We start from the raw sequence: 111,622 nt of genomic DNA, 5'->3' as shown, positions 1-111,622 counted from the left end.
AGCAGCCCGACCAGTGGCCGGTCGTCGACCTGAGCCATCTCGCCCACGCGCTGTGGGCCGGTGTCCGGATGAGGGAGGCCGTCGAGGTCTTCGGTGCCCTCGGGTCGTTCGCGTCCCAGGCGCCGTGGATCCACGTCGCCGACTCCCCGGAACTGGCGGAGAGCCTGCTGCTCACCGCCAGGCACCAGGCCTACGTCGGCAGTTCGAGCGGCCAGAGCTGAACCCGCCCGCCCTGCCGCTTCCCCGTCCGCACGAATCCGTCCCCCCGGAGGTCCGGCGATGCCACCCGCACACGCAACTCCCAGCAGCGACGACAGCCAGCTCCGTCGCCTCGGCTACGAGCCCAAACTCAACCGCAGAATGGGCGAGTTCGGGAACTTCGCGATAAGTTTCTCGGTCATCTCGATCCTCAGCGGCTGCATGACGCTGTTCGGCTTCGGCCTGAACACCGGAGGCCCTGCCGTGATGCTCTGGGGCTGGGTCGGGGTCGGGCTGATGGTCGTCCTGGTGGGCATGGCGCTCGCCGAGGTCACCAGCGCCTACCCGACCAGCGGCGCCCTCTACTTCATGGCCCACCGGCTCGGCGGTCCGCGCTGGGGCTGGGCCACCGGCTGGCTGAACCTGCTCGGCCTGGTGGGCGGTATCGCGGGGATCGACTACGGCGCCGCGTCGTTCGTCGGCGCGCTGGCCAACCTCCAGTGGGGCTTCGAGCCGACCCCGGGCAAGCTGTTCCTGATCTTCATGGTGATCCTGGTGGTCCACGCCGGGCTGAACCTCCGCGGCGTGCGGCTGGTGTCGGTGCTCAACAGCATCTCGGTCTGGTGGCACCTGGGCGGCGTCGTGGTGATCGTCGGCGCGCTGATGATCGTGCCCTCCCAGCACCAGGACACCACCTGGGTGTTCACGCACTTCGTGAACAACACCGGGTGGACCAACCCGATCTACGTGTCCTGCCTGGGTCTGCTGCTGGCGCAGTACACGTTCTCCGGCTACGACGCCTCGGCGCACATGTCGGAGGAGACGACGCGGGCGTCGGTCTCCGCCGCGCGCGGCATCGTCCGGGCGATCTGGGTGAGCTGGATCGCCGGCTTCGTGCTGCTGGCCGGCATGCTGTTCGCGATCCAGGACTACGCGGGCACCATCGACTCGGCCACCGGGGTGCCGCCGGCCCAGATCTTCCTCGACGCGCTGGGCCTCAACGGCGCCAAGGCCCTGCTCGCGGTGGTGATCGTCGCGCAGCTCTTCTGCGGCAACGCCGAGACGGCGGCGGCCAGCCGGATGGTCTTCGCGTTCTCGCGGGACGGGGCACTGCCGGGCTCGGCACTCTGGAGCCGGGTCTCGCCGCGCACCGGGACCCCGGTGGCCGGCGTCTGGCTGGCCGTGGGCGCGGCACTGGTCCTGGCCCTGCCCGCGCTGTACAGCCCGGTGGCGTACGGGGCGGTGACGGCGATCAACGTCCTGGGGATGACCCCGGCCTACGCGATCCCGATCTACCTCCGGCTGCGCAGGGGGAAGGCGTTCCAGGCCGGCCCGTGGAGCCTGGGCCGGTGGAGCCGGCCGATCGGGGTGGTGGCGGTCTGCTGGGTCGCGGTGGTCACCGTGCTGTTCTGCCTCCCCCAGGCGTACCCGGTCACCTCGGACACGTTCAACTACGCGCCCGTCGCGCTGCTGGTGGCGCTCCTGGGCGCGGGCCTGTGGTGGCTGAAGGCCGGCCGTTCCTACAACCCGCCGGTGCAGCAGAGCGCCGAACTGACCGAGCTGACCGGGAGCGTGATCTGATGTCCGGCGGACCGGCCGCCCGTCGTCGGCGGGTGGCCGCTCCCTCCCCGGCGCCCCCGGCCTCCTCGGAGGCGCGCCCGGTCGGTGCCCCCGCCACCGGCCCGCTGCGGGCCCTGGTGCGCGGCGGCGGGGTCGACACCGTGCTGCTGGCGGCGGTGGACTGGCAGGGCCGGCTCAAGGGCAAGGAGTTCGACGCCGGGGTGCTGCTGGACCGGCTGGGCTCCGGGCGGCTCGCCCCGGAGATGTGCGGGTACGTGTTCGACACCGACCTGGGCATGTCGGCGGACGGGAGCGGGGCACTCGGCTCGTGGGGGACGGGGTTCTCCGACGTGGCCCTGGCGGCCGACCTCGCGGACGCTCGGCTGCTGCCGTGGCTGCCCGCGACGGCGCTGGTGCCCTGCCGCCCGGTGTCCGGCGGCGAACCGCTGCCGGTGGCGCCGGACACGCTGCTGGACGACCAGCTGACCCTGCTGGCCGAGCACGGCCTGAGCGTGCAGGTCGGTGTGGAGACGGAGTTCGTGCTCTACGAGGGGAGCGTCCGGGACGCCGCCGGCCGGGACTTCCGCCGGCTGCGCCCGGCGACCTGGGACAACCGGGACTACGCCCTCGACCAGCCCCGCACGGTCGCCGACTTCACCCGGAGCCTGCGCCGGGCCCTCGCGGGCGCCGGCCTGCCGGTGGAGGCCGTGAAGCTGGAGGGCGCCCCCGGGCAGGTGGAGGTGACCTTCCCGTACGGCGACCCGCGGCTCGCCTGCCTCCAGCACGTGCTGTTCAAGCACGCCGTCCGGGCGGTCGCCGACCGGCACGGCCTGGCGCCGACGTTCATGGCGTCCCCGGCCACCGGCACCGGCAGCGGGATGCACCTGCACGTCTCCCTGTACGGGGCGGACGGGCCGGTGCTCGGCGGGCACGACGGTACCGCGCTGTCGGACCTGGGCGAGCAGGCGGTGGCCGGACTGCTGGAGGTGCTTCCGGTCACGGCGCCGCTCTACGCGCCCTACGTGAACTCCTACCGCCGCTTCCGCGACCACTCCTTCGCCCCGACCCGGTTCACCTGGGGCCGGGACAACCGCGCCTGCGCGGTGCGGGTGGTCGGCCACGGCGCGGGCCTCCACCTGGAGATCCGGCTGCCGGGCGCGGACGCCAACCCGTACGCGGCCCTCGCGGCCGTGCTCGCGGGGGTGCGGCACGGCATCGGGAACGGCCTCAAGGCCCCCCGGGCCAGCGAGGGCGACGCCTACCTGGACACGGGGGCGGCGCGGATCCCCTCCCACCTCGTCGAGGCGGTCGGGCCGTTCGAGCGCAGCGAGCTGGCGGCCGGGCTGCTCGGCGACCGGCAGGTCGCCCACCTGGCGGGCCTCGCGCGGCTCGACCTCGACCACCACAACGGCGTCGTCACCGACGCGGAGGTGCGCCGGGGGTTCGCCCAGGCGTGACCCCCGGGACGGCCGGTCGCCGCACGTGAGTGCCGCGGCCGGCCGTTCTGCTGCCCGCCGCGTGGCCCGGTGCGCCTTCGGCCGCGCAACCGTGGGCGCTCCGCCCGGTCGAGGGGCGCACGTCCGCCGGCCTCAGGGTGCGGGCGTCCCGCGGGCGGGCGTTCGGGCGGCCGGGCGCAGCCGCCGGAGGGTCCAGCCTCCGGGGGACAGGGCGGTGGTGCGGGCGGTGAAGAGTTCGGCGGCGCGGCGGTAGGAGAGGCGACCGCGGCCGGTATGGGGGCAGCGGTCGGCGGCGGGGGTGGCCGCGGGGGCCCGCCGGTCGGTGAGGAACAGCGGGCCGGCGGTGCGGCCGGTGAGGAGGAGCGGGAGCAGTCGGGCGGTGCCGGTCTGCCAGCGCAGGGGCGGACCCGGGGGGCGGGTGCGGCGGCCGGGGAGGTCGAGGTCGTCGATGTCGAGGGCGAGGACGGCTTCGGCGGTGGCTCCGCTCTCGTGCAGCAGGCGCCAGAGGGTCTGCTCGCGGAGCGGCGCGCCGAGGGCGAAGAGGGTGTGGAGCTGTTCGGGGGTGAGCGGGGCCGGGGCTGCGGCGTGGGCGGTGTGCGGGCGCAGGCCGGCGGCCGGGTCGGTGTCGATCCAGTCCTGGGCGCGCCACCAGGAGGTGGCGGCCCGCAGGATGGCGAGCTCGCGGGTGAGGGTGCGCGGGTCGGCCTCGCCGGCGCGCCGGTCGGCGGCGGCCAGGAGGCGGGCGGGGGTGTCCGGGTGGTCGAGCCGGGCGAGCGGCAGGACGGGCGGACGGGCGCGGCGCCGCTCGGGGCCGGTGGGGGCGGGGCGGCCGGCCAGGGCCCAGGTCCAGGTGTGCAGGGCGATCCGGTAGACGCGGCGGGAGGCGGCACCGAGCCCGGAGGCGGCCAGGTAGCGCTCGACGGCGACGGCGTACTCGACCGGCGGCTGGGGTGGCATCGGCGTCTTCTTTCCGCAGTAAACAGCGATGTCCGAGGGCGCCGGAGTAGTGCTTGCCATCGCAGTAAATAGCAGGTGGGAGAGGGTGTTTCGGGAGTTTACTGCGGTGGTGGCGCGGTTTCGGGAAAATGAGTCGAATAGGCTCAGGTTTTTCACCGGAAGTCCTTGTCGGCGGCCTTCGTGCGCGGGCAGACTTGGCGCCCGTGACAGGGGAAGCGGAGTGGGGGCGGGCCCGCCGCCGACGGCCGGACGGCCGTCTGGCCGTGCTGGGGGAACGTGATTTCGGGTGGTTCTTCGCCGGTTACGCGACCTCGCTGGTCGGCTCCTCGATGGCGCCGGTGGCCGTGGCGTTCGCGGTGCTCGACGGCGGGGGCGGCGGGACCGAGCTGGGCTGGGTGATGGCTGCCCGGATCCTGCCGATCGTGCTGGTGATGCTGGTCGGCGGGGTGGTCGCCGACCGGCTGGGCAGTCGCCGGGTGATGCTGGGGTCGGACGTGCTGCGCTGCGCGGTGCAGGGCGGGTTCGCGGTGGCGCTGGCGACCGGGCACGCGCCGGTCTGGGCGATGGCGGCGCTGGTCGCCGCCTGGGGGCTCGGCGAGGGGCTGTTCATGCCGGCGCTGGGCGCGTCGGTGCCCGCGCTGGTGTGCCGGAAGGAGCGTCTGCCGGACGCCAACGCCCTGCTGGGGCTGGCCCGTTCGGTGTCGATGGTGGCCGGACCGGCGCTCGCCGGGGTGATCACGGCGGGGTACGGTCCGGGTGCGGTGCTGCTGATCGACGCGGTGACGTACGGGATCGCTGCGCTGGCGTTGGCCCGGACCTCGGCGGTCGGGCCGGGCGGGCCGACCGGGGAGACCGGGGAGGTCGGGGAGGTCGGGCCGGGCGCGGGTGGCGCGGACTCGATGTCGGCCGAACTCCGCGCCGGCTGGACGGAGTTCCGATCGCGGCGGTGGCTCTGGGTCACCACCGTGCAGATGGCGCTCTTCAACCTGCTGGTCTGGGCGCCGTTCCTGGTGCTGGGACCGCTGACCGCGCAGCGCGAGCTGGGCGGGGCGGGGCGCGGGCCTGGGGCCTGGTGATGGGCGTGTACGGGGTCGGTGCGGTGCTGGGCGGCCTGCTGATGCTGGGACGCAGGCCGGCCCGGCCGCTCGCGGTGGCGACGGTGGCGAGCCTCGGTTGGGCGCTGCCCTCCGCGGCGCTCGCGGCCGGGGCGGCACTGGGCTGGACGCTCCTGGCCGCGTCGGTGGCCGGGGCGGGATCGGCGGTCTGCGGCGCGCTGTTCGACTCGACGCGGCAGCGCTGGGTGCCGGCCGGGGTGCTGGCCAGGGTGACCGCGTTCGGCGGACTGGGCGCGTTCGTGCTCGGGCCGCTCGGCCTCGCGGCGGCCGGGCCGGTGGCCGACCGGGTCGGGGTGTCCCGCGTCCTGCTGTTCGGCGCGGGGTGGCAGCTGCTGGCCGGGGCGGCCGTGCTGGCGGTGCGCGAGGTGCGCGGCCGGGGCTGGGACGGGCCGGCGGAGCCGCCGGGCGAGGCGGCGCCGGCTGCGGCGGGCGTGCGCCCGGGGCCCGGCGGGGGGCCCGACTGACCGGGGCCGCCGAGGACCGGCCACGGCACGGCGGCGCGGTACGGCGGCGCGGCGCGGGAGCGCGGTACGGCGGCGCGGCACGGGGGGCACGCCGGGCCGGGCGGTCGTACGGTGGAGGGAGTGCGGGGGCGGACGGAGGAGGTAGGTCATGCCCGGTTCACTCACCATCGGCCACCACGAGGCGGCCGTCGCCCTGGACCACACCGACGCCAAGCGGCTCGCCACCGTGCTGGAGGAACTCGCGTACCTGCTGGAGATCCCGGGGCCGAACCGGATCAACGACGCGCAGCTCGGCGCCCTCTGCGAGGGCCGGACTCCCGACCGGGCGGAACTGTCCCACTGGTCGCGGGCGCTCGCCGCGGAGCTGAAGGGCCGGCTGTAACGGCGGACGCACCGGACCGCGTACCCGGCCCGCCGTACGATGGCGCGCGGGGCGGGTGGTCCGCGCGCGTCCCCCGGGCGACGGGGTGGCCGGCGGCCGGTCCGGCGGGGCTGGGCGGGGGTTCGGACGTGGTGGAGCGGTACGGGGCGGGGCCGATGTCGTGGCTGACGGTGGAGACGCCGCTGCCGAGCGGCCCGCTGCACGTGGCGGTGACGCCGCAGGGGGTGGCGGCGATCGGCTACCTCGGGAACCCCGGCGAACTGCCGCGCTGCGCCGACGACACGAAGATCGCCGCGGTCACCGACCGGGTCGGCGAGTACCTGGCGGGCCGGCGCCGTGAGCTGGACCTGCCGATCGACTGGAGCCTGAGCACCGGGCCGCACCGGGCCGTGCTGCAGACGCTGTTCCGCGAGGTGCCGTACGGGCGGACCATCACGTACGGCGAACTGGCCTCCCGGAGCGGGGTGTTCGGCAGTGTCGAGGAGCCCGGGCTGGCGGCCCGGACGGTCGGGCAGATGATGGCGGCCAACCCCGTCGCGATGCTGGTGCCCTGCCACCGGGTGGTGGCGGCGGACGGGATCGGCGGCTTCGGCGGTGGCCGGGTCGGGATCGACGTGAAGCGCTGGCTGCTCACCCTGGAGGGCGTGCTGGAGCCGACGCTGGACTGGAACGGGCCGCTCTGAAGGGGTGAGCGGCCCGCTCCGGAGCGGTCAGTGCACCAGCTGGACCTCGGGGTGCCCGGCCGGGGCGACGGACGGCAGGGCGGGCGGCGGGGCGAACGGCGACTGGCGCGGCAGCACCGGCTGGACGCCGGAGACCAGCGTGTACTCGACGCTCGCCGGGTCCACGGTCCACTCGGTGTCCGGGCGTTCGCCGAGCGCCAGCTGCACCGCGTTCCAGGGCAGGTTCAGGCCGCAGAGGCCCAACTGGTGCAGGCCGCCGGAGGGGCGGGTGTTGACGTCGATGACCACCGGTTCGCCGTGCAGGTGGCGGAACTGCACGTTGGAGAGGAACGCCATCCCGGTCGCCTCGACCAGGCGGCGGGCGGGGTCGAGGTACCGGGGCGCGGTGGTGAAGGTGCGGCGGCGCCGGTGCTTGCTGCGGCCCACGGCGGCCAGCAGGGTGCCGTCCAGGTCGGCGAGGCAGTCCACCGATATCTCGGGGCCGTCCAGGTAGGGCATGACCAGCAGGTCGGCCGGTTCGCCGGGGTTCTCCCGCGCGGCGTCGGTCAGCGCGGCGGCCACCTGGTCGACCTGGACCCGGCTGTCCCAGCCGGCCAGCCGGTGCAGGCCGAACGGTTCCCTGGTGAGCATCCGGAAGCCCTCGCCGCCGGCGCCGGAGGCGGGCTTCAGGCAGGCGGTGAGGCCGGCCGACTCGATCCGGTCGACGGCGGTGACCAGGTCCTCGGCGGTGCGGACCAGCCACCAGGGCGGGGTGGGGAGCCCGGCGTCGGCGATCGCCGCGTAGCCGTCCGCCTTGCTCGCGAAGGCCGCGATGGCCGCGGCGGGCGGGCAGGCGAGGGAGGTGCCGACCGCCTCGAACTCGTGGCGGTGCAGGGATATCGCCAGCTGGTGCAGGCGGGGCAGGAAGACGTCGACGGAGTGGCGGGCGCAGTAGTCGAGCGCGAAGGCGACGTAGGCGTCCGGGGTGAGGTCGGCGGGTTCCAGACCGGCGTGGTCGGCCGCGGCGAGGACCGGGGAGTCGGGGTCGAGGTGGGTGGCGTGGATTCGGACCGGACGCGGTGCGGCGCGCAACTGTTCGATGAAGAACACGTTCTCGGCGTACGTGCGGTTGAGCCAGACAGTGACGGGGGCGCTCATCAGGCCTCCCAGGGCAGGGGTGAACGAGGGGAGGGCATCCGGTGCGGCCGCGCTCGTCAACTGGCCCCGTGACCCTTGAAGTGGCACCTTAGCGGCCCCTTGCGTCGGCGTGAACGCGGGGTGGGTCCGGCGTGCGCGGCCCGGGAGGCGAACCGGAGGGTCGTGTTCCGAAAGTCGTTGGATCACTTGCTCGAATTAATATCGATCAGACATTCTATTCGTACTATTTTTTCGGTTATCCCGACCACTCGAAAGAGTGATTGCGGATGCCCTCCGAACGGCCCCACCATGAGGGGTGCAAGATGTCACCTCATCGGGCACGGGTATGCGAAGGGCTCCCACATGTCGACCGAAACCAACACCGGTATTCCCGCACCGGGCGGCGCACCGCAGACCCGGGAGCAGCAGAGCCTGGCCACGGAGGCGGCGCGGAACCTCGCGACCACCACCAAGTCCGCGCCGCAGATGCAGGGGATCAGCCCGCGCTGGCTGCTCCGGACGCTGCCGTGGGTCGAGGTCTCGGGCGGCACCTACCGGGTGAACCGGCGGCTGCGCCACACCGTCGGGCGCGGCCGGGTCGGCCTCGACCGGACCGGCCCCGCGGTCCGGGTCGTCCCGCCGACGCTGCGCGAGCTGCCCGTGCTGCGTGGTTTCGAGGACGACGCCGTGCTGGAGGAACTGGCCGGGCGCTTCGTCCAACGCGAGTTCTCCGCCGGTGAGGTCCTGGTCGCGGCGGGCGCGCCGATCGACGAGGTCTTCATCATCGCGTACGGCAAGCTCAACCGGATCGGAACGGGTAAATACGGCGAGGAGGCGGTGGTCGGCACCGTGGCCGACGGCGACCACCTGGGCGACGAGGTGCTCAAGCAGGAGGGCGGCACCTGGACGTACACGGTGCGGGCGGCGACGGCCGGCACCGTCCTCGCGCTCTCCTGGCCCGCCTTCCAGGAGCTCGCGGACCGCTCCGAGGCGCTCCAGCTGCAGGTCATGGAGTACCTCGCCGGGTTCCAGGCGCCGCAGAACAAGCACGGCGAGGCGGCCATCGGCCTCTCCGCCGGCCACCACGGCGAGTACGAGCTGCCCGGCGCCTTCGTGGACTACGAGCTCAGGCCGCGCGAGTACGAGCTCAGCGTCGCGCAGACCGTGCTCAAGGTGCACACCCGGGTCGCCGACCTCTACAACCAGCCGATGAACCAGACCGAGCACCAGCTCCGGCTGACCATCGAGGCGCTGCGCGAGCGCCAGGAGCACGAGCTGGTCAACAACCCGGAGTTCGGCCTGCTCAACAACGCCGACCACGAGCAGCGGATCCAGACCCACTCCGGCCCGCCCACCCCGGACGACCTGGACGAGCTGCTGAGCCGCCGCCGCGGCACCAAGCTGTTCCTGGCCCACCCGCGGGCCATCGCCGCCTTCGGCCGCGAGTGCAACCGGCGCGGCCTCTACCCGGACACCGTCGAGGTCCAGGGCCGGCAGGTGTTCGGCTGGCGCGGCGTGCCGGTCTTCCCGTGCGACAAGATCCCGATCGTCGGCGGGAACACCAGCTCGATCCTCGCCATGCGCACCGGCGAGGACAACCAGGGCGTCGTGGGTCTGCACCAGACCGGAATTCCCGATGAATACGAGCCGGCCCTCTCGGTCCGATTCATGGGAATCAGCGAGAAGGCCATCATTTCCTATCTCGTGAGCGCCTACTACTCCGCCGCCATTCTGGTGCCGGACGCCGTCGGCGTCCTGGAGAACGTCGACCTCTCGCACCACCAGGGCTGACCGGGGCCGGCGAACCGCGTCGCCCGGCCGGGGCACCTGTTTCCGGCCGGGCGACGCCGTCCGCTGCACCGGCACGTCGCACCACCAAGGGGGAGGACCCATGGGAATGTTCACGCTGGAGCGCGACCACCGGGAGGGGCACGAGGCCGAGGACGTCCTCGCCCGTGCCCGCGGCCTGGTCGATCCGGTCCTGCGCGCCGCCGTCGACTCGCTGCCCGGCACCATGCGGCGGGTCGCGGGCTACCACTTCGGCTGGTGGGAGGCGGACGGTTCGCCGGCCGCCGCACCCTCCGGGAAGGCCATCCGGCCGGCCCTGGTGCTGGCCGCCACCCAGGCCCTCGGCGGCAGCCCGGCCTCGGCCACCGCCGCCGCGGCGGCCGTCGAGCTGGTGCACAACTTCACGCTGCTGCACGACGACATCATCGACCGGGACGAGACCAGGCGGCACCGCCCCACCGCGTGGCGGGTGTTCGGCACCACCGAGGCGATCCTCGCCGGCGACGCCATGCACGCGCTGGCGCTGCGCCTGCTCGCCGAGGACGGCCACCCGGCCGCGACCGACGCCGTCCGCCGGCTGGCCGACTGCGTGGTGGAGCTCTGCGAGGGGCAGCAGATCGACTGCGCCTTCGAGCAGCGCAGTGACGTTTCGCTGGCCGAGTGCCTGGCGATGGCCGAGGCCAAGACCGGTGCGCTGCTCGGCGCGGCCTGCGCGATGGGGGCCCGGTACGCGGGCGGCTCGGAGACGGCCGCCCGGGCGATGGACGGCTTCGGCCGGGAGATCGGCCTGGCGTTCCAGCTGATCGACGACCTGATCGGCATCTGGGGCGACCCGTCGGTCACCGGGAAGCCGGTCGGCGCGGACCTCGTCGCCCGGAAGAAGTCGCTGCCGGTGGTGGCGGCGCTGAGCTCCGGGACACCCGACGGCGCCCGACTGGCCGAGCTGTACGGGCTGGAGCGGACGCTGACCGCCGAGGAACTGGCGAGCTGCGCGGCTGCCGTCGAGGGCGCCGGAGGGCGGGCCTGGGCCCAGGGCGAGTCCTGCGAGCGGATGGCCGCGGCGCTGGCGCAGCTGGCTGTCGCGGTGCCCGAGCCGTCGGCCGCCGACGAACTGCTCGCCCTCGCCGAGCTGGTCACCCGCCGCAGTCACTGAGGCGTCCGCCGCCCGGCCGTGGGGGGTGGGACGGCCGCCCCACCCCCCACGGCCGCGCCCGCCGGTCGGCTGCCGCTCCGCTGCGGACCCGTTCCGGGGCCGTGCGTCGACGTTCCGTCCGGGGCCGCAGCTCCGCTCGGCAGGCCCTGCCCAGCAGTCCTGTGCGGCAGTGGCTCTGCTCGGCGGTCCCGCTCAGGGACGCGCGGCCAGCAGCCGCTGCTCCTTCGCGGGCTCGATGCCGTGCACGATCCGGCCGCGCTTGCGTCCGTCGGCCTCGGTGTCGCCGGCCGGCCCGCGTTCCTGCAACCAGGTCCAGGTGTCCCGCGCGGTCTCGGCGAACGGGCGGCATCGCAGCCCGGCGGCCTCCGCCCGGGTGGTGTCGGCGAGCCAGATACCGGCCATGGTGGGCAGACCGGGCGCCCAGAGGGGGAGTTCGCTCCACGGCTGGACGCTGTCCGGCCCCTCGGCCAGCAGTGGCGCGTCCTCGACCCAGACCAACTCGGCCCCGGCCCCGATACCGGCCCTGTCGCCGTCGCCGTCACCGCCCGACCCCACCGCCGCGATGCAGCCCGTCAGGAATTCCCGGTAGGTCAGCCGGCCGGGCGGCGCCGTGGTGACGTAGCGGCCCGCCGTGCCCGCCGTCACCAGGTCGAGCCCGAACACCGCGAAGTCCCGGACGTCGATCAACTGCACCGTCCGCTCCGGGTCCCCCGGTGCCAGCACCCGGCCGCCCCGGGCCATCCGCTCCAGCCACCACGGGAGCCGGCCGCCGCGCTCGTGCGGGCCGATCAGCAGTCCGCTGTTGAGGATCGTGGTGTGCTCGGCCCCGAACCGTTCCAGCACCGCGCGCTCGCAGCCGGCCTTGAGCGCGGTGCTGAACTCCTGGCCGGGCGGAGTGTCGGCCGGGCAGGGATGGAGGGCCGAGGACTCGTCGATCACTTGGGCCGGCCAGTCCGCGAAGGCGTGGACGGAGGAGACCAGGACGTAGTGGCCGGCGCGTCCGCGCAGCAACCGGGCGGAGAGCGCGGCCTGGGCGGGCTGCTGGGCCGAGGTGTCGATTACGGTGTCCCAGCGCCGGTCCGCGACCAGCCGCGCCAGGTCGTCGGCCGAGTCGCGGTCGCCGCGGACGACCTCGACGCCGGGCAGGTCGCCGCCGGAGCGGCCCCGGTTGAACGTGGTGACCGCGTGGCCGCGTGCGAGGGCTTCGGAGGCGAACGCCCGCCCCAGGAAGGACGAGCCGCCGAGCAGGAGGATCTTCATACCGGCAAGCCTGTCCCGGGGAGGGTCCTCGGTATGCCGTCGTTCGCGCTGGGCGGAGCCCGCCCGCGCCGGAAGCAGCCGGGATGCTGATCGTCCGGGGGCCGCATAGCATCCCACCTGTACCGAAATGCCCGAATCGGTTCGCCGGGCCCAGGCCCCGAGGAGACGCCGCCATGACCGAGCCCGAGCTGGAGGCCCTGGCCGCCGACGCCTATGTCTACGGCTACCCGATGGTCGCCGGCCTCACGATGGTCGAGCGGTTCGTCCAGGGCGGCACGGGCGTCCTCCCGGCGACCCCGTACAACCACTTCGGTCACGCCACCCGGCTGGCCGGCCCGAACGACGAATTCGTCTCGGTCAACAACGACACCGTCTACTCGGTCGCCCAGCTCGACCTCTCCGAGGGCCCGCAGATCCTGCGGCTGCCGGACACCGCCGGGGCGTACCACGTCCTGCAGTTCGTCGACGCGTGGACCGACAACTTCGCCTACCTGGGCCGCCGCGCCACCGGCACCGGGGCCCAGACCTGGCTGGTCGTCCCGCCCGACTGGCACGGTACCCCGACCGATCCGGACCGGGTGATCGTCTCGCCGACCACCGTGGCCACGATCGTCGGCAGGTTCGCCTGCACCGGCCCGGACGACCTCCCCCGGGTGCGGGCCCTCCAGGACGGGCTGACCCTCGAACCGCTGGAGCCGGGCGGCCTCTCCGCCGGGCTGCCCGCACCCGACCCGGAAGTGCCCGAGCGGCTCGCCTTCTTCGAGCGGCTCCGGGTCTGGATGGCGGCCTTCCCGCCCGCGGAGACCGACCGGACGTACGAACAGCGGTTCGCGCCGCTCGGCCTGCTCGACACGGGCACCTCGCCGTACCGGGCCGCGGCCCCCGACTGGACGCTCGCCCTGGCGAAGGGGCTGGCCGCCGGCCGGGAGCGGGTCGAGGACGCGACCCGCCCGCCCGAGGACCACCCGGCCGGCGAGTGGCGGGCGGCGCTGCATTTGTTCGACTACAACGTCGACTTCCTCGGCCCGGGCACCCTCGACGACCCCGAGTGGCGCATCCCCGACCGCCGCGCCGCCTACCTCAGCCGGGCCGCCGCCGCCCGTGCCGGCCTCTGGGGCAACCACGCCTACGAGGCGCTGTACGCGATGACGTACGACGACGCCGACGGCCGCCCGCTCACCGGTGCCCACCACTACACGCTGCGGTTCGACCGGCCGCCGCCCGCCGACGCCTTCTGGTCCGTCACCATGTACGGGGTCCCCGAGTACTACCTGGTCGACAACCCGGCCGACCGCTACTCGATCGGCGACCGGACCCCCGGCCTGGTGCACGGCCCGGACGGCTCGCTGACGCTCCACCTCCGGCACGACCGGCCCGCGGACCCGGCCGAGGCGGCGAACTGGCTGCCCACGCCCGAGGGCGGCTTCCGGCCGACGATCCGCATCTACCAGCCGCAGCCGGCGGCACTGGACGGCACCTACCGGCTGCCGCCGATCCGCCGTCGGTAGCGGTTCCGGGCGCGAGGGGAGCCGGGGATGGGTGACGCCGTCGGCGGGATGCTGGCCTCCGCCGTGGGCATCGCGATCAGTCCGATGCCGCTGATCGCGGTGATCCTGACGCTGGCCACCCCCAGGGGCCGGAGCAACGGGACGGCGTTCGCGGCCGGCTGGGTGGTGGCGCTGGCGGCGGTGGTCACCGTGGTCGTGTCGGCGGGGTCGGGGCTGTCCGCCGGCTCGGACCGGCCGTCCTGGGCCTGGTGGCTCAAGCTGGCCCTCGGGACGCTGTTCCTCCTGCTGGGGTTCAGGCAGTGGCGGGCCCGGCCGCGCGAGGGCCACGTGCACGGGCCACCGGCCTGGATGGAGGCGGTGGACCGGTTCACCCCTGTGAAGGCGGCCGGGCTCGCCGCGGCGCTGGTGGCGCTCAACCCGAAGAACCTGGTGCTGGCCGTCGGTGGCGCGGTCTCGATCGCGACCGCCACCGCCTCGGGCGCCGGCAAGGCGTGCGCCGCCGCGCTGATGGTGCTGATCGGCTCGCTCTGCACGCTGGTGCCACTGGGGGTGTACCTGTTCGGCGGGGACCGGGCGGCCAGGATCCTGGGGGAGTGGAAGGCGTGGACGGCCGCGCACAACGCGGCGATCATGACGGTGCTGCTGGTCGTCCTCGGTGCCACGTACGTCGGTGACGCCCTCACGGGCCTCACCTCCTGACGGGCCACCGCCGCTGCTCCGCCCCGCCCTACCGGCACCCGTCGCCGGCCCCGGCCCGCTCCCGCCCCCTCAGGTTCAGTGCGGCGAGGGGCTTCCGGACGCCGTGCCCGCCGTGCCCGCCGAGGTCGCCGGCTCGGACGGTGCACCCGGTGCGGATGGGGAAGCGGTCGGCGGAGCACTCGGCGAGGACTCGCCCGTCGGTGTCGCCCCGGCCGGCCCGGTCGGGGTGGCCGACGGTGTGCCCGTGGCGGGGCCGGTCGCCGAGGGTGCCGGGCTGCCCGGCCCGTTCGAGGGCGTGCCGGAGGGCGTGCCGGAGGGTGCGCCGGAGGGCGTGCCGGACGGCGAAGGCCCGCCGGTGGGGACCGGGTCCGTGCCCGGGCCGGTCGCCGGGTCGGTGCCGCCCGGCCCGGCCGGCACCGGGGTGGCACCGCCGCGGTGCTGTGGCCCGCCTTCCAGGGTGACGACGGCCTGCGAGGGCGGCAGCGCGATCCGGGCGGTCCAGCGGGTGCTCGGGGCGAGGCCGTCGTCGACGGAGACGATCACGGTGATCCGCTGCCCCGGCGCGAGCGTGCCGGAGTCGCGGCTGAGCCGGAGCCAGGCGACGTCGACGTCGGCGTGCCAGCGGATCTCGGTGGTGCCGGAGTTGGTGAGGGTGAGCACCGTGCGGTTGCCGTACTCGCCCGCGTCGACCGTGAGCAGGCCGCCGGTCGGGGACGGGGCCTGCGCGGCGGACCCGGCGTCCGGGGTGGGTCCGGCGATCGTGGCCGGCCCGACGGCGGGGGCCGGCGCGGCAACCAGCGTCGGGCTGCCGAGCGGGGTCGCCCCATGGCCCGGTACCGGAACCAGCGGGCCCTGGATCCCCGGGAGCAACGTTTCTGCACTCAGCGGCCCGGCACCCGCCAGCTCCATCCCGGCCACCGCGGCGCCCGCCGCACCGGTCGCCTCCGGCACGCCCGCCGGTCCGCCCGGCTGCCCGCGCCCCGCCGACGGACCGCCCGGCCGGCGGCTGCCCGCCCGTGCGTCCTCCTCGACCCGGACCGACGAGACCGACGCCGCGGCCCCGGGCCCGTCGCCGCCGCGGTGCCCGGCCCAGAGCGCGACCACCGGCGCCGCCAGCACGGCGGCCAGTACCCCCGTGGTCACCACCCGGCGGCGCACCGTCGGCCCCCGGCCGGTGTCCGGTGCGCGGTGGCGTGGGAACCCGCCCTGGTCGAACCGGAGGCCCGGTTCGGTCACCGGCACCGGACCCCCCGCCCGGCGGCCGGCCGGACGCCGGGCCGGCTGCGGCAGGAAGACCACGGACCCCGCCGGGGCGCCCGTCGCCACGGGCGCGGCCAGCACCGGGAGCCCGGACAGTCCGGCGGCCCCCTCCGGCACCTCGCCCGCGACCCGCTCCGCCGTCCCCCGGCAGGTCGGACAGGTCACCACGTGCTGCACCAGCTCCCGGCGGAGCGCCGGGCCGAGCACCCAGTCCCGCCAGCTCTCCGCCCCCGCCCCGCCGAGCCGGTCGAGTTCGGGGCAGCTGCCGACGCCGAGCACCAGCAGGGCCGCCCTGGTCCGGTCGACCTCGGCCCGGGCGGAGTCCAGCAGCGTCCGGACGGTGTCGAACGGCAGACCCAGCACGGCCGCCACCTCGATGGGGCTCAGCCGGTGGCGCACCGACAGCTCCAGGGCCTCGCGCTGCTCGGGGTCGGTGCCGGCGGCCTCGGGCCAGGCCAGCGAGGCCAACTCGCGCCGGCGCCGCCCGGCCTCCTCGTCCGCGGTGGCCGAACCCCCGACGCCGGACCCCCCGCCCGCCGCAGCCCCGCCCGCCGAAGTCCCGCCCGCAGACCCCTCCACCGCCGGGGCGTCGTAGGGCCCGGGCACGCCCGGCCCGTCCGCCAGCCGCCGCAGGCAGCAGTACCGCGCCAGCGAGTACAGCCAGGCCCGCACCAGGCCGGGCTCGGCGAGCCGCGCGCCGTGCCGCACCGCCAGCTCGCGCACCTCGCGCAGGGCGGCGCCGGCCGCCCGGTGCTCGCACAGCACCGAGAGGCAGTAGGTGAAGAGTCCGTCCACCTGGCGGTCGTACGCCGCGAGGACGGGGTCGCGCGGTCGTTCCGTACTCGTTGTCACCCGTCCGACGGTAGAGACGCCACCCGGTCGGCCCGCGCTGTTTCGCCCGGTTGTACTTCTTTCGGGTAACAACATCGCCCGTTCGTGGACCGGCTGCCCCGCCCGGACCCCGTCCGAGCCCCACCCGGGCCCCGTCGCCCCGGCCGTCATCGCCGCCGCTGCCGCCCCGCGCTGTCGGACCCAGGCGCTACGGTGACCGCATGGCTGCCCGTACCAAGACCACCGCCAAGCCGCGCCCGGCGTACCGCTGCACCGAGTGCGGCAACCAGCTGCCCAAGTGGGTGGGCCGCTGCCCGGAGTGCAACGCCTGGGGCACGGTCGAGGAGTACGGCGCGGTGCCGGTCCGGACGACGGCCGCGGGGCCGGTCAGCTCGCCCGCCCGTCCCATCGCCCAGGTGGACGGCCAGGTGGCGACGGCCCGCTCCACCGGCGTGTCCGAGCTGGACCGGGTGCTCGGGGGCGGCCTGGTCCCCGGCGCCGTGGTGCTGCTGGCCGGCGAGCCCGGTGTCGGCAAGTCCACCCTGCTGCTGGACGTCGCCGCCAAGGCGGCCTCCGCGCAGCACCGCACGCTCTACGTCACCGGCGAGGAGTCGGCTGGCCAGGTCAGGCTCCGCGCCGACCGGATCAACGCACTCTCCGAGCACCTCTACCTGGCCGCGGAGTCCGACCTCGGGGCCGTCCTCGGGCACATCGAGGCGGTCAACCCGGGCCTGCTGATCCTGGACTCGGTGCAGACGATCGCCTCGGCCGAGCTGGACGGGGCACCCGGCGGGCCGGCCCAGGTCCGTGAGGTGGCCGGCGCGCTGATCCGGGCCTCCAAGGACCGCGGGATGGCCACCCTGCTGGTCGGCCACGTCACCAAGGACGGCCAGATCGCCGGCCCCCGCCTGCTGGAGCACCTGGTGGACGTGGTGCTGAGCTTCGAGGGGGACCGGCACGCCCGGCTCCGGATCATCCGCGGGATCAAGAACCGGTACGGCGCGACCGACGAGGTGGGCTGCTTCGAGCTGCACGACGAGGGCATCGAGGGTCTGGCCGATCCGTCCGGTCTCTTCCTGACCAGGCGCGACAAGCCCGTCCCGGGCACCTGCCTGACCGTCACGCTGGAGGGCAAGCGCCCGCTGGTCGCCGAGGTGCAGGCGCTGATGGTGGATTCGCAGATCCCCTCGCCGCGCCGGACGACCTCCGGTCTGGAGTCGCCCCGGATCGCGATGATCCTGGCCGTGGTGGAGCGTCACGGCGGGGTGAAGCTCGGCAAGCAGGACATCTACACCGCCACCGTCGGCGGGGTGAAGCTCTCGGAGCCCTCGGCGGACCTCGCGATCGCGCTCGCCGTGGCCAGCTCCTCCTCCGACACCCCGCTCCCCAGCAACCTGGTGGCGATCGGCGAGGTCGGCCTGGCCGGTGAGGTCCGGCGGGTGACGGGCGTGCAGCGGAGGCTGGCCGAGGCGCACCGGCTGGGCTTCACCCACGCGCTGGTCCCGTCGGACCCGGGCAAGGTCCCGCCGGGCATGAAGGTGGTCGAGGTGGCGGACATCGGCGAGGCGCTGCAGGCGATCCCGGGCCGCCGCCGGGCCGCCGCCAAGCCGAAGGGTGAGGCTCCGTCGGCCCCGCCGGCCCCGCGCGCGGCCCGGGTGGCGGCCTATCCGGAGGAGGTCATGGAGGGGTGGGAACCGCTCGACTCCGACGAACTGCACTGACCCAAGCCCTGTCGTTGCCGCACGCAGTTAGACTTCCCCTTGTCTCATTGGTGATAAGGCAGTACTAAGCGACAGAGCAACAGACCGCAGGGCCGGCGCACCGCGCGAGGCGCGCGGTACGGGGCGACCGGAGGAGTCACGTGGCAGCCAGCGACCGGGCGGACAAGTCCTCCCGCGAGGAGGCCCTGCTACGGGCCTCCCTCACCGCCATCGCTCCCGGAACGGCGCTGCGCGACGGCCTGGAGCGGGTGCTGCGGGCCAACACCGGCGGTCTGATCGTGCTCGGTTTCGACAAGACCGTCGAGCCGATCTGTACGGGCGGCTTCGTGCTGGACGTCGAGTTCACCGCGACGCGCCTGCGCGAGCTGTGCAAGCTCGACGGTGCCGTGGTGCTCGACAAGGACATCACCAAGATCGTCCGGGCCGGTGTCCACCTGATGCCGGACTCCACCATCCCGACCGACGAGACCGGGACCAGGCACCGCACCGCGGAGCGGGTCAACCGGCAGACCGGTTTCCCGGTGGTCGCCGTCTCGCACTCGATGCGGCTGATCGCCATGTACGTCAACGGCACCCGGCGGGTCCTGGAGGACTCGACCACCGTCCTCTCCCGCGCCAACCAGGCGCTGGCCACCCTGGAACGCTACAAGCTGCGCCTGGACGAGGTGGCCGGCACGCTCTCCGCGCTGGAGATCGAGGACCTGGTGACGGTCCGGGACGTCACCGCCGTGGCCCAGCGGCTGGAGATGGTCCGGCTGATCGCCACCGAGATCGCGGGCTACGTGCTGGAGCTCGGCATCGACGGCCGCCTGCTCTCGCTCCAGCTGGACGAGCTGATCGCGGGCGTGGAGCCGGAGCGCGAGCTGGTCGCCCGGGACTACTTCCCGGAGCGTGCGGCCAAGAAGGGCCGGACGGTCACCGAGGTGCTGGCCGACCTGGAGGCGCTGACCCACGCCGAGCTGCTGGACCTGCAGACGGTCGCCAAGGCGCTCGGCTACTCGGGCACGCCGGAGTCGCTGGACTCGGCGGTCTCGCCGCGCGGCTACCGGCTGCTGGCCAAGATCCCGCGCCTGCCCAACACGGTGATAGAGCGGCTGGTGGAGCACTTCGGCGGGCTGCAGAAGCTGCTGGCCGCCAGCATCGACGATCTGCAGACGGTCGAGGGCGTCGGCGAGACCAGGGCCCGCTCGGTCCGCGAGGGCCTCTCCCGGCTCGCCGAATCGTCCATCCTGGAGCGCTACGTCTGACCGGTCCGGTCCGGACACGCAGGAGCCCCCGACCGTCCGCGGTCGGGGGCTCCTGCGTGTCGTCCGCAGGGCGGGTGACCGCCGGTCAGTTCTCCAGGCGGATCGAGGAACGGGCCGAGGCCTGGCCGCCGGAGAGGCCGGTGAGGTCGGCGACGACCAGGTAGTTGCCGGCCGGCGCGGGGGCCGGGTCGGCGGTGGCGCACTGCGGCTTGCTGCGGCCGCGGTCCCAGGTGAAGGTCTCGGTCAGGCCGTTGTTGGCCGGGAGCTGCACCCAGTTGCTGTTGCGGTCGGCGGGGCAGTCGCCGGAGGACCAGATGCGCTCGCCGTTGCTGGCGGTGACGGTGATCGCTGAGGCGGTCCGGCCGAGGTCCACCCGGCAGTTGGTGCCCGAGGAGTTGGTGACGGTGAGCGCCAGCCGCGGCTTGTCCTTGGGCTGGTAGGAGTTCTGGGCGCTGGACAGGCCGAGCGTCACCTGCGAGGAGGCGCAGACCGGCAGCGCCATGACCTCGGGGGTGTTCACCGGGGGAGGGCCGCCGTTGCCGCCGCCGGTGCCGCCCGCGGCTCCGCCGGTCCCGCCGCTGCCGCCGGTTCCTCCGGCCGCGCCGCCGCCCGTCGCGCCGCCGCCCGTCGCCGCACCGCCGGTGGCGGGTGCGGGGTTGGGCGCGCCGCCGGTCGTGCCGCCGGTGCTGAGGCTGGCGTCGCCGCCGCCTCCGCCGCCCACCGCGCCGCCGCCGGTCGCACCACCCGTGGCGGTGCCTCCGCTTCCGCTGCCGGGGCGCGAGTTGTTCGCCGGTCCGCTGGGCGAGGCGCCCGGCGTGATCGCCTGGGCAGGGCTCTGGGACTGGGTCGGCGCGGCCTGCGCGGTCTTGTCCTTCGAGCCGTCGTCACCGCCGCCCTGATCGGACATCAGCCAGATGACGAGGGCGGCGACCGCGACGACGGCGATGAGCACGACGATGCGCCGACGCCAGTAGATCGAGGCCGGCAGCGGTCCTACGGGTTGACGCAGAGAGGGCACGCCCAAACTCTACGAGACAGTGTGTGCCCCCTGACGCACCAACACCGCACACTCACCCCTTCCTTCACATGATCCGCCATTTGCGCCGTTCGGGGGAGGCTGAATGGGGGGTTTTGCGGCCTGATCCGGAATCCCGTGATCCACTTCGGTTGCCGTCCCGGGCGTGGGAGGATCGAGGGGCCATGGCTGCCAACACCGTCACCCCCGCCGTCCCCGTCATCCCCGCGCCCGCGTCCGCCGCCGGGGGGCCGAAGCTCGCCCTGCCGCTCCCCGTGCTGCACACGACCGTCCTCGACTGGTACGAGGCCAACGCCCGGGACCTCCCCTGGCGGACCCCGGACGCCTCGCCCTGGGCCGTGATGGTCAGCGAGTTCATGCTCCAGCAGACCCCGGTGAAGCGCGTGCTGCCCGTCTGGGAGACCTGGCTGGAACGCTGGCCGACCCCGGCGGACCTGGCCGCCGAGGCGCCCGGCGAGGCCGTCCGGCTCTGGGGCCGGCTGGGCTACCCGCGCCGCGCGCTGCGCCTGCACGCGGCCGCGGTGGCGATCACCACGGAGCACGGCGGTGAGGTCCCGGACGACCACGCGACCCTCCTGTCGCTGCCCGGGGTCGGCGAGTACACGGCGGCGGCGGTGGCCTCGTTCGCCTTCCGCCAGCGGCACGTGGTGCTGGACACCAACGTCCGCCGGGTGTTCGCCCGGGCGGTGACCGGCGTGGAGTACCCGGCGCAGGCCACCACGGCGGCCGAACGGCGGACCGCCACGGCGCTGCTGCCCGACGCCGCCGCGACGGCCGCGACCTGGGCGGTCGGCGTGATGGAGCTGGGCGCCCTGGTCTGCACGGCCCGCGGCCCGGAGTGCGGCGACTGCCCGCTGTTCACCGTCTGTGCCTGGCAACGGGCTGGGTGCCCGCCCTACGAGGGCCCGGCCCGGCGGGGCCAGACGTACGAGGGGACCGATCGGCAGGTGCGCGGCAAGCTGCTCGCGGTGCTGCGGGACGCCCACGACACGGTGCCGCAGGCCCTGCTGGACGCCGTCTGGCCGGACGCGGTGCAGCGGGCCCGCGCCCTGGACGGGCTGGTCGCCGACGGCCTGGTCGAGCCGGTCGAGCAGGGCGTCTACCGGCTTCCCCGGTAGCCCGAGCCGACCGGAGGTCCGACGGGCGGTCCCCCGCCCGGCGGCTCACGCCGGCAACCCCGCCGACCTGTGGCCCCTGAGCTCCCTGAGCCCCTAAAACCCGCAGCCCCGGAGCCCCCCGAAGCCCCGTGGCGAGGTGGCGCCGGCCCGGCCCGGACAGGCCGGAGGCCCCCGCTCCGTGGAACGGGGGCCTCCGGCGGCCGGGCGTCAGATCGCGACGGCCGCGGCGTCGGACCCCTTGGCGGCCGTGGCGTCCTCGGCCGGCGGTCCGCCGGCGCCGCGCAGCGGCACCTCGCGCATGAAGACCGCGGCGGCGACCGCGATCACCGCGACACCCGCCCCCCAAAGGAAGACGGTGTGCATGCCGTTGGCCACCGCGTGGTGGTAGGCGTCCTGCACCGGCTCGGGCAGGGCCCGGAGCGCGGCCGGGCTGAGCTGCGACGGGTCGCCCTGCGAGCCGCCGGCACCGGCCGCCGAACCGAGCCGCTCCGTCATGGTCTCGGTGACCCGGCTGTTGAACAGCGCGCCGAACAGCGCCACACCGAACGAGCCGCCGATGGTGCGGAACAGCGTGGCGGTGGAGCTGGCCACACCCATGTCCTTGAGCTCGACACTGTTCTGCGCGACCAGCATGGTGATCTGCATCAGGAAGCCCATGCCGGCCCCGAGCACGACCATCCAGCAGGCGGAGGCGAAGTTCGAGGTGTCGGTGGAGAGGGTGGAGAGCAGCACCATGCCGACGGTCATCACGATCGTGCCGATGATCGGGTAGATCCGGTACTTGCCGGTCTTGGTGACGGCCTGGCCGACGACCAGCGAGACCACCAGCATGCCGAACATCATCGGCATCAGCAGCAGGCCGGAGTTGGTGGCCGAGGCTCCCTGGACGGTCTGCTGGTAGAGCGGCAGGAAGACCGTCGCGCCGAACATCACGAAGCCGACCACGAAGCCGATCACCGAGACCAGCGTGAAGTTCAGGTTCTTGAACAGCGAGAGCGGCAGCATCGGCTCCTCGACCCGCTGCTCGACGTAGCAGAAGCCGATCAGCGTGGCCGCCGCCAGCGCGGCCAGGCCGAGGATCTCCTTCGAGCCCCAGGTGTACTCCTGGCCGCCCCAGGTGGTGATCAGGGTCAGTGCGGTGATGCCGGTGGTGAGCAGCAGCGCACCGAGGTAGTCGATCCTGGCCTTGCTGCGGACCTTCGGCAGCTTCAGCGTCACCACGACGACGGCGAGGGCGACCGCGCCGAGCGGCAGGTTGATGTAGAAGGTCCAGCGCCAGTTCAGGTGGTCCGTGATGAAGCCGCCGACCAGCGGACCGCCGATGGTGGCGAGGGCCATCACCGCGGCGAACATGCCCTGGTACTTGCCACGGTCACGGGGCGGGACGAGCGCGCCCATGATCGACATCACGCCGACCATCAGACCGCCGGCGCCGAGGCCCTGGAGCGCGCGGAATCCGATCAGCTCGGTCATGTCCTGGGAGAGGCCGGAGAGCGCCGAGCCCGCCAGGAAGATCACGATCGAGATGAGGAAGGTGCCCTTGCGGCCGTAGAGGTCGCCGAGCTTGCCCCAGATCGGGGTGGAGGCGGCGGTGGCCAGGGTGTACGAGGTGACCACCCACGAGAGGTGCTCGGCGCCGCCGAGCTCACCGACGATGGTCGGCATCGCGGTTCCGACGATCAGGCCGTCGAGCATGGCGAGCAGCATGGTGACCACCAGGCCGATCATGACCAGGCGGATCTCGCGGGGGGAACGGGGCTGTTCGTCCTCGGCCGGTTTCTGTTCCGGTGACGGGGTGTCGGCCTTGGGTTGTGACATGGGGGTGCGGTCTCCCGGACTGGGTGGGGCGGGGCGTGGCTGACGGGAGCCCGGCGCGTCGGACGACCGGCCCGGCTCCTCGGCGTCTACTTACTTGACGCCCGGCTAGTTTACGGATCGACGGCACGGTAGGTTGTGTACTAGCCGGTCGTCAAGCCAGTTTTTCCGTGAACTGCCCGGGCAGGGAGAATGAGTCCGGAACGGGGCGCCGAACGCGGCGCCCGTCGGCAACGCCGCGGCCGCCGCAGGTCGTCAGCACCGGACATCGACGCAGTCAGAGGCAGGCCATGGGCACGACGTACAGCCCCCGTAGCGACACCCGGGCCCGCATCGTCGCGGTCGCCCTGGAGCTCTTCTCCGAGCACGGCTACGAACGCACCTCGCTGCGGGAGATCGCCGACCGGCTCGGTGTCACCAAGGCCGCCCTCTACTACCACTTCAAGACCAAGGAGGACATCGTCCACGGCATCGTGGCCGCCACGGCCGTGCCGATCGACGAGCTCATCGCCTGGGGTCGCGAGCAGGAGTGGTCGCCGGAGGTGCGGGACGAGCTCATCCGCCGGTTCGCGGCCGGGATGTCCGAGCGGGCGCCGCTGCTCCGCTTCTTCCAGGAGAACCAGCCCGCGCTGCGGGACCTGCCGGCCGGTCGGGAGTTCAGGGAGCGGATGATCGCGCTAATCCGGCTGGTGCACGGTCCGGGGGCGAGCTTCGAGGACCGGCTGCGCGCGATGATGTCGCTGTTCACCATCAACTCGGCGCTCTTCCTGCTCCACCAGGACAAGCGGCCCGAGGAGCGGACGGCGGCCGGTGAGGCCACCATCGGGGAGCCCACCCCGGAGGAGGCGATGGCGGCCGCGCAGTACGTCGCGCTGGAGATCGGCCGGACGATCGGCCACGCCGCGCCGGGGAACTGAACGACCGTCGGCCCGGCACCGGAGCGGTGCCGGGCCGACGCCGCAGTGGTGCGGAGACCGGGCCCGGGCGGCGCCGTGGGGCGCAGTGGGGCCGCGGGCCGGAACGGGCTCAGAACCCGGTGACCCCGTGCCCCGCGAGGTAGGCGATCGGGTTGACCACGGCGCCGTAGCGGTTGCTGGAACGGATCTCGAAGTGCAGGTGCGGCCCGGTCGAGTTGCCGGTGTTCCCGGAGCGGCCGATCTGTTCACCGGCCGAGACCCGGTCGCCCGCCGACACCGAGACGGCCGACATGTGCGCGTACTGGGCGTACCGGCCGTCCGCCAGCCGCAGCACGACCTCCTTGCCGTAGGCGCCGTCCCAGCCGGCCGACACGACGGTGGCCTTGCCGACCGCGAGCAGCGGGGTGCCCGGGGGGACCGCGAAGTCGACCCCGGTGTGGTAGCCGGCCGCGTACTCGGGGTTGCGCACGCCGTACGGGTTGCTGGTCGGGGCGCCCGGGACGGGGGCGGACCACTCCGGGGCGGGGGCGGGGGCGGGAGCCGGCGCAGGCTCGGGCTCGGGGGCCGGTGCGGGAGCGGGCTCGGGGGCGGGCTCGACCGGTGCCTGGTCGGCGGCCGGTGCCTGGTCGGCCGACGGCGCCGGGGCGGCCGGCTCGGGGGCCAGCAGGTTCACCGCCACGGCCACGAGCTCCTGGGCCGAGTCGTGGTCGTGCGACAGCTTGTACTCGCTGGGACCGGCCACCTGGACCAGGGCCGGGGTCTGCGCCGCCCCCTGCGGGACGGTGAAGGCCGAGCTGCCGGGGGTGGTGGGGGTGACCGTCTGCGCCGAGGCGTTGCCGGGGGATGCGACCAGCAGGGCGCCGGCCAGTATGACCGCGCTGGCGGCGGCGGCACTGGTGGCCCGGTTGCGGTCGGTCCGCAGCAGCGGGGCGACGGTGACGTGGTTCCGGTCGTTTCGCAGCGGCGAGGCGGCGGCGAGCCGGCGAAGGGCCGGCCCCAGGGGCGGGACAGGGGGCATCGGAGCTCAACCTCACGGACGTACGGGGGCAGCACGCTGAGCCCGGTCGGGCGGGCTGAGCAGGGACCACTCAGGTGTAACCGTCACCGAGCGGAGTCCCAAACGGTGTGACGTACTACGGCGTGTAGTCAGTGTTGCGCCGGAGATTCAAACCGACGGAGTAACGATCATGAGATCGGATGGTCTGTTCATGGCCCCACGTGCTCGGCCGTCCGTCCGGCCGTCCTACTACTCCCGCTCGTACCGGCCGGTGGTGCTGTGACCAGCACCACCCGCGGGCCGAGTTTGAAGCAGGGCGAATCGGGTCGAAACCAACGAATCCGGCCCGCCCCCGCAGGTGCGGGGACGGGCCGGACGGATGGTTCAACGGCGCCTGGTCACAGGCTGATCACCACTGCTCGGTGGATCAGTTGTCGACCGGGCGAACGCGGATCCAGGTCTCCAGGTAGTTCGAGGACTCGTTCTCGACCTCGATGCTGGTACCGGTCTTCGGGACCTTGACGCTGCTGTACTTGTTCTCCTCCGACCAGTAGGACTTCAGGTCGGAGAACTCGTCGACACCCTTGGCCTTCGGGTAGACCGTCGGGACGCCGGCCTTGTGCAGGGTCAGACCGTCCACGCGGCGCGAGCCGAAGGTCGAGTCGTAGCCCTGGACGCGCGGGCGCTGCAGGGTGCCGTCCGACCACTTGAGCGGGGTCGGGTGCGAGTCGATCGGGAGGATCAGGCCCTCGCCCGGGTGGTTGGTGACGTTGTTGTCGCTCTGCGACTCGTCCCAGTACCAGAGCAGCAGACCGGGCTGGTAGGCGTAGTGCTCGACCCAGTTCGGCTTGCTGTTGGCGAAGCCGAAGTTGTACGGGCCGGTCTTCAGGGTCTTGTCGTACGAGACGTACTGGCGGTTCTCGGCGATGTAGTACTGGGCGTACTCGTTCGAGAACTTGCCGCTGATGCGGGAGAAGCCCTTCGCGGCCCAGCCGTTGTCACCGTTCTCGGCACCGTCGGTGAAGACGGTGGCGCCGTCGGCGGTGACCGCGATCTCGTCCAGGGCAAGGCCCTTGAGGTGCAGGCCACCGTCGGTGGTGTAGTGGAAGCGGACCTTGACGGCCTTGCCGGCGTAGGCGTTCAGCGGGAAGGAGAGGTCGCCCCACTTGCCACCGGAGGTGCCCGTCAGACCGGCCTTCTCGGCCGGGTTCTTCGGGATGGCGACACCGTTGAAGGTGCCGTCCAGGGCCGCCCAGTTGGCACCACCGTCGGTGGAGACCTCGGCGTAGCCGTAGTCGAAGTCCTGCTCGATGTCGTACCAGGCCTTGGCCGTCAGCGTGGCCGAGGTCTTGCCGGTGAGGTCGACGTCACGGGTCAGCGAGACGTTGAGGTCGTCCGCGCTGCCGCTCCACCACTCGTTGGCACCCGCGAACGGGGTGTTGATCTCGGTGGTGACGGTCTTCTTCGGCAGTTCGACGACGAGCGCCTGCGGCAGGTTGGAGTTGTACTCCGCCGGGCCGATGTGGTGGGTCGACTCGGTGCCGGCCTTGGCCTTCTCGAACTTCAGCCAGCCGAGCTTCAGCTTGCTCCAGGCGTCGAGGTCGTTCGGCTTGTCGCCGATCGAGTCCTTGCCCTCGCCCAGCCAGGAACCGGAGGACATCAGCGACCAGAAGCCGACCGAGTTGTCGATCCCGCTGCCCGAGGTGTCGTACAGGTCGGGCAGACCGAGGTCGTGGCCGTACTCGTGGGCGAAGACACCGAGGCCGCCGTTCTCGGGCTGCATGGTGTAGTCGCCGATCCAGATGCCGGTGCTGCCGACCGGGGTACCGCCGAGCTTGTTGTCGCTCGGGCCGGTGGAGCCCGCCTGGGTGCCGTAGACGTACGAGCGGTGGGCCCAGAGCGCGTCGGTGCCCTGCTTGCCGCCGCCCGCCGACTGGTCCTCACCGGCGTGCACGATCTGGAAGTGGTCGATGTAACCGTCGGGCTCGTTGAAGTTGCCGTCGTGGTCGAAGTCGTACCGGTCCCACTGGTCGTACTGCGCGATGGTCGCCTTGATCTGAGCGTCCGTCTGGCCCTTGGCCTTCTGGTCGGCGACCCAGGAGGTGATGCCGTCGCGGATCAGGTCCTGCGCGTTGTTGCAGACGTGCTGGCCGCAGTAGTCCGAGCCGTAACGGGCCTCGTTCCACGGCACCTTCACCCAGTCGGTGACCTGGCCGTCGACCGAGTAGCGGCCCGAGGACTGCTTCTCGTAGTACGTCTTCAGCGAGTCCTGGGTCTTGCTGAAGTACAGGTCCTGGAAGTGCTGCTGGTTGTAGTCGGCCTGCCACGCGGTCGAGTTGTTGGTGGCGGGGTCCGGCTTCTGGATCTGGTTGCGCTGCGGGCCGGGGGTGCCGCCGTACTTCAGCTTGCCGTCCGGCGTCGTGGTGGTGTTGTCCACCTGGTCGCTGAACTCGACCAGAATGGTGAAGATCTTGTCCGTGCGCTCGCGGGAGAGCTCGACGTACTTGTCCTTGCCCAGCTTGATGCTGGTGCCCCCGCCGTGCTGCTCGATCTTGGCGGTGCCGGCGAGCAGCTGCTCGGTGGCGGCCTTCTGCTCGGCCTCGACCTTCTCGGTCAGCGGGCCCGGGAAGTTGTGTTCAGTGCTCTGAACAGCCTCGGCCGGGTCCTTCGGCACGGGGGCGGAGCCGGCGGCAACGGCCGTGCTCGGGAGCAGTCCCGCGCCGAGCGCGGCTATGACTGCCGCGGCCGAGGCGACTGCAGCGGCTTTCCTGGTCATCTTCAACGTTGTGACGTCCTCCCCAAACCGGTCCGGCTCTTGGCCTTCCGGTAAACCAATGAAAGACAGGTGGAGGTCATTTGATCCAAGCGTGGACGGAAAAGATAGACCTTGACCGTGACATGGCTACAGCGCTATGCTCCGCGACTTCGTATCAGCTGACGCTCCGTCAAGAACATTGGCATTAAAGATGACTGCATGATCGATCGCACTCGCACCGGCGCCCGGTCAGGCCCCCCGCCTGGGACTTCGTGGGCCGGATCACAGCTTCGACGAGGACATGAAAAACGGCTCGGGCCCCCGGCGCGAACGCCGGGGGCCCAAACCGTTTGCTGTTATCTGTTAACTGTTTCTACTTCGTCAGGTCGGGGCCCGACGAGGCGACGGCGGCCGGAGTGTCCGCGACCGCGGACTTCTCCTCTCCGCGGAAGGTGAACTTCGCTTCCTTGCCCTCGCCCTCGACACCGACGACCACGATGTGGCCGGCCCGCAGCTCGCCGAAGAGGATCTTCTCGGAGAGGTGGTCCTCGATCTCGCGCTGGATGGTCCGGCGCAGCGGACGGGCACCCAGGATCGGGTCGTAGCCGCGCTTGGCCAGCAGCCTCTTGGCCTCGACGCTGAGCTCCAGGCCCATGTCCTTGTCCTTGAGCCGCGAGTCCACCTTGTCGACCATCAGGTCGACGATCTGGATGATGTCTTCCTCGGTCAGCTGGTGGAAGACGACGATGTCGTCGACACGGTTCAGGAACTCGGGGCGGAAGTGCTGCTTGAGTTCCTCGCCGACCTTGGCCTTCATCCGGTCGTACCCGGTCTGGGCGTCACCCGCGGCCGCGAAGCCCAGGTTGAAGCCCTTCGAGATGTCCCGGGTGCCGAGGTTCGTCGTCATGATGATGACGGTGTTCTTGAAGTCGACCACGCGGCCCTGGGAGTCGGTCAGACGACCGTCCTCCAGGATCTGCAGCAGCGAGTTGAAGATGTCCGGGTGGGCCTTCTCCACCTCGTCGAAGAGGACGACGGAGAACGGCTTGCGGCGCACCTTCTCGGTCAGCTGGCCGCCCTCCTCGTAGCCCACGTAGCCGGGGGGCGAACCGAAGAGCCGGGAGACGGTGTGCTTCTCCGAGAACTCGGACATGTCGAGGGAGATCAGCGCGTCCTCGTCACCGAAGAGGAACTCGGCGAGCGTCTTGGACAGCTCGGTCTTACCGACGCCGGACGGGCCGGCGAAGATGAACGAGCCGCCGGGGCGCTTCGGGTCCTTGAGGCCCGCACGGGTGCGCCGGATGGCCTGGGAGAGCGCCTTGATGGCGTCCTTCTGGCCGATGACGCGCTTGTGCAGCTCGTCCTCCATGCGCAGCAGCCGGGAGGACTCCTCCTCCGTCAGCTTGAAGACCGGGATGCCGGTGGCGGTGGCCAGGACCTCGGCGATGAGTTCCTCGTCGACCTCCGCGACGACGTCCATGTCGCCGGCCTTCCACTCCTTCTCGCGCTTGGCCTTGGCCTGGAGGAGCTGCTTCTCGTCGTCGCGCAGGGACGCGGCCTTCTCGAAGTCCTGCGCGTCGATCGCGCTCTCCTTCTCGCGGCGCACGTCGGCGATCTTCTCGTCGAACTCGCGGAGGTCCGGCGGCGCGGTCATCCGGCGGATGCGCATCCGGGAGCCGGCCTCGTCGATCAGGTCGATGGCCTTGTCCGGCAGGAAGCGGTCCGAGATGTACCGGTCGGCCAGGGTGGCGGCGGCGACCAGGGCGGCGTCCGTGATGGAGACCCGGTGGTGGGCCTCGTAGCGGTCGCGCAGACCCTTGAGGATCTCGATGGTGTGCGGCAGCGACGGCTCGGCGACCTGGATCGGCTGGAAGCGGCGCTCCAGCGCGGCGTCCTTCTCCAGGTGCTTGCGGTACTCGTCGAGCGTGGTCGCACCGATGGTCTGCAGCTCACCGCGGGCCAGCATCGGCTTCAGGATCGAGGCGGCGTCGATGGCGCCCTCGGCGGCGCCCGCGCCGACCAGGGTGTGCAGCTCGTCGATGAACAGGATGATGTCCCCGCGGGTGCGGATCTCCTTGAGGACCTTCTTCAGGCGCTCCTCGAAGTCACCGCGGTAGCGGGAGCCGGCGACCAGGGCGCCGAGGTCCAGCGTGTAGAGCTGCTTGTCCTTGAGCGTCTCCGGGACCTCGCCCTTGACGATCGCCTGGGCCAGGCCCTCGACGACGGCGGTCTTGCCGACGCCGGGCTCACCGATCAGGACCGGGTTGTTCTTGGTGCGGCGGGACAGCACCTGCATGACCCGCTCGATCTCCTTCTCGCGCCCGATGACCGGGTCGAGCTTGGCCTCGCGGGCGGCCTGGGTGAGGTTGCGGCCGAACTGGTCCAGGACCAGCGAGGTCGACGGGGTGCCCTCGGCGGGCCCGCCGGCCGTCGCCGACTCCTTGCCACCGCCGGTCTGGTACCCGGAGAGCAGCTGGATGACCTGCTGGCGCACCCGGTTGAGGTCGGCTCCGAGCTTCACCAGGACCTGGGCGGCGACGCCCTCGCCCTCGCGGATCAGGCCGAGCAGGATGTGCTCGGTGCCGATGTAGTTGTGGCCGAGCTGCAGGGCCTCGCGGAGCGACAGCTCCAGGACCTTCTTCGCCCGGGGGGTGAAGGGAATGTGACCGGACGGGGCCTGCTGGCCCTGGCCGATGATCTCCTCGACCTGCTGGCGAACAGCCTCAAGAGAAATCCCGAGGCTCTCCAGGGCCTTAGCGGCGACACCCTCACCCTCGTGGATCAGACCCAGGAGGATGTGCTCGGTGCCGATGTAGTTGTGGTTGAGCATCCGGGCTTCTTCCTGAGCCAGGACGACAACCCGCCGCGCGCGGTCGGTGAACCTCTCGAACATCGTTTATCGCTCCTCAGAGCGGTCGGGCAGTTCGGGGTCCGTCCCCGCCCTGTCCTTCCGCATGCTAGTCCCGCTCAGCGGCGCGGCCCACGGATTCACTCCCTGGTAGGGGAGAGACATGCTGCGCGACCAGCCGACACCAATCCCAACCTCATGTTGGGAGACGGTGTTCCCACAGGTGGGCCGGATGCACCGGATGCCGCTACGCCATCGGCGAACAACCTCTGCCGCAGCGCAGCCGACAAGCGTCCGACCGGTCACGCGTACTGCCCCGGGCGGGGTGACTGACCCCGTCCACCTGCATTCATACCCGGTATCGGGGCGGTTCTCGCGCAGTTTCCGGGGTGGCGGTGTTCGCCTGGCGAGAAGTCGCCCGGTGGTGACGGCGGTTCGGCCTCGGCCGTCGGGTCCGGTACGCCATACCGGTGGTGTCCGCGTGACCGCTTTCGCCCCTACAGCGTTGCACAGGCCGTGATTGTTCCGCCGCCCGTCCCGTCGCCCGGTCACGGCCGTGGTCACCGTCGCGACCGCGGACCGCGTCGGCCCGGGGACCGGCGTCCGGGCCGCTGCCCGGGCCGCTGCCCGAACGGGCAGCCCGCCCCACCGTTCACACCGCCGTCCCCGCGCCCGCCGACGGGCGTGCCGGCGGACCGGTCACCGTCCGGGTGTGCGCCGCGGGGCGCGGAGGAATGTCCTCCGCGCCCCGCGCGTGTGCCATGGACGCTTCACGCGACCTCCGGGACCCCGCACCCGTCCGGGCGGCCGGGCGACGCCCGGATCAGGCCGCGTTGGCCTTCTCGTAGGCCTCGCGCACGTTGCTCGGCACGCGGCCGCGGTCGTTGACGTCCAGACCCTGCTCCTTGGCCCACGCGCGGATCTTCGCGGTGTCCGGGACGCTGCCGGACGGGCGGGGGGCCGAACCGCGGCCCGGACGGCGGGCTGCGGCCAGCCGTCCGCTCTGCTTGCGACCCTTCTCGACGTACGGCGCCAGCAGATCGCGGAGCTTGTCCGCGTTGGCGCTCTTCAGGTCGATCTCGTAGGCAACACCGTCGAGCGCGAACGTGACCGTTTCGTCCGCCGACCCGCCGTCGAGATCGTCTTCAAGAATGACCTGCACCCTCTGTGCCACGGGCTTCCCTTTCCGCTAAACGACCCATTGCCTAAGGAAAGGAAAGCGCCTTTCTCCGGAAAACACAAACCCCTGCCCCGTCCGGGAGCGGCTCACAGGTGCAGCAGCATGCGCGAGTTGCCCAGCGTGTTGGGCTTCACCCGCTCCAGGTCGAGGAACTCCGCGACACCTTCATCGTACGAGCGGAGAAGTTCTTCATAGACATCCGTAGCGATGGCCGCCGGGTCTGTCGTACCATCATCGGTTTCCTGGAGCTCGCCGATCTCGACGAAACCGTGTTTCGCGAAGAACGGAACCTCGAACGTCAGGCAGAAAATCCGACGGACGCCGAGCCAGCGGGCGGTCTGCAGCAGCTTCTCCAGCAGGAGGTGCCCGACGCCGTGGCCCCGGCAGGACGGATCGACCGCGAGCGTGCGGACCTCGGCGAGGTCCTCCCACATCACGTGCAGGGCGCCGCACGCCACCACGGCTCCGGTGTCGTCGCGTTCGGCGACCCAGAACTCCTGGACGGATTCGAACAGGGTGACGGTGGGCTTGTCGAGCAGAATGCCGTCGCGCGAGTAGGCATCGATGAGCCCGCGCACTGCCCGCACGTCCGTGGTCCGCGCCCGGCGGATGGTGACCTCCATGGCGGGACGCTATCGTGCCGGCCCCGGTGGGGTCTCCCCGGTATCGGGCCCGGTCTCCGCGGAATCCTGGGCGGCCGGATCGGGCGGGAACAGAGCGGCGACCCGCAACGCGTCGCGGAGAGCCTCGCGTTGCTCCGGTGACATCAGGCCGAAGAAGTGCACCAGCGCGGCGGCAGGATTGTCACCGGTGGCCCAGGCGTCGTTCATGAGAGCCGCGGTGTACGCCTCGCGGGACGAGACCGGTTCATATCGATAGGCCCGTCCTACCCGCTCGCGGCGGAGCCAGCCCTTTCTGTGGAGCTTGTCCAGGACGGTCATCACCGTGGTGTACGCGATTTCGCGTTCGGACCGCAGATCCACGAGAACCTCGCGAACCGTGACCGGTCGGTTCCACTGCCACACCCGGGTCATGATGGCGTTCTCAAGTTCGCCGAGTTGCCGGACCATAGTGCGGCCAGGATAGGGAGTGAATGGGGCAAATCTTGTGAAGTGCCGCCAAACCGGCGCGCCGCCACTCCCGGAATCGGGAATGGCGGCGCGGGTGCCGTGGTGGCCGACGGGCGTCAGTCGACCACGTCCTCCTTGGCCTTCCGGGCTCCGCCCTGGCTGCGGATGATGGCCCGCACCAGGAAGCCGAAGCCGATCGCCATGACCAGCGGTGGGACGATAGCGCTGACGTAGTCCATCAGGTCACTCCTCCTCGGTCTCCTCCGCCGCGGTGGCGGCGGACGCCTTGGGCTCCGGCTTCACCAGCGGGAAGAGCACCGTCTCCCGGATGTTCTTGCCGGTGAGCAGCATGATCAGGCGGTCCACGCCGAGACCGAGACCGCCGGTGGGCGGCATCGCGTACTCCAGGGCCCGCAGGAAGTCCTCGTCGATCTGCATCGCCTCGACGTCGCCGCCGGCCGCGAGCAGGGACTGCGCGGTGAGGCGGGCGCGCTGCTCGACCGGGTCGATCAGCTCGGAGTAGGCGGTGCCGATCTCGGTGCCGAAGATCACCAGGTCCCACTTCTCGGCCACGCCGGGGACCGAGCGGTGCTGACGGGTCAGCGGGGAGACCTCGGTGGGGTAGTCCTTGATGAAGGTCGGCCGGACGGCGTTCTCCTCCAGCAGGCGCTCGACCATCTCCAGCACGATCTGGCCGTGGCCCCACTCCTTCTCGAAGGGGATGCCGTGCTCGGCGGCCAGCTTGCGGAGCTCCTCGACGCCGGTCTCCGGGGTGACCTCGGCGCCGAGCCGGGCCGAGATGCCGGGGTAGACGCCGACCTCCTCCCACGGCTCGGCCAGGTCGATCTCGTGCTCGACGCCGTGCGGGTCGAGGCCCCTGATCACCGTGGTGCCCAGGGCGTCCCGGGCGGCGTTGACGATGGTGGCCCGGATCAGCTCGGCCTGGGTGTCGTAGTCGCCGTAGGCCTCGTACGACTCCAGCGAGGTGAACTCGGGGTTGTGGGTGGAGTCGGCGCCCTCGTTGCGGAAGTTGCGGTTGATCTCGAAGACCTTCTCCGCGCCGCCGACGACGAGCCGCTTGAGGTACAGCTCGGGGGCGATCCGCAGGAAGAGGTCGATGTCGTACGCGTTGATGTGCGTCTTGAACGGCCGCGCGTTGGCGCCGCCGTGCACCGGCTGCAGCATCGGGGTCTCGACCTCGATGTAGCCGCGCTCCTCGTAGGTGCGGCGGATCGAGCGGACCACCTTGGACCGCAGGTGCAGGATCTCGCGGGCCTCGGGGTTGACGATCAGGTCCACGTACCGCTGGCGGACCCGGGCCTCCGGGTCGGTCAGGCCCTTGTGCTTGTCCGGCAGCGGGCGCAGGCACTTGGCGGTGAGCTCCCAGCGGTCCACCATCACCGACAGCTCGCCGCGGCGGGAGGTGATCACCTCGCCCTCCACGCCGACCTGGTCGCCGAGGTCGATGTCGGCCTTCCACGCGGCCAGCCGCTCCTCGCCCAGCTTGTCCAGGGAGAACATCACCTGGAGGTCGCCGGAGCCGTCGCGCAGGGTGGCGAAGCAGAGCTTGCCGCCGGTGCGGGAGAGGATCACCCGGCCGGTGATGCCGGCCCGCTCGCCGGTCGCGGTGTCCGGGGCGAGGTCCGGGTGCTTGGCCCGGAGGTCGGCGATGGTGCTGGTGCGGGGGAAACCGACCGGGTACGGGTCGATGCCGGCGGCCCGGAGCCGGTCCAGCTTCTCGCGCCGGACGCGCATCTGCTCCGGAAGGTCGTCGGTCGCGGGGATTGGGCTCTGATCGCTCACCCCACCAGGGTAGCCAGCCCCGGGCCGGTGCTCCGCCACGGGATTGCCCGCGGCCCGCGGCGGCCGTCCCGGCCGGCGCCCGGCCTGCGGTGCGTCCCGGGGTGCGGGGCGGGCGGCGGGTGCCGTCCGCCCCGCACCGGGCGGGGTCGCTCAGGCCCGTCGGCGGCCCGGCCGGCGTGCGGCGAGCACCGCCCCGGTGCCGAGCGCCAGTGCGGCGGCGGAGGCCCAGGCCGGCGGGACGGCCGCGGGGCTGCCGGTGTCGGCGAGTTCGCCGCCCGCGGTGACGGTGACGGCGGTGGCCCGGGCGTCGTCGCTGTCGAGGTAGCCGACGTCGCAGGTGATCACCGTGGCGGCGGTGGTGCAGCGCTCGCCGGTGGTGAGGGTGGCGACGCCGTCGAGGCCCGAGACGTCCAGGGCGATCCTGGTGCCCAGGACCGGCCCGGTGCCGGTCCGGCCGATCCGCAGGTCGACGTTGTCGCCGAGCTGGGGCCGGGGGGTGGTGGGCTCGACGGGGATCTGGACGGGGCTCCCCACCCTGATCCTGAGTGCGTGGTCCGCGGCGTGGGCCGGAGCGGCCAGTGTGCCGACGGAGAGGGCGGCGGCCGCGGTCGCCGCGGCCGCGCCGAGCGCTCGGCGCGTGCGGGTCGAGTTCACGGGGATCCTCTTGGTGGCGTGGGTGTCCCCGAGACCCTATGGACGCCCGTGGCCTCGTCAATCCGGGTGATCGGTCATCAATTCGTACAGGACGGGATCGATCCGGCGGCGCGTCTCGTGAAGGTGATGAAGTCGTGACCGCGAGATCCTGACGGAACGGCGACATTGTCGACACATGGATCGGGGGAGGCCGCCTGAGCGGCCTCCCCCGGCGTCCGGGCGGCGGGCGGTCAGCCGGTGCCGGTCGCGAGTTCCAGGTCCTCCGGCGCGGGCGGAGGCGCGGCGTGGTCCGGGTGGGCCGGGGGCTTGGGACGGCGGCCGAACAGCTCGGCCGGGGTGGGCAGCCGGTGCGGCCGGGGCGCCTGCTGGCCCTGGGGGCTCGGCTGGGGGCCCTTGCGGTCGGCGGCGGGCTGCTCGGCGGCGGGCTCGGTGCTGCTCATCGGGATCCGTCCTCCAACAGGGGTGGGGAGAATGCTCGGGGGTGCGGCGGGGCTCGGTACGGCGACGAGGTGGCGCTGGCCGGTGGTGAGGGCGAGCCGTTCGCGGACGGCGGCCTCCGCCAGCGCGTGGCAGCGCCCGGCCAGCCGCGAGCGGCGGGACCGTTCGTTCTGCCCGCACGGTTGGCGGGTCAGCCCGCGGAGCGCGGTGAGGTCCTCCGGTCCGGGAAGGTACCCGTCGGTCACCGCCTCCTCCAGCCGTTCCAGGTAGCCGCCGGCACTGCCGGGCAGGGCCGCCCGGTAGCGGCCGAGATCGGCGAGGAGGAAGGCGCGCAGTCGGCCGCCCTCCTGGACCGCCTCGTCGATCGCCTCGGTCAGGCGCAGCGCGTCCTGGACGTCCTCCGTCCACAGCTCGGCGCCCGCGCCGGTGAACGGCGACCGGTCGTGGCCCTGGAGGTGGACGGGGACGGAGGGGTGCAGGGCTTGGGCGAGGGCGCGGCGCAGCACGCGGACTTCGTCGGCGCTGAAGGCCATGCCGCCGCGCGATCCGTGTGGCGTAGGCATGGGTTGACACTACGTGAGGAATATCCGATTTGTCGGTAGCGTCGCGCCGATCCCCCACGTTTGGCCCGTGCCGGCCCCCGGAACGGCCTGCGGTGCCCGTGGGCTCCCCGGCGGGGGAGCCCACGGACGCCGGGTCAGGCCGGGCGGTTGCGTTCGAAGACCAGCCGGAGGCCGATGAGGGTGAGCCAGGGCTCGTGGACGTCGATCGAGCCGGCCTCGCCGAGGACGAGCGGGGCCAGGCCGCCGGTGGCGATCACCTGGACGTCGTCCGGGTCCTTGGAGAGCTCGCGCGCCATCCGGTCGACCAGGCCGTCGACCTGGCCGGCGAAGCCGTAGAGGATGCCGGACTGCATGCCCTCGACGGTGTTCTTGCCGATGACGTTGCGCGGCCGGGTCAGCTCGATCTTGCGCAGCAGCGCGCCGCGGTTGCCGAGCGCCTCGACGGAGATCTCGATGCCGGGGGCGATCGCGCCGCCGACGTAGTCGCCGCGGGCGTTGACCGCGTCGAAGGTGGTGGCGGTGCCGAAGTCGACCACGATGCACGGGCCGCCGTAGAGGTGGTTGGCGGCCAGCGCGTTGACGATCCGGTCGGCGCCGACCTCCTTGGGGTTGTCCATCAGGACGTGCACCCCCGTCTTCACCCCCGGCTCCACGATCACCGCGGGGACGTCGCCGTAGTACCGGCGCGTCACCTCGCGGAACTCGTGGAGCACGGAGGGGACGGAGGAGCAGATCGCCAGGCCCTCGACCGTCGCGTCCGCGATCGCGGTGTGCGAGCCCATCAGGCCGTGCAGCAGCACCGCCAGCTCGTCGGCCGTGCGGCGCGGATCGGTGGAGATCCGCCAGGTCTCGACCACTTCCTCGCCGTTGAACAGGCCGAGGGTGGTCTGGGTGTTGCCGACGTCGATGGTGAGCAGCATGGGGTGCTTTCTTCGTCGAGGGTCAGCGGACGGGCGGATCAGGTGCCGAGCAGATCCTGAGCGCTCAGATCCCGAGCGAGCGGATTCCGAGCGCGGGCGGATCACGAGCGAGCGGATCACGAGCGGGCGGATCAGGCGCGCAGGTCCAGGCCGATGTCCAGGATCGGCGAGGAGTGGGTGAGCGCCCCCACCGCCAGGTAGTCGACACCAGTCTCCGCGACCTCGCGCGCGCCGGCCAGGGTCAGTCCGCCGGACGCCTCCAGCTTCGCCCGGCCGGCCACCAGCGCGACGGCCTCGGTCAGCTGCGGGACGGTGAAGTTGTCCAGCAGGACCAGGTCCGCCCCGGCGTCCAGGACCGGCGGGATCTGCTCCAGGGTGTCGACCTCGACCTCGACCGGCAGGTCGGGGTAGGCGGCCCGGACGGCGCGGAAGGCCTCGGCCACGCCGCCGGCCGCGACCACGTGGTTGTCCTTGACGAGGGCCGCGTCGGAGAGGGCCATCCGGTGGTTGGCACCGCCGCCGCAGCGGACCGCGAACTTCTCCAGCGCCCGCAGGCCCGGCGTGGTCTTGCGGGTGTCGCGGACCACGGCGCCGGTGCCCTCCAGCGCGTCCGACCAGGCCCGGGTGGCGGTCGCGATCCCGGACAGGTGGCAGAGCAGGTTGAGCGCGCTGCGCTCGGCGGTCAGCAGGTCCCGGGTGCGGGAGCGGACCGAGAGCAGCACCTGGCCGGCCTCGACCCGGTCGCCGTCCTGGACGTGCCGCTCGACCTCGAACTCCTCCTCGCAGACCAGCGAGACGACGGCCTCGGCGATCCGCAGACCGGCCACCACACCGGCCTGGCGGGCGGTGAAGTCGGCGGTCGCGACGGCGTCGGCCGGCACGGTGGCCACCGAGGTGACGTCCTCGCCGCCGGCCAGGTCCTCGGCCAGTGCGAGGGTGGCGATGTCCTCGACCTCGACCGGGTCCAGGCCGGCCTCCTCCAGCAGCTCGGCGAGCTGCGGGTCCAGGCCGGTCTCGTAGCCCTCGCCGTCCCCGCAGGCGCAGCCGTCGCCGCAGCCGTCGGCCATCGGGAGTTCCTCGTGCGTGTGGGTCGCGTCGGTCATGGTGTTACTGCTCCTCGGGGGTGCTGACAAGGTCGCCTTCGGCGGTGAGGGTGGTGATCAGGTGGCGTCGCCACCGCGCGTCGTCCCGGTCCGGGAAGTCCTCGCGCCAGTGGCAGCCGCGGGTCTCCGCCCGCTGGGTGGCGGCGGTGGTCAGCGCGCTGGCGACCAGGAGCAGGTTGGCGGCCTCCCAGGTCTCCACCCGGGGGTCGGCCGGCTTCTCCTCGGCGACGTGCGTGAGCGCCTGCTCGGCCAGCCGGGTCAGCCCGGCCGCGGTGGCGGCCATCGACGCGGCCGAGCGCAGCACGCCCGCGCCGCGCGACATCAGCCGCTGGATCTCGGCCCGGGCCTCGGGCGCGGGCAGCGGCACGGTGCGGGCGGCACGGGCCGCGGCCACGTCCACCGACCGCTCGGACAGCTCGCCGGCCGCGTGCCGGGCGGCCAGGTCGGCGGCGATCGCCTCGGCGAAGACCAGGCCCTCCAGCAGCGAGTTGGAGGCCAGCCGGTTGGCGCCGTGCACCCCGGTGCACGCCACCTCGCCGCAGGCGTACAGGCCGGGGACGGTGGTCCGGCCGTGCCCGTCGGTGCGGATGCCGCCGGAGGCGTAGTGCGCGGCCGGGGCGACCGGGATCGGCTCGGTGACCGGGTCGATGCCGTGCGACCGGCAGGACGCCAGGATGGTCGGGAACCGCTGCTCCCACATCTCGGCGCCGAAGTGCCGCCCGTCGAGGTACATGTGGTCGGCGCCGTGGAGCTGCATCTGCCGGGTGATGGCCTTGGCGACGATGTCGCGCGGGGCCAGCTCGGCCAGTTCGTGCTGCCCGACCATGAAGCGGGTGCCGGTCCCGTCGACCAGGTGGGCGCCCTCGCCGCGGACCGCCTCGGAGACCAGCGGCTGCTGGCCCTCGGCGTCCGGGCCGAGCCACAGCACGGTCGGGTGGAACTGGACGAACTCCAGGTCGGTGACCTCGGCGCCGGCCCGCAGGGCGAGTGCGACGCCGTCGCCGGTGGAGACCGCGGGGTTGGTGGTGGCCGAGAAGACCTGGCCCATGCCGCCGGTGGCGAGCACCACCGCGCGGGCCCGGACGGCGCCGACGCCGTCCCGCTGGCCCTCGCCCATCACGTGCAGGGTGAGGCCGGCGGCGTGGCCGTCGGCGTCGGTGAGCAGGTCGAGGACGAGGGCGTGCTCGATCAGCTCGACGCCCGGGTCGGTCCGTACGGCGGTGACCAGGGCGCGCGATATCTCGGCTCCGGTGGCGTCACCGCCCGCGTGGGCGATCCGGCGCCGGTGGTGGCCGCCCTCGCGGGTGAGCAGGATCTCGCCGTCCTCGCCCCGGTCGAACGCGGCGCCGACCGCGATCAGCCGGCGGACCGCGTCCGGGCCCTCGGTGACCAGGGTGCGGACGGTGTCCTCGTCGCAGAGGCCGGCGCCGGCCACCAGGGTGTCGTCCAGGTGCTGCTCGGGGGTGTCCCCCTCGCCGAGGGCGGCGGCTATGCCGCCCTGGGCCCAGCGGGTGGAGCCGTCGTCCAGCATCGCCTTGGTGACCACCAGGGCCCGCAGGCCGGCCTTGCGGACGTTGAGGGCGACGGTGAGCCCGGCCACGCCGGAGCCGACCACCACGACGTCGGTCGTGGTGGTCCAGCCGGGTGCGGGGGCGGCGAGGCGGTGCGTGACGGACATGGCTTCAGTGGCTCCTTCAGCGCGCGGTCGGGGCCGCACTGTTGCCGTCACCGTACGCTCCCCCCACCGCCGTCGGGGCCGCCACCCGGTCACCGCGGACCAGCCCGGTGCCCTCCGCGGCCTCGGCCGGATCGCCGCCCAGACCGGTGACCCGGTTGCGGTCGTCGACGAAGACGACCTTGGGGAGGTAGCCCTTGGCCTCGGCGGTGTCCATCTGCCCGTAGGCGATGAGGATGACCAGGTCACCGGGGTGGACCAGGCGGGCGGCGGCCCCGTTGATGCCGATCACGCCGGAGCCGCGCGGACCGGCGATGGTGTACGTCTCCAGCCGGGCGCCGTTGTTGATGTCGACGATGTGGACCAGCTCGCCCGGGAGCAGGTCGGCCGCGTCGAGCAGGTCCTCGTCCACCGTGACCGAGCCGACGTAGTGCAGGTCGGCCTGGGTCACGGTGGCCCGGTGGATCTTGGACTTGAGCATGGTGCGGAGCATGTGGTCACGCCTCCTGTGAGTGCATGCCTGAGGGATGTGCAGCTGCCGGACGATTCTGCGCGATGGTCGCCGATCCGCCCAGAGCCGGGGCCGTGCGGGTTCGTCAGCGGCAGATGACGTGGACGTTGTCGATCAGACGGGTCGCGCCCACCGTCGCGGCGACGGCCAGCACCGCCTCGCCCTGGAAGTCGTCCGGCGCCTCGGTGAAGGAGAGCGGGTCGACCAGGGCGAGGTAGTCGAGGGTGATGCCGTCGGCGGCTTCGAGGGCGGCCGAGGCGGCCTCGCGCGCGGCCTTCGGGCCCTGGGCGGCGACGTCCCGCCCGGCGAACAGCGCCCTGGAGAGGGCGAGCGCGTGCGCGCGCTCCTCGGCGGAGAGGAAGCGGTTGCGGGAGGACAGCGCCAGGCCGTCCTCCTCGCGGACGGTCGGCACGCCGACCACCTCGACGTCGAAGTCCAGGTCGGCCACCATCCGGCGGACGATCGCCAGCTGCTGGGCGTCCTTCTCGCCGAAGAAGGCGAAGTCCGGGTCGGTGATGTGCAGCAGCTTGGCGACGACGGTCAGCATCCCGTCGAAGTGGCCGGGCCGGGTGGCGCCCTCGTACCGCTCGCCCATCGGGCCGGCGGCCACCCGCACCTGGGGCTCGCCGTTCGGGTAGACCTCGTCGACGGACGGCGCGAAGACCACGTCGGCGCCGCTCTCCTCGGCCAGCTTCACGTCCTCGTCCAGGGTGCGCGGGTAGCGCTCCAGGTCCTCGCCGGCGCCGAACTGCAGCGGGTTGACGAAGACCGTGACGGCGACCCGGCCGTCCCGGCCGACCTGCCGGCGGGCGGCGCGGATCAGCGCGGCGTGGCCCTCGTGCAGGGCGCCCATGGTCATCACGACCGCGTTGTCCACCGGCTGCTCGTCCGGCCAGAACGCGGCCTCGAAGTCGTCGACGGTGTGCGTGACCACGGCCCGGTGGACCTTGGGGGCGCGCTGGACCTTGCCCGGCTGCTTGCCGCGTGCCATTACTGGTTCTCCTCGTTCAGTACGTCCAGCAGCGATGCCGCCGACGCTTCGTCGATCGTCCCGTGCGCGAGTGCCCGCTGGGCGGTGGCGCGGGCCATCGCCCGGTAGGCGGCCGGGATGTCCGGGGACACCGTACTGAGCTGCGCCAGGTGGCGCCGCACGGTGCCGGTGTCGCCCCGGGCGACCGGGCCGGTGATGGCCGCGTCGCCGGAGCGCAGGGAGTTGTCGAGCGCGGCGCCGAGCAGTGGGCCGAGCATCCGGCCGGGCTCGGCGACGCCGGCCGCGCGCAGCAGTTCGAGCGCCTGCGCGACCAGGGTGACCAGGTGGTTGGCGCCGTGTGCGAGGGCCGTGTGGTAGAGCGGCCGGACGTCCTCCGGCACCCATTCGGGCTCGCCGCCCATCTCGACCACCAGCGCCTCGGCGACCGGGCGCAGCTCCTCGGGGGCGGTCACCCCGAACGGGCAGCCGGCCAGCCGGGCCAGGTCGACCGAGGTGCCGGTGAAGGTCATCGCGGGGTGCAGCGCGAGCGGCAGCGCACCGGCCCGGGTGGCCTGCTCCAGCACGGCCACGCCGTGCGCGCCCGAGGTGTGCACCAGCAGCTGGCCGGGGCGGACGGAGCCGGTCGCGGCGAGGCCGGCCACCAGGTCGGCCAGCGCGTCGTCGGGGACGGTCAGCAGGACGAGGTCGGCGGCGGCCAGCACCTGCGGCGGGGAGACGATCCGCACGCCGGGCAGCAGCGCCTCGGCGCGGCGCCGGGAGGCGGCCGAGACCCCGGACGCGGCGACCACCCGGTGGCCGGCGAGCTGCAGGGCGGCGCCGAGGGCGGGGCCGACCCGGCCGGTGCCGACCACGCCGACGGCCAGGCGGGCGGGTCGGTTGCCGGGGTCGGCCGGGTCGCCGAAGCCGTCGGCGAGGGGTGGGAACGCGGCGAATTCGTCGGGGTAGGCGCTGTCGGACGTGCTCACGGCTCGGCCCTGGTCCTCACTCTCCGTTCCGGTCCTCCTCGGGTACCGGACGTACCGGCCCATTCTACGGGCGCGGGGCGGTCCCGGTCGGGGCGGGTCGGGAGGGTCGCGCCGGGCCGGGCGGGTCGGGGCGGCCCGGGGCGGTCCGGCGGCCGGTCGCGGGGACGCCCCCGGGGCGGGCCGGGGAGCGGGTCGGGAGCGCGGGGACCGGCGGGTCAGTCCGTGGCGCCGGCCCGGATCAGGCCAGCCTCGTACGCGAGGACGACCGCCTGCACCCGGTCCCGCAGGCCCAGCTTGGCCAGGATCCGGCCGACGTGGGTCTTCACGGTGGCCTCCGAGAGGACCAGCCGGGCGGCGATCTCCCCGTTCGAGAGACCCTGCGCGACGAGCAGGAACACCTCGCGCTCGCGCTCGGTGAGCGGCCCCAGGGTGTCCCGGCCGGGCCCGCTCTGCGGGGTCGGCAGCACCTCGGCGAACCGGTCGATCATGCGGCGGGTGGTGGTCGGGGCGACCACCGCGTCCCCGCCGTGCACCGCGCGGATCGCGGCCACCAGCTCGGTCGGCGGCACGTCCTTGAGCAGGAAGCCGCTGGCGCCGGCCTTGAGGGCGGCGAAGGCGTACTCGTCGAGGTCGAAGGTGGTGAGGATGAGCACGTGGGGGGCGTCGGGCAGCGGGCTGCCGTCCTCCGCCAGGCAGATCCTGCGGGTGGCCTGCACGCCGTCCAGCCTCGGCATCCGGACGTCCATGAGGATCACGTCGACCGAGGTGTGCCGGAGCTTGTCCAGGGCCTGGACGCCGTCCCCGGCCTCGGAGACGATCTCGATGTCGCCCTGCGACTGCAGGATCATCCGGAATCCGGTGCGCAGCAGCTCCTGGTCGTCGACCAGCATCACGCGGATGGTCAAGGTGGCTCCTAGTTCCTTGATGAGGGGCGACGGGGTGGTGACGTCGGGCGGGGTCAGTGGGCCGTCTTGAGCGGCAGGACGGCGCGGATCCGGAACCCGCCGCCGGGGCGGGGCCCGACGTCGAGGCTGCCACTGACCATGCCGACCCGCTCGCGCATGCCGATCAGGCCGTGGCCCTGGCCGTCGGTACCGCCGGAGGCCAGCTGCTCGTCGGTGGAGCCGCGGCCGTCGTCCTCGATCAGGACGGCCAGCTCGCGCTCCCCGAAGTCGACCGCGACCCGGGCGTGCACGTCCGGACCGCCGTGCTTGCGGACGTTGGTCAGCGCCTCCTGGACGATCCGGTAGACGGTCAGCTCCACGCCGCGGGGCAGCTCGCGCGGCGATCCCGAGGTGGCGAAGTCCACCTGGAGGCCGGCCGTGCGGCACTGGTCCAGCAGGTCGGGCAGTTCCTCGACACCCGGCTGCGGCACGTACTCCTCGGCGTTGGTGTCGGAGGTGCGCAGCACGCCGAGCAGCCGGCGCATCTCGACCAGGGCCTGGCGGCCGGTGGAGGCGATCGTTCCCAGCGCCTCCCTGGCCTGCTGCGGGGAGTTCTCCAGCACGTAGGCGGCGCCGTCGGCCTGCACGATCATCACCGAGACGTTGTGCGCGACCACGTCGTGCAGCTCGCGGGCGATCCGGGCGCGCTCGGCCGCCACCGCCACCTTGGACTGGGCGTCGCGTTCGCGCTCCAGCCGGGCCGCGCGGTCCTCCAGCTCGACCAGGTAGGCGCGCCGGACCCGGGTGAGCCGGCCCCACGCCCAGCACAGGACGAACGGCGTGGTCATGAGCGCCGAGATGAACAGCGACTCGGGGATCGAGTAGGACTGGTGGTGGGCGTCGCCGAGGTCGTCGACCGTGGTCTTCATCGGGTGCAGCTGCCAGAACACCAGCGGGCCGGCCAGCAGCCCGGCGGTCAGGGCCGTCCGGGACGTCCAGGGCCGCCCGAAGGCGGCGCCGGTGTAGGCGAACACCAGGTAGGCGATGCTGGAGACCGCAGGGTTGACGTCGAGCGCCACCTGGGTCAGGCCGATCCCGGTGGCGGCGGCCACCGTGGCGTTCGGCCAGCGGCGGCGGATCACCATCAGCATCGGCAGGACGAGGGCGATGGCGAAGTGGACGCCGAACCGCCAGCCGTCGTTGCCGCTCCCGTTCTCCGGCAGGATGCCGAGGAAGAGCACCAACGCGGCCCAGGCGGAGTCGACCACCATGGGGTGACGGCGGAGCCAGGCGTTGAGTCGATGCACGACTCAAGCGTAGGCAGTCGCGGAGCGTGCCCAGGTCCGCCGGGAGGGCGATCCCTCCTACTCCCTAGGTCGGAGAGCCCGCAGTGCCGATGCCGTACTGGTCGGGAGGGTACGGACCGGTTGTGTAGCGTCCCGGCGCATGAGCTGGATGCGGTGGGTGACCGCGATGGAACACGCCCTGTACGACCCCGACGGAGGGTTCTACCGCAGGCCGGAGGGCCCCGCCGGGCACTTCCGCACCTCGGTGCACGCCTCGCCGCTGTTCGCCGGGGCGGTGGCCCGGCTGCTCCTGGAGGTCGACGCGGCCCTCGGCCGTCCGGAGGAGCTGGCCTTCGTGGACGTCGGGGCCGGGCGGGGCGAACTGGTCGCCGGTGTCCTCGCCGCGCTGCCGGACACCGGCCCGGACGCGGTCCGTGACCGGCTGCGGCCGTACGCGGTGGAGCTCGCCGACCGTCCGGCCGCCCCTCCGTCCACAGGGCTGTGGACGGAGCGGGCCTGGGCGGACGTCGTCTGGACGGACCGGGTGCCACGCGGTGTCACCGGTCTGCTGTTCGCCAACGAGTGGCTCGACAACGTCCCCCTGGACACCGGCGAGGCCGACGAGGACGGGGTGCTGCGCTACGTCGAGGTGGAGACCGCGACGGGCGGGGAGCGGCTCGGCGACCCGGTCTCCGCGGCGGACGCGGCCTGGGCCGCCCGCTGGTGGCCGGCGGAACGCCCCGGGGACGTGGTGGAGTTCGGCGGCCCCCGGGACGCGGCCTGGGCGCACGCGGTCGCCGGGCTGGACCGCGGGCTGGCCGTCGCCGTCGACTACGCGCACACCGCCGGCCGCCGCCCGCCGCTGACCACCCGCACCGGCTTCCGGGCCGGCCGCGAGGTGCTCCCCGTGCCGGACGGCTCCTGCGACGTCACCGCGCACGTCGCACTGGACGCCGCTGCCGTGCCCGGTCTCCACAGCCTGTGGACGACGCAGCGGGACGCGCTCCGGGCACTCGGCGTCAGCGGGGCCCGGCCCCCGCTCGCCCTGGCCTCCACCGACCCGGTCGCCTACCTCCGGGCGCTCGGCGGCGCGGGCGAGGGCGCCGAGCTGACCGACCCCGGCGGCCTCGGTGCGTTCGGCTGGCTCTCGCAGACCGTCCGCATGCCGGTACCGCGGAGCCTGGGGCCGCTGCCGGGATGGCAGACTCTGACCCCATGAGGGAGACCACGGTCGGCATCGGGGCGGGAGCCGAGAACTTCACGGGCGAGGCGGGCACCACCGACATGGTGCTCAACATCGGCCCGCAGCACCCGGCGACCCACGGCGTGCTGCGCCTGAAGCTGGTGCTGGACGGCGAGCGCATCGTCACCGCCGAGCCGGTCATCGGCTACATGCACCGGGGCGCGGAGAAGCTCTTCGAGGCCCGGGACTACCGGCAGATCATCATGCTGGCCAACCGGCACGACTGGCTCTCCGCCTTCTCCAACGAGCTGGGCGTGGTGCTCGGCGTCGAGCGGATGCTCGGCATGGAGGTGCCCGAGCGAGCGGTCTGGATCCGCACCCTGCTCGCCGAGCTCAACCGCGTCCTCAACCACCTGATGTTCCTCGGCTCCTACCCGCTGGAACTCGGCGGCATCACGCCGATCTTCCACGCCTTCACCGGCCGCGAGGACCTCCAGCACGTGCTGGAGGAGGCCTCCGGCGGGCGCATGCACTACATGTTCAACCGGGTCGGCGGGCTCAAGGAGGACCTGCCGGCCGGCTGGCTCGGCCGGGTCCGGACCGCCGTCGCCGTCGTCCGCTCCCAGCTGCCGGTCTTCGAGGACCTGGTGCTGGGCAACGAGATCTTCCGCGCCCGGACCGCCGGCGTCGGCGTGCTCACCCGGGCCCAGGCCCAGGCGTACGGGGTCAGCGGACCGATCGCCCGGGCCAGCGGCCTCGATCTGGACCTGCGCCGCGACGAGCCCTACCTCGCCTACGGCTCCGAGGAGCTGCGGCAGGTCCTGACCGTGGTCACCCGTGAGGAGGGCGACTGCCTGGCCCGCTTCGAGTGCCTGCTGGAGCAGACCGTCAACGCGCTGGCCCTCGCCGACGCCTGCCTCGACAAGCTGGCGCAGCTGCCGCCCGGCCCGGTCAACCTGCGGCTGCCCAAGGTGCTCAAGGCCCCCGAGGGCAGCACCTACGCCTGGACGGAGAACCCGCTCGGCGTCAACGGCTACTACCTCGTCTCGCGCGGCGACAAGACGCCGTGGCGGATGAAGCTGCGCTCGGCCTCGTTCAACAACATCCAGGCGCTGACGGAGCTGCTGCCCGGCACGCTGGTCGCCGACATGGTGGCGATCCTGGGGTCGATGTTCTTCGTGGTCGGGGACATCGACAAGTAACGGTCCCCGCACGCGAGCACCCGCACGGGAGCCCCCGGCGTCGGCCCGCGCGGACGGCCGTCCCGGGGCTGCGGCCGGGGGCTCCCGGGGTGCTACTTCTTCGCCTTCTTCACCGGGTCGGCCGGGTGCGGGGCCACCTTGCGGTCGCCCTTGGTCGCGATCCGCTGCTCGCAGAGGCCGGCCAGCACCTCGTACGCGGCCTTGCCCATCAGCTCGGTGAGCTCGGGGCGGTAGCTGACGAACACCGGGTCGGGCCCCTGGTGCGCCTCCGGGCTGCCGGTGCACCACCAGTGCAGGTCGTGGCCGCCCGGACCCCAGCCGCGCCGGTCGTACTCGCCGATGGTGACCTGGAGGTATCGGGTGTCGTCCGGGCGGTCGATCCAGTCGTAGGTGCGGCGGACCGGCAGCTGCCAGCAGACGTCCGGCTTGGTCTCCAGCGGTTCGAGGCCCTCCTTGAGCGCCAGGGTGTGCAGCGCGCAGCCGGCGCCGCCGGGGAACCCGGGGCTGTTGAGGAAGAGGCAGGCGCCGTTGATCCGGCGGGTCTGCCGGTCGCCGTCCTCGTCGAACATGGTGATGCCGCCGTCGAGCCTGATCCGGCCCTTGGCGTCGGTGCCGTGCTCGAAGTTCTCCCAGATCTCCGGGGTCAGGCGGGTCGCGTGGCCGGCGACGCGCTTCTCGTCGTCCTTGTCCGAGTAGTGCGCGCCCAGGGTGCAGCAGCCGTCGGACTCGCCGCGGCCCTCGCGGATCCCGTGGCAGCCCTTGCCGAAGATGCACGACCAGCGCGACGTCAGCCAGGTCAGGTCGCAGCGGAAGACCTGCTCCTCGTCGTCCGGGTCGGAGAACTCGACCCAGGCGCGCGGGAAGTCGAGCGCGACCTCGGGGCGGAGCCGGTCGCCGGGCCCGGCACCGGGCTCGGAGCCGAGGTCGGAGCGGAGGGTCGGCATCGCGAGGTCGACGGTCGTCGGACCGCCGGCCTTGGGCTTGGTCTTCTTCTTGGAGGTCTCTGCTGCTGCCACCCGGCAAGGGTAGAGCCTTCCCGGAGGTCCGGACCGTCTGCGGCCGGGGCGTAAACGGTGGTGTCACCGGCCGGTGACCGGGCGGGTGGATCCCCGGACGCGGTCACCCGGTGATCGTCCGCGCCGACCGGATCGTGCGGTGGCAGGCGGGTGCGGTCGCCCGGGTGGCGTCGGCGCATCGTCACGGTGCGGCATGCTGGCTCCCTGCCGGCCGACCGGCGACCACCGCACCGCGAGCCGCGGTGCAGTAGAGCAGTAGAGCAGTAGAGCAGTAGAGCCGCGGAGCAGCAGAGCAACTGGAGCCCCGAGTCGTGACCACCCCGCCCCGCCCCGCCAGGACGGCCCTGCGCACCGCCCTCCCCGCCCTCGCGCTGCTCGCCGCCGCCGTCCCCGGTTGCGCCGCCACGGCGGCCCGCACCTCCGAGCCCGCCACCGGCCTGCGGGCCCAGCCGGCCGCCGTCGCCCGGACCGGCTGCGGCGCGCCCCTGGTGATCGGTCACCGGGGCGCGCCGCTCGACGCCCCCGAGAACACGATGGCCTCCTTCGAGGCGGCCCTCCGCCTGGGCGCCGACTGGTTGGAGACCGACGTCCGGACCACCCGGGACGGCGTGCCGGTGCTCATGCACGACTCCGCGGTGGACCGCACCACCGACGGCGAGGGCGCGGTCGCGGACCTGACCGCCGCTCAGCTCGCGGGACTGCGGGTGACCACCGGACCCGGCCCGGCCGTGCCGGTGCCGACCCTGGAGGAGCTGCTCCGGCGGCTCTCCGGCAGCGGCGTCACCCTGCTGATGGAGATCAAGTGGCAGCGTGCCGAGGACGTCGAGCGGATCGCCCGGCTGGCGGCCGACAGCGGGGCGCCGGTCCATCTGTACTCGTTCTCCGCCGAGCACCTGCGGCAGGCCCACGCCGTCGCGCCCGAGCTGCCGGTGGTACTGATCCAGGGCGCAGGGCTCGCCGACGACCCGGCGGGCCTCCCGCTGCACGGCATCGCCCTGGACCGCACGCTCGCCACCGCCGACCGGATCGCCGCCGAGCGCCGGAGCGGCCGCGAGGTGTACGTCTGGGTCCTGGACGACGAGGAGGGCTGGTGGTCGTCGGCCGGGCGGGGCGCCGACGGGCTGATCACGGACGCTCCCGGCCGGGCCCGCGCCTGGGCCGACACCCGCTGCCGTACCGGCCACCGGGCGGAACACACCGGCTGATCGGCCCGCGGCCGACCCGTCCCGGCCCGTCCCCCGCACCCTTCCGACCGTACTCGTCGGACCAGCACGAATACCGGCGCAGCCGGTCTCCACAGCCCCCGAATCGCGTAGCGTGGAGCGCTATGCGACTCGGTGTTCTCGACGTAGGTTCCAACACGGTCCACTTCCTCGTGGTGGACGCCCATCCGGGCGCCGCTCCGGTGCCCGCCTACTCCCACAAGGCCGAGCTGAGGCTCGCCGAACTCCTCGACGAGCAGGGCGCGATCAGCGAGCCCGGCGTGGACAAGCTGGTCGGCATGGTCGCCTCCTCGCTGCGGGTCGCCGAGGACAAGGGCGTCGTCGACATACTGCCGTTCGCCACCTCCGCCGTCCGCGAGGCCGTCAACGGCGAGGAGGTGCTGCGCAGGGTCGCCCAGGAGACCGGGGTCGAACTGCGGGTGCTCTCCGGCCAGGACGAGGCCCGGCTCACCTTCCTCGCCGTCCGGCGCTGGTTCGGCTGGTCCTCCGGCCGGCTGCTCAACCTCGACATCGGCGGGGGCTCGCTGGAGATCGCCTGCGGCCTCGACGAGCAGCCGGACGTGGCCTGCTCGCTGCCGCTCGGCGCCGGCCGGCTGACCGCCCGCTGGCTGCCCGGCGACGTCGCCGACCCGGAGGAGCTGCGGGAGCTCAGACGCCACATCCGGGCCGAGATCGCGACCGTGGTCGGCGAGATCTCCCGGCTCGGCACCCCCGACCACGCCGTCGCCACCTCCAAGACCTTCAAGCAGCTCGCCCGGATGACCGGCGCCGCCCCGGCCGACGCGGGCCCGTACACGGACCGTCGGCTCACCCGCAGCAACCTCTCCGCCTGGCTGCCCCGGCTCTCCGCGATGACCGTCACCGAGCGGGCACACATCCCGGGGGTCTCCGAGGGCCGCGCCAAGCAGCTGCTGGCCGGCGCCCTGGTCGCGGACGCCGCGATGGACCTGTTCGGTCTGGACGAACTGGACGTCTGTCCCTGGGCGCTGCGCGAGGGGATCATCCTGCGCCGCCTGGACGCCATGGACGGTTCCGCCGACCGCCGTCGGCCCGCCCTCACCCCCTGACGGGCCGTTCCCGTCCCCGAACTGCCGGTTCCCCCGCCCGGACGGCCCGGCGCGTGGCCCGCCCGCGCGCCCTCCGACCGGCTCCCCGTTCCGGGCGCGGGACGCTTACGCTGTCTCCCGTGGCGCATCCAGCGGGCGAGGACGGTACGCGGGAGGGCCGCGCTCCCGAGGACGGGCAGCCGCGGCCGGACGCCGCGCGCCGGGCCCGCCGCCCGTCCGGCCCGGCTCCGAACGCCGGCGCGGGCCCTGCGGGCACGGCCTCGGACACGGCTCCGGACACGACTCCGGACCCGGACGCGCCGCGGTCCGCGGACACCGCCGACCCGGACACCGCGCCCGTGCGCTCCCGCAAGCTGGGCAAGGCGGTGAAGGGCGTCCGGGCGGCCAGGGAGGCCGCCGGCGGGGTCGCCGAGAAGGCGGCCCGGAAGGCGTCGAAGCAGTCGGCGGGCCGGACGACCGGACGCGCCGCCCGCCGGACCGCCGAGCCCGCGGCCGGGCCCGGCCCGCAAGCCGCGGAGGCGCCCGCGGCGCGGGCGGCCAAGCTCGGGGCGAAACCCGCGGCCAGGTCGACGGCCCGGCAGAAAGCCGGACGGAAGGCCGAACCGGCTACCGAACCGGCTACCGAGCCGACGACCGAGCCGACGACCGAGCCGACGACCGAGCCGACGACCGAACCGACGACCGAACCGGCGGCCGGGGAGGACACCGGGCGGAAGGCCGGGCGGAAGGCCGAACCGACGGCCCGGCGCAGCGCCGGAAGGGCCCGGACGGAGAGGTCCGCGGCCAAGGGCGCCGCGAAGGGCGCCCCCGCCACCGAAGCCGCCGCACCGGCGCAGCCCGCCCGCGGCACCCGCACCGCCCGGGCTGCCGGCGCCGCCAAGGCCGCCGTCCAGTCGGTGAAGTCGGTCAAGGCCGCCCGGCAGGCCGCCGCCCGCCCGCCGCTGCTCCGCACCACCGACCGCCTGGTCCTGCCCGCCCACCCGGCCCTGCACATCCCGGACACCAAGGTCGCCCTCTCCACCGCCTCGGTCTATCCGGCCAACACCGCCATCGCCTTCGAACTCGCCGCGAAGCTCGGTTACGACGGCGTCGAGGTGATGGTCTGGAACGACCCGGTCAGCCAGGACATCGAGGCGCTGCGCCGGCTCTCCGACGTGCACGGCATGCCGATCCTCGCCGTGCACGCGCCGTGCCTGCTGATCACCCAGCGGGTCTGGACCACCGACCCGTGGACCAAGCTGGTCCGGGCCCGGGCGGCTGCCGAGAAGCTCGGTGCGAGCGCGGTCGTCGTCCACCCGCCGTTCCGCTGGCAGCGGCAGTACGCCCGGGAGTTCGTCGAGGGCATCGACCGGATGGCGGGGGAGACGGACGTCCGGTTCGCCGTCGAGAACATGTACCCGTGGCGGTACCGCGACCGCGAGGTGCTGGCGTACGCGCCCGGCTGGGACGTCACCGACGAGGACTACCGGCACTTCACCATCGACCTGTCGCACGCCGCGACCTCCCGGATCGACGCGCTCGCGATGGTCGAGCGGATGGGCGACCGGCTCGCCCACATCCACCTCGCGGACGGCTCCGGCTCCGGCAAGGACGAGCACCTGATCCCGGGCCGGGGCAAGCAGCCCTGCGCCGAGCTGCTCGAACACCTCGCCCGGACCGGTTTCGACGGTCACGTGGTGCTGGAGGTCAACACCCGGCGGTCCGCGTCGCCCGCCGAACGGGAGGCCGATCTCGCCGAGGCGCTGGCGTTCACCCGCCTGCACCTGGCCACCTCCGCACGCGTACGCTGAGCGTACGAACGGACCTGTGCAGGGGGAGCCATGACGGATCGACAGAAGTTCAGGGAGCTCGCGGAGTCCTTCGGCGGGGTGGCGGCCGAGTACGACCGGGCGCGGCCGTCGTACCCGGACGAGCTGTTCGACGAGCTGGAGCGGCTGTCCGGCCGGAGCCTCAAGGGCGCCCGGGTACTGGACGTCGGGGCCGGCACGGGCATCTCCACCCGGCTGCTGGCCGGGCGCGGCGCGGACGTCGTCGCCGTCGAGCCCAATGACGGCATGGCCGCCCGGTTCCTGGCCGGCAGCCCCGGTCTGCCGCTGGTCAGGGGCACCGGCGACGAACTGCCCTTCCACGACCGCTCGGCGGACTTCGTGACCTACGCGCAGGCCTTCCACTGGACCGACCCCGCACGGTCGGTCCCCGAGGCGATCCGGGTGCTGCGGCCCGGCGGGGCCCTCGCCACCTGGTGGAACGTGAAGGACAGCAGCGTCGGCTGGATCCGCGCGATGGGCGAGCGGCTGGCCGCCGCGCTGCAGAGCTACCACGGCTACGGCGCCGTCAACGAGATCGCCGGTCACCTCGCGCCCCACGACCTGCGGACCGGCTCCGCCCGGCTGCGCTGGGAGCGCCGGGTCACCGTCGACCATGTGATCACCGACCTCACCTCGCGCTCCTACCTCGCCGCCCTCACCCCGGAGCGGCGTGCACCGCTGCTGGCCGTCGAGCGCGAGGCCCTGCTCGGCGAGTTCCCGGACGGCTGGGTCGTCGAGCCGTACGTGCTGGACCTGACGGTGGCGGTCACCCCGGGCTGACCCGGCTGCCCGTGCCCGGCCCACCACCCCCGCTCCGCCCCACCGAGACCCCGCCGCGACCCCGCCGCGACCCCGCCGCGACCCGGTTCCGCCCACGCCGTCCCCGCTCCGTCCACGCGCCGCCCTGACCGCATCGCGGACGCGCCGTCCGCCGCCCGGACGGCGGGCGTAGGCTCGACAGACACAGTGGCCCCGCACCCTCCATACCGAGCGGGGCCGCGAGTCAGCCTCCGAAGGAGTGGAGCACAGTGCCCGAGCTGAGGTCCCGTACGGTCACCCACGGTCGCAACATGGCAGGCGCCCGGGCGCTTCTCCGGGCGGCCGGCGTAGCCCGCGAGGACTTCGGCAAGCCGATCATCGCGGTCGCCAACTCCTTCACCGAGTTCGTCCCCGGGCACACCCACCTGCAGCCGGTCGGCCGGATCGTCTCCGAGGCGATCAAGCAGGCGGGCGGCATCCCGCGCGAGTTCAACACCATCGCGGTGGACGACGGCATCGCGATGGGCCACGGCGGCATGCTCTACTCGCTGCCCTCCCGCGACCTGATCGCCGACTCGGTCGAGTACATGGTCAACGCGCACTGCGCCGACGCGCTGATCTGCATCTCCAACTGCGACAAGATCACCCCCGGCATGCTGATGGCCGCGCTGCGCCTGAACATCCCGACCGTCTTCGTCTCCGGCGGCCCGATGGAGGCCGGCAAGGCCACCCTGGTCGACGGCACCGTGCGCAAGCTCGACCTGGTCGACGCCATCTCCCAGGCGGTCAACGAGAACGTGTCCGACGAGGACATCGCGATCATCGAGGAGAACGCCTGCCCGACCTGCGGCTCCTGTTCGGGCATGTTCACCGCCAACTCGATGAACTGCCTCACCGAGGCGATCGGCCTCTCGCTGCCCGGCAACGGATCCGTCCTCGCCACCCACACCGCCCGCCGCGCCCTCTACGAGAACGCCGGGCGGACCGTCGTCGAGATCACCAACCGGCACTACGGCCAGGACGACCCCTCCGTCCTGCCGCGCGCCGTCGCGACCCGCGCCGCCTTCGAGAACGCGATGGCCCTCGACATCGCCATGGGCGGTTCGACCAACACCATCCTCCACCTGCTCGCCGCCGCCCAGGAGGCCGAGCTGGACTTCGACCTGCTGGCCATCGACGCCGTCTCGCGCAGGGTGCCCTGCCTCTCCAAGGTCGCGCCCAACGGCTCGTACTACATGGAGGACGTCCACCGGGCCGGCGGCATCCCGGCCATCCTCGGCGAGCTGTACCGGGCGGGGCTGCTCAACGAGGACGTGCACACCGTCCACTCCGACTCGCTCGCCGAGTGGCTCAAGACCTGGGACGTGCGCGGCGGCTCGCCGTCCGCCGAGGCCGTCGAGCTGTGGCACGCCGCGCCCGGCTGCGTCCGCTCCGCCGAGGCCTTCTCGCAGTCCGAGCGCTGGGACAGCCTGGACACCGACGCCGCCGGGGGCTGCATCCGCAGCGTCGAGCACGCCTACTCCGTCGAGGGCGGCCTCGCCGTGCTGTACGGCAACCTCGCCGAGGACGGCTGCATCGTGAAGACCGCCGGCGTCGACGAGTCGATCTGGACCTTCAGCGGCCCGGCCGTGGTCGTCGAGTCCCAGGACGACGCGGTCGAGGCGATCCTCGCCAAGCGGATCAAGGAGGGCGACGTCGTCGTCATCCGCTACGAGGGCCCCAAGGGCGGCCCGGGCATGCAGGAGATGCTCTACCCGACCTCGTTCCTCAAGGGCCGGGGCCTCGGCAAGGCGTGCGCGCTCGTCACCGACGGACGCTTCTCCGGCGGCACCTCCGGCCTGTCGATCGGCCACGCCTCCCCGGAGGCCGCGTCCGGCGGCACGATCGCCCTGGTCGAGAACGGCGACATCATCGCCATCGACATCCCCGGCCGGACGATCTCCCTGGAGGTCTCCCCGGAGGTCCTGGAGGAGCGCCGGGCGGTGCTGGAGGCCGGGGGCGGCTACAAGCCGAAGAACCGCGAGCGCCAGGTCAGCCAGGCCCTGCGCGCGTACGCCGCGATGGCCACCTCCGCCGACAAGGGCGCCGTCCGGGACGTCAGCAAGCTCGGCTGATACCCCCGCGCACCACGAGGAGCCGTCCCACCACGGGGACGGCTCCTCCGTCGTTCCGGGGCGCCGGGTGATAATCGGCCGTGTGACCGAGGAATCCGCCCCCGCCCCCCAGCCCGCCGGCGACCGTACGCCCGCAGGCGCCCCCGAACCGGAGCCGATCCGCTGGTTCGGCACCAGTTGGGTCGACCACGACGGCGGCTACCGGATCCGCCGGATCCTGGTGCCGGCCGGCGCGCTGCTCGCCGCCGCGGCCGCCGCCTTCGTCCTGCGCCTCGCGGTCGACGGCATCCGGATGTCCGACAACGGCGGCTTCCTCAACGGCCTGCTGGTCGCCGCCGTGGCGATCTGCTCGCTGCTCTCCGCGCTGCGCACCTGGAAGGTGCTCACCGAGGGCAAGGACAGGCTGACCGGCTGGATGGCCGAGGAGAAGTCGCTCGGCGTGGTCTGGATCATCGGCGGGGTCGGGGCCCTGCTCGCCTACGCCGCCCGCGGTCTGGTCGAGGCGCCCGGCGAGGCCGTCCACCGGGCCGACTACGAGCGGGCGCTGACCCGCCACGAGCGGCGCCGGGCCGGGCGCGGCGGCCGGCCCGGCCCGAAGGGGCCGGTCCGGGCCAGGCGCAGGCGCTGACCGCCGGCGGGGCCGTTCAGCTGCGGGTGATCGTCCCGCATTCGCCGTCGTCCTCCGTCAGGTCCTTGCTGCGGTCGTACGGGTCGCTCGACGTCCCGCCCGGTGCGGGCTCGGGTCCGGTGGCGGCGGCGAACTGGTCGAACTGCGGGTGCAGGTAGCCGTCGTAGACGTCGCACGCGCTGTTGCCGATCTCGGTCCTGCTGCTGAGAGTCAGCTTCTTCGGGTCCACCCGGAACCGCGCCGGGTCGTGGAAGCGGAAGGTGTCCACCTTGCGGACCACGGTGCGGGTCGTCCGGGTGTCCCCGGCGACGTCCGCGGCCGGTACCGTCCAGCCCACCGGCCTGGGCGCGCCACCGCCCGCCGCGGGCGGGGCCGTCGGGCGCGGGGTGGCCGGCTTCGGCGGGGGCGAGGCGGCCCGCCGGGCGGCCTCCGGACCGGGGCGCAGCGCGTAGACGTAGGTGAAGTCGGCGCGCACCAGCACCCCCTTGGCGCCGTCGCCCTCGACCGTGATCAGGCCCTGGAGCTTCACGGTGTCGCCGACCGGTACGGCCTCGGCCGGGTCGAAGCGGCTGAACCAGTGCGTCGGGTCCGTGTCCACGGAGGGCCTGGTCAGCGCGGCGTCGGCCGCGTCGCGCTCCTCGCGGTCCAGGAGGGCCAGTGCCGCCTCCGGGCGGGCGCCGGCGATCACCTTCGGGTCCAGGTTGGCCGCCGCCAGGTAGTCCTTGACCAGCTTGACCTGGGCGGCGACCTGGGCGGCGTCGAACACCCCGATGGCCGGCGGGGTCTCCTTGGGCTCGAACACCGTGATGTCGGTCGGCCAGCCCTCGGCGGGGGAGCCGGCCCACGGGTGGTCGACGGTCGGGCGCTGCTCGGCGACGGGGGAGGGCGCGCCGGTCGGCCGGGCCGTCTCCGGTGCGACGGTCGGGACGGCGGCGGGCACGGACGAGGCGGCGGTCCCGTCGGGGCCGAAGCGGGTCGAGTACCAGGACCGCAGGCCGTCGACGTTCAGCGCGGCGAGCGCCAGGGCGACGGCGAGCACCACGAACATCGGCGCCCGCCACTCCGGCCGACGGCGCGGTCGGGGACGGCCCCAGGCGTCGGCCGGCCGCGGACCGCGGCCGAACCGCTTCCGGGCCCGGGGGCCGTCGTTCACGGAGCGGCGGCCGCCGGGGTCGACCGGCGGGGTGTGCTTCCACTGGGCGGCGAGCATCCGGGTGCGGCCCGTCTGCTCCTTCACGGCGGCACCCTTGACGAACTCCTCGTCGAGGACGAGGTCGGCGAACGGGTCTTTCCCGTCCGCCCAGGACGGGGTGGTCCCGTCCTGGTCCCGGCCCTCGTGCGGGCGCGGTTCTGGATCTTCGGCGATCGGCATCGCGCCAGTATGTCGACGGGGTGTGACGTTCGTCCGATCGGGGGCACCCCGGCCGGTGAACCGGCGTGCGCCGTCCGGGGACCGGACCGGCCCCGTCGCCCGTCCGGGCCGCCCCGTCATCCGTCCGGGCCGCCCCCGCGCCGCCGCCCCGCGCCGCCGCCCCCGCTCAGCCCTTGCCGCGGGCCCGCTTCACCGAGCCGACCACGCCCGCGACGGCCAGCACCAGGCCGGCCGGCAGCAGCGAGAGGAAGAAGGCCTCGAACACGCCCGCGTCGCCGAGGAACAGCTGCGCCAGCGTGTTCAGCAGGAGCAGCCCGCCGGCCGCCGGCAGCGCCGACTGCCACGGGTGCTCGGCCGCCCACCGGGCCAGCCGCCGGTCGGTGGTGTCGCGGCGCAGCTGGCCGCCGACCGCACCGACCAGGAAGAAGAAGAACAGGCCCCAGCCGGCCGGATCGGCCAGCATGCTCAGCGACCAGTCCCCGGAGATCGCGTCGATCCCCAGGGCCGTCGCCCCCATCACCGCACCGACTCCCGCGGCGGTCCGCCACGGGCCCACTGTCGCCGCGGCGACGGCGACCTGCCGGTTCTCACGTCGGGACATCTCTCCGTGTGCCATACCTCCACGGTGCGCCCAGGCCCAGCGCCGGGCCATAGGGGAGAACCCGGAGTTTCGCCCTAGGGGGCGCCCCCGGGCCCGGCGCCCGCGGACCCCGGACCCGTGCCTTCCGCAGGGTGGACGGTCCCGCCGCCGGCGCGTACGCGGTGCGAGGATGGCCGCGGTACCGGAAGCAAGGAGTGGCCATGGCCGGCAACACGGAGCACGGACAGAAGATCGCCTTCCTCGGCACGGGCAAGATCGGTGAGGCGCTGCTCTCCGGCCTGCTGCGGGCGGGGAAGGACCCGGCGGACGTCCTGGTGACCGCCCGCCGTCCGGAGCGGGCCGAGGAGCTGGCCGCCCGGTACGGGGTCGGCGTGGTGGGCAACACCGAGGCCGCCAAGCTCGCCGACACCCTGATCCTGGCGGTGAAGCCGCAGGACATGGGCACCCTGCTGGACGAGCTGGCGCCGCACGTCGGACCGGACCGGCTGGTGATCTCGGCGGCGGCCGGCATCCCCACCGAGTGGTTCGAGGCACGACTGGCGGCCGGTACCCCGGTGGTCCGCGTGATGCCCAACACCCCGGTCCTGGTGGACGAGGGGATGAGCGTCATCTCCGGCGGCTCGCACGCCACCGAGGCGCACCTGGTGCGGGCCGAGGAGATCTTCCGGTCGGTCGGCAAGGCGCTGCGGCTGCCCGAGGCCCAGCAGGACGCGGCGACCGCGCTCTCCGGTTCGGGTCCGGCGTACTTCTACTTCCTGGTCGAGGCGATGACCGACGCGGGCATCCTGCTCGGGCTGCCGCGCCAGGTGGCGCACGACCTGATCGTGCAGTCGGCGATCGGCGCCTCGATCATGCTGCGGGACTCCGGCGAACACCCGGTGAAGCTGCGCGAGGCGGTCACCTCGCCGGCCGGCACGACCATCGCGGCCATCCGCGAGCTGGAGAACCACGGGGTGCGGGCGGCCCTGCTGGGCGCCCTGGAGGCGGCCCGGGACCGCTCCCGGGAGCTGGCCTCCGGCGGCAAGTAGCCGCCGGGCGGGCCCGGTAGGCTCGAACGCGTGGCCTACGAACTGGTGATCTTCGACAACGACGGCGTCCTGGTGGACAGTGAGCCGGTGTCCAACCGGCTGCTGGCCGAGTACCTGACCGAGCTCGGTTACCCGACCACGATCGAGGACTCCTACCGGGACTTCATGGGCACCGCCGCCCACCGGGTGCACGACGTGATCGCCGAGCGCCACGACGGCGCGCGGCTCCCGGACGGCTTCGACGAGCTGTTCCACGGCCGGGTGTTCGACGCCTTCGGCACCGAACTCGTGGCCGTGCGGGGCGCGGAGACGCTGCTGAAGGAGCTTCGGCAGCGCTCCGTGCCGTACTGCCTGGCCTCCTCCGCGCACCACTCCTGGATCCGTACCGCGCTGGACGTCACCGGCCTGCGCGGGGAGTTCCCCGAGGAGCGGATCTTCAGTGCCCAGGACGTCGGGGTCGGCAAGCCCGCGCCCGACCTGTTCCTGCACGCCGCCCGCACCCTCGGCGTCGACCCGGCCGCCTGCCTGGTCCTGGAGGACAGCCCCAACGGAGTGCTGGCCGCCCGCGCCGCCGGCATGGACGTCTACGGCTACACCGCGCTCACCGACCCGGCGAAGCTGCTCGCCGCCGGGGCCACCGGTCTGATCGCCGACCTGGCGGAGGTCCCCGGCCTGCTCTGATGCGGCCCGTGCCCCGGAACCGCTGCGCAACCCCTCCCGCGATCGCCCGTCACGGCCTACGCTCTCGCCACCACTGTCGTACCGGCCGGTAGCGAGGTTGATGTGCGTTCCGAGAGTGCCGCGGTCACGCCGCGGCTCCGGGCCGGCCGCGCCGCGCTGGCGGCGGGCTTCCTGCTCCAGGGCGTCACCTTCGCCCTGCTGGTCACCTGCATCCCGGAACTCCAGGACCGGTACGGGCTGAGCGACGCGCTGCTGCCGGTCTTCCTGGCCGCGGTGCCGGTGCTGGCCGGGGTGGGCTCGATCGCCTCCGAGCGACTGGTCCGGCGGACCGGGGCGCGGGCCGTGCTGCGGGTCGTCCAGCCGGCCGTCTGCGTCACCCTGGCCGCCGCCGGGTTCGGCGACACGCTCTGGCAACTCGCCCTCGCGCTGGGCGCGTTCGGCCTGCTGGTCGGGGCGCTGGACGCGAGCATGAACATGCTCGGGGTCGGCCTCCAGCAGCGCTACGGCCGGTCGGTCATGCTCGGCTTCCACGCGGCGTTCAGCCTCGGCGGGATCCTCGGCGCCGCCGTCGCCGGTCTGGGTGCGCACGCCGGTCTCGGCCTGCCGGTGCTGTTCGGCACGGCGGCCGGGGTGATCGCCCCGCTCGCGGTGCTGGCCGGCACCCGCCTCGCCGGGCCGGCCGAACTCGGCGACGCCGTCCGCGAGGCCGCCGAGGCCGCCGACCGGGCCGTTCCGTGGCGCCCGCTGCTGCCGCTCTGCCTGGCGATGGCCTTCGCGTACATCGCCGACGCCTCGGTCTCCAACTACAGCGTCAAGTACCTGACCGACGGCCTGGGCAGCCCGGAGGACGTGGCCAAGCTCTCCTACCTCGGCTACATGGTCGCGATGCTGTTCGGCCGGGCGCTGGGCGACCGCGCGGTGCAGCGCTGGGGCGCCGTCCCGGTGGTCCGGTCCGGCGCGGTGCTGGCCGCGCTCGGGTTCGCGCTGGCCACCGTCGCACCCGGCGCCTGGGTCGGGATCGCCGGGTTCACCGTGCTCGGTCTGGGGATCTGCGCGATCATCCCGCAGGTCTTCGCGGCCGGCGGGCGGCTCTTCCCGGCCGACTCGGACGCCGCGGTGGCCCGTCTCAACCTCTTCAACTACGTGGGCTTCCTGGTCGGTGCGCCGCTGGTCGGGGCACTGGCGGACGCGAGCTCGTACCGCTGGGCGCTGCTCGCGCCGATGCTGCTGGTGCTCGCCGTGCTGCCGCTCGCCGACCGCTTCGCCCCGGCCCCGGTGGCCCCCGACCCGGTCGCGGCCCGCGTCTAGGCCGTTCCGCCCGGCCGCGCCCGTCACCGGCCGCGTGGCGGGCCTAGCGCCGGTCCCCGCCCTCGCGGACCTCGTCGAGCGACTCGCGCAGCAGCCCCTTCGCGCGGGTGAACCAGTCGGCGAGCACCGCGACCTCGTCCGCGGTGTAGTCGGCGAAGAGGCGGTTGATCCGCTCGTAGAACGGCCCGTAGACCTCCAGGATCCGGGCCTGGGCGCTGCTGTCCAGCACCACCCGGACCCGGCGTCGGTCGCCCGGGTCCGCCTCGCGCCGGGCGTACCCGGCCTTCTCCAGCCGGTTGAGCACCCCGGTCACCGCGCCGGTGGTCAGCTGCGCGCGTTCGGCGAGGTCGCCGGCCGCCAGGGACTCGCCGGCCAGGGCGGCCTCCATGACGAAGCCCAGGCAGGTGAGGTCGGTGACGTTGAGCCCGAGCCGCGAGGCGATGTCCTGCTGGCCGAACTGCGCGAGCGCGATCATCCGGTCCATCGCATAGAGCGCCTGCTCGGCCGTCGCGTGCGGGCGTGGCTTGCCCTCCACGGGATATCTCCTTAGTATCTAAGTTACTTAGCTCGTGAGATAAAACGTCCGAGTGGATGCGGACCGCACCCATCACACCAAACGAGGAGACATGGGCGCACACGGAGATCACGACATGGGCCACACCGTGGCCGGCTGGACCGGGACCGCGATCGTCGTGCTCGGATCCGCCGTCGCGGGCGTCGCCCTCATCGCCGGGTCGGCCCCCGGGCTCTGGGTCGGCGCCGCTCTCACCGTGCTCGGGGCCCTCGCCGCCTGGCTGCTCCACCTCGCCGGCCGGGGCAAGGCCACCGGGCCGCGCCCGCCCGGCCGCCGGCACTGGCGCACCCCCGACCCCGACGCCCGCCGGGGCCACCCCGACTGCCTCGGGTGCCGGCTGGCCGGCCGGCGGCCGGACCGGGCCGCCGCACCCGCGACCGCTCCCGCCGCCACGCCCGTTCCGGCGGCACCGCCCGTCGGGGCGCGCGCCGGCCTCCCCCGCGGCTGACGTCCGTACCACCGGCGTTCAAGGGCCCGTTGCCCGGCCGCACCGGCCTCACCCACTACGGTGGAGGCCATGCCCGAAGCCGAGCGCGTCACCCCCTGCGGCCTGCACCTCTTCTGGGACGAAGCGGTCACCGCGTACGACTTCGGCCCCGGCCACCCCATGGACCCCGCCCGGCTCTCGCTCACCATGCGACTGGTGGAGTCCCTCGGCCTCGACGGCGGTCCGGGTGTCACCGTCCGGTCCGCGCCGCCCGCCGGTGAGTCGACCCTCCGGTTGGTGCACACCGCCGCCTACGTCGAGGCGGTCAAGCACGCCGCCGCCCACCCCGACGAGCAGGACCCCCGGCACGGGCTCGGCACCGACGACAACTGGTCCTTCCCGGCCGTCCACTCCGCCTCCGCGCTGATCGCCGGGCAGTCGGTCGCCGCCGCCGAGGCCGTCTGGCGCGGCGAGACCCCGCACGCCGTCAACTTCGCCGGCGGCCTGCACCACGCCATGCCCGGCAAGGCGTCCGGCTTCTGCATCTACAACGACCCGGCCCTCGCCATCGCCCGGCTGCTCGAACTCGGCGCCGAGCGGGTCGCCTACGTCGACGTCGACGTCCACCACGGCGACGGCGTCCAGGAGGCGTTCTGGGACGACCCGCGGGTACTCACGGTCTCGCTGCACGAGCACCCCGCCACGCTCTTCCCGCAGACCGGCTGGGCCACCGAGACCGGCGGGCCCGGCGCCCCCGGCTCTGCGGCCAACCTCCCGCTGCCGGCCGGCACCGGCGACTCCGGCTGGCTGCGCGCCTTCCACGCCGTGGTGCCCGAACTGCTCGCCGCCTTCCGGCCGCAGGTCCTCGTCACCCAGCACGGCGCCGACACCCACCTGGAGGACCCGCTCGCCCACCTCGCCGTCACCGTGGACGCGCAGCGGCTGATCGCCGAGGAACTGCACGCGCTGGCCCACGAGCACGCCGACGGCCGCTGGATCGCCCTCGGCGGGGGCGGCTACGCGGTCGTCGACGTCGTACCGCGGACGTGGACCCATCTGGTCGCGACCGCCGCGGGCCGGCCCGTCGACCCGGTCACCGAGACTCCGGAAACATGGCGGGCGGAGGTTTACCGGCGGACCCGGCGTCCGGCCCCGCTGCGGATGACCGACGGCGCGCGCCCGGCTTGGCGCGACTTCGAGGCGGGATACGATCCGGCCGACCGCCTCGACCAGGCGATCCTGGCCACCCGCAGGGCCGTCCTGCCGCACCACGGACTGCTGCCCTGACCTGCGGCGTCGGCCGCGGCGGCGGCCCGCGCCGCTGAACGGCCGCCCCCGGTTGTGAAGGGCCGGTGCCGGACCGGGGCCGTGCGCACGACCACTGGTGCAGACCGCCGATCGGCTACGTACTGCAACGGGCTTATCCCTCACCGTACGACGACTGCGCTTCTCCCTCTTCCCACTGGTACCACCCATAACTACTCTGGGGATACACGTGTGCCGGTGGAGTCACCGGAGGGGAAGCCGGTGCCTTGCACACGGGTAAGGGTCGGGTGATGGTCATGAGTTCCGGCGAACGCCCCTTGCAGGACGTCGTCTTCCTGACCGTGGCCGAAGTGGCCGCGGTCATGCGGGTCTCCAAGATGACGGTCTACCGGTTGGTGCACAGCGGCGAACTGCCGGCCATCCGGGTCGGCCGGTCGTTCCGGGTGCCTCAGCAGGCAGTGCACGAGTACCTCAAGGACTCCTACGTGCGGCTCGAAAGCGCGTAGGGCAGTCCGGCGGAGCGGGGCCCACAGCCGGTGGGCCCCGCGCCCGTTCGCCTCGGATTCGCCCCGAGTTTGCCCGTCCCGGGGAGCACGATTACGGCCCTGGGCGAGTGGACGGTAGGCTAGGCCGTCCGTCAGTCGTATGGACTCCGTCTCTCACGGGCGCGAGTCTCAGTGAGCGAGGGTTGTTCCGTGGGCTCTGTCATCAAGAAGCGTCGCAAGCGTATGGCCAAGAAGAAGCACCGCAAGCTTCTGAAGCGGACGCGTGTTCAGCGTCGCAACAAGAAGTAACGCCTGAGCTTGTGAGCTTCCCCGCCTCGGCGGGGGTGACCCCACGACGAGGGTCCAGCGACGCAACGAAGTATCCCCCCGCTCCGGCGGGGTTCAGGCGTTCCCCCGCCCGTCCAGGCCCTCGTGGCCTGGGCGGGCGGTGTCGTTTCACGGCCCGCCACGGCGGCGCGGTACGGTGCACGCAGGCCGCCCGGGCCGAGGAACGGGCGGGCGTGGAAATGGGGTGCAGCGCTGTGGGAACGGTCGTGCTCGTCACCGGCGTGGCCCGGCACCTGGGCGCCCGTTTCGCCGCCGAGCTGCGCCGCAGGCCCGGGGTGGACCTGGTGGTCGGCGTGGACGTGCAGCCGCCCCGGCCCCCGCTGCGGGCGCTCGCGGAGCCGGACGGGCCCGCCGCGCCGTACCGCTTCCACCAGCTCGACCTGCGCCGCCCCGCCGTGGCCCGGGTGATCGCCGAGCACGGGGTCGACACCGTGGTCCATCTCGCGGTCAGCGCCACCGGGCTGGGCTCCACCAACCGCTCGTCGGTGAAGGAGTCCAACGTGATCGGCACCATGCAGCTGCTCGGTGCCTGCCAGAAGGCGCCGGGTGTCCGCCGGCTGGTGGTGAAGTCGACCACCGGCGTGTACGGCTCGGCGCCGCGCGACCCGGCGGTGTTCACCGAGCGCACCCAGCCCAGGAACCTGCCGGGCGGCGGCTTCGCCAAGGACGCGGTCGAGGTCGAGGGCTACGTCCGCGGTTTCGCCCGGCGCCGCCCGGACGTCGGGGTGACGGTGCTGCGGTTCGCCAACATCGTCGGCCCGGCCGCCGACACCCCGCTGACCGACTACTTCGGGCTCCCGGTGCTGCCGACCGTTCTCGGCTACGACCCGAGGCTCCAGTTCGTCCACGAGGACGACGTGATCGAGGTGCTCTGCCGGGCCGCGTTCGCCGCCGAGCCGGGCACCGTCAACACCGGTACCTTCAACGTGGCGGGGGAGGGCGTCCTGCTGCTCTCCCAGTGCGCCCGCCGGCTGGGCCGGCCGACCCTGCCGCTGCTGCTGCCCGCGATCAGCTGGTTCGCCGGACTGGCCCGGCAGACCAGGCTCGTGGACGTCTCGCCCGAGCAGCTCCGGCTGCTCACGCACGGCCGGGTGGTGGACACCACGCGGCTGCGGGAGACCTTCGGCTACCGTCCGGCGTTCACCACCCCGGAGGCGTTCACCGACTTCGCCGCGGCGCAGTCGCCCGGCCTGCTGCCGCCCGAGCGGCTGGCCGCCGTCACCGACGGCGTGGCCGCGCTGCTCGGCCCCGAGCGCCCGGGGCACGGCCGGGCCGCACCGGAGAGTCCCGCCCGCCCGCACCGACCCAGGAGCTGAACCCGCATGAGTGCCGCCGCCGAGAACGCGCCGGGCGAGGCGAAGGTCATCCCGATCGAGTCCGCCCCCAGCTGGACCGAGCCGCCGGTCGGCCCCGGCCTGGCCGACCGGGTCGCCGAGACGGTCGGCGGGGCACTGGCCGGGCAGCTCGGCCCGGCCGCCACCCGGCTGTTCGGCAAGGGCTGGGAGTCCCGGGCCGCCGACGGCCTGGCCTTCCTGCGCCGCCGGATCACCGGCGACTACGAGGTGGACGAGTTCGGCTTCGACCGGGAGCTGACCGAGGAGGTCCTGCTCGGGCTGCTGCGTCCGTTGGCCGAGAAGTACTTCCGGGTCGAGGTCCGCGGCGTCGAGAACATCCCGGCCGAGGGCGGCGCGCTGATCGTCGCCAACCACTCCGGCACGATCCCGCTGGACGCCCTGATGACCCAGGTGGCCATACACGACCACCACCCGCACCACCGGCACCTGCGGATGCTCGCCGCCGACCTGGTGTTCGTCCTGCCCGGCATCAACGAGCTGGCCCGGAAGGCCGGGCACACGCTGGCCTGCAACGAGGACGCCCGGGCACTGCTGGAACGGGGCGAGCTGGTCGGGGTCTGGCCGGAGGGCTTCAAGGGGGTCGGCAAGCCGTTCTCCGAGCGGTACAAGCTGCAGCGCTTCGGCCGCGGCGGCTTCGTGTCGTCCGCGCTGCGGGCGCGGGTGCCGATCGTCCCGTGCTCGATCGTCGGGGCCGAGGAGACCTACCCGATGATCGGCAACTTCCGGACCCTGGCCCGGCTGCTGGGCCTGCCGTACGTACCGATCACGCCGACCTTCCCGTGGCTGGGGCCGCTGGGGGCGGTCCCGCTGCCGACCAAGTGGATCATCCAGTTCGGCGAGCCGATCGCGACCGACCGGCACCCCGTCGAGGCGGCGGACGACCCGATGCTGGTCTTCGACCTGGCCGACGAGGTCCGGGAGACCATCCAGCACACCCTCTACCAGCTGCTGGTGCAGCGGCGTTCGGTGTTCTTCTGAGCGCCGCTGAGCGCCGCTGAGCGCCGCCCCGCCGGGCGGAGGCGCCGTCCCTCCCGGCGGGGCACCCCCGGGCCTCGGCCGGCGCGTCCGGCCGAGGCCCGGCGCCGCACGCGGGTGGGCCCCGGCGGACGACGCGTCCACCGGGGCCCACCCGCGTCACCACCACGCGGTCGATCGTCCTTCCGGCCGCTCAGCCGCCGAGGATCCGTAGCCCGGGCAGCAGGCCCGGGATCAGCGGGGGCACCTCGACGCCCTGTTGCGGGGCGCCGTCGGCGGTCGGGCTGGGCGTGGCGGACGGTTGGGCCGGTGCCTGGTCCGGCGCCGGGTCCGGACTGGGCGAGGGCTTGGCGCCCGTGAGCCCGTTGGTGAGGTTGTCGACCAGTCCGCCGACCGGGGCCGGGACGACGTTGCCGGGCACGCTGCTCGGCAGGATGTCGACCGGGGCACCGGGAGCGGCCGGAGGCGCCGGAACGGTCGCCCCCGCGGACGGGGCACGCTCGGCGGTGCCGGGCCTGCCGCTGCCGGCGGTGCTGCCGGCCGGACCCGCGCCGGAGCCGCCCTGCGCGGGCGCGCCGGGAGCCGGGTTGCCGCCCGTGGCCGTGGTGCCGGCGGGACCGCCGTCCCCACCGGTGGCCGGGGTCTGCGCGCCGCCGCCCGCCCCGCTGCCGGCCGGTGCACCGCTCTTGGTGGGCGGTTCGGCCAGGCGCAGGGGCGCGACGTCCTCGCTTATGTCGTCGAAGAGCTGTTCCACCAGGTGGGCCTGCGGGATGAGCTGGACGGGCAGCTTGGACTGGACCTCGGCCCAGGCGCCGTCCTCGCCCTCGGCGAAGCCGGCGAGGGTGCGCATCGGGTCGAGCGAGCCGTTGCTGCGGTACACGGCGCGCAACAGGTCGCGGCCCCGGAGGGCGTCGGCGTGCATGTCGTCGAGCGCCTTGCGGACCTGGTCGACCGTGCCCGGGCTGAGCGAGCCGCCGGTTCCGGTCCGCCCGACCAGCGACCGGGCCTCGCCGAGCCGGGTGGCCGCGTTGTCCAGCAGCAGCTCGCCGCGCTCGGTGTCGGATTCCGCGAGGTTGAGCCGGAGTCCTTCCAGTCCGCGCTTCATCCCGTACAGCGGATCGCCCGGCAGTGCCCCGGTGCTGGCGGCCGCGGCGCCGGCGAGGCTCCCGACGGCCAGCCCGGCCACCAGCCCGCCGATCGCGAACCGGCGGCTCCAGCGGCCGCGCGGTGCGCTCCGGATCGCCCGGTGGCGGCGCTGCCGGGGCACCGTGGCGCCCGGTCCACCGGCGAAAGCCTGCTCGAACGCGGCCATCAGCTGGGCGCGTTGGACGGTCCGGACTTCGCGGTCCAGCTCCGGGCCGGGCAGCGCGCCGAGCGCGCCGACCATGTCGATGAGCCCGGCCATGGTGGCCGGACCTGCGCTGCCGGCCGTGCTCCTGGCCGTTTCCGCGCCGTCGGTAGCGAGTTGCTCCGCCTGGTGGGCCTCCAGCGCCTCGGCGAAGGCCTTCGCCCGCCGGTGCTCCAGCACGTTTGCCGTCACGGGCCACACCTCCCTTCGTCGTTGTCGACACCCCGGCCTGCCGGACGGTTGCCCCGGCAAGCCAATGCCACTCCATCGGGTGAGAGGTCGCAATTCGACTTGACCGTACGCCTGGTGGAGGCTTGCACGCTGGCCAACGAGTGGTGCGGGCGGTCGGTTACGCACGGCTGATCATCGGACCGACCGTTCACCCGGACGTGTCGGACCGCCATCAGGGATGACGGCCCGCCGGTTATCTCCCCCGCCGCGCCGGGGCCGCCCCCGGCCTGCGTCCCGTTCACCGTGCGTCGGGCGGGAGCAGACGGGCCAGGGTGCGGACGGCGCGGTACTGGAGGGTCTTGATGGCGCCCTCGTTCTTGCCCATGATCCGCGCCGTCTCGGCGACCGAGAGCCCCTGCAGGAAGCGCAGTGTGACGCACTCCTGCTGCTGCGGGTTGAGCCGCCGGACCGCCTCCAGCAGGGCCGCGTTGGACAGCGACTCCAGGACCGAGTCCTCCGGGCTGCGCTCGCACTCGTTGGAGTCGAGCATCTCGCCGGTGGTGACCTCCAGCCGGAACCGGCTGGACTTGAAGTGGTCGGCGACCAGGTTGCGGGCGATGGTCACCAGCCAGGCGCCGAAGTCCCGGCCCTGCCAGGTGAACGTGCCGATCCGGCGCAGCGCGCGCAGGAACGTCTCGCTGGTGAGGTCCTCGGCGGTGGCCCGGCTGCCGACCCGGTAGTAGATGTAGCGGTAGACCGTGTCCGAGTAGTGGTCGTAGAGGCGGCCGAAGGCCTCGCTCTCGCCGGCCTGGGCCCGCTCGACCAGCTCCATGATCGGATTGTGCTCGGTCTCGTAGCCGGGGCCGGTGGTGGTTCGGGTCCGGCTCCGGCCGCCCGTGCCGGCGGCTCCGGTCCGTCCGCGCGCACCGGTGCCGGCGGAGCCGGCCGAGCCGGCTGCGGTGGTGCGCAGCAAGGGGGCCCCGGTGTGCGGCTGGCCGGGGCCGAACGCGGCTCCGGCGGGAACCAGTTGGGGCGAGGTCACGAGCTGGCTGCGGAGCAGGGTGCGCAGCAGTTCGAGGCCGGTGGAGATCTGCCGGGGCGGGACCGGGCGGCCGCGGAGGCTGGTGCGGGAGCGCAGGGGCGCGGACGACGGGCGGGAGGGTGCAGGCGCGTCGTTCCGGACGGGTGGGTACACGGGACTCCCAGAGGCAGAACTGTGGACGGATCACCTCCGCCTGCGCGGAGAGCACGGCCGCACCACCCGGTCATGCCGGGGCGGGTGGGTGACGCGCATCCAGGAGAGAATAACGCTTTGTGCAATGACAGCTACACCGTGTGGTCGAAGTGGTCGTTTGGGATCCGCATTGACCACTTATAAGGCTGACACTGACCGAACGTGTCATCGATCATCCGGCCCAACGTGACCGAAGGGGTGCGCCGGGTGACCAATTTGGCGGCGCGGGGGGCGGTTTCCCTGTCCTGGGCGCGGATAACCCCTGACTTTCCCGGACTGACGAGCGATCAGAATCGGTCACCGGGTGTCGGGTTCGGTCGATGCCCCTGAACCGACGTCCGGCGCGCCGGAGTTAGCCCGTAAGAGCGGCCTGGTCAGCGCGCGAATTGACCGGGCTCACTCCGTCGGGCGGCCTGGCGGAAGGATCGGGTCCGGGTGCGGGCCCGGGCGGGTCCGGGCCGGGGTCAGGCCCGGTGGCGGCGGTGCAGGGCCACCGCCGCCGCCACCGCGCCCGCCGTCACCCCGAGCGCCGCCGCCGCCGGCAGGCCCACCCGGGCCGCCTTCCGGCCGGTCCGGAAGTCCCGGACGCGCCAGCCCTGCGAGCGGGCGTGCCGCCGCAGCGCGCCGTCCGGGTTCACCACGTACGGGTGCCCGACCAGCGAGAGCATGGGGATGTCGTTGGCCGAGTCGCTGTACGCGGCGCAGCGGTCCAGGTCGAGCCGCTCCCGGCGGGCCAGCGAGCGGACGGCCGCCGCCTTGGCCGGGCCGTGCAGCATCTCGCCGACCAGCCGGCCCGTGTACGCGCCGTCGCGGGCCTCGGCGACGGTGCCGAGCGCGCCGGTCATGCCGAGCCGGGCGGCGATGATCCTGGCCACCTCCACCGGCGCGGCGGTGGCCAGCCAGACCCGCTGGCCGGCGTCCAGGTGCATCTGGACCAGGGCGCGGGTGCCGGGCCAGACCTTGTCGGCGATGACCTCGTCGAAGACCTCCTCGCAGAGGGCCTCCAGATCGGCGGTCCGCTTGCCGGCGACCAGGCCGAGCGCCGTGTGCTGGGCGTCGGCCATGTGGTCCGGGTCCTCGGCGCCGTGCAGCCGGAACCACGCCTGCTGCCAGGCGAAGCGGGCGATGTCGCGGCGGGTGAGGAAGCCGCGGCGGTAGAGGCCGACGCCGAGGTAGAAGATGGCGGCGCCGCGCAGGATGGTGTTGTCGCAGTCGAAGAAGGCGGCGGCGCGCGGGTCGTCCGGCTCGGGGGTGTGGTTCTCGGTGGGTGCCTTGGGTGCCTTGCCGCGCCGCGCGTGCTGCCCGGTGCCCTCCTCGGCGCTCTCCTCGGCGCTCTCCTCGGTGCCTTCCCCGGCGGGCCCGCTCTCCCCGCTCGGCCCGGCGACGGTCCCGGGAGCCGGCTCCACGTCGGCGGGCGGCTGCGGCGCGGTGCGCAGGGCGGCCTCCGCGGCCTCGGCCGCGGCCTCGCCCGCCAGGGCGATCCGCGCGGTGGTGGGTCGCCTTGTCTGGAGGAGCCTTCGGAGCACGGCCATGTCACCGAGCATAGCCAGCGGGTCGCGGGGCGGCCGTGACGGCGGCGTGCCGGGCCGGTGAACAGCCGCGCCGTCCGCCCGACCGGCCGTTCCGTGCGTCGGCCGCGGCCCCGTCGCCCCCGGACCGCTCGCGGAACCGCGCCCGACCGTCCCCGGTCGCCCCGGCCGCCGTCCGGCGGCCTGTAGGGGCGGCGCACAATGGCGGGGTGAGCCCACTGCTGCGACGTGACAAGAACCCGAAGCCGGCCGAGCGGACCGTGACCCTGGTGGCCAAGCCCGGTTGCCACCTGTGCGACGACGCCCGGGAGGTGATCGTCCGGGTGGCGGGCGAGCTGGGCGCGACCTTCGAGGAGAAGGACATCACGCAGGACGAGGAGCTCTACCGCCGCTACTGGGAGCAGATCCCGGTGACCCTGATCGACGGCCGCCAGCACGACTTCTGGCGGGTGGAGGAGAAGCGTCTGCGCGCCGCGCTCGGCGGCTGACGCCCCCCCGGGGGCCCGGCGGGCGGCTCCCGCGCCCCCGCCGGTCGGCGGGGGCGGTTCGCCGAATCGTTGTGAAGAATCCCCGCACGCGGCTTGGGGCGCCCCCCGGTGCTCGGCTTACGATCGAACTCGTCTGCGCCCATGGGGGGCTGAGCACGCGAGGAGTGCCGCCATGCTTCCCGGTCCGCCCCCCGTGGCGCCCCCAGGGCCGCCCGCCGCCCCGTCGGCCGGGCCCGGGGGTTTCGCCGTGGTGGACGTGGAGGCGACCGGCCGCAGCCCCTGGCGGCACCGGGTGGTCGAGGTCGCCGTGGTGCTGCTGGACGAGCGGCTCCGCCCGGAGGGCGAGTTCTGCACGCTGCTGGACCCGCTCGGGCCGGTGGGCCCGACCCATGTGCACCGGATAGCGCAGGAGGACGTCGAGGGCGCCCCGCGGTTCCGCGAGATCGCGCCCAGGCTGCTGGAGCTGTTGGCCGGTCGGGTGCTGGTCGGCCATCACGTCACCTGCGACCACGCCTTCCTCGATCGTGAGTTCGCCCGGATCGGGGTCCCGCTGCCCTCCGTGCCGCTGCTCTGCACGATGCGGCTGGCCCGGACCCACCTGCCGGAGGCCCGCGGGTTCGGCCTGGCGGCCTGTGTGGAGGCGGCCGGTCTGGGCGGGTTCGCGGCCCACACCGCGCTGGGCGACGCCCGGGCCACCGCCGGGCTGCTCCGGCACTGCCTGGGTGCGCCGTCCTGTCCGCCCGGCGACTGGGTGGAGCCGCTGCGGGCGGCGGCCCGGGTTCCGTGGCCGAGGTTGGGCGGCGCCCGGTCCCGGCCGGAGGGGGAGCCGGTCCCGCTGGTCCGCCGTGAGCTCCCGCGCGAGCCGTTGTACGGCCCTCGGCCACCCGCTGCACCGCCCCCGGCGGCGGCCCGGAAAGCGCCCGGTGCTATAGGTGCCACGGCGTGATGCGCATCACTGTGTGGGGACAAATCGGACACCATCTTTGTGCACACGTTCACAAACGCATAGCCTGGCTGCCAAAGCCCAGCTTCACCCACAGGAGCACCGTGGCAATCGGCCGATCACCACAGAGCAGTTCGCAGACGCCCGAGCAGGGCGCCGCGCGCCGACCCTCGCGTGCCCGGGGAATCCCGGAGGCGACAGTCGCGCGCCTGCCCCTCTATCTGCGCGCGCTCACCGCGCTCTCCGAGCGCTCGGTGCCGACGGTCTCCTCCGAGGAGCTGGCCGCGGCCGCCGGGGTGAACTCCGCCAAGCTGCGCAAGGACTTCTCCTACCTGGGCTCGTACGGCACCCGCGGCGTCGGCTACGACGTCGAGTACCTCGTCTACCAGATCTCCCGCGAGCTGGGCCTGACCCAGGACTGGCCGGTCGTCATCGTCGGCATCGGCAACCTCGGCCACGCGCTCGCCAACTACGGCGGCTTCGCCTCCCGCGGCTTCCGGGTCGCGGCCCTGCTGGACGCCGACCCGGCCGTGGTCGGCAGCAGTGCGGCCGGCCTCCCGGTGCGCCACATGGACGAGCTGGAGTCCATCGTGGAGAGCCAGCACGTCTCGATCGGCGTCATCACCACCCCGCCCGGTGCCGCCCAGCAGGTCTGCGACCGGTTGGTCGAGGCCGGTGTCACCAGCATCCTGAACTTCGCCCCGACCGTGCTGACCGTCCCGGACGGCGTCGACGTGCGCAAGGTGGACCTCTCCATCGAGCTGCAGATCCTCGCCTTCCACGAGCAGCGCAAGGCCGGCGACGAGCCGGACCGTGCCGAGTCCGTGCTCGACCGCGCCCCCGGCCCGGTCCGGGCGGCCGCCGCCAAGCTGCGCCGTGCCGCCGGCGGCAGCACCAAGGCCCGCCCGGCCACCGAGCCCGCCAAGGACGGCGACCCGGCGGCGAAGTCCCAGCCCGGCAAGCCCGGCGAGGGCGACCTCTCCGCGGTGATGCCGGCATGAGCGGGCAGCACGGGCAGCAGGGGCACTACGGGCGGATCGTCGTCGGCCGGGTGCCGTCCGACGCGCCCGCCGAGCGCGGCGGACGCCGCTCGGGCATCGGGATCCGCGGTACCGGGGGTCGGGCGTGAGTCTTCTCGTCGTAGGGCTGAGCCACCGCACCGCCCCGGTCGGCGTGCTGGAGCGCGCCGCCCTGACCGGTGAGGTCCCGACCCGGCTGCTGCACGACGCGGCCGCGTCCGCGACCGTCGCCGAGGCCGCGCTGCTGAACACCTGCAACCGGATCGAGCTGTACGCGGACGTGGACAAGTTCCACGCCGGCGTCGCCGAGCTGTCGCTGCTGCTCGCCCACCACAGCGGGGTCGACCTGGAGGAGCTCACCTCCCACCTCTACGTCCACTACGAGGACCGCGCCGTCCACCACCTCTTCTCGGTGGCCTGCGGCCTGGACTCGATGGTGGTCGGCGAGGGCCAGATCCTCGGCCAGCTGCGCGACTCGCTGGCCAGGGCGCAGGACGAGCACACCGCGGGTCGCGGCCTGAACGAGCTGTTCCAGCAGGCGCTGCGGGTCGGCAAGCGGGCGCACAGCGAGACCGGCATCGACAAGGCCGGCCAGTCACTGGTGACCTTCGGTCTGGAGCAGGTCGCGGCCGGCGCCGGCGAGATCGCCGGCAAGCGGGCGCTGGTGGTCGGCGCGGGCTCGATGAGCTCGCTGGCCGCCGCCACGCTGGTCCGCTCCGGCGTCACCGACCTGCTGATCGCCAATCGGACGCCCGAGCGGGCCGAGCGGCTGGTCGGGATCCTCGGTGCGGACGTGGCCCGCACCCTCGAACTGGCCAAGGTGCCCGAGGCGCTGGCCGACGTCGACCTGGTGATCTCCTGTACCGGCGCGGCCGGCGTGGTCATCAGGTCCGAGGACGTCGCCGCCGCAGTGGCGTCCCGCCACGCCGACACCCCGCTCGCCTTCCTCGACCTGGCCATGCCGCGCGACGTCGACCACGCCGTGCACGAGCTGCCCGGTGCGCTCCTCGTCGACCTGGAGAGCCTCTCGCACGCCCACGCGGCGACCCCCGGCGCCGGCGACGTCGACGCGGTCTCCGGCATCGTCGCCGAGGAGGTCACCGCCTTCGGCGCCGCCCAGCGGGCCGCCCGGATCGCCCCGACCGTGGTGGCGCTGCGCGCGATGGCCTCCGAGGTCGTCGCCGCCGAGCTGGGCCGCCTGGACTCCCGGCTGCCCGCGCTGGACGACCGCTCCCGCGCCGAGATCACCCAGACCGTCCGGCGGGTTGTCGACAAGCTGCTGCACGCCCCGACCGTACGGGTGAAGCAGCTCGCCGCCGAGCCGGGCGGTGCCTCCTACGCGGACGCGCTGCGCGAGCTGTTCGACCTCGACCCGGCCGCCGTGCACGCGGTCTCCGGCACACCGATCGGCACCCAGCAGCCTGCGGGCGGGGGCGCCAGATGAACCGTCAGCCATCCCACGAGTACCACCGGGACGATCACCTCATGAATGGTCAACCGCTCACCGGCCAGTCCCCGGACGCCACCGCACCCCTGCGGCTCGGCACCCGGCGCAGCGCGCTCGCCATGGCCCAGTCGGGCATGGTCGCCCGCGAGGTGACCCGGCTCACCGGGCGCCCCGTCGAGCTGGTGGAGATCACCACCTACGGCGACATCTCGCGCGAGGCGCTGGCCCAGATCGGCGGCACCGGCGTCTTCGTCTCCGCGTTGCGCGACGCGCTGCTGGAGGGCCGGATCGACTTCGCCGTGCACTCGCTCAAGGACCTGCCCACCGCCGCCCCCGAGGGTCTGGTGCTGGCCGCCGTCCCCGAGCGCGAGGACTTCCGCGACGCCCTGGTGGCGCGCGAGGGTCTGACCCTGGGCGAGCTGGTGGAGAAGCTGGCAGGCTCCGGCCGCACGGCCCGGATCGGCACCGGTTCGCCGCGCCGGATGGCGCAGCTGAACGCCTGGGCCCGGGCCCGGGGCGCACAACTGGAGACGGTGGCGATCCGCGGCAACGTGGACACCCGGATCGGCTTCGTCGCCTCCGGCGAGCTGGACGCCGTGGTGCTGGCCACCGCCGGCCTGAACCGGCTCGGCCGCGCCGCCGAGATCACCGAGCACCTGGACCGCGAGCTGATGATCCCGGCGCCCGGCCAGGGTGCGCTCGCCGTCGAGTGCACCCCCACCGCCGTACTTCCGGACGGGGGGTCGCTGGCTGCCGCGCTGTCGGCTCTGGACCACACCCCCACCCGGGTCGCGGTGGCCGCCGAGCGCGCCCTGCTGTCCGCCCTGGAGGCCGGCTGCTCCGCACCGGTCGCCGGCCTGGCGGTCCGGGGCCACGAGAACGAACTGCGGCTGGAGGGCGTGGTCGGAACCACCGACGGCGCCACCCTGCTGAAGATGTCCGCCGACGGTCCGATCGTCCTCGACGAGACCGCCGAGCAGCGGGCGGCGGCCCTCGGCCGCGCGCTGGCCGCCCGGCTGCTCGACGCGGGCGCGGCCGCCCTGATGGGGGAGCGAGCCCGATGAGCCCCACCGCCGCCACCGACAGCCCGTTCCCGGCCGACAGCCCGTTCGGAGGCGTGGTCCCCGCCACCGGTCGATGCACCTTCCTGGGTGCGGGCCCCGGCGACCCGGGCCTGCTGACCCTGCGCGCGGTCGAGGTGCTGGCTTCGGCCGACATCCTGGTCGCCGACCCGCTGACCGCCGCCGCGGTGCGCAGCCACTGCCCGTCCGGCGTGCAGGTGCACGCCCCGGGTGCGGAGGGGCCGGAGTTCGACCTGGCCGAGCTGGTCCGCGAGGCCGTGCGGTCCGGCAAGCACGTGGTGCGGACCGTCGACGGTGACCCGGGCCTGGACGGCTGTGCCGCCGAGGAGATGCTCGGCTGCGCCGGCGCCGGGATCGCCTTCGAGGTGATCCCCGGGGTCGCCCAGTCGGTCGGCGTGCCGGCCTACGCCGGTGTGCCGCTGCGCGGCGCGGCCGGCACCGACGTCCGGTTCGTGGAGGGCGCGGCCCTGTTGGCCGGCTCGCCGGTGGACCTGGGCGCGCAGGAGACCACCCTGGTGGTGCGGACCACCCTGGGCCAGCTGCCCGCCACCGCCAACGCGCTGGTCTCCAACGGCCGCAAGCCGGAGTCGGCCCTGAGCGCGACGCTCTCCGGCACCACCACCCGCCAGCGCACCTTCACCGCCACCCTGGCCACCATCGCGGCCGACCTGAAGGCGGCCCGGGTGCTGCCCTCGCCGGTGTCGGCGCCGGTGGACCCGGCCACCCCGGTCATAGCCGTGGTCGGGGAGCAGGTCGCGCACCGCTCCTCGCACTCCTGGTTCGAGACCAAGCCGCTGTTCGGCTGGAACGTCCTGGTGCCGCGGACCAAGGAGCAGGCGCACGGCCTCTCCGAGCAGCTCCGCTCGTACGGCGCGGTGCCGCAGGAGGTGCCGACCATCGCGGTCGAGCCGCCGCGCACCCCGCAGCAGATGGAGCGGGCCATCAAGGGCCTGGTCACCGGCCGGTACGAGTGGATCGCCTTCACCTCGGTGAACGCGGTGCGCGCCGTGCGGGAGAAGTTCGAGGAGTACGGCCTGGACGCCCGGGCGTTCGCCGGGATCAAGGTCGCGGCGGTCGGCGAGACCACCGCGCAGGCGCTGGTCGACTTCGGCGTGAAGCCGGACCTCGTGCCGTCCGGCGAGCAGTCCGCCGCCGGCCTGCTGGAGGACTGGCCGCCGTACGACCCGGTGTTCGACCCGATCGACCGGGTGCTGCTGCCGCGCGCCGACATCGCCACCGAGACCCTGGTGGCCGGCCTGGTCGAGCTGGGCTGGGAGGTCGACGACGTGACGGCGTACCGGACGGTGCGCGCCTCGCCGCCGCCGGCCGAGACTCGTGAGGCGATCAAGGGCGGCGGCTTCGACGCGGTGCTGTTCACCTCGTCCTCGACCGTGCGGAACCTGGTCGGGATCGCGGGCAAGCCGCACAACGTGACGGTCATCGCCTGCATCGGCCCGGCCACCGCGAAGACCGCCGAGGAGCACGGCCTGCGGGTCGACGTGATGGCCCCGGCGCCGTCGGCGGCCGCGCTGGCCCAGGCCCTGGCGGACTTCGGGGCCAAGCGCCGCGACACCGCGACGGCCGCCGGCGAGCCGGTCTACCGGCCCAGCGAGCGTCGTCCCGGCTCGCGCCGCAAGGCCGCACGCTGACAACGGCCGGGGGCGGTCCACCCGCCGCCCCCGGCACTCGCACCACCGTTCGGAGAGAGAAGCAGTGTCCGCTGAATTCCCGTACGTCCGCCCGCGCCGCCTGAGGTCGACCCCGGCGATGCGCCGCCTGGTCGCCGAGACCCGGCTGCACCCGGCGGAGCTGATCCTGCCGGTGTTCGTCCGCGAGGGCGTGCGCGAGCCGGTGCCGGTCTCGTCGATGCCCGGGGTGGTCCAGCACACCCGCGACACCCTGCGCAGGGCCGCGGTCGAGGCGGCCGAGGCGGGCCTGGGCGGCCTCATGCTGTTCGGCGTCCCGGAGGTGCAGGACGCCGTCGGCAGCGAGGGCACCAACCCCGACGGCATCCTCCAGCAGGCGATCCGGGACGTGGTCGCCGAGGTCGGCGACGCCCTGGTGGTCATGTCCGACCTCTGCCTGGACGAGTACACCGACCACGGCCACTGCGGCGTGCTGGCCGCCGACGGCTCGGTGGACAACGACGCGACGCTGGAGCGCTACGCCGAGATGGCCCGGGTGCAGGCCGACGCCGGCGTCCACCTGGTCGGTCCGTCCGGGATGATGGACGGCCAGATCGCGGTGGTCCGGCGGGCCCTGGACGAGGCCGGCCACCAGGACGTGGGCATCCTCGCCTACACCGCCAAGTACGCCTCGGCGTTCTACGGTCCGTTCCGGGAGGCGGTCGGCTCCTCGCTGAAGGGTGACCGCAAGTCCTACCAGCAGGATCCGGCGAACGCGCGGGAGGCCCTGCGCGAGCTGGAGCTGGACGTCGCCGAGGGCGCCGACCTGGTGATGGTCAAGCCGGGCATGGCCTACCTGGACATCCTGCGCCAGGTCGCCGACGCCTCGCCGGTGCCCGTCTCGGCGTACCAGGTGTCGGGCGAGTACGCGATGGTCGAGGCGGCCGCGGCGAACGGCTGGATCGACCGGGAGCGGATGATCCTGGAGACGCTGACGTCGCTGCGCCGGGCCGGCGCCGAGCAGATCCTCACCTACTGGGCGGTCGAGGCCGCCGCGATGCTGAAGTAGCGGCGGACGCACGAAGGCCGGGCCCCTCTGTGGTGAGGGGCCCGGCCTTTCGGCTACTTCTCCCAGCCGCCGATGTGGGCGAAGCCCTCCACGCCGCCGACGACGTCGGTGGAGGTGGCGGCTCCCCATCCGTGCCCGCCGGTGTGGACGTTCGAGGTGTGGGCGAGACCCCACCACTCGCCGGCCGCGAACACCGGGTCGGCCGACGCGACGAACTCGCCGCCGCCGACCAGGCCGACGTGCGCGGACGCCGGGGTGGCGACACCGGCCAGCGCCAGCGCGCCGAAGGCGGTCAGCGCGACCTTGCCCAGCTTGCTCTTCATGGATCTGCCCTCTCTTCCGGAGCGTCCGGTCGGAACGCTCTGCCTCTGACGTGTGCTCCGGTCCGTGTCCGGGCGGCAGCTCTGACACGTGAACACACGCTGCCGTCCGCACCGGCGCCCCACGCGCCGTGCCGACGGCCTGTCACCCGGCCGGCCCGCACGCGGAGTGCGGCCGGCCGGACGTCCGGTCCCGTACGCCGGGAGGGCCCGGGGACCAGACGTCCCCGGGCCCTCCGCCGCACCGTGCCGCAGGATCAGCCGATCAGGTGCGAGACACCCGCGTCGCCCGAGGACTGGGTGTTCTGGCCGACGTTGCAGATCTGCTTCGGGGTGCTGTTGAGGATCGGCACCTCGACCGGGACGGCCACGCCGAGGACGGCGACCGCGATGTTGTGGACCTCCGGCAGGCAGATGTTCGCGTTGTCGAGGGTGTGGAAGTTCGGGCTGTGGTCGCCGTGGGTGCCGGTCTGGTTGGTGCCACCGTTGCCCTGGACCGAGACGGCGGAGCCGTCCGAGTCGGCGATGGCCGAGGCCGAGCCGGCGGACATCGCGATGGCGGCGGCGGCGAGGCCGGCGGCGGCGAGGGACTTCTTGATCATTTCGGTGTTCCTCTCGGGGGATGAATCGGGGAGCGATTCGAAGGGTGGTTCTGGAGGGGTGACGCAGGTGGGGCGAGCGGTCAGCCGATGAGGTGGGAGACGCCCGAGTCGCCCTTGGTCTGGGTGCCCTGACCCTGGGTGCAGTACTGCTTGCCACCGCTGTTGGCGATCGGGACCTCGACCGGGACGGCCACGCCGAGCACGCCGACGGCGATGTTGTGGATCTCCGGCAGGCAGACGTTCGCGTTGTCCAGGAAGTGGAAGTTCGGGCTGTGGTCGCCGACGGTGCCGGTGAAGTTGGTGCCGCCGTTGCCCTGGAAGGACCCGGCGGAGCCGTCCGAGTCACCGATGGCCGAGGCCGGCGCGGCGGCGGCGGCCATCGCGGCGGCAGCCAGCCCGGCGGCGGCGAAGGACTTCTGGATCATGGGGAGATCCCTCTCTGAAATGCTCTTGAGTTTCCGTGCGTACAACGCGTACAACGCTCAGACCCGGTCTGCAGTCACTGACGTTCAGATCAAAGAATGACGGCACGGAAGGTTACGGGGATTTTTGAAAAGAGTCCGGGAGGCGCGACCCGAACCCCTTTCCGGTCGGATTATTAGCCCGAACCGGTTAACGCCCGCAATCCGGGATCCCGGTGGCTCGTTGAGACAGATTGCTTTGGGCTGCGCCCGCGCAGCCCTCCCCAGAGATCTCCAGTACGGACAGGCGGAACGGTGAAAAGCATGAGGTTCTCCAAGCGGGCCGGCGCGATGCTGCTGGCGGTCGGTGCGGGCGTACTCGCCTCCCAGGGGGCGGCCTCGGCCGCGGCCCCGGTCAGCCCCGAGCAGGTCGGGGCGCTGGAGGACCAGCTGGCGACCCAGCAGGTCCCGGTGGACGTGCCGGTGGCGCCGTTGGGCAGCCGGATCTCCGGCGGCATCCCGACCTCGCTGCTGATGCCCCCCGTGCCCGCCCACACCACCGGCGGCGCGCTGATCCCGGAGCGGATCGTCCCCGCCCTCGGCACCGGCAAGGTGGGCCCGACCGCGAAGGCCGAGCTGCCGCTGCCCCTGGTCGACCAGGGCGCCGACCTCGGCGAGCTGCTGCTGGACGCCCCGGCCGCGCCGCTGCACGCCGACACCCCCGGGCTGGGCCTCGGCAGGCCGCTCTCGGTCGTCCAGGACGGCACCGGACAGCTCGCCGACGGCCGGGTCAAGGTGGACGAGATCGACCCGCGGCTGGTGACCGGCGCCGTCCAGGCCGTTCCGGGGGCCAAGGCCACCCTCGGCAACGAGGACGAGCGGATCTCGGTGACCGACTCGGTGGGCAACCTGGCGACCACCACCACCGCGACCGCCACCGGCGTGGTGCAGGAGACCGGCCTGGCCGGCCTCGCCCAGCTGTAGCAGCCGCCCGCACCGCAGCGCGCAGCACGCCGGACGCAGTACACGGGAGAGCCCGGCACCCCGCTCCGAACGGGGGTGCCGGGCTCTCCCGCGTACGGCCGTGGATCGCGGACGGCCGCCGGGCGTCCGGCTCAGCCGGGCAGTGCCCCGAGCAGCTGGCCGACCACCGGCAGGTCGCGCGGTCCGCCGCCGGCGCTGAGCGGGCCGGTCAGCGTCTCGGTGCCGATCGGCGCCAGGCCGGTGTTCTCCGGCTTGACGGTCGCGCCGTTGTTCAGCACGTCGGCCGAGGAGTTGGCCCACGGGTCCAGACGCAGGTCCTTGATCGGTGCGACGCCGTAGCCGAGGCCGGTGGTCGTGCCGCCGAGTGCCTGGGCGAGGTCGGTCTTGGTCAGCGAGGCACCGCCCTCGGCCGGGGCCGCGTGTGCGGCTCCCGCGCCGCCGAGCAGCATCGCGGCACCCAGGGCGGCGGCGAGGCCGGCCCCGCTCTTCTTCGAAACCATGCGGAATCACCCTTCGGGGGAGTGGGTCCCGGCGCGGCCGGACCGCGCCCGGGTACGCCGAACCGCCCCCCGGCCGGTGGGCCGGAGGGCAGCGCGGCCGGAACGCGTGCCGGACGGGATCAGCAGTCGTCCTCGACGTGGTGCTGCGGCGCCTCGGCGTTGATGCAGGTGTTGCCGAACGCCGGGTTGAGCAGGCCGATGACGTTCACGGAGTTGCCGCACAGGTTGACCGGGATGTGCACCGGGACCTGGAGCTGGTTGCCGGAGACGACACCGGGCGAGCCGGCGGCGACGCCCTCCGCGCCGGAGCTGGCGGAGGCGGCGCCCGCCGCACCCATCACCAGGCCGGCGGCGGCGGCGGAGAGGACGGCGGCCTTCTTCACGTTCTGCATGGGGGTTGATCTCCTCGATCACACACGGTAGCGGGCCGCACCCCGCCACTGGCGGGGTGCGGCACGGATTCGGCAGTACGGCGGTCACCGGTGCGGCGACCGCCGGTTCAGCCGGCGTTGACGCAGGTGTTGCCGAACGCCGGGTTCAGGATGCTGACGATCCCGATGGAGTTGCCGCAGACGTTGACCGGGATGTGCACCGGGATCTGGATCTGGTTGCCGGAGAGCACACCCGGGGAGCCGGCGGCGACACCCTGGGCGCCGGAGCTGGCGAACGCGCCGCCGGCCGCACCGACCACCAGACCGGCGGCGGCGAGGGACAGGGCGGCGGCCTTCTTGAGGTTACGCATGTGGTTCTTCCTCCGTTTTCTGCCCGACCGTCTGTGGAATAGTCGGGAGCCGGGCGAGGTGAAATCCTTGCCCGTCGGCTTCTGGGAATGCCGTGATTGTCACTCGGGCGGCCCAGATGGCGCGTGTCGCCCATGGCTCGGGCGATGATTCGGCCGCCGCTTCACCGCGCGTCGCGAACGATTCCCGCACGGCCGGGAAGAATTCGTGCAGACGCACGACCAGGAGGAATTCCGGACGGGCTTGGACCGGCGTCGGATCTCCCGGAGTCGAGGTGCCGCCCGTCTGGGGGCGGGCCGGGCGGCGGTGCCGCCCCGGATCAGGCGTTGACGCAGGTGTTGCCGAACGCCGGGTTGAGCAGGCCGACCACGTTGATCGAGTTGCCGCACAGGTTGACCGGGACGTGCACCGGGATCTGGATCTGGTTGCCCGAGGCCACGCCGGGGGAGCCGGCCGCGACGCCCTCGGCGGACGCGCCGTGGGCGTGGGCGGCGCCGGCGCCGGCGGCCAGCAGGGCGGCGGTGGCCGCGGTGCCGAGGACGCCGTGGGCGAGCTTGCGCATGTGCGGGACTCGATTCGTCGTAGAGAGCGTCGTGAGGAGCGGGGCGGAGCGTGTTCCGCCAGGGAGAACGAGGGAGCGCTCGGGGGGAAACGGTCGGATGTGCTGATCACCCGAATGCCTGGCGGGCCGTTCCGTTCCTCCGGATGGGTGACAGTGGGGGTGCCCCAGCAACCGGCTCGACCGGGTCTCGTTGGAGATGTCGCACTCCCCGTGCATCTCTGTCGAACAGTCAGGAGGCTCGTATGAGCATCAAGAAGACGGCCGCCGTCGGCGCCGCTGTAGTCGGCATCGTGGCGGCCGGTGCCGGCACCGCGATGGCCAGCTCCGGTGCGGAGGGTGTTGCCGCGGGTTCCCCCGGTGTCATCTCCGGCAACCAGCTGCAGGTCCCGGTCCACGTTCCGGTCAACCTGTGCGGCAACACCATCGACATCATCGGTCTGCTGAACCCCGCGTTCGGCAACACCTGCGTCAACCACGGCTGATCTGCGACCGGTCCGGCCCGCTGCGAGCCGCCGTTCCCGTGCTTCCCTCCTGGGGCGCGGGGCGGCGGCTCTCGGTATGTCCGGGGGCGGCCGGCGGGGGCGACCGGTGAGCCCGGCCGGTTCGGTCTGCCCCGTCTGCCCCGTCTGCCCCGTCTGCCCTGTCCGCCCCGTCGGTCCGGCCGGTCCGGTCGGTCGTCAATTGCCGGTGCTGTCAGGGGCCTTGTTGCGTTACTTGTCAGTACCTAGAATATGAGACCTGCTCACCTTTCTGCGCTCCGAAGCTCCGAAGCCCCCCACGCTCCGAACCGTCCGGCACCCCCCGGCCGGGCGGTCCCCACCCGCAAGGAGTCGCGTGTGATCAGGTCACGACGGGCAGGTGCGCGGCGGAACCGGACGGTCGCGCGCCGCTCCCCCTACGGCGCGCTGCTGGCGGCGGGCGCCCTCGTCGCCGCCCTCGGCACGGTCGCCACCCCCGCCGCCCTCGCGGGCGCCGCCCCGGCGGGCTCCGGGGCCGCCACCGCCCGCCCGCCCGCGATCGTCGCCCTGGGCGACAGTGCCATCTCCGGGGAGGGCGCCGGCACCGACACCGCCGACGGCTACTTCCCCGAGACGGACAGCCCCACCAACTACTGCCACCGGCACCCCAAGTCGGAGATCTTCGTCACCGACATCCCCGGCGTCACCCCGATCGACCTCGCCTGCTCCGGCGCCCAGACCGGCGACCTGGTCAGCGACCCCGAACTGGCGAAGATCACCGGCCCCGGCAGCGGGGACTTCGGCGAGGCCAAGCAGGACGTCCAGCTCGCCGGCGTGGCCGCCGCGTACGACGTGAAGCTCGTCGTCGTCACCATCGGCGCCAACGACGACTTCGACTTCAGCGGGATCATGATGCACTGCCTCGCGCAGTACTTCCCGATCCCCAAGGACCAGGGGTGCCGCGACACCATCGGCAGCGCCGAGATCGCCCGCCGGGCCCAGCAGGTCCGGCCCAAGGTGGTCGCCGCGCTGCAGAACATCCGGCAGACCATGCGGAGGGCCGGCTACGCCGACGGCTCCTACCAGCTGGTCTACCAGTCGTACTTCAATCCGATCACCCCGGACATCCGGCGCAACGACTACCTCGGCAAGGTCGCCGACGGCTGCCCGGCCTTCCCCGAGGACCTCGCCTGGGGCCACAACTGGGTGGTGCCGCTCTTCAGCGACGCGCTGCGCGGGGCGGCCGAACAGGTGCCCGGCGTCCGCTACCTCGACCAGCGCCGGGTCGCCTTCGGCCACGAGGTCTGCGCGAAGTGGACCAGCTCCCCGTACGAGTACACCAACGGGGACGTCATCAACCTCTCCGAGTGGGTCCGCAACGGCTGTGACCAGCAGATCGGCATCCCCGGGCTGTGCATGAACATGGTCCGCCAGTCGTACCACCTGCGGGTGGCCGGCTACCGCGGCGAGGGGGTCTGCCTCGGCCAGTTCTACGCCCGCACCGACCTCACCCAGGCGTACTGCACGCTCGACCAGCGGAACACCACCTCCATCCAGCCGCTCACCCCCGGTCGACCGATCGCCGACGTGCCCGAGGACGGCGCCTGGTACCGGTTGACCAACGCCGCCGACGGCCGGGCGCTGGACCTCGGCGGCGGCGGCACGTACGGGGACGCCACCAACGGCCGGGCCGCCATCACCTATCCGGCCACCGGCGGGCTCAACCAGTCCTTCGTCCTGGAGGCCGGGGCCGGCGGCAGCTACGAACTCTCCTTCAGCGGCAACCGCGCCATGTGCCTGGACGCCGACGCCGGCTCGACCGCACCCGGCACCCGCATCCAGCAGTGGCGGTGCCACGGCGGCGGCAACCAGCGCTGGTTCGTGAAACCGGCCGGCGACGGCCTCTGGAAGCTGGCCGACTCGCAGGACCAGGGCACGGTCGTCACCGCCACCGGCCGGCTCGACGCCGGGGGCAACCCGCTCGTCCAGCTCGCGGCCGACACCGGTGCCCCCGCCCAGCTCTGGCAGCTCACCAAGCTCGGCATCGTCCACCTCCGGGACTGACCCGCCCCGACCGGCCGCCGCCGCCCCGCTGCCCGGGGCGGCGGCGGCCCTGCCGTGTCACCGCCGTCTCCCCGCCGCGTGTCGTCGCCGTCCGTCGCTGCCTGTCCGTCACTGCCGTCCGTCACTGCCGGGCCGCGGCTCCCGGTGGTGGAAGGGCGGACACGGAAGGTTGGGGTGGGGCGGGAGAAGGCGGTGTCGTAGGCTCGGCCGGCGTCGCTGTGTCGGTCGGCGCGCCGGTCACGAGTGGGGCGGGGAGTCCAGAGCTGATGAGCACGGCATCGAGCACCGAGTCGTCGGGCGGTGGCGCGGGAGTGCCGCCGCCTCCGGAGACGGTGGAGCGGGAGGTCGGGACGGAGCCGGAGCGACGACAGGGGCGGTTCGCCGCCGCGGTCGACCGGTTCGCGCCCGCGCTCGGCGCGTACGCCGTGGTGAAGGCGACCGGCCTGACCGTCTTCCTGCTGCTGCTCTCGCACACCGAGGACTTCCTGAAGAAGGACCCGGGGCGGGGCGGCGGCGCCCAGCCGTGGGACGTGCTGGGGACCTGGGACGGCATCTGGTACCAGCGGATCGCCGAGAACGGCTACGACCCGCAGCTGATCGCGCTGCACGGCTACCCGCTCGCCACCTACTACGAGAACTCGGCCGCGTTCTTCCCCCTCTACCCCTGGCTGATGCGCCTGGTGGGGACGATCACCGGGCTGGGGCCGTACGGCTCGGGCATCGTCGTCTCGGTGCTCGCCTCGTTCGTCGCGGCGGCCGGGATCTTCGCGATCGCCGAGCGGCTCGGGGGCTTCCGGGCGGGCGTGATCGCGGCGGTGATCTGGGGGCTCTTCCCGGGCTCGGGCGTGGAGTGGGCGGTCTACTCGGACTCGCTCTTCGTCGCCCTGTCCACCTGGGCCTGCTACTGCGTGATGACCCGGCGCTGGCTGGCCGCGGGAACGCTCGCGCTGGTGGCCGGTCTCAACCGGCCGACCGCCGCCGCGCTGATCGCGGCGGTCTCGATCACGGCGCTGGTGGCGCTGGTCCGGCGCACCGACGGGATCGCCCGCCCGCTGACCGCGATGCTGATCACCCCCTGGGGGCTGCTCGGGTACGTCGCCTGGGTCGGCTACCGGATGGGCGACTGGACCGGCTACTTCAAGCTGCAGCGCGGTGCCTGGAACCGCTACTTCGACTGGGGGGCCTCGACCGCCCGCACCACGCTGGACGTGGTCACCGGGCACTGGACGTTCTGGCAGTCCAACCCCGCACCGGACCTGATCGCGGTGGCGCTGCTGATCGCCCTGCCCGGGCTGCTGGTGCTCCTGCTGCGGCTGCGACCGCCGCTGGTGCTGGTGGTCTACACGCTGCTGACCCTGTTCACCGCGCTGAGCAGCAACCAGATCTACGGCAACATCTCGCGCTACCTGCTGCCGGCCTTCCCGCTGTTCATCGGGCTGGCGATCGCGCTGCGCAGGCTGCGGCCGACCACGGTGGCGGGCCTGTTCGCCATGCCCGCGGTGGCGGCCGGCTGGTACGCCGGGTACGCACTGTTCGAGCTCGGCATCCCGTAGCCGGGCCCGCCCGTGCGGGAGTTCCCGTGCGGGAGCGCCTTGGAGGAGTGCCGGCGGGGGAGTGCGGGTGGGGGAGACCGGCACTCCCGCACGGGATCATCCGCCTGCGGACGGTGTTGCTAGTCTCGGAGCCATGACGACGAGTCCGCCCGAGCGCCAGATCCGTGACATCTCCGGCCTGCTGGACCACGCCAGTCACGTCCTGGCGACGCGGATGGCGGCCGCCTTCGTCGAGCTCGGCATCACGCCGCGCGCGTACTGCGTGCTCTTCCACGCCCTGGAGGGCGAGCGCACCCAGATCCAGCTGGCCGAGCTCGCGGACCTGGACAAGACCACCATGGTGGTGACCGTCGACGAGCTGGAGAAGGCCGGGCTGGCCGAGCGCAGGCCGTCCGTCACCGATCGCCGGGCCAGGATCATCTCGGTCACCGGGGACGGCGAGCGGGCCGTCGAGCGGGGTACGGCGATCGCGGACCGGGTGCACCGGGAGGTGCTGGAGTCGCTGCCGGAGGGCGAGCGCACGGTGTTCGTCTCGGCGCTGACCCGGTTGGTGGGCGGTGCGCTGGCGGAGCCGGTGGAGAGCGAGCGCACGGTCCGCCGGGCGCGCCGGGCGCGGAGCTGAGGCTGCCCGATGGGCGGTCGGCGATCGGGGGCATCGGGTCGGCCGGGTCGGCCCGTGGCGCCCGGTCCCCGTCGCGGCGGTGAACCTTTTCGGTGGAGTGCGCGGCGGATCAACGGAACTGTGGCGGACAGAACGTCGCAGCGCGGCGGCCGGGCCACGGAAATGACCGTTCGGCAGGCGCGGAGGAGACGTCGCCGAGCCGAAACCGGCGCGGGCGGCAGTCGTCAGGGGGGGCGGATCGTTTCCGGGCCTCCGCACCGAGGGGTGAATCCGCTCGCGTGTGCCTGTTCTCCCCGCCGCCGCGCAGGCACGGCGGCGGACGGACTCCGGGCAGTCCGATCGGAGTCGGGGGCGGGGCTGCGGGACTCCTCGCACAGCGGCGGCACAGCGGCGGCACACCGGAGAGCCGCCCCGTCGCCGCAGCGGTGACAACGCCGGTGGCAACGCCGGTGGCAACGCCGACGACAACGCCGGTGAAAGCGGCATGGCGCGGATCTCCTCCGACCCGGATCCGGGCGGTCAAGCACCGAGCGGGAGATTCCCGGACTGCGGCCGAAGGTCCGCGAACACCCTCCTCCCTGTTTCGTCGCGTTCGACGTCCTCCGGTGGCGTGGCACCGCGGAATTCGGCCCGACAGCGGTCGGGCATTTCCGGTTCACGGAGGGGGCTCACGAGCGCGAGGGCATCCGCCCGCTCGCGCGACGGGGGTCGGGGAGGCCGGGGTCCGTGGCCGAACGCCCCGCCGAGGGCCACCGCGGCCCCGCCCCGCCACCGGTCCAGACCTCTGCCGGAACCTCCGCCCCGAGCTCCGCCCCGACCCGCGCTCCGACCCCTGACGACGTCCTCACCCGGCGCGGCGGAAGGCGGTTTCCGGTCGGCTTGTATGCTCCACCTGGCACCAGGGGGGCATTTCCTGGCCGCCGTTCGTTCGATGGCACAGCCGTGAGAGGTGCGGGGATGTCGGGTCGCCGAGACAGGAGTCAGCCCAGCGTGGCCCGACCACGGTCGGAGGGCTCGACCGGCTCGGCGGGTTCCACGGGCGGCCCCACCGGTTCCGGCACCGGCTCCGGCACCCGTTCCGGCGCCCGGGCGGCGACGGCTCCGGCCGCCAAGGACGGCGCCACGGGCTCGATCCCGGCCCCCCGGGCCGGCGGACGTGCCGAGGCCCGAAAGGCGGCGCAGTCGCAGGGCCGTGGCGGCCGCGGCGGCCAGGGCGGCGACGGGGGCCAGGGCGGTGGTTCCGGGCACCGCAGGTCCGGCGGACGCGGCAAGAAGCCCGAGCGGAACGTCAAGAAGATCGTCGGCTGGACGGCGGTCGGCGCCCTGGTGCTCATAGCCGGCACCGGCGGAGCGATCTACTTCAAGCTCAGCGGCAACATCAAGACCTTCGACTCGGACGCGGTCAGCAAGGACCGCCCGCCGGAGGCCACCGCGGACGCCAACGGCAACAAGCCGGTGAACATCCTGCTGATCGGTTCCGACAGCCGCGGCGGCGGGAACTCCGACCTCGGCGGCGGCAATTCCGAGGGCGCCCGCTCGGACACCACGATCCTCCTGCACGTCTACGCCGACCACAAGAACGCCATCGGCGTCTCGATCCCCCGCAACACCCTGGCCGTGATCCCGCCGTGCAAGCTGCCGAACGGGAAGTGGACCAAGGAGCAGAAGGGCGACGACGTCCTCTTCAACGCCGCGTTCGAGACGGGCGGCTCACCCGAGGGCAACCCGGCCTGCACTCAGAACACGGTGGAGAAGCTCACCGGGATCCGGGTGGACCACACCATCGTCGTGGACTTCTCGGGCTTCTCCTCGATGACCAAGGCCGTCGGCGGCGTCGAGGTCTGCCTCCCCAAGGCCATCTACGAGGGCGACATCAACCCGAACCTCAACAAGAAGGGCGCGCAGGTCCTCCCGGTCGGCAAGCAGAAGGTGGACGGCCAGAAGGCCCTCGACTACGTCCGGCTGCGGCACGGCATCGGAGACGGCTCCGACATCGGCCGGATGAAGCGTCAGCAGGCCTTCATGAGTTCGATGATCAGCACGGTGAAGAAGCAGGGTCTCGACCCGACCACCCTGTTGCCGCTGGCCGACGCCGCGACCAAGTCGTTGCGCGTCGACGAGGGCCTGAACTCGGTCGACAAGCTGATGTCCCTCGCGCTCTCGCTCAAGGGCATCGACATGCACGACCTCAAGTTCGTCACCCCGCCGTGGCGTTACCACGGTGCCAACCTCGACCTGGTGAAGCCCGACGCCGACAAGCTGTGGGAGGCCATCCGGGCCGACCACACCCTCGACGGCAAGGACGCCACCGGTCAGCAGCCCGACGCACCCGCGGCGGCTCCGGAGACCCCGGCCGTGCCGACGCCGGCGGCCCCGACCACCACCGCCCCGCCCACCACCGCGGCCGTGACGACCCCGGTCAAGGTGGCGGTCTACAACGGAACGACCGTCAACGGCCTGGCAGGCAAGGCGAGCGAGGCCCTCAAGGCGGCGAAGTTCACCGTCACCGGCACCATGACGGCGAAGTCCACCAACAAGGCCACCACCACGATCGAGTACGGCGCCGGGCAGAAGGCCAACGCCGAGAAGGTCGCCGCGCTCTTCCCCGGGGCCACCCTGGCCGCCAGTTCGGCGGCGGGGATCAGCGTGGTGCTCGGCAAGGACTACGCCGACGCCAACGGCGGCGCCGCCGCCTCGGGTGCGCCGGCGGCCACCCCGACCGCGCCCGCCCCGCTGCCCACCTCGGTCACCGAGGAGGCCCGCTCGGCCGACGACGACATCTGCGCCAACACCACCTACGGCTCCGGCGGCTGACCTGCCGACGACTCCGGCCCCGAACGTCGGTTCGGGGCCGGGGCGGGTGTTCCGGTGTCAGGTGTTCCGGTGTCAGGTATCCCAGGTTCGGGTCCGGACCGGAGGGATCAGGGCCAGACCAGGCAGTACAGCTGGTGGCCCGCGTCGTGCAGGCGGTTCGCGAAGTCCTGCCACTCGTGGAGCATGCTGTAGATCACGAAGGCGTCGCGCGGGCCTCGGCGGTCGGGGACGGTGGACCAGATGAACGCTGCGGCGCCGAGCTCGGTCTCGTCCGCCTTGCGCAGCGGCTCGACCACGTTCTGCGGGAGCTGCACGACGGCGTAGTCGGGGTGCAGCACCACCAGCTCCAGCGGCGGGACCTGGTGCAGCGGCACGCCCTGGATGCCGGTGAGGACCATGGCGCTCATGGTCTCCGGCTTGATCTTGGTGGAGAGGTGGCCGTTGGGCGAGCCGCTGGTCTCCATCAGGTCCCCGAGCCGACCGAGCGAGCCGAGCTCGCCCGCGTCGAGGCCGAGCCCGCCGGGGCCGAGCGCCGTCGGGACTCTGGCGGCGGTGGCGCGGTCGGGTGCCCCGAAGTACTTGTAGGTCACCCCCACGCGTCCCTCACCCCGCCTCTCGCCACCACGACCGCCACGCCCCGTTCCCGCTCCCGTACCCCCGCGTGCGGCCTCGGCGGGGCGGCGGGGGCCACCCGCGGCCTCGTCGTAGCCGTCCTGCGCCTCGGACACTCGGACCATCCTCACCGGAATTCGCCGGAATCGACAGACCCCCGCACACCCGGCGTCCCACCGGACGTGCTCCTTACCCGTCATGCGCCGCCGTACCCAGTCGAGGTACGCGGCAGTCCTCTTCACACCCCTGCATCGACACGGAGTGCCCGTGCATCCCGAGTGCGGGGCACTCTGGACGCACTCCGGGTACATAGTCTGACTGGTTCGAAGAGCCGACCCAGCCAGGGGACCCGTTGTACGGATAACCGTACAGACTTTGGCGCCCGGATCATCGTTCCAGATGATGAGGTCCGACATGCAGAGGTGAAGGACACGATTTGAGACCATGTCCCACGTGAGCTACCCCTACGAAGCACCCCAGTCCCAGTCGCTCTTCGACCGCGCCTCGGTCGTCACCCCCGGCGGCGTCAACTCCCCGGTGCGCGCGTTCCGCGCCGTCGGCGGTACGCCGCGCTTCATGGTGTCCGGCACCGGCCCCTACCTGACCGACGCCGACGGGCGCGAGTACGTCGACCTGGTCTGCTCGTGGGGCCCGATGATCCTCGGCCACGCGCATCCCGCCGTGCTCGACGCCGTCCGGGAGGCGGTGACGCGCGGCACGTCGTTCGGCACGCCCGGCCAGGGCGAGGTCGAGCTGGCCGAGGAGATCGTCGCGCGGGTCGCCCCGGTCGAGCAGGTCCGCCTGGTCTCCTCCGGTACCGAGGCCACCATGTCGGCGATCCGGCTGGCCCGCGGCTTCACCGGCCGGGCCAAGATCGTGAAGTTCGCCGGTTGCTACCACGGCCATGTGGACGCGCTGCTGGCCGCCGCCGGTTCCGGTGTGGCCACCTTCGGCCTGCCGGACACCCCGGGCGTCACCGGCGCGCAGGCCGGCGACACCATCGTGCTGCCGTACAACGACCTCGCCGCGGTCGAGGAGGCCTTCCGGGCCCACCCCGGCGAGATCGCCTGCGTGATCACCGAGGCCTCGCCCGGCAACATGGGCGTCGTCCCGCCGCTGCCCGGCTTCAACGCCGGCCTGGCCCGGGTCTGCGGGGAGAACGGCGCGCTGTTCATCTCCGACGAGGTGATGACCGGCTTCCGCGTCTCCAAGGCCGGCTGGTACGGCCTGGAGGCGGCGCGTGAGGGCTGGGCGCCCGACCTGCTGACCTTCGGCAAGGTCATGGGCGGCGGCTTCCCGGCGGCGGCCTTCGGCGGCCGTGCCGACGTGATGGCCCACCTGGCCCCGGCCGGCCCGGTCTACCAGGCCGGCACGCTCTCCGGGAACCCGATCGCCACCGCGGCCGGCCTGGCCCAGCTGCGGGGCTGCACCGACGAGGTGTACGCCACCGTCGACCGGGTCGCCGCCGAGGTCTCCGGCCTGGTGTCGGAAGCGCTGACCAAGGAGGGCGTCGTGCACCGGCTGCAGACCGCCGGGAACATGTTCTCGGTGTTCTTCACCGAGGGCGCCGTCACCGACTACGACCGGGCGAAGACCCAGGAGGCGTTCCGCTTCACCGCGTTCTTCCACGCGATGCTCGCCGAGGGCGTCTACCTGCCGCCGTCCGCGTTCGAGTCCTGGTTCGTCTCGGCCTCCCACGACGAGCGGGCGGTCGAGCGGATCGCCGCCGCCCTGCCCATCGCCGCCCGGGCGGCCGCCGAGGCCACCGCCCCGGCCACGGCCTAGGCTCCGGACGACCCCTACGAAGCTCCCAGGAGTACTGAGAAGTGAGTGCCGAAGAGATCACCGTCGTCCACCTGATGCGGCACGGCGAGGTGCACAACCCGGAGGGCGTCCTGTACGGCCGCCTCCCGGGCTACCGACTGTCCGAGCTGGGTCGGCAGATGGCCGACCGGGTCGCCGAGGACCTGTCCGGCCGGGACATCACCCACGTGGTGGCGTCCCCGCTGGAGCGGGCCCAGGAGACCGCCGAGCCGATCGCCAAGTCGCACGGTCTGGACGTCGCGGTGGACGGGCGGCTGATCGAGGCGGAGAACATCTTCGAGGGCAAGACCTTCGGGGTGGGCGACGGCTCGCTGCGCAACCCGGCCTACTGGAAGTACCTCACCAACCCGTTCCGGCCCTCCTGGGGCGAGCCGTACCTGGAGCAGGCGGTGCGGATGATGGGCGCGCTGGCCGCCGCCCGGGACGCCGCGCGCGGGCACGAGGCGGTCTGCGTCAGCCACCAGCTGCCGATCTGGATCGTCCGCTCCTTCGTGGAGCGCCGCCGGCTCTGGCACGACCCGCGCAACCGGCAGTGCTCGCTGGCCTCGCTGACCAGCTTCACGTACGAGGGGGACCGGATCGTGTCGGTCGGCTACCGCGAGCCCGCCCGCGACCTGCTGCCGGTGCACCTGGTCGGCAAGGGCGGCAAGAGCAAGCCGGTGGGCAAGAGTTTCGGCGCCTGACCCCGCGCCCCCCGCGGCGACGCCCTCCCCGTGGCGTGGCGTCCTCGCTGTGGCGTGCTCGCTGTGGCGTCACCGCCGTGGCGGCGGAGCCGCGTGCCCCGGGGCACGCGTCACCGCCGCCACGGATCGCCGTGCGGCGGACGGGACGAGTGCCCCCGCCCGATGTAGGGCCCGGCTAAATATGGGGTTCATCACCCTCGCCGCGACCCGCCGCTCCGGTACCGCCGCAGGTCAGAGGGGGTTCGACACGGAAGGCCGGACCCCCCCGAACCTGCCCGGAACTCCATGCGAAACTTTTCACATGTCTGGCATGACGCGCCCCCGTCCCCGTCTCGCCGCAGCGGCCGCCGCCACCGCCGTCGCCGCCGCGCTCGCCCTCAGCGGCTGTTCCTCCTCCGGTTCGTCGGCCAGCGGTGACGGCCAGATCGGTTTCGTCACGGCCAAGGGCAGCAACATCTCCACGGCTGCCGCCGGACATCGCCAGGACGCGCCGGACATCTCCGGCAACACGCTGGAGGACACCCCGGTCAAGCTCTCCGACTACCGGGGCAAGGTCGTCGTCCTCAACGTCTGGGGTTCCTGGTGCGGGCCGTGCCGGGCCGAGGCGGACGACCTCCAGCGGGTCTGGGACAAGTACAAGGACCAGGGCGTCCAGTTCCTCGGCATCAACACCCGGGACCCCGAGAAGGCCAACGCGGTCCGCTTCGAGCAGGAGAAGGGCGTCACCTACCCCAGCCTCTACGACCCTGCGGGCACCCAGCTGCTGAAGTTCCCCAAGGGCAGCCTCAACTCGCAGTCCGTGCCGACCACCATCGTGGTCGACCGCGAGGGCAAGCTCGCCGCCCGGGCCGTCGGCGGCCAGATCGACGACGGCCTGGAGTCGATGATCCAGCCGGTGCTCGCGGAGCAGAAGCAGTGAGTGCCGCACTCCTCGCCGACACGACCGGGACGATCCAGAGCGGGGCGCTGCTGGTGGCCGTGCCGATCGCGCTGGTGGCCGGTCTGGTGTCGTTCTTCTCGCCGTGCGTTCTGCCGCTGGTGCCCGGCTACCTCTCCTACGTCACCGGCTTCTCCGCCGCCGACCTCGCGGACGCGCGCGGGGCCCGGCGCGGCCGGATGCTGGCCGGGGTGCTGCTGTTCATCCTCGGCTTCACCGCCGTCTTCGTCTCCACCGGGGCGCTGTTCGGCTACTTCGGGTCGACGCTGCTGGAGCACGAGCGCGTCATCTCGATCGTGCTCGGCGCGCTGACCGTCGTGATGGGCCTGGCCTTCATGGGGCTGGTGCCCGGGCTGAGCATGCGCGAGCTGCGCTCGCACCGCCGCCCGGCGGTCGGCCTCGTCGGCGCGCCGATGCTGGGCGTGGTCTTCGGCGTCGGCTGGACGCCCTGCCTCGGCCCGACCCTGGCCGCCGTGCAGAACCTGGCGCTCAACGAGGCCGATGCCGGCCGCGCCGCGCTGCTGATGACCGCCTACTGCCTGGGCCTGGGCGTACCGTTCGTCGTGGCCGCGGTGGCCTTCCGCCGGGCGCTGGGCGCCTTCGGCTGGGTCAAGCGGCACTACCCGCTCGTCATGCGGATCGGCGGCGGCATGCTCGTCGTGGTCGGTCTGCTGCTCGTCACCGGGCTCTGGAACTCGATGGTGAACGAGCTGCAGTCCTGGACCGCCTCCTTCCAGATCGGAATCTGACCGTGAGCAAGACCACGACCGGTACCGAGCTGCCCGCGCAGGAGGTCGAGGACGCGGCGGAGAGGATGACCACCGCCCCGATCGAGTCGGACGGCCCGACCGGCATCGGCGTGCTCGGCTGGCTGCGCTGGATGTGGCGTCAGCTGACGTCGATGCGGGTCGCGCTGATCCTGCTCTTCCTGCTGTCGCTGGCGGCCATCCCCGGTTCGCTGATCCCGCAGAACGGCCAGAACCAGTTCAAGGTCGAGAGCTGGAAGGCGCAGCACGCCACGGTCGCGCCGATCTACGAGAAGCTCCAGCTGTTCGACGTCTACAGCTCGGTCTGGTTCTCGGCGATCTACATCCTGCTGTTCGTCTCGCTGGCGGGCTGCATCGTCCCCCGCACCTGGCAGTTCGTCGGGGTGCTGCGGGCGCAGCCGCCGGCCGCGCCGCGCAACCTGACCCGGATGCCGGTGTACGCGGCCTGGCGGACGGACGCGGACGTCGCGGACGTCAACGCCGCCGCGCACCGGCTGCTGCGGGCGCGGCGGTTCCGCGCGCACCTCGGCGGCGGCGCGGTGGCGGCCGAGAAGGGCTACCTGCGCGAGGTCGGCAACCTGGTCTTCCACCTGTCGCTGTTCGCGCTGCTCGGCGGTTTCGCCTGGGCGAGCCTGGCGAGCGGCACCGGCGGCAAGCTGCTGGTCGAGGGCGAGGGCTACTCGAACACCATCACGCAGCTGGACGACTTCACCGGGACCAGGTTCTACGGCACCGACGACCTCGACCCGTTCTACGTGAAGCTGAAGAACTTCACCTCGAAGTTCCAGAGCCGGGGCGACCAGATCGGCAGCGCCCGGGAGTTCACCGCGCACGTCGAGTACTACGGGGGCAGCGACGCCGGGAAGCTCAAGCAGGGCACGATCGAGGTGAACCACCCGCTGGAGGTCGGCGGCAGCAAGTTCTACCTGATCGGGCACGGCTACGCCCCGGTGATCACCGTGCGGAACGGCGCGGGCGACGTCGTCTACACCGGCGCGACCCCGTTCCTGCCGCAGGACGGCAACCTGACGTCCACCGGTGTCGTCAAGGTCTCCGACTACGGCGACAAGGACGGCAAGAAGACCCAGATGGGTTTCTCCGGCTTCTTCCTGCCGACCGCCCCGGTGGCGTTCGACCGGAACACGGGCCCGCGCTCGCTGTTCCCCGGTGACGCGGACCCGGCGCTGGTGCTCAACGCCTACGCGGGAGACCTGGGCACCGACTCCGGCCTGCCGCAGAACATCTACCAGCTCAACACGAAGAACCTCACCCAGCTCCAGCAGGAGGGCGAGCCCGCCAAGATCCGGTTGAAGCCGGGCCAGGGCTGGACCCTTCCGGACGGCTACGGGAGCGTCACCTTCGAGGGCTACAAGCAGTGGGCCAGCTTCAACGTCTCGCACCGTCCGGGCAACGGGATCGCCCTCGTCGGGGCGGTGCTGGCGATCCTCGGCCTGATCGGCTCGCTGTTCGTGCAGCGGCGCCGGATCTGGGTGCGGGCGGTGGCGCTTCCGGACGGTGGCACGCTGGTCGAGCTGGCCGGGCTGGGCCGCAGTGAGTCGGCGAAGATCGCCGAGGAGCTGGCCGAGCTGGCGGTCGACCTCCAGGACGACGCGCCCGCGCTCGACGACCCGGACGACGAGCCGGACGACGACCCGGACGACGACGCCGCCGATGCCGACGCACACGGTTCCGACGAGGCCGACGAGGCCGACGAGGCCTCCGCACCATCCGCACCTTCCGACCCCGCAGTCCCTGCCGACCAGAACTCCAAGGAGTAGACGGTGCACCTCGCCTCGTCGGTCGACCCACAGCTGGCCGACCTGTCCAACAAGCTGATCTACTCGGCCATGGCCGTCTACTTGATCGCCATGTTCGCCTACATGTTCGAGTGGACCTTCGGTGCCAAGGGTGCCGTCGCCGTCCGCTCCATCGAGCAGGCCGGCCTGGCCGAGACCGTCGCCGAGGCCGATGCCAAGGCCAAGGGCTCCAAGAAGGTGACCGTCACCGTCGCCTCCGCGCGCGGCGGCACCACCACGCTCACCCGCACCGCACTGGCCGGCGAAGGCGCGACGGTGGTGACCAGCGGTCGCGGCGACGACGAGGTCGACGGCCCGGGTGCGGCCGGCACCAGCGAGAAGGCCGACCTGGCCGGCCGGATCGCGGTCTCGCTCACCGCGCTCGGAGCCCTGCTGCACGTGGGCGGCGTGCTCACCCGCGGCCTCTCGGTGTCCCGCTGGCCGTGGGGCAACATGTACGAGTTCTCCTGCGCCTTCGCGCTCGCGATGACGGTGGCCTTCGTCGGCCTGCTGCTGTCGAAGAAGCCGGTCCGCTGGCTCGGCCTGCCGGTCACCCTGGCCGTCGTGCTCACGCTCGGCATCGCCACCGAGGTGCTGTACACCGAGTCCGAGCAGCTCGTTCCGGCGCTGCACTCGTACTGGCTGGCGATCCACGTCTCCACCGCGATCGTCTGCGGCGGCGCCTTCTACGCGGCGTTCATCGCGACCCTGCTGTACCTGGGCAAGGACTCCTTCGACAAGCGGATGGCGGCGGGTCTGACCAGGGGCCCGCTCGGCACCTCGCCGTCGATCTGGCGCAGGCTGCCCGCCGCGTCGACCCTGGACAAGCTGTCCTACCGGATCAACGCGTTGGTCTTCCCGCTCTGGACCTTCACGATCATCGCGGGCGCGATCTGGGCCGAGGCGGCCTGGGGCAAGTACTGGGAGTGGGACCCGAAGGAGACCTGGTCGTTCATCACCTGGGTCGCCTACGCGTGCTACCTGCACGCCCGCGCCACCGCCGGCTGGAAGGGACGCAAGGCCGCCTACCTGGCCCTCGGCGCCTTCGCCTGCTGGCTGTTCAACTACTACGGCGTGAACATCTTCGTCACCGGCAAGCACTCCTACGCGGGGCTCTGACCGGGGGCTGCACCACCCACCGGCCCGGCGCTCCGCACAAGGAAGCCGGGCCGAGGTGCGAGAGGGGTAGTTCGTGCCGGCCGTCCGGCCCGGCACGGGAATGAACCGAGGAGGAAATCGCGCAATGGAGTGCGACGAGGTCATGCTGACCGTCCGAATCACCGCCGCCGAGCGCACGTTGCTCCGCCGGCTCGCCCAGGGGCACCGGAGCGACGTGTCCGAGGTGGTGGCAGACGGCCTGCTGGACATCATTCCCACGTTCAGCTCGCCGACCGACGCCTACCGGCTGCTGGGGGCCCTCGCGGCGCCCGCGCCGTGCGCGCTGACCGTCTGGCTGCCGACGCCGCTGGCCGATCTGCTGGTGCCGGGTGCGGCCCGGATCGCCCAGGTGACGGAGGTCCGGATCGGCTCGGCCAGCGCCATGCTGGGCGCCGCGCTGCGGCTCTGGCTGGCCCAGGACCCGGTCCGGCTGGCGGCCAACCTCAGCGTGATGCACGCGGGTCGTCCGTCGGCCCTGGTCGCGGCCTGACCTGACGGCGGTACCGGGGGGAGTCCACGGTCCGGCGCCGGTGCGGGCGCCGGATCAGCCGGCGAGCGACAGGCCCCGGCAGACCGGGGCGGGCCCGACGGCGGTCGGCCCGCCGTCGGCCGGTCCGGCCAGCAGCCGGCACTCGGCGACCGTCCGGCCGTCCTGCACCAGCAGGACCCGGACCGGGACCCGCCGTACGTCGCGACCGGCCCCGGGGCCGCTCTCCGGGGCGGGCTCGCGGACGGCCCGGACCAGGCAGGGGCGGTCCAGCGCGATGGGGGCGTGGAAGGACGCGACCAGCTCGACCGGCGCCACCCGGGCCGGGTGGCAGAGCCGTTGGGCGGCCTGGCGCGCCGCCTCCAGGACGAGCATCCCGGGGACGTGGTCGGGGGCCGGGTCCATCCGGTCGAACAGCGCCGGGTGGTCGGCGTCCGCGCGCAGCAGCCAGCTGCCGGGCAGCAACGAGGGGCCGAGCACGACGTCGGCGGCCCGCTGGCGGCCGACGAGTTCGGGCGCGGTGCAGGACTCCGGGGGCCGGGGAGCGGGAGCCGGGCGGCCGGGGCCGCGCAGCCGGGCGTACGAGGCGGGGGAGAGCACCCGCAGTTCGCCGGAGCCGCGGCCGACCGGACGGCCGTCCCGTTCGATCTCGGCGTGCACCCGCAGGGCGGCCAGCCGGCCGTGCCGCATCCGGACGTCCTGGCAGCCGATGCGGAGCATCAACGCGGCGGGGGCGGGGGCGATCGCGAGGCCGTCGAGGCCGGCCGGCCCGAGCGCGTAGCTGAGTTCGTCGAGCGCGTAGTGGTGGTCGTGCGGGACGCCGAAGCCGACGTGGCCGATCAGCAGGGCGGCCTGGCGGATCGTCTCGGCCATCAGGACGGGGTCGTGGTGGCGGTCGCCGGGCAGCCGGTAGAAGCCGTGCAGCCGGGGCCACTGGGCACCGAGCAGGAAGTCGTACGGGCCGGTGGCCTGCCAGCCGGTGATCAGGACCTCGGCGACCGAGGAACGGTGCACCAGATGGCGCGAGACGGTCCGCTCGTGGAAGTCGTAGCGGGCCTGACCGGGGTGACCGGGAGCGGGGTGGGGGTACGGAGAATCGCCGTCCGGTTCTGCGATCGCTGGCATGGCGGGCCCCACTCCCGGGTGTCGGTCGACCGGCCGCGTGAGCGGCCTCGGAAAAACATACAGGCCACCCGGTTTCTGCTCGGCGTGCGGGGCCGCCACTGCCGGAAAGCCGACATGCACACGCTACCCGGCCGCTGGTCTGCGGGAACGTCCGGCCGGGAGAGTCCGGACCTTGGACGGGGGTCGGTCCCCCCTGGACGGCGGGGACCGACCAGGGGCTAGATTAGATACCAACCATGCGGTTTCGGGCGGGCCGGTCCGCATGCGTGGCGCCGCACCACCACCGACGGCGGCGCCGAGACAGCACCCGGGCGAGCCGGAGCTCGCCGCGGCCGGGGCCGGAGGGGCCGAGTGGCTAAGCAGGAACGGGCGGGGCGAACCAGGCAGGCCGTGCTGCTGGCCGCGGCGGACACCTTCGCGGACGCGGGCTTCGAGTCGGCCAGCCTGGTCGACATCAGTCGCCGGGCGGGCGTCAGCAAGGGCGCGCTCTACTTCCACTTCGTCTCCAAGCAGGCGCTCGCCGACGGTGTCCGCGCCGAGGCCGGAGACGCGATCGGCGCGGCCGTGCTGAGGGCCCTGCGCGGCGCCGCGCCGGCCGTCCAGGAGCTGATCGACCTCACCCACGAGCTCGGCCGGCTGCTGCGCGAGGACGTGGTGGTCCGGGCCGGTGTGCTGCTCGGCCTCGGCGGCCGTCCGGCGGCCTGCGCGGGCGGACTGGTGGTGGCGCCGGCGGGATCACCCCCGGAGCCGTCGGCGGACGCCTGGCGCAGCCTGACCGCCGTCTTCCGGACCCTGCTCGACCGCGCGGGGGAGGCCGGCGAGCTGCGCCCCGGGCTGGACCGGGGCCAGGCCGCCGAACTGCTCACCACGCTGGCGGCCGGGCTGGTGCTGTTCGCCGCAGAGTCCACCGGCCGCCTCGCGGAGGAGGCGGTCCGCGGGCTCTGGGCGGCCGCGCTGCCCGCCCTCGTGCCGGCGGAGCGCTTCGGGGAGTACCGGACCTGACAGCGGGGCGGGCGGCGGATCAGGCCGGGGGCGGTCCGGGATCCGGTGCGTCCGCCGGTGGTGCGTCCGTCGGCGGTGCGTCCGCGGGCGGCGTGCCCGCAGGCGCTTCGGCGGGCGGCAGCCGGTCGGCCAGGACGAGCCGGGCCAGGGTGTGCGGCGGGACCAGGCCGGGCAGCAGGAGCGTCCAGAGGTCGGCCATCCGCCGCAGGAGGTCCCGGCGGTCGGTGAACACCTGCGAGCTGAGCTGGATGCCGGTCACCGCGCCGGTGATCACTCCGGCCGCGGCCGCCGGTTCCACCCCGGGGCGGAGCTCACCGGAGTCCCGGGCGTGCTCCAGCAGTTCGCGGGCCGCGTCCGTCCAGCCCTGGTAGGCGGCGATCTGCGGCTGGGTGAAGCTGCCGTGCTCGATGGTCAGCCGGATCGAGCCGCGCAGCACCGGGTTGTCGAGCAGGGCGTGGGCGAAGGCGTAGCCGAGGTCGATCAGGGTCTGCACCGGGCTCTCGGAGGCCGGCTGCCAGGTGGCGAGCCAGGCGCCCTGGCCCGCGATCACGGCGAGCGCCAGCTCTTCCTTGGAGTGGAAGTGGAAGTAGAGCGCGCCCTTGGTGACGCGGGCCCGTTCCAGGATCTCCGCCATGGTGGCGGCCGCGTAGCCCCGCTCGTCGAACACCTCGGCCGCGGCGAGCAGCACCGCCTGGCGGGTCGCCAGCGCCCGGGCCTGCCTGGCCATCGCAGCCTCCTCGGATAGTTCTGGTCGTCGGCAGCGGCTGGATCCCACGGGCCGACGGGGCGGCGGGCCGCGTACCGTCCGGTGGCGATCCTATCGAGCACCCGGGGTCACTCTCCGGCGCGCGAATGGCATCGCGCGCCGGTCTGTACGCCGGTTCACGTGTGCGAACGTGCGCCGCGACCGTGCGCCGTGACTGCGCACCGCGATCGTGCACCATGACCGTGCGCCGCGAACGCCGAGGGCCGGCCACCCCGAGGGTGACCGGCCGTCGGTCGTGCGGTCCGGTGCTGCGGGCGAGCCTCAGGCGGCCCACTGCCAGCTGACCGGCGAGTAGTACGCCGGGCGGCGCTCCAGGCGCTGCCAGTTGGCGATCGGCTCGACCGGCGAGGCGGCGGAGGCCGCGTGCTGGGCGGACGCGGCGCGCGCCATCAGCACGGCGGTCAGGGCGGCGAGCTCCTCGTCGGTGAGCGAGCCGCGGACGATGCGGACGAGTGGTTCGGCGGAAGCGGTCATGGTCCGGTCTTCTCCCGGCGGAAGAGGGTGAGGGGTCGTCGGCGCTGTGGCCGCGGTGCTGTCCGCGGCCGAACCGCGCTGTTACATCGGGGGGTTGCCGTGCTTGCGGCTCGGCAGGTCCGCGTGCTTGGTGCGCAGCATGGCCAGCGAGGAGGCCAGGACCTGGCGGGTCTCGGCCGGGTCGATGACGTCGTCGACGAGGCCGCGCTCGGCCGCGTAGTACGGGTGCATCAGTTCGTTCTTGTATTCCTTGATCTTCTGCGCGCGCATGGCGTCCGGGTCGTCGGCGCCGTTGATGTCGCGGCGGAAGATCACGTTGGCCGCGCCCTCCGCGCCCATCACGGCGATCTCGTTGGTCGGCCACGCGAAGGACAGGTCGGCGCCGATCGAGCGCGAGTCCATCACGATGTACGCGCCGCCGTACGCCTTGCGCAGGATCAGCTGGATGCGCGGCACGGTCGCGTTGCAGTAGGCGTAGAGCAGCTTGGCGCCGTGCCGGATGATGCCGTCGTGCTCCTGGTCGACGCCGGGCAGGAAGCCGGGGACGTCGAGCATGGTCACCAGCGGGATGTTGAAGGCGTCGCACATCTGGACGAAGCGCGCGGACTTCTCGCTGGCGTTGATGTCGAGGACGCCGGCCAGCGACTGCGGCTGGTTGGCGATGATGCCGGTGACGTGGCCGTCGATCCGGGCCAGCACGCAGAGGACGTTGGTGGCCCAGCGCTCGTGGACCTCCAGGTACTCGCCGTGGTCGACGATCTCCTCGATCACCTTGCGCATGTCGTACGGGCGGTTGCCGTCGGCCGGCACCAGGTCGAGCAGCGAGTCGTTGCGGCGGTCCACCGGGTCGTCGTTGACGACCGGCGGCGGCATCTCGCGGTTGTTCTGCGGCATCAGGGAGAGGAGGAAGCGGACCTCCTCGATGCAGGACTGCTCGTCGTCGTACGCGAAGTGCGCGACACCGGAGACGCCGGAGTGGACGTCGGCGCCGCCGAGCCCGTTCTGGCTGATCTTCTCGCCGGTGACGGCCTGCACCACGTCCGGGCCGGTGATGAACATCTGCGAGGTCTCGCGGACCATGAAGATGAAGTCGGTCAGGGCCGGCGAGTAGGCCGCGCCGCCGGCGCACGGGCCGAGCATCACGGAGATCTGCGGGATGACGCCGGAGGCCCGGGTGTTGCGCTGGAAGATGCCGCCGTACCCGGCGAGGGCGGTGACGCCCTCCTGGATGCGGGCGCCGGCGCCGTCGTTCAGCGAGACCAGCGGGGCGCCGGCCGCGATGGCCATGTCCATGATCTTGTGGATCTTCTGGGCGTGGGCCTCGCCGAGGGCGCCGCCGAAGATCCTGAAGTCGTGTGCGTAGGTGAAGACCGTCCGGCCGTGCACGGTGCCCCAGCCGACGATCACGCCGTCGGTGTGCGGCTTCTTGGCCTCCAGGCCGAAGCCGGTGGCGCGGTGCCGGCGGAGCGGCTCGACCTCGCGGAAGGAGCCCTCGTCGAGCAGCAGGTCGATACGCTCGCGGGCGGTCAGCTTGCCCTTGGCGTGCTGCGCCTCGGTGGCCTTCTCGCTGGGGCCGCGGCGGACCTGCTCGCGAAGCTCGTGCAACTCGGCGACCCGCCCTCGGGCGTCCGCCGGGCTCTCCGGGATGTCGTCTCCGACCGGTGCCTCATGCACAACCGTCATCTCGAACCACTCCAAAGGTGAGGGAACTGTCCGACAGCCAACGTCTGCGATGCCCCCGGCTGCGAATCACTTCTTCACTTATGACTGTACGAGGGGCCGCGTGCTGGTTTCGGCGTCGATTCCGTACAAGGTCGCGTCCGTTTAGATGTCAGGGCTGCACAGAACCCGTAGCGTTTCAGCCCATGCGGCCGGTAGCTGTTCGATTACCCCGAGCTTTCGCCCAGGTGGCCGCCGGATGATCTGAGCATGAGGAAACCCGCAGGTCAGGGCTGTCATGAGCAGCGCCGATCGGGTCGAACCGAGGATCGCTCAAGGGTCGCTCGGTGCGGCCGTGAAGGCTGTGCCGGACGGCCGGTGGCGGCAGGGCAGTCGTAGGGATGCACCAAAAACTCCGCAGCCCACCCGGTGGGTACCGGGTGGGCTGTCCGAGCTACGGGGGGTCAGCTCCTCCGGCCGTCCTCCGGATCCTCCCTGCCGCGCAGCTCCTCCTCGCGGCGGCGCAAATCCGCCTCCCACTGCTTGAGCATGTCCTCGTGCTTCTTGTCGTCCTTCTTCAACGACGCCAGGAACTCCGGGTCGTCGTCCGGCGCGAGCGGCCGGCCTCCGCGCGGGCGGTCGAACCCGGAGCCGCCGTCGCCGTTCACGTGGCGGCCCGCACCGGCGGTCCGCGGGGCGTTGCGCTGCTTGCCGGCCACCAGCCAGGCGATCGACCCCACCAGCGGGAAGAGCAGCACGATGATCACCCAGACCACCTTCGGCAGGTGCTTCACCTCGTCCTCGGGGGTGGTCAGGCAGTCGATGAAGGCCCACACCCACAGGGCGAGCGGGAGTACGAAGGTCAGAATCCTCAGCACGGCGGCGATCTCCCCCGGCGACGGCGGTGGCGGGCGGGCGACTCCTGGAGCGGCGGGACGCTTCAGGGGGGCCCTTGACACAGGCCAGGCTAGCGGGTGGCGGATACTGGCTGGCATGGCATACGACGATCTCCGCTCGTTCCTGCGGGCCCTCGACCGCGAAGGCGACCTCAAGCGCATCAAGGCGGAGGTGGACCCGTACCTGGAGGTCGGCGAGATCGTCGACCGGGTGCAGAAGGCCAAGGGCCCCGCGCTGCTCTTCGAGAACGTCAAGGGTTCCTCGATGCCGCTGGCGATGAACGTCTTCGGCACCGAGCGCCGGCTGGCCAAGGCCCTCGGGCTCAAGGGCCCGGAGGAGATCTCCGAGAAGATCGCCGGTCTGCTGAAGCCGGAGCTGCCGCAGGGCTTCACCGGGTTCCGGGACGCCTTCGGCAAGCTCGCCTCGATGGCCCACGTGCCGCCGCGGAACGTGAAGTCCGGTGACGCGCCGGTGCACGAGGTCGTGCTCACCGGCGAGGACGTCAACCTGGACGAGCTGCCCGCGCTCTTCACCTGGCCGCTGGACGGCGGGTCGTTCTTCAACCTGGGCCTCACCCACACGAAGGACCCGGACTCCGGCATCCGCAACCTCGGTCTGTACCGCCTCCAGCGGCACGACCGGCGGACCATCGGCATGCACTGGCAGATCCACAAGGACAGCCGCAACCACGCGGCGGTGGCCGCCGCGCGGGGTGAGCGGCTGCCGGTCGCGATCGCCTTCGGCTGCCCGCCGGCCGTCACCTACGCGGCCACCGCCCCGCTGCCGGGCGACATCGACGAGTACCTGTTCGCCGGCTTCGTCGCCGGGGAGCGGGTGAAGATGGTCGACTGCAAGACCGTGCCGCTCCAGGTGCCGGCCGACGCCGAGGTGGTCCTGGAGGGGTGGCTGGAGCCCGGGGAACTGCTGCCCGAGGGCCCGTTCGGCGACCACACGGGCTTCTACACGCCGCAGGAGCCGTTCCCGGCGCTGACGATCGACTGCGTGACGATGCGCCGCCGTCCGATCCTGCAGTCCATCGTGGTCGGCCGCCCGCCGACCGAGGACGGCCCGCTGGGCAAGTTCACCGAGCGGTTCTTCCTGCCGCTGCTGAAGATCATCATCCCGGACATCGTCGACTACGACCTGCCCGAGGCGGGCGGCTTCCACAACTGCGTGATCGTCTCGATCGACAAGAAGTACCCGAAGCACGCCCAGAAGACGATGCACGCCATCTGGGGCGCGCACATGATGTCGCTGACCAAGCTGATCATCGTGGTGGACGCCGACTGCGACGTGCACGACTACCAGGAAGTCGCCTGGCGGGCCTTCGGCAACGTCGACTACAGCCGCGACCTGACCGTCGTCGAGGGTCCGGTGGACCACCTCGACCACGCCTCGTACCAGCAGTTCTGGGGCGGCAAGGCGGGCATCGACGCGACCCGCAAGCTGCCCACGGAGGGCTACACCCGGGACGGCGGCTGGCCCGAGATGGTCTCCTCCGACCCCGAGACCGCCGCCCTGGTGGACCGTCGCTGGAAGGAGTACGGCCTGTGAGCACGGCGGCAGCCCTCCCCGAGGTCCCGCCCGGGAAGGTCAAGAGCTTCCTCCGGCTGGTGATGATCGAGCACTCGGTCTTCGCCCTGCCCTTCGCCTACATCGCGGCGCTGACCGCGATGTTCCTGTCCGACGAGCGGGTGCACTGGGGCGAGCTGTTCGTCGTCACCGTCTGCATGGTCGGACTGCGGACCTTCGCCATGGCGGCCAACCGGATCATCGACCGGGAGATCGACGCCCGGAACCCGCGCACCGCCGGGCGTGAACTGGTCACGGGCGCGGTCTCACTGAAGACCGCGTACGTGGGCTCGGCGGTCGCGCTGATCGTCTTCCTGGGCGCGGCGGCCCTGCTGAACCCGCTCTGCCTGGTGCTCGCGCCGGTCGCCGTGGTGCCGATGGTGGTCTACCCGTACGGGAAGCGGTTCACCGACTTCCCGCAGGCCATCCTGGGGATCGCCCAGGCGATGGGACCGGTGGGCGCCTGGCTGGCCGTCACCGGCACGTGGTCCTGGGACGCGGTGGTGCTCGGTGCGGCGGTCGGCATCTGGATCGGCGGCTTCGACCTCATCTACGCCTGCCAGGACGTGGAGTCCGACCGGGCGGGCAGCGTGCGGTCGGTGCCGGCCCGGTTCGGCGTCCCGGCGGCCATCCGGGGCGCGCGCGGCTGCCACGTGGTCACCACGCTGCTGCTCGGCTGGTACGCGGTGCTGACGGACGCCGGGCCGGCGTTCTGGGTGGGGCTGCTGGTGGTCGCGGGCGCCTTCGTCTACGAGCACACCATCGTGAAACCCCACGACCTCTCGCGGCTGAACCGGGCGTTCTTCCAGACCAACGGGTTCGTCGGGATCTCGCTGTTCTTCTTCGCGCTGGTCGACCTGGTGGTGCGCGGCCTCGGCATCTGAGCCGGGGCCGCGCCCTCCGGGGCGTCAGCCCTTCAACTCGTCCAGCGTGTGCTTGACGAGCGCGTTGGCGTGGCCGTGGCCGAGGCCGTGCTCGGCCTTGAGCCAGGCGACCAGCTCCGCGTGCTTGCTGAGCGGGGAGGAGCGGATCAGCTCCTTCCAGTGGGAGACGGGGTGGCCGTACTTCTCCTCGATGGAGGGGAAGTAGCTGGCGGGGCCGTTGCCGGGGAGGGCCATGGGGATTCTCCTGACGTCCGAACGGTCTTGGGAGTTCGATCTTCACGCATTCAGCTTGACGGTGACAGCGGTGAGCCAGCCGAGCCCGAGCGCGGCGCCCAGGGTGAAGGCCAGCACCGTGGCCCCCGATGCGGCGAAGCCGAGGAGCACGGCCGCGGCCACCAGACGGGAGGCGAGCGCCCAGCCGCGGTCCAGGTGCCGGGCGAGGACGAGGAAGGCCGCGCACAGGGCGAGGAAGCCCACCGCCCCGCCGATCAGGTGGACGGTGCCGTGCGCGCTCAGCTCCGTCACCCGTCCTTCGGGCGCCCCGACCGGGAACCCGGCTCCGGGGTCGGCCGCGAAGAACCCGTCCAGGACGAAGGCCGCGCCGAACACCCCGACGAGTCGCGGCGCCCAGACGCCGGCGGGCAGCGCGAGCCGCAGCCCGACGGCGCCCGTGACGGTGAGCAGACCGGTGAGGAGGAACGCCGTCTGCTGGATCCAGCCGAGGTCGCCGAGGCTCAGCTGGCTGAGCGCGTTGCGGGTGAAGTCGAAGCCCTCGCGGGTCAGGCCCCCGACGACGCCGACGGCGAGGAAGAGCGGCCCGGCGGCGGCGCCGGCGGCCAGCAGGGCACGGGTGGTGGAGCGGGCGCGGTCGGCCGGGGCGGTCGGGGTGATCGGCGCTGCCATCGTGTTCGTCATGCCAGTAGGACCGGGGGCGGCGCGAGAACTCATCGGGACCGGCGATGTGATCCGGGTCACCCTCGATGAGACAAGCACACTATTGCTGTTCGTGTCCCAGTCGTTCCTCTGCGTAGCTAGCGTTGCCACCGGAAGGCCCGAGCACCGGTTCCTTGAAGGGATTTGGCACATGGCCATGGAACTCGACCCGTCCCGTTCGCCCCGCGCGTTCTGGGGCGAGGAGATCAAGCGGCTGCGGGAGGAGGCGGGGCTCTCGCAGGAGGCGCTGGGGAAGCTGCTGTTCTGCTCGGGCGCGTACGTCGGCCTGCTGGAGGGGGCGGTCCGGAACCCGCAGGAGGATATGTCGGTGCGCTTGGACGAGGTGCTCGGCACCGGCGGCCACTTCCTGCGCGTCTACGAGATGTACCGGAAGTCCTCGCGCTACGCCGACTACTTCCGGCACGCCGCCGAGTTGCAGGGACTGGCGCTGACCATCAGCGAGTTCTCCCCGCTGCTGGTGCCGGGCCTGCTGCAGACGCCCGACTACGCGAGGGCGTTGTTCGAGTCGGCGCAGCCGCTGCGGAAGGCGGCCGAGAACGAGGAGATGGTCGCGGCCCGGATGTCGCGGGCCGAGCTGCTCGATCGGAAGTCCGCGCCCATGTACTGGGCGGTCCTGGACGAAGCGGTGCTGCGGCGCCCCGTCGGCGGCGAGGCTGTGATGGCAGGCCAGTTGAGGTATCTTGCCACTCTGTTCCAGGCGCGCAAGGCACTCATCCAAGTGGTTCCGCTGACTGCGGGTGCGCACTCGTTGATGGTCGGCTCCCTCAGCCTGATGACCTTCGAGGATGCGCCGCCGACGGCCTATGTCGAAGGGCTTCTCACGGGGAATCTGGTGGACGATCCGGCGCTGGTCGACCAGTGCTCGCTGGCCTACGATCTGGTCAGGGCTGCCGCGTTGTCGCCGGAGGCGTCCCTGGCCCTGATCGAATCGACGGCGGAGGACCACGCGGATGCAGCGAACCGAGCAGTGGCGCAAGAGTAGTTACAGCAGCGGCAACGCAAACGACAACTGCATCGAGGTGGACGACGCGAGCCCCGGTTCGGTCCGTGACTCGAAGGACCCGCAGGGCCCGCGACTGCGCTTCACCCCGGCGGCGTGGCAGTCCTTCGTGACCGCCACCGCCGACGGCGAGTTCAACGCCGGCTGACGCACTCACCGACTCGCAGCGAAGGCCGTCCCCGAAACACCGGGGGCGGCCTTCGAGCCGTTCGGGGGCGCTATGGGCAGGCGCGGCCGTCCTGCGAGGTCCTCCGATGCCGGGGACCGGCCCGGGGCGCAAAGCGGTGGGCGGGGCGGGTGCTCGGCCGTGCCGCCGACCTGGTCGCGGCCGAGCACCCGCCGGGTGCCCGCCAGACACTCGCGCGCGCAGCCGGCCCTAGCGTCGCGGTGTGACGAAGATGTCGTTCACGACGTACCCGTCCAGTCCGTGCAGCTCGCCGTAGGCGATCAGGTCGCTGCTCCGGTTGATGAACCCGCGTCCCGAATAGTTGAGCGAAGTGTTGCAGAGGACGCTGAATCCGGTGAGTTCGCCGAAGGCGGTCAGCAGTGCACCCATGGCCGGGTTCGCGGTCGGGTCGACGGTCTGGGTGCGGGCCGTTCCGTCGACGTGGGTCACCGCGCGCAGGTCGGCGGATTCGACCCGGCTGAAGTACAGCATGTAGGGGTCGGGGAGGCCACCGCCGAACCAGCGGCCCGCTTCCTGCTCCAGACAGATCGGGGCGATGGGGCGGTAGCTTTCGCGCTGTTTGATCCTGTTGAGCCTGGCCGTGGTCTCCTCGGTGAAGGGAGCGGCCAGGATCGACCGGTTCCCGAGGGCGCGGGGGCCGATCTCCCAGCGGCCCCGCGCCCAGCCGATGATCTTCCCGTCGCGGAGGTGGCGGGCGACCTCGCCGTGGTCCAGCGGGCGGATCTCGTAGCGCTGCGGGTCGAACTCGATGTCCTCCACGAATTCGCCGCCCGCGTAGACATCCCACTCCAGGTCGGCCGACCCGGTGTAGAAGTGCTGGGCGTCGATGGCGGTGCCGATCGCGGATCCGCTGTCGTTGGGACACGGCGGAACGAAGACCGCGGGGAAGAGCCCGCACTCGCGCCAGCGCCGGTTCCACTCGCAGTTGAGCCCGCAGCCCCCGGAGATGAGCAGCGGGATTCCCTCGGTCAGGTACTCCCGGGCGTACGCGTGGAAGCGGTCGAAGATGGCGTCCGAGAGCCGGGCCGCCAGGTTCTTGTAAGCGCTCGATTCCACACCGACGTTGTGGAAGGGGGAATCGGTCATCCGGTCCTTCAGGCTTCCGGTGATGACCTCCTTCTGGCCGAGGACGAAGTCGATCACGTCCTGTTCCGCCCGGGTCGCCGGCCGGTTCTCGGCGAATCCGGCCAGGGCCATCTGCTTCCCCGCGTCCTGGAACCGGACGAACTCCTGGTGCGGACTGAACTTCGGGTCGGCGAGCGCGAAGCCGTAGGAGTACTTGTTGCCGGGGTAGTTGAGCACCTCCTTGAGATGGGTCACCTTCCCGTGCTGGTCGATCCGGTAGAACGAGCCGATGTTCCCCTCCCACACCAGGCTGTAGAAGGGCTGGTCCCGGCGGAGTGCCGACATGCCGTAGGACGTCATGATGTGGGAGCGCTCATGGGTGGACGAGAAGACGCGCACGGCCTTGCCGAAGAACCGGCCGGCCTCGTCCGTGATCGCGGATGCGCCCACACCGAAGTACCCGGCGCGCGAAGCCTGGTCGGTGCACTGGGTGCCCTTGATCCAGCCGCTCACGGCGACGACGTCGGGCTGCCTGTCCAGCCGGTCCGCCGCCGTCGCGAACAGTTCGGCCGTCGGATTGCTGTAGCGGAGGAACGAGTCCTTCTCCGCTTCCAGGGAGAAGAGCAGCCTGCCGTCGTCGACGGCCGCGATCGCCCCGTCATGGCCTTCCTTGAGGGAAAGAATCAGCATGATGGTCCGTTTCTCGGTGGGTTCCGCGTCCGACGGTTCGGGGCGGGCTCAGGGTCCGGGCGGCCCGGGTGCTCCGGGCGGCGCGGAGAGGGCCTTCAGGGCGAGCCGGTGCAACCGCGGGTTGGCGGACAGGGCGCCGGTGCCGTTCCGGGGCGAGGTGCCCAGGAGGTCGGTGCAGAGGCCGCCGGCCTCCTCCACCAGAACCTGTACCGCTGCGATGTCCCAGGGGTTGACGACCGGTTCGGCCGCGATGTCGAGCGTTCCCTCGGCGACCATGCAGTGCTGGAGGAAGTCGCCGAAGGCACGGTCCTCCCAGCAGGCTTCGGCCAGGCGCAGATAGGCCGCACGTGAGTGGAAGACGTCCCAGGTCCGGGTGCTGGTGGTGGAGAGGTATGCCTGGTCGAGGCGGGTGCGGCCGGAGACCCCCAGGCGCACGGGGGTGGTGCCGGCCGGTCCCCGGCGCAGCCAGGCGCCCCGGTCCGCCGCCGCCCACCAGCGGCTGTGCAGGGCGGGGGCGCTGATCACGCCGACGGTGGGGCGATCGTCCTCCAGCAGGGCGATCAACGTGGCCCAGACCGGTACGCCGCGCAGGAAGTTCTTGGTGCCGTCGATGGGGTCGACCAGCCAGGTGCGCCCGGAGGAGACGGAGCCGCCGGTCTCCTCCCCGGCGAACGCGTCATCGGGGCGGGCGGACCGCAGTTCCGCGCGGACGGCCGTCTCGACGGCGGTGTCCGCGTCGGTCACGGGTGTACGGTCCGGCTTCTCCCGGACCCGCAGGTCGAGGGCGTGGAAGCGGCGGACGGTGAGCCCGTCGGCGAGGTCGCCCAGACGGAGGGCCAGTTCGAGGTCGTCCTCCGGTGGCACGGGCGGTGTCACCGGATCACCTCGTTCGCAGTTCGAGCAGGTGGTACTCCATGACGCCCACTTCCTCGATCCGGCGGACCTTGCGCAGCATGTCGATCCGCAGGCCGGCCTCACCGGCGAGCACGTCGAGCCGTTCACGGTCCCCGAGGTGGGCGGTGCCCAGCAGCAGCCGGCCGCCGTCGGTCAGGTACTCGTGCGCCCCGGCGAGGTAGCGGGCCTGGCCCCGGTAGCCCGGGTCGAAGACGGCGGTGTGGATGTCGCTGGAGAGGGCGAAGCCGTCCTCCACATAGGTCCAG

At 73.1% G+C, this 111,622-nt stretch carries 106 protein-coding genes and 1 pseudogene (2 of these 107 running past the window's edge); 58 read left to right on the top strand and 49 right to left on the bottom strand.

All coding sequences use genetic code 11. The features are described from left to right. The 3 genes in view from PUR61_RS44115 to PUR61_RS44105 are tightly spaced (at most 58 nt apart) and all read left to right on the top strand, a layout consistent with a single transcriptional unit that may run on beyond the window. Positions 1-221 carry the 3' portion of a hypothetical protein gene (locus PUR61_RS44115; RefSeq protein ID WP_329885592.1) on the top strand. The gene continues 766 nt to the left of window position 1, outside the view, so only the last 221 of its 987 coding nucleotides appear in the window; the start codon falls outside the window, past its left edge; its stop codon occupies positions 219-221. A gap of 58 nt (positions 222-279) precedes the next feature. Next, positions 280-1,779, top strand: coding sequence for an amino acid permease (locus tag PUR61_RS44110; RefSeq protein ID WP_329885591.1), 1,500 nt, complete (start codon positions 280-282; stop codon positions 1,777-1,779). Beyond that, entirely contained in the window at positions 1,779-3,215 is a 1,437-nt protein-coding gene (locus tag PUR61_RS44105; protein WP_329885590.1) for a glutamine synthetase family protein, read from the top strand. The genes PUR61_RS44110 and PUR61_RS44105 overlap by 1 nt, the downstream gene beginning before the upstream one ends. 132 nt (positions 3,216-3,347) lie before the next feature. Here the strand turns inward: PUR61_RS44105 and PUR61_RS44100 are convergent, their stop codons facing one another. Continuing rightward, the gene (locus PUR61_RS44100; protein ID WP_329885589.1) at positions 3,348-4,172 is read right to left on the bottom strand and encodes a hypothetical protein; all 825 of its coding nucleotides are present in this window, start codon (positions 4,170-4,172) and stop codon (positions 3,348-3,350) included. 203 nt (positions 4,173-4,375) lie between these two features. On the opposite strand from PUR61_RS44100, the gene PUR61_RS44095 reads away from it, so the two are divergent. From PUR61_RS44095 to PUR61_RS44080, 4 genes are all read left to right on the top strand, one after another. Further along, the gene (locus PUR61_RS44095; protein ID WP_329885588.1) at positions 4,376-5,248 is read left to right on the top strand and encodes an MFS transporter; all 873 of its coding nucleotides are present in this window, start codon (positions 4,376-4,378) and stop codon (positions 5,246-5,248) included. Continuing rightward, positions 5,248-5,751: a hypothetical protein gene (locus tag PUR61_RS44090; protein WP_329885587.1), complete on the top strand. Its 504-nt coding sequence runs from the start codon at positions 5,248-5,250 to the stop codon at positions 5,749-5,751. Before PUR61_RS44095 ends, PUR61_RS44090 begins: the two co-directional genes overlap by 1 nt. Before the next feature lie 148 nt (positions 5,752-5,899). Then, positions 5,900-6,133, top strand: a complete 234-nt coding sequence (locus tag PUR61_RS44085; RefSeq protein ID WP_329885586.1) for a hypothetical protein — start codon at positions 5,900-5,902, stop codon at positions 6,131-6,133. 155 nt (positions 6,134-6,288) lie between these two features. Further along, the gene (locus tag PUR61_RS44080) at positions 6,289-6,816 is read left to right on the top strand and encodes a methylated-DNA--[protein]-cysteine S-methyltransferase (protein WP_329885585.1); all 528 of its coding nucleotides are present in this window, start codon (positions 6,289-6,291) and stop codon (positions 6,814-6,816) included. A gap of 27 nt (positions 6,817-6,843) precedes the next feature. Here the strand turns inward: PUR61_RS44080 and PUR61_RS44075 are convergent, their stop codons facing one another. After that, positions 6,844-7,953, bottom strand: a complete 1,110-nt coding sequence (locus PUR61_RS44075; RefSeq protein ID WP_329885584.1) for an ATP-grasp domain-containing protein — start codon at positions 7,951-7,953, stop codon at positions 6,844-6,846. Between the two features lie 342 nt (positions 7,954-8,295). On the opposite strand from PUR61_RS44075, the gene PUR61_RS44070 reads away from it, so the two are divergent. Both PUR61_RS44070 and PUR61_RS44065 read left to right on the top strand, forming a co-directional pair. Next, positions 8,296-9,723 carry a family 2B encapsulin nanocompartment shell protein gene (locus tag PUR61_RS44070; protein ID WP_329885583.1) on the top strand — a complete coding sequence of 476 codons (1,428 nt, stop codon included), beginning with the start codon at positions 8,296-8,298 and terminating at the stop codon, positions 9,721-9,723. Positions 9,724-9,823: 100 nt separating this feature from the next. Continuing rightward, a complete protein-coding gene (locus PUR61_RS44065; protein ID WP_329885582.1) occupies positions 9,824-10,873 on the top strand; it encodes a family 2 encapsulin nanocompartment cargo protein polyprenyl transferase in 1,050 nt (349 codons plus the stop codon). A gap of 192 nt (positions 10,874-11,065) precedes the next feature. Here PUR61_RS44065 and PUR61_RS44060 read toward each other — a convergent pair whose 3' ends face one another. Next, the gene (locus PUR61_RS44060; protein WP_329885581.1) at positions 11,066-12,133 is read right to left on the bottom strand and encodes an NAD-dependent epimerase/dehydratase family protein; all 1,068 of its coding nucleotides are present in this window, start codon (positions 12,131-12,133) and stop codon (positions 11,066-11,068) included. Between the two features lie 173 nt (positions 12,134-12,306). On the opposite strand from PUR61_RS44060, the gene PUR61_RS44055 reads away from it, so the two are divergent. Then, entirely contained in the window at positions 12,307-13,641 is a 1,335-nt protein-coding gene (locus PUR61_RS44055) for a DUF1254 domain-containing protein (RefSeq protein ID WP_329885580.1), read from the top strand. A 27-nt stretch (positions 13,642-13,668) separates the two neighbouring features. Next, positions 13,669-14,340 carry a GAP family protein gene (locus PUR61_RS44050; protein WP_329885579.1) on the top strand — a complete coding sequence of 224 codons (672 nt, stop codon included), beginning with the start codon at positions 13,669-13,671 and terminating at the stop codon, positions 14,338-14,340. Between the two features lie 75 nt (positions 14,341-14,415). On the opposite strand, the gene PUR61_RS44045 is transcribed toward PUR61_RS44050, so the two are convergent. Further along, the gene (locus PUR61_RS44045; RefSeq protein ID WP_329885578.1) at positions 14,416-16,452 is read right to left on the bottom strand and encodes a BACON domain-containing protein; all 2,037 of its coding nucleotides are present in this window, start codon (positions 16,450-16,452) and stop codon (positions 14,416-14,418) included. Positions 16,453-16,652: 200 nt separating this feature from the next. Between PUR61_RS44045 and radA the strand changes: the two genes are divergently transcribed. After that, entirely contained in the window at positions 16,653-18,152 is a 1,500-nt protein-coding gene (gene radA / locus PUR61_RS44040; protein WP_329885577.1) for a DNA repair protein RadA, read from the top strand. A gap of 140 nt (positions 18,153-18,292) precedes the next feature. Further along, entirely contained in the window at positions 18,293-19,399 is a 1,107-nt protein-coding gene (disA, locus tag PUR61_RS44035; RefSeq protein ID WP_051769323.1) for a DNA integrity scanning diadenylate cyclase DisA, read from the top strand. 85 nt (positions 19,400-19,484) lie between these two features. Here the strand turns inward: disA and PUR61_RS44030 are convergent, their stop codons facing one another. After that, complete coding sequence (locus PUR61_RS44030; protein WP_329885576.1) at positions 19,485-20,417, bottom strand: hypothetical protein; 933 nt, start codon at positions 20,415-20,417, stop codon at positions 19,485-19,487. Positions 20,418-20,599: 182 nt separating this feature from the next. On the opposite strand from PUR61_RS44030, the gene PUR61_RS44025 reads away from it, so the two are divergent. Beyond that, positions 20,600-21,553 carry an A/G-specific adenine glycosylase gene (locus PUR61_RS44025; RefSeq protein WP_329885575.1) on the top strand — a complete coding sequence of 318 codons (954 nt, stop codon included), beginning with the start codon at positions 20,600-20,602 and terminating at the stop codon, positions 21,551-21,553. Positions 21,554-21,760: 207 nt separating this feature from the next. Here PUR61_RS44025 and PUR61_RS44020 read toward each other — a convergent pair whose 3' ends face one another. Further along, positions 21,761-23,371: an MDR family MFS transporter gene (locus tag PUR61_RS44020; protein ID WP_329885574.1), complete on the bottom strand. Its 1,611-nt coding sequence runs from the start codon at positions 23,369-23,371 to the stop codon at positions 21,761-21,763. A 287-nt stretch (positions 23,372-23,658) separates the two neighbouring features. Between PUR61_RS44020 and PUR61_RS44015 the strand changes: the two genes are divergently transcribed. Continuing rightward, the gene (locus PUR61_RS44015) at positions 23,659-24,285 is read left to right on the top strand and encodes a TetR/AcrR family transcriptional regulator (protein ID WP_329885573.1); all 627 of its coding nucleotides are present in this window, start codon (positions 23,659-23,661) and stop codon (positions 24,283-24,285) included. A gap of 109 nt (positions 24,286-24,394) precedes the next feature. On the opposite strand, the gene PUR61_RS44010 is transcribed toward PUR61_RS44015, so the two are convergent. The 18 genes and pseudogenes from PUR61_RS44010 to PUR61_RS43925 all read right to left on the bottom strand — a co-directional run bounded on the left by PUR61_RS44010 (position 24,395) and on the right by PUR61_RS43925 (position 44,949). After that, positions 24,395-25,303 carry a M23 family metallopeptidase gene (locus PUR61_RS44010; RefSeq protein WP_329885572.1) on the bottom strand — a complete coding sequence of 303 codons (909 nt, stop codon included), beginning with the start codon at positions 25,301-25,303 and terminating at the stop codon, positions 24,395-24,397. A gap of 406 nt (positions 25,304-25,709) precedes the next feature. Continuing rightward, entirely contained in the window at positions 25,710-28,058 is a 2,349-nt protein-coding gene (locus tag PUR61_RS44005; RefSeq protein WP_329885571.1) for an immune inhibitor A domain-containing protein, read from the bottom strand. A gap of 352 nt (positions 28,059-28,410) precedes the next feature. Next, positions 28,411-30,930, bottom strand: coding sequence for an ATP-dependent Clp protease ATP-binding subunit (locus PUR61_RS44000; protein WP_329885570.1), 2,520 nt, complete (start codon positions 30,928-30,930; stop codon positions 28,411-28,413). A gap of 778 nt (positions 30,931-31,708) precedes the next feature. After that, positions 31,709-32,059 (bottom strand): histone-like nucleoid-structuring protein Lsr2, encoded by a 351-nt coding sequence (locus PUR61_RS43995; protein WP_329885569.1) that lies wholly within the window; start codon positions 32,057-32,059, stop codon positions 31,709-31,711. 92 nt (positions 32,060-32,151) lie between these two features. Then, positions 32,152-32,688, bottom strand: coding sequence for an amino-acid N-acetyltransferase (locus tag PUR61_RS43990; protein WP_329885568.1), 537 nt, complete (start codon positions 32,686-32,688; stop codon positions 32,152-32,154). A 9-nt stretch (positions 32,689-32,697) separates the two neighbouring features. Beyond that, complete coding sequence (locus PUR61_RS43985; protein ID WP_329885567.1) at positions 32,698-33,135, bottom strand: BlaI/MecI/CopY family transcriptional regulator; 438 nt, start codon at positions 33,133-33,135, stop codon at positions 32,698-32,700. A 116-nt stretch (positions 33,136-33,251) separates the two neighbouring features. Beyond that, positions 33,252-33,374 carry a hypothetical protein gene (locus PUR61_RS43980; RefSeq protein WP_329885566.1) on the bottom strand — a complete coding sequence of 41 codons (123 nt, stop codon included), beginning with the start codon at positions 33,372-33,374 and terminating at the stop codon, positions 33,252-33,254. Between the two features lie 4 nt (positions 33,375-33,378). After that, positions 33,379-34,902, bottom strand: a pseudogene (gene lysX, locus PUR61_RS43975) (bifunctional lysylphosphatidylglycerol synthetase/lysine--tRNA ligase LysX); the annotation flags it as partial. Positions 34,903-35,088: 186 nt separating this feature from the next. Continuing rightward, positions 35,089-35,592 (bottom strand): hypothetical protein, encoded by a 504-nt coding sequence (locus tag PUR61_RS43970; protein WP_329885564.1) that lies wholly within the window; start codon positions 35,590-35,592, stop codon positions 35,089-35,091. A gap of 230 nt (positions 35,593-35,822) precedes the next feature. Beyond that, on the bottom strand, positions 35,823-36,593 hold the full coding sequence (locus tag PUR61_RS43965) for a hypothetical protein (RefSeq protein WP_329885563.1): 771 nt from the start codon (positions 36,591-36,593) through the stop codon (positions 35,823-35,825). 134 nt (positions 36,594-36,727) lie between these two features. Further along, entirely contained in the window at positions 36,728-37,513 is a 786-nt protein-coding gene (locus PUR61_RS43960) for a type III pantothenate kinase (RefSeq protein WP_329885562.1), read from the bottom strand. 131 nt (positions 37,514-37,644) lie between these two features. Then, entirely contained in the window at positions 37,645-38,616 is a 972-nt protein-coding gene (nadC, locus tag PUR61_RS43955) for a carboxylating nicotinate-nucleotide diphosphorylase (RefSeq protein WP_329885561.1), read from the bottom strand. A gap of 4 nt (positions 38,617-38,620) precedes the next feature. Then, positions 38,621-40,294, bottom strand: a complete 1,674-nt coding sequence (locus PUR61_RS43950; protein WP_329885560.1) for an L-aspartate oxidase — start codon at positions 40,292-40,294, stop codon at positions 38,621-38,623. 16 nt (positions 40,295-40,310) lie between these two features. Further along, positions 40,311-40,784 (bottom strand): aspartate 1-decarboxylase, encoded by a 474-nt coding sequence (gene panD, locus PUR61_RS43945; protein WP_329885559.1) that lies wholly within the window; start codon positions 40,782-40,784, stop codon positions 40,311-40,313. A gap of 103 nt (positions 40,785-40,887) precedes the next feature. After that, the gene (gene panC, locus PUR61_RS43940) at positions 40,888-41,793 is read right to left on the bottom strand and encodes a pantoate--beta-alanine ligase (RefSeq protein ID WP_329885558.1); all 906 of its coding nucleotides are present in this window, start codon (positions 41,791-41,793) and stop codon (positions 40,888-40,890) included. After that, positions 41,793-42,758: a Rossmann-like and DUF2520 domain-containing protein gene (locus tag PUR61_RS43935; RefSeq protein WP_380359974.1), complete on the bottom strand. Its 966-nt coding sequence runs from the start codon at positions 42,756-42,758 to the stop codon at positions 41,793-41,795. Before PUR61_RS43935 ends, panC begins: the two co-directional genes overlap by 1 nt. Positions 42,759-42,973: 215 nt before the next feature. Further along, positions 42,974-43,663 carry a response regulator transcription factor gene (locus tag PUR61_RS43930; RefSeq protein ID WP_329885557.1) on the bottom strand — a complete coding sequence of 230 codons (690 nt, stop codon included), beginning with the start codon at positions 43,661-43,663 and terminating at the stop codon, positions 42,974-42,976. A gap of 53 nt (positions 43,664-43,716) precedes the next feature. Further along, positions 43,717-44,949 carry a sensor histidine kinase gene (locus PUR61_RS43925; RefSeq protein ID WP_329885556.1) on the bottom strand — a complete coding sequence of 411 codons (1,233 nt, stop codon included), beginning with the start codon at positions 44,947-44,949 and terminating at the stop codon, positions 43,717-43,719. A gap of 139 nt (positions 44,950-45,088) precedes the next feature. Here PUR61_RS43925 and PUR61_RS43920 point away from each other — a divergent pair, with 139 nt between their 5' ends. Next, a complete protein-coding gene (locus PUR61_RS43920) occupies positions 45,089-46,147 on the top strand; it encodes an SAM-dependent methyltransferase (protein WP_329885555.1) in 1,059 nt (352 codons plus the stop codon). Then, positions 46,144-47,313, top strand: coding sequence for an NADH-quinone oxidoreductase subunit D (locus PUR61_RS43915; protein WP_329885554.1), 1,170 nt, complete (start codon positions 46,144-46,146; stop codon positions 47,311-47,313). Before PUR61_RS43920 ends, PUR61_RS43915 begins: the two co-directional genes overlap by 4 nt. 92 nt (positions 47,314-47,405) lie before the next feature. Here PUR61_RS43915 and PUR61_RS43910 read toward each other — a convergent pair whose 3' ends face one another. Continuing rightward, on the bottom strand, positions 47,406-48,329 hold the full coding sequence (locus PUR61_RS43910; RefSeq protein ID WP_329885553.1) for a hypothetical protein: 924 nt from the start codon (positions 48,327-48,329) through the stop codon (positions 47,406-47,408). A gap of 311 nt (positions 48,330-48,640) precedes the next feature. Here PUR61_RS43910 and PUR61_RS43905 point away from each other — a divergent pair, with 311 nt between their 5' ends. From PUR61_RS43905 to PUR61_RS43880, 6 genes are all read left to right on the top strand, one after another. Then, a complete protein-coding gene (locus tag PUR61_RS43905) occupies positions 48,641-49,534 on the top strand; it encodes a glycerophosphodiester phosphodiesterase (protein ID WP_329885552.1) in 894 nt (297 codons plus the stop codon). Between the two features lie 122 nt (positions 49,535-49,656). Next, positions 49,657-50,619, top strand: coding sequence for a Ppx/GppA phosphatase family protein (locus tag PUR61_RS43900; RefSeq protein WP_329885551.1), 963 nt, complete (start codon positions 49,657-49,659; stop codon positions 50,617-50,619). 962 nt (positions 50,620-51,581) lie between these two features. Then, on the top strand, positions 51,582-52,409 hold the full coding sequence (locus PUR61_RS43895) for a sugar phosphate isomerase/epimerase family protein (protein ID WP_329885747.1): 828 nt from the start codon (positions 51,582-51,584) through the stop codon (positions 52,407-52,409). A gap of 30 nt (positions 52,410-52,439) precedes the next feature. Next, on the top strand, positions 52,440-53,207 hold the full coding sequence (locus PUR61_RS43890) for a class I SAM-dependent methyltransferase (protein WP_329885550.1): 768 nt from the start codon (positions 52,440-52,442) through the stop codon (positions 53,205-53,207). 248 nt (positions 53,208-53,455) lie between these two features. Next, on the top strand, positions 53,456-55,300 hold the full coding sequence (gene ilvD / locus PUR61_RS43885; RefSeq protein ID WP_329885549.1) for a dihydroxy-acid dehydratase: 1,845 nt from the start codon (positions 53,456-53,458) through the stop codon (positions 55,298-55,300). Positions 55,301-55,382: 82 nt separating this feature from the next. Continuing rightward, the gene (locus PUR61_RS43880; protein ID WP_329885548.1) at positions 55,383-55,928 is read left to right on the top strand and encodes a hypothetical protein; all 546 of its coding nucleotides are present in this window, start codon (positions 55,383-55,385) and stop codon (positions 55,926-55,928) included. Between the two features lie 16 nt (positions 55,929-55,944). Here the strand turns inward: PUR61_RS43880 and PUR61_RS43875 are convergent, their stop codons facing one another. Both PUR61_RS43875 and PUR61_RS43870 read right to left on the bottom strand, forming a co-directional pair. Next, positions 55,945-57,300 carry an SCO2583/SCO2584 N-terminal domain-containing protein gene (locus tag PUR61_RS43875; protein WP_329885547.1) on the bottom strand — a complete coding sequence of 452 codons (1,356 nt, stop codon included), beginning with the start codon at positions 57,298-57,300 and terminating at the stop codon, positions 55,945-55,947. A 166-nt stretch (positions 57,301-57,466) separates the two neighbouring features. Beyond that, positions 57,467-57,901, bottom strand: a complete 435-nt coding sequence (locus tag PUR61_RS43870) for a hypothetical protein (protein ID WP_329885546.1) — start codon at positions 57,899-57,901, stop codon at positions 57,467-57,469. Between the two features lie 200 nt (positions 57,902-58,101). Here PUR61_RS43870 and proC point away from each other — a divergent pair, with 200 nt between their 5' ends. The 3 genes from proC to PUR61_RS43855 all read left to right on the top strand — a co-directional run bounded on the left by proC (position 58,102) and on the right by PUR61_RS43855 (position 60,918). Continuing rightward, complete coding sequence (gene proC / locus PUR61_RS43865; RefSeq protein WP_329885545.1) at positions 58,102-58,929, top strand: pyrroline-5-carboxylate reductase; 828 nt, start codon at positions 58,102-58,104, stop codon at positions 58,927-58,929. Between the two features lie 30 nt (positions 58,930-58,959). Then, complete coding sequence (locus PUR61_RS43860) at positions 58,960-59,610, top strand: HAD family hydrolase (RefSeq protein WP_329885544.1); 651 nt, start codon at positions 58,960-58,962, stop codon at positions 59,608-59,610. A 102-nt stretch (positions 59,611-59,712) separates the two neighbouring features. Beyond that, positions 59,713-60,918 (top strand): MFS transporter, encoded by a 1,206-nt coding sequence (locus tag PUR61_RS43855; protein ID WP_329885543.1) that lies wholly within the window; start codon positions 59,713-59,715, stop codon positions 60,916-60,918. Between the two features lie 43 nt (positions 60,919-60,961). On the opposite strand, the gene PUR61_RS43850 is transcribed toward PUR61_RS43855, so the two are convergent. Continuing rightward, positions 60,962-61,453 (bottom strand): MarR family transcriptional regulator, encoded by a 492-nt coding sequence (locus tag PUR61_RS43850; protein WP_329885542.1) that lies wholly within the window; start codon positions 61,451-61,453, stop codon positions 60,962-60,964. A gap of 91 nt (positions 61,454-61,544) precedes the next feature. On the opposite strand from PUR61_RS43850, the gene PUR61_RS43845 reads away from it, so the two are divergent. The 6 genes from PUR61_RS43845 (at position 61,545) to PUR61_RS43820 (ending at position 66,351) form a co-directional block, all read left to right on the top strand. Further along, the gene (locus PUR61_RS43845; RefSeq protein ID WP_329885541.1) at positions 61,545-61,940 is read left to right on the top strand and encodes an HGxxPAAW family protein; all 396 of its coding nucleotides are present in this window, start codon (positions 61,545-61,547) and stop codon (positions 61,938-61,940) included. A gap of 69 nt (positions 61,941-62,009) precedes the next feature. Then, complete coding sequence (locus tag PUR61_RS43840; RefSeq protein WP_329885540.1) at positions 62,010-63,206, top strand: acetoin utilization protein AcuC; 1,197 nt, start codon at positions 62,010-62,012, stop codon at positions 63,204-63,206. Positions 63,207-63,481: 275 nt separating this feature from the next. After that, the gene (locus tag PUR61_RS43835) at positions 63,482-63,691 is read left to right on the top strand and encodes a helix-turn-helix domain-containing protein (RefSeq protein WP_329885539.1); all 210 of its coding nucleotides are present in this window, start codon (positions 63,482-63,484) and stop codon (positions 63,689-63,691) included. A 171-nt stretch (positions 63,692-63,862) separates the two neighbouring features. After that, on the top strand, positions 63,863-63,979 hold the full coding sequence (locus tag PUR61_RS43830) for a 30S ribosomal protein bS22 (RefSeq protein WP_425311139.1): 117 nt from the start codon (positions 63,863-63,865) through the stop codon (positions 63,977-63,979). Positions 63,980-64,212: 233 nt separating this feature from the next. Further along, on the top strand, positions 64,213-65,334 hold the full coding sequence (locus PUR61_RS43825; RefSeq protein WP_329885538.1) for an NAD-dependent epimerase/dehydratase family protein: 1,122 nt from the start codon (positions 64,213-64,215) through the stop codon (positions 65,332-65,334). A 6-nt stretch (positions 65,335-65,340) separates the two neighbouring features. After that, positions 65,341-66,351, top strand: coding sequence for a lysophospholipid acyltransferase family protein (locus PUR61_RS43820; RefSeq protein ID WP_329885537.1), 1,011 nt, complete (start codon positions 65,341-65,343; stop codon positions 66,349-66,351). Between the two features lie 190 nt (positions 66,352-66,541). Here PUR61_RS43820 and PUR61_RS43815 read toward each other — a convergent pair whose 3' ends face one another. The 3 genes from PUR61_RS43815 to PUR61_RS43805 all read right to left on the bottom strand — a co-directional run bounded on the left by PUR61_RS43815 (position 66,542) and on the right by PUR61_RS43805 (position 70,633). Then, positions 66,542-67,888: a DUF5667 domain-containing protein gene (locus PUR61_RS43815; RefSeq protein ID WP_329885536.1), complete on the bottom strand. Its 1,347-nt coding sequence runs from the start codon at positions 67,886-67,888 to the stop codon at positions 66,542-66,544. Between the two features lie 277 nt (positions 67,889-68,165). Beyond that, positions 68,166-68,957, bottom strand: a complete 792-nt coding sequence (locus PUR61_RS43810; RefSeq protein WP_443035349.1) for an ECF subfamily RNA polymerase sigma factor, BldN family — start codon at positions 68,955-68,957, stop codon at positions 68,166-68,168. Between the two features lie 608 nt (positions 68,958-69,565). After that, on the bottom strand, positions 69,566-70,633 hold the full coding sequence (locus tag PUR61_RS43805) for an HAD family hydrolase (protein ID WP_329885535.1): 1,068 nt from the start codon (positions 70,631-70,633) through the stop codon (positions 69,566-69,568). A gap of 206 nt (positions 70,634-70,839) precedes the next feature. On the opposite strand from PUR61_RS43805, the gene PUR61_RS43800 reads away from it, so the two are divergent. The 8 genes from PUR61_RS43800 to hemB all read left to right on the top strand — a co-directional run bounded on the left by PUR61_RS43800 (position 70,840) and on the right by hemB (position 78,303). Further along, positions 70,840-71,118, top strand: coding sequence for a glutaredoxin family protein (locus PUR61_RS43800; protein WP_329885534.1), 279 nt, complete (start codon positions 70,840-70,842; stop codon positions 71,116-71,118). Between the two features lie 247 nt (positions 71,119-71,365). Next, positions 71,366-72,064: a 3'-5' exonuclease gene (locus PUR61_RS43795; RefSeq protein ID WP_329885533.1), complete on the top strand. Its 699-nt coding sequence runs from the start codon at positions 71,366-71,368 to the stop codon at positions 72,062-72,064. 101 nt (positions 72,065-72,165) lie between these two features. Continuing rightward, positions 72,166-73,062, top strand: a complete 897-nt coding sequence (locus PUR61_RS43790; protein WP_329885532.1) for a redox-sensing transcriptional repressor Rex — start codon at positions 72,166-72,168, stop codon at positions 73,060-73,062. Next, complete coding sequence (locus PUR61_RS43785; RefSeq protein ID WP_329885531.1) at positions 73,059-73,190, top strand: hypothetical protein; 132 nt, start codon at positions 73,059-73,061, stop codon at positions 73,188-73,190. Before PUR61_RS43790 ends, PUR61_RS43785 begins: the two co-directional genes overlap by 4 nt. Further along, on the top strand, positions 73,187-74,524 hold the full coding sequence (locus tag PUR61_RS43780; RefSeq protein WP_329885529.1) for a glutamyl-tRNA reductase: 1,338 nt from the start codon (positions 73,187-73,189) through the stop codon (positions 74,522-74,524). Before PUR61_RS43785 ends, PUR61_RS43780 begins: the two co-directional genes overlap by 4 nt. A 41-nt stretch (positions 74,525-74,565) precedes the next feature. Beyond that, a complete protein-coding gene (gene hemC / locus PUR61_RS43775; RefSeq protein ID WP_329885528.1) occupies positions 74,566-75,591 on the top strand; it encodes a hydroxymethylbilane synthase in 1,026 nt (341 codons plus the stop codon). Next, positions 75,588-77,258, top strand: coding sequence for a bifunctional uroporphyrinogen-III C-methyltransferase/uroporphyrinogen-III synthase (locus PUR61_RS43770; RefSeq protein ID WP_329885527.1), 1,671 nt, complete (start codon positions 75,588-75,590; stop codon positions 77,256-77,258). Before hemC ends, PUR61_RS43770 begins: the two co-directional genes overlap by 4 nt. 64 nt (positions 77,259-77,322) lie before the next feature. Continuing rightward, the gene (hemB, locus tag PUR61_RS43765) at positions 77,323-78,303 is read left to right on the top strand and encodes a porphobilinogen synthase (RefSeq protein ID WP_329885526.1); all 981 of its coding nucleotides are present in this window, start codon (positions 77,323-77,325) and stop codon (positions 78,301-78,303) included. 53 nt (positions 78,304-78,356) lie between these two features. Here the strand turns inward: hemB and PUR61_RS43760 are convergent, their stop codons facing one another. From PUR61_RS43760 to PUR61_RS43750, 3 genes are all read right to left on the bottom strand, one after another. Then, complete coding sequence (locus PUR61_RS43760; protein ID WP_329885525.1) at positions 78,357-78,626, bottom strand: hypothetical protein; 270 nt, start codon at positions 78,624-78,626, stop codon at positions 78,357-78,359. Between the two features lie 254 nt (positions 78,627-78,880). Beyond that, complete coding sequence (locus PUR61_RS43755) at positions 78,881-79,225, bottom strand: rodlet layer protein (RefSeq protein ID WP_327678146.1); 345 nt, start codon at positions 79,223-79,225, stop codon at positions 78,881-78,883. A gap of 80 nt (positions 79,226-79,305) precedes the next feature. Beyond that, positions 79,306-79,650, bottom strand: a complete 345-nt coding sequence (locus PUR61_RS43750; RefSeq protein ID WP_329885524.1) for a rodlet layer protein — start codon at positions 79,648-79,650, stop codon at positions 79,306-79,308. A 300-nt stretch (positions 79,651-79,950) separates the two neighbouring features. Here PUR61_RS43750 and PUR61_RS43745 point away from each other — a divergent pair, with 300 nt between their 5' ends. Further along, entirely contained in the window at positions 79,951-80,610 is a 660-nt protein-coding gene (locus PUR61_RS43745) for a hypothetical protein (protein WP_329885523.1), read from the top strand. A gap of 131 nt (positions 80,611-80,741) precedes the next feature. Here PUR61_RS43745 and PUR61_RS43740 read toward each other — a convergent pair whose 3' ends face one another. The 4 genes from PUR61_RS43740 to PUR61_RS43725 form a co-directional block, all read right to left on the bottom strand. Further along, the gene (locus PUR61_RS43740; protein WP_329885522.1) at positions 80,742-81,110 is read right to left on the bottom strand and encodes a hypothetical protein; all 369 of its coding nucleotides are present in this window, start codon (positions 81,108-81,110) and stop codon (positions 80,742-80,744) included. Between the two features lie 119 nt (positions 81,111-81,229). Then, a complete protein-coding gene (locus tag PUR61_RS43735; protein ID WP_329885521.1) occupies positions 81,230-81,502 on the bottom strand; it encodes a chaplin in 273 nt (90 codons plus the stop codon). A gap of 107 nt (positions 81,503-81,609) precedes the next feature. Beyond that, on the bottom strand, positions 81,610-81,852 hold the full coding sequence (locus PUR61_RS43730) for a chaplin (protein ID WP_329885520.1): 243 nt from the start codon (positions 81,850-81,852) through the stop codon (positions 81,610-81,612). 317 nt (positions 81,853-82,169) lie between these two features. Further along, positions 82,170-82,412: a chaplin gene (locus PUR61_RS43725; protein WP_329885519.1), complete on the bottom strand. Its 243-nt coding sequence runs from the start codon at positions 82,410-82,412 to the stop codon at positions 82,170-82,172. Positions 82,413-82,654: 242 nt separating this feature from the next. Here PUR61_RS43725 and PUR61_RS43720 point away from each other — a divergent pair, with 242 nt between their 5' ends. The 5 genes from PUR61_RS43720 to PUR61_RS43700 all read left to right on the top strand — a co-directional run bounded on the left by PUR61_RS43720 (position 82,655) and on the right by PUR61_RS43700 (position 89,923). After that, positions 82,655-82,894 carry a chaplin gene (locus tag PUR61_RS43720; RefSeq protein WP_329885518.1) on the top strand — a complete coding sequence of 80 codons (240 nt, stop codon included), beginning with the start codon at positions 82,655-82,657 and terminating at the stop codon, positions 82,892-82,894. Between the two features lie 354 nt (positions 82,895-83,248). Next, positions 83,249-84,934: an RICIN domain-containing protein gene (locus PUR61_RS43715; RefSeq protein WP_329885517.1), complete on the top strand. Its 1,686-nt coding sequence runs from the start codon at positions 83,249-83,251 to the stop codon at positions 84,932-84,934. A gap of 266 nt (positions 84,935-85,200) precedes the next feature. Then, positions 85,201-86,487, top strand: a complete 1,287-nt coding sequence (locus tag PUR61_RS43710; RefSeq protein ID WP_329885516.1) for a hypothetical protein — start codon at positions 85,201-85,203, stop codon at positions 86,485-86,487. Between the two features lie 133 nt (positions 86,488-86,620). Then, positions 86,621-87,109 carry a MarR family winged helix-turn-helix transcriptional regulator gene (locus PUR61_RS43705; protein ID WP_329885515.1) on the top strand — a complete coding sequence of 163 codons (489 nt, stop codon included), beginning with the start codon at positions 86,621-86,623 and terminating at the stop codon, positions 87,107-87,109. 990 nt (positions 87,110-88,099) lie between these two features. After that, entirely contained in the window at positions 88,100-89,923 is a 1,824-nt protein-coding gene (locus PUR61_RS43700; protein WP_329885514.1) for an LCP family protein, read from the top strand. Between the two features lie 107 nt (positions 89,924-90,030). On the opposite strand, the gene PUR61_RS43695 is transcribed toward PUR61_RS43700, so the two are convergent. After that, on the bottom strand, positions 90,031-90,660 hold the full coding sequence (locus PUR61_RS43695) for a hypothetical protein (protein WP_380383597.1): 630 nt from the start codon (positions 90,658-90,660) through the stop codon (positions 90,031-90,033). A 319-nt stretch (positions 90,661-90,979) separates the two neighbouring features. On the opposite strand from PUR61_RS43695, the gene hemL reads away from it, so the two are divergent. The 7 genes from hemL to PUR61_RS43660 all read left to right on the top strand — a co-directional run bounded on the left by hemL (position 90,980) and on the right by PUR61_RS43660 (position 98,190). Beyond that, on the top strand, positions 90,980-92,320 hold the full coding sequence (hemL, locus tag PUR61_RS43690) for a glutamate-1-semialdehyde 2,1-aminomutase (RefSeq protein ID WP_329885513.1): 1,341 nt from the start codon (positions 90,980-90,982) through the stop codon (positions 92,318-92,320). 74 nt (positions 92,321-92,394) lie between these two features. Then, complete coding sequence (locus PUR61_RS43685; protein WP_329885745.1) at positions 92,395-93,042, top strand: histidine phosphatase family protein; 648 nt, start codon at positions 92,395-92,397, stop codon at positions 93,040-93,042. Positions 93,043-93,352: 310 nt separating this feature from the next. Further along, complete coding sequence (locus tag PUR61_RS43680; RefSeq protein WP_329885512.1) at positions 93,353-93,961, top strand: TlpA disulfide reductase family protein; 609 nt, start codon at positions 93,353-93,355, stop codon at positions 93,959-93,961. Beyond that, positions 93,958-94,728 (top strand): cytochrome c biogenesis CcdA family protein, encoded by a 771-nt coding sequence (locus PUR61_RS43675; RefSeq protein WP_329885511.1) that lies wholly within the window; start codon positions 93,958-93,960, stop codon positions 94,726-94,728. The genes PUR61_RS43680 and PUR61_RS43675 overlap by 4 nt, the downstream gene beginning before the upstream one ends. A 2-nt stretch (positions 94,729-94,730) precedes the next feature. Continuing rightward, a complete protein-coding gene (gene resB, locus PUR61_RS43670; protein ID WP_329885510.1) occupies positions 94,731-96,524 on the top strand; it encodes a cytochrome c biogenesis protein ResB in 1,794 nt (597 codons plus the stop codon). A gap of 3 nt (positions 96,525-96,527) precedes the next feature. After that, positions 96,528-97,661 (top strand): c-type cytochrome biogenesis protein CcsB, encoded by a 1,134-nt coding sequence (gene ccsB / locus PUR61_RS43665; RefSeq protein ID WP_329885509.1) that lies wholly within the window; start codon positions 96,528-96,530, stop codon positions 97,659-97,661. A gap of 124 nt (positions 97,662-97,785) precedes the next feature. Next, positions 97,786-98,190: a hypothetical protein gene (locus tag PUR61_RS43660; protein ID WP_329885508.1), complete on the top strand. Its 405-nt coding sequence runs from the start codon at positions 97,786-97,788 to the stop codon at positions 98,188-98,190. 54 nt (positions 98,191-98,244) lie between these two features. Here the strand turns inward: PUR61_RS43660 and PUR61_RS43655 are convergent, their stop codons facing one another. Beyond that, positions 98,245-99,312: a ScbA/BarX family gamma-butyrolactone biosynthesis protein gene (locus PUR61_RS43655; protein ID WP_329885507.1), complete on the bottom strand. Its 1,068-nt coding sequence runs from the start codon at positions 99,310-99,312 to the stop codon at positions 98,245-98,247. 351 nt (positions 99,313-99,663) lie between these two features. Between PUR61_RS43655 and PUR61_RS43650 the strand changes: the two genes are divergently transcribed. Further along, positions 99,664-100,314, top strand: coding sequence for a ScbR family autoregulator-binding transcription factor (locus PUR61_RS43650; protein ID WP_329885506.1), 651 nt, complete (start codon positions 99,664-99,666; stop codon positions 100,312-100,314). Between the two features lie 19 nt (positions 100,315-100,333). On the opposite strand, the gene PUR61_RS43645 is transcribed toward PUR61_RS43650, so the two are convergent. From PUR61_RS43645 to PUR61_RS43630, 4 genes are all read right to left on the bottom strand, one after another. Then, on the bottom strand, positions 100,334-101,041 hold the full coding sequence (locus PUR61_RS43645; protein WP_329885505.1) for a ScbR family autoregulator-binding transcription factor: 708 nt from the start codon (positions 101,039-101,041) through the stop codon (positions 100,334-100,336). A 300-nt stretch (positions 101,042-101,341) separates the two neighbouring features. After that, the gene (locus PUR61_RS43640; RefSeq protein ID WP_329885504.1) at positions 101,342-101,554 is read right to left on the bottom strand and encodes an acyl-CoA carboxylase subunit epsilon; all 213 of its coding nucleotides are present in this window, start codon (positions 101,552-101,554) and stop codon (positions 101,342-101,344) included. Between the two features lie 81 nt (positions 101,555-101,635). Then, positions 101,636-103,237, bottom strand: a complete 1,602-nt coding sequence (locus PUR61_RS43635; RefSeq protein WP_329885503.1) for an acyl-CoA carboxylase subunit beta — start codon at positions 103,235-103,237, stop codon at positions 101,636-101,638. Positions 103,238-103,677: 440 nt separating this feature from the next. After that, the gene (locus PUR61_RS43630) at positions 103,678-104,091 is read right to left on the bottom strand and encodes a PLD nuclease N-terminal domain-containing protein (protein WP_329885502.1); all 414 of its coding nucleotides are present in this window, start codon (positions 104,089-104,091) and stop codon (positions 103,678-103,680) included. A gap of 115 nt (positions 104,092-104,206) precedes the next feature. Between PUR61_RS43630 and PUR61_RS43625 the strand changes: the two genes are divergently transcribed. Further along, the gene (locus tag PUR61_RS43625; RefSeq protein WP_329885501.1) at positions 104,207-105,664 is read left to right on the top strand and encodes a menaquinone biosynthesis decarboxylase; all 1,458 of its coding nucleotides are present in this window, start codon (positions 104,207-104,209) and stop codon (positions 105,662-105,664) included. Further along, positions 105,661-106,566 (top strand): menaquinone biosynthesis prenyltransferase MqnP, encoded by a 906-nt coding sequence (gene mqnP, locus PUR61_RS43620; RefSeq protein WP_329885500.1) that lies wholly within the window; start codon positions 105,661-105,663, stop codon positions 106,564-106,566. Before PUR61_RS43625 ends, mqnP begins: the two co-directional genes overlap by 4 nt. 24 nt (positions 106,567-106,590) lie before the next feature. Here mqnP and PUR61_RS43615 read toward each other — a convergent pair whose 3' ends face one another. Continuing rightward, on the bottom strand, positions 106,591-106,800 hold the full coding sequence (locus tag PUR61_RS43615) for a DUF4287 domain-containing protein (RefSeq protein ID WP_329885499.1): 210 nt from the start codon (positions 106,798-106,800) through the stop codon (positions 106,591-106,593). A gap of 42 nt (positions 106,801-106,842) precedes the next feature. Then, complete coding sequence (locus PUR61_RS43610; RefSeq protein WP_329885498.1) at positions 106,843-107,481, bottom strand: DUF998 domain-containing protein; 639 nt, start codon at positions 107,479-107,481, stop codon at positions 106,843-106,845. Between the two features lie 169 nt (positions 107,482-107,650). Here PUR61_RS43610 and PUR61_RS43605 point away from each other — a divergent pair, with 169 nt between their 5' ends. Both PUR61_RS43605 and PUR61_RS43600 read left to right on the top strand, forming a co-directional pair. Next, a complete protein-coding gene (locus tag PUR61_RS43605) occupies positions 107,651-108,502 on the top strand; it encodes a helix-turn-helix domain-containing protein (protein WP_329885497.1) in 852 nt (283 codons plus the stop codon). Further along, complete coding sequence (locus tag PUR61_RS43600; protein ID WP_329885496.1) at positions 108,471-108,668, top strand: DUF397 domain-containing protein; 198 nt, start codon at positions 108,471-108,473, stop codon at positions 108,666-108,668. The genes PUR61_RS43605 and PUR61_RS43600 overlap by 32 nt, the downstream gene beginning before the upstream one ends. A 228-nt stretch (positions 108,669-108,896) precedes the next feature. Here PUR61_RS43600 and PUR61_RS43595 read toward each other — a convergent pair whose 3' ends face one another. The 3 genes in view from PUR61_RS43595 to PUR61_RS43585 are tightly spaced (at most 48 nt apart) and all read right to left on the bottom strand, a layout consistent with a single transcriptional unit that may run on beyond the window. Next, complete coding sequence (locus PUR61_RS43595) at positions 108,897-110,462, bottom strand: carbamoyltransferase C-terminal domain-containing protein (protein ID WP_329885495.1); 1,566 nt, start codon at positions 110,460-110,462, stop codon at positions 108,897-108,899. Between the two features lie 48 nt (positions 110,463-110,510). After that, positions 110,511-111,338, bottom strand: a complete 828-nt coding sequence (gene hisN, locus PUR61_RS43590) for a histidinol-phosphatase (protein ID WP_329885494.1) — start codon at positions 111,336-111,338, stop codon at positions 110,511-110,513. A 4-nt stretch (positions 111,339-111,342) separates the two neighbouring features. Then, positions 111,343-111,622: the end of a methyltransferase gene (locus tag PUR61_RS43585; RefSeq protein ID WP_329885493.1), read on the bottom strand. The gene runs 410 nt beyond the window's last position; the window shows 280 of its 690 coding nt (coding positions 411-690); the start codon falls outside the window, past its right edge; it ends in the stop codon at positions 111,343-111,345.

Origin of the sequence: Streptomyces sp. BE20 (genome assembly GCF_036322525.1) — a bacterium.
In the GTDB taxonomy this organism is placed as follows: Bacteria; Actinomycetota; Actinomycetes; order Streptomycetales; family Streptomycetaceae; genus Kitasatospora.
Note: the sequence above shows the minus strand (reverse complement) of the source record. Positions and strands in the feature narration are given on the sequence as shown.

Excerpts from the sequence above, each read along its gene's own strand:
- PUR61_RS44110 (WP_329885591.1), top strand. The coding sequence starts at position 280 with ATGCCACCCGCACACGCAACTCCCAGCAGCGACGACAGCCAGCTCCGT.
- PUR61_RS44105 (WP_329885590.1), top strand. The coding sequence starts at position 1,779 with ATGTCCGGCGGACCGGCCGCCCGTCGTCGGCGGGTGGCCGCTCCCTCC.
- PUR61_RS44100 (WP_329885589.1), bottom strand. The coding sequence starts at position 4,172 with ATGCCACCCCAGCCGCCGGTCGAGTACGCCGTCGCCGTCGAGCGCTAC.
- PUR61_RS44090 (WP_329885587.1), top strand. The coding sequence starts at position 5,248 with ATGGGCGTGTACGGGGTCGGTGCGGTGCTGGGCGGCCTGCTGATGCTG.
- PUR61_RS44085 (WP_329885586.1), top strand. The coding sequence starts at position 5,900 with ATGCCCGGTTCACTCACCATCGGCCACCACGAGGCGGCCGTCGCCCTG.
- PUR61_RS44080 (WP_329885585.1), top strand. The coding sequence starts at position 6,289 with ATGTCGTGGCTGACGGTGGAGACGCCGCTGCCGAGCGGCCCGCTGCAC.
- PUR61_RS44075 (WP_329885584.1), bottom strand. The coding sequence starts at position 7,953 with ATGAGCGCCCCCGTCACTGTCTGGCTCAACCGCACGTACGCCGAGAAC.
- PUR61_RS44070 (WP_329885583.1), top strand. The coding sequence starts at position 8,296 with ATGTCGACCGAAACCAACACCGGTATTCCCGCACCGGGCGGCGCACCG.
- PUR61_RS44065 (WP_329885582.1), top strand. The coding sequence starts at position 9,824 with ATGGGAATGTTCACGCTGGAGCGCGACCACCGGGAGGGGCACGAGGCC.
- PUR61_RS44060 (WP_329885581.1), bottom strand. The coding sequence starts at position 12,133 with ATGAAGATCCTCCTGCTCGGCGGCTCGTCCTTCCTGGGGCGGGCGTTC.
- PUR61_RS44055 (WP_329885580.1), top strand. The coding sequence starts at position 12,307 with ATGACCGAGCCCGAGCTGGAGGCCCTGGCCGCCGACGCCTATGTCTAC.
- PUR61_RS44050 (WP_329885579.1), top strand. The coding sequence starts at position 13,669 with ATGGGTGACGCCGTCGGCGGGATGCTGGCCTCCGCCGTGGGCATCGCG.
- radA (WP_329885577.1), top strand. The coding sequence starts at position 16,653 with ATGGCTGCCCGTACCAAGACCACCGCCAAGCCGCGCCCGGCGTACCGC.
- PUR61_RS44025 (WP_329885575.1), top strand. The coding sequence starts at position 20,600 with ATGGCTGCCAACACCGTCACCCCCGCCGTCCCCGTCATCCCCGCGCCC.
- PUR61_RS44020 (WP_329885574.1), bottom strand. The coding sequence starts at position 23,371 with ATGTCACAACCCAAGGCCGACACCCCGTCACCGGAACAGAAACCGGCC.
- PUR61_RS44015 (WP_329885573.1), top strand. The coding sequence starts at position 23,659 with ATGGGCACGACGTACAGCCCCCGTAGCGACACCCGGGCCCGCATCGTC.
- PUR61_RS44010 (WP_329885572.1), bottom strand. The coding sequence starts at position 25,303 with ATGCCCCCTGTCCCGCCCCTGGGGCCGGCCCTTCGCCGGCTCGCCGCC.
- PUR61_RS44005 (WP_329885571.1), bottom strand. The coding sequence starts at position 28,058 with ATGACCAGGAAAGCCGCTGCAGTCGCCTCGGCCGCGGCAGTCATAGCC.
- PUR61_RS44000 (WP_329885570.1), bottom strand. The coding sequence starts at position 30,930 with ATGTTCGAGAGGTTCACCGACCGCGCGCGGCGGGTTGTCGTCCTGGCT.
- PUR61_RS43990 (WP_329885568.1), bottom strand. The coding sequence starts at position 32,688 with ATGGAGGTCACCATCCGCCGGGCGCGGACCACGGACGTGCGGGCAGTG.
- PUR61_RS43985 (WP_329885567.1), bottom strand. The coding sequence starts at position 33,135 with ATGGTCCGGCAACTCGGCGAACTTGAGAACGCCATCATGACCCGGGTG.
- PUR61_RS43980 (WP_329885566.1), bottom strand. The coding sequence starts at position 33,374 with ATGGACTACGTCAGCGCTATCGTCCCACCGCTGGTCATGGCGATCGGC.
- PUR61_RS43965 (WP_329885563.1), bottom strand. The coding sequence starts at position 36,593 with ATGCCTACGCCACACGGATCGCGCGGCGGCATGGCCTTCAGCGCCGAC.
- PUR61_RS43960 (WP_329885562.1), bottom strand. The coding sequence starts at position 37,513 with ATGCTGCTCACCATCGACGTCGGCAACACCCAGACCACCCTCGGCCTG.
- nadC (WP_329885561.1), bottom strand. The coding sequence starts at position 38,616 with ATGACCGACGCGACCCACACGCACGAGGAACTCCCGATGGCCGACGGC.
- PUR61_RS43950 (WP_329885560.1), bottom strand. The coding sequence starts at position 40,294 with ATGTCCGTCACGCACCGCCTCGCCGCCCCCGCACCCGGCTGGACCACC.
- panD (WP_329885559.1), bottom strand. The coding sequence starts at position 40,784 with ATGCTCCGCACCATGCTCAAGTCCAAGATCCACCGGGCCACCGTGACC.
- panC (WP_329885558.1), bottom strand. The coding sequence starts at position 41,793 with ATGGCACGCGGCAAGCAGCCGGGCAAGGTCCAGCGCGCCCCCAAGGTC.
- PUR61_RS43920 (WP_329885555.1), top strand. The coding sequence starts at position 45,089 with ATGAGCTGGATGCGGTGGGTGACCGCGATGGAACACGCCCTGTACGAC.
- PUR61_RS43915 (WP_329885554.1), top strand. The coding sequence starts at position 46,144 with ATGAGGGAGACCACGGTCGGCATCGGGGCGGGAGCCGAGAACTTCACG.
- PUR61_RS43900 (WP_329885551.1), top strand. The coding sequence starts at position 49,657 with ATGCGACTCGGTGTTCTCGACGTAGGTTCCAACACGGTCCACTTCCTC.
- PUR61_RS43890 (WP_329885550.1), top strand. The coding sequence starts at position 52,440 with ATGACGGATCGACAGAAGTTCAGGGAGCTCGCGGAGTCCTTCGGCGGG.
- PUR61_RS43875 (WP_329885547.1), bottom strand. The coding sequence starts at position 57,300 with ATGCCGATCGCCGAAGATCCAGAACCGCGCCCGCACGAGGGCCGGGAC.
- PUR61_RS43870 (WP_329885546.1), bottom strand. The coding sequence starts at position 57,901 with ATGTCCCGACGTGAGAACCGGCAGGTCGCCGTCGCCGCGGCGACAGTG.
- proC (WP_329885545.1), top strand. The coding sequence starts at position 58,102 with ATGGCCGGCAACACGGAGCACGGACAGAAGATCGCCTTCCTCGGCACG.
- PUR61_RS43845 (WP_329885541.1), top strand. The coding sequence starts at position 61,545 with ATGGGCGCACACGGAGATCACGACATGGGCCACACCGTGGCCGGCTGG.
- PUR61_RS43840 (WP_329885540.1), top strand. The coding sequence starts at position 62,010 with ATGCCCGAAGCCGAGCGCGTCACCCCCTGCGGCCTGCACCTCTTCTGG.
- PUR61_RS43835 (WP_329885539.1), top strand. The coding sequence starts at position 63,482 with ATGAGTTCCGGCGAACGCCCCTTGCAGGACGTCGTCTTCCTGACCGTG.
- PUR61_RS43820 (WP_329885537.1), top strand. The coding sequence starts at position 65,341 with ATGAGTGCCGCCGCCGAGAACGCGCCGGGCGAGGCGAAGGTCATCCCG.
- PUR61_RS43805 (WP_329885535.1), bottom strand. The coding sequence starts at position 70,633 with ATGGCCGTGCTCCGAAGGCTCCTCCAGACAAGGCGACCCACCACCGCG.
- PUR61_RS43785 (WP_329885531.1), top strand. The coding sequence starts at position 73,059 with ATGAGCGGGCAGCACGGGCAGCAGGGGCACTACGGGCGGATCGTCGTC.
- hemC (WP_329885528.1), top strand. The coding sequence starts at position 74,566 with ATGAATGGTCAACCGCTCACCGGCCAGTCCCCGGACGCCACCGCACCC.
- PUR61_RS43770 (WP_329885527.1), top strand. The coding sequence starts at position 75,588 with ATGAGCCCCACCGCCGCCACCGACAGCCCGTTCCCGGCCGACAGCCCG.
- PUR61_RS43760 (WP_329885525.1), bottom strand. The coding sequence starts at position 78,626 with ATGAAGAGCAAGCTGGGCAAGGTCGCGCTGACCGCCTTCGGCGCGCTG.
- PUR61_RS43755 (WP_327678146.1), bottom strand. The coding sequence starts at position 79,225 with ATGATCAAGAAGTCCCTCGCCGCCGCCGGCCTCGCCGCCGCCGCCATC.
- PUR61_RS43750 (WP_329885524.1), bottom strand. The coding sequence starts at position 79,650 with ATGATCCAGAAGTCCTTCGCCGCCGCCGGGCTGGCTGCCGCCGCGATG.
- PUR61_RS43745 (WP_329885523.1), top strand. The coding sequence starts at position 79,951 with ATGAGGTTCTCCAAGCGGGCCGGCGCGATGCTGCTGGCGGTCGGTGCG.
- PUR61_RS43740 (WP_329885522.1), bottom strand. The coding sequence starts at position 81,110 with ATGGTTTCGAAGAAGAGCGGGGCCGGCCTCGCCGCCGCCCTGGGTGCC.
- PUR61_RS43735 (WP_329885521.1), bottom strand. The coding sequence starts at position 81,502 with ATGCAGAACGTGAAGAAGGCCGCCGTCCTCTCCGCCGCCGCCGCCGGC.
- PUR61_RS43730 (WP_329885520.1), bottom strand. The coding sequence starts at position 81,852 with ATGCGTAACCTCAAGAAGGCCGCCGCCCTGTCCCTCGCCGCCGCCGGT.
- PUR61_RS43725 (WP_329885519.1), bottom strand. The coding sequence starts at position 82,412 with ATGCGCAAGCTCGCCCACGGCGTCCTCGGCACCGCGGCCACCGCCGCC.
- PUR61_RS43720 (WP_329885518.1), top strand. The coding sequence starts at position 82,655 with ATGAGCATCAAGAAGACGGCCGCCGTCGGCGCCGCTGTAGTCGGCATC.
- PUR61_RS43710 (WP_329885516.1), top strand. The coding sequence starts at position 85,201 with ATGAGCACGGCATCGAGCACCGAGTCGTCGGGCGGTGGCGCGGGAGTG.
- PUR61_RS43705 (WP_329885515.1), top strand. The coding sequence starts at position 86,621 with ATGACGACGAGTCCGCCCGAGCGCCAGATCCGTGACATCTCCGGCCTG.
- PUR61_RS43695 (WP_380383597.1), bottom strand. The coding sequence starts at position 90,660 with ATGGTCCGAGTGTCCGAGGCGCAGGACGGCTACGACGAGGCCGCGGGT.
- hemL (WP_329885513.1), top strand. The coding sequence starts at position 90,980 with ATGTCCCACGTGAGCTACCCCTACGAAGCACCCCAGTCCCAGTCGCTC.
- PUR61_RS43685 (WP_329885745.1), top strand. The coding sequence starts at position 92,395 with ATGCGGCACGGCGAGGTGCACAACCCGGAGGGCGTCCTGTACGGCCGC.
- PUR61_RS43680 (WP_329885512.1), top strand. The coding sequence starts at position 93,353 with ATGACGCGCCCCCGTCCCCGTCTCGCCGCAGCGGCCGCCGCCACCGCC.
- PUR61_RS43660 (WP_329885508.1), top strand. The coding sequence starts at position 97,786 with ATGGAGTGCGACGAGGTCATGCTGACCGTCCGAATCACCGCCGCCGAG.
- PUR61_RS43655 (WP_329885507.1), bottom strand. The coding sequence starts at position 99,312 with ATGCCAGCGATCGCAGAACCGGACGGCGATTCTCCGTACCCCCACCCC.
- PUR61_RS43645 (WP_329885505.1), bottom strand. The coding sequence starts at position 101,041 with ATGGCCAGGCAGGCCCGGGCGCTGGCGACCCGCCAGGCGGTGCTGCTC.
- PUR61_RS43640 (WP_329885504.1), bottom strand. The coding sequence starts at position 101,554 with ATGACCGCTTCCGCCGAACCACTCGTCCGCATCGTCCGCGGCTCGCTC.
- PUR61_RS43635 (WP_329885503.1), bottom strand. The coding sequence starts at position 103,237 with ATGACGGTTGTGCATGAGGCACCGGTCGGAGACGACATCCCGGAGAGC.
- PUR61_RS43625 (WP_329885501.1), top strand. The coding sequence starts at position 104,207 with ATGGCATACGACGATCTCCGCTCGTTCCTGCGGGCCCTCGACCGCGAA.
- PUR61_RS43615 (WP_329885499.1), bottom strand. The coding sequence starts at position 106,800 with ATGGCCCTCCCCGGCAACGGCCCCGCCAGCTACTTCCCCTCCATCGAG.
- PUR61_RS43610 (WP_329885498.1), bottom strand. The coding sequence starts at position 107,481 with ATGACGAACACGATGGCAGCGCCGATCACCCCGACCGCCCCGGCCGAC.
- PUR61_RS43605 (WP_329885497.1), top strand. The coding sequence starts at position 107,651 with ATGGCCATGGAACTCGACCCGTCCCGTTCGCCCCGCGCGTTCTGGGGC.
- PUR61_RS43600 (WP_329885496.1), top strand. The coding sequence starts at position 108,471 with ATGCAGCGAACCGAGCAGTGGCGCAAGAGTAGTTACAGCAGCGGCAAC.
- PUR61_RS43595 (WP_329885495.1), bottom strand. The coding sequence starts at position 110,462 with ATGCTGATTCTTTCCCTCAAGGAAGGCCATGACGGGGCGATCGCGGCC.